This window comes from Pandoraea sp. PE-S2R-1, from assembly GCF_002179865.1.
Classification (GTDB): Bacteria; Pseudomonadota; Gammaproteobacteria; order Burkholderiales; family Burkholderiaceae; genus Pandoraea.
In genome coordinates this window covers 57,672-159,021 of record NZ_NGUR01000008.1, presented here as the reverse complement: position 1 = coordinate 159,021, position 101,350 = coordinate 57,672, and the positions used below count along the sequence as shown (strand labels likewise).

The 101,350-nt window shown below is 63.8% G+C and carries 96 protein-coding genes (1 of these 96 running past the window's edge); 47 read left to right on the top strand and 49 right to left on the bottom strand.

Going from position 1 to position 101,350, the window contains the following annotated elements; all coding sequences use genetic code 11:
- The 11 genes from CDV44_RS07340 to CDV44_RS07290 all read right to left on the bottom strand — a co-directional run.
- Positions 1 to 842: aldehyde dehydrogenase family protein (locus tag CDV44_RS07340; RefSeq protein ID WP_141118689.1), on the bottom strand; the 842-nt coding region annotated here is incomplete at its 3' end.
- A gap of 19 nt (positions 843 to 861) precedes the next feature.
- Positions 862 to 1,680 (bottom strand): aspartate dehydrogenase, encoded by an 819-nt coding sequence (locus CDV44_RS07335; RefSeq protein WP_087687431.1) that lies wholly within the window; start codon positions 1,678 to 1,680, stop codon positions 862 to 864.
- Positions 1,673 to 3,325 carry a thiamine pyrophosphate-binding protein gene (locus CDV44_RS07330; protein ID WP_087687429.1) on the bottom strand — a complete coding sequence of 551 codons (1,653 nt, stop codon included), beginning with the start codon at positions 3,323 to 3,325 and terminating at the stop codon, positions 1,673 to 1,675. The genes CDV44_RS07335 and CDV44_RS07330 overlap by 8 nt, the downstream gene beginning before the upstream one ends.
- On the bottom strand, positions 3,318 to 4,124 hold the full coding sequence (locus CDV44_RS07325; protein ID WP_087687428.1) for an SDR family oxidoreductase: 807 nt from the start codon (positions 4,122 to 4,124) through the stop codon (positions 3,318 to 3,320). Before CDV44_RS07325 ends, CDV44_RS07330 begins: the two co-directional genes overlap by 8 nt.
- The gene (locus CDV44_RS07320) at positions 4,121 to 4,993 is read right to left on the bottom strand and encodes an IclR family transcriptional regulator (protein WP_087687445.1); all 873 of its coding nucleotides are present in this window, start codon (positions 4,991 to 4,993) and stop codon (positions 4,121 to 4,123) included. The genes CDV44_RS07325 and CDV44_RS07320 overlap by 4 nt, the downstream gene beginning before the upstream one ends.
- Positions 4,994 to 5,075: 82 nt before the next feature.
- Complete coding sequence (locus CDV44_RS07315) at positions 5,076 to 5,990, bottom strand: alpha/beta fold hydrolase (protein WP_141118688.1); 915 nt, start codon at positions 5,988 to 5,990, stop codon at positions 5,076 to 5,078.
- A gap of 108 nt (positions 5,991 to 6,098) precedes the next feature.
- Complete coding sequence (locus CDV44_RS07310; RefSeq protein WP_058375531.1) at positions 6,099 to 6,656, bottom strand: cupin domain-containing protein; 558 nt, start codon at positions 6,654 to 6,656, stop codon at positions 6,099 to 6,101.
- A 54-nt stretch (positions 6,657 to 6,710) separates the two neighbouring features.
- Positions 6,711 to 7,502: an SDR family oxidoreductase gene (locus CDV44_RS07305; protein WP_087687425.1), complete on the bottom strand. Its 792-nt coding sequence runs from the start codon at positions 7,500 to 7,502 to the stop codon at positions 6,711 to 6,713.
- Between the two features lie 42 nt (positions 7,503 to 7,544).
- Positions 7,545 to 8,327 (bottom strand): ABC transporter permease, encoded by a 783-nt coding sequence (locus CDV44_RS07300; RefSeq protein ID WP_087687423.1) that lies wholly within the window; start codon positions 8,325 to 8,327, stop codon positions 7,545 to 7,547.
- A 43-nt stretch (positions 8,328 to 8,370) separates the two neighbouring features.
- The gene (locus CDV44_RS07295; protein ID WP_087687421.1) at positions 8,371 to 9,237 is read right to left on the bottom strand and encodes an ABC transporter ATP-binding protein; all 867 of its coding nucleotides are present in this window, start codon (positions 9,235 to 9,237) and stop codon (positions 8,371 to 8,373) included.
- A gap of 338 nt (positions 9,238 to 9,575) precedes the next feature.
- On the bottom strand, positions 9,576 to 10,652 hold the full coding sequence (locus CDV44_RS07290) for a porin (RefSeq protein WP_087687444.1): 1,077 nt from the start codon (positions 10,650 to 10,652) through the stop codon (positions 9,576 to 9,578).
- A gap of 501 nt (positions 10,653 to 11,153) precedes the next feature.
- On the opposite strand from CDV44_RS07290, the gene CDV44_RS07285 reads away from it, so the two are divergent.
- The 4 genes from CDV44_RS07285 (at position 11,154) to CDV44_RS07270 (ending at position 15,205) form a co-directional block, all read left to right on the top strand.
- Positions 11,154 to 12,311 (top strand): FAD-dependent monooxygenase, encoded by a 1,158-nt coding sequence (locus CDV44_RS07285; protein WP_087687420.1) that lies wholly within the window; start codon positions 11,154 to 11,156, stop codon positions 12,309 to 12,311.
- 75 nt (positions 12,312 to 12,386) lie between these two features.
- A complete protein-coding gene (locus CDV44_RS07280; RefSeq protein WP_087687418.1) occupies positions 12,387 to 13,262 on the top strand; it encodes an IclR family transcriptional regulator in 876 nt (291 codons plus the stop codon).
- 346 nt (positions 13,263 to 13,608) lie between these two features.
- Positions 13,609 to 14,610, top strand: a complete 1,002-nt coding sequence (locus CDV44_RS07275; RefSeq protein ID WP_087687417.1) for a hypothetical protein — start codon at positions 13,609 to 13,611, stop codon at positions 14,608 to 14,610.
- A 286-nt stretch (positions 14,611 to 14,896) separates the two neighbouring features.
- Complete coding sequence (locus CDV44_RS07270; protein WP_087687415.1) at positions 14,897 to 15,205, top strand: DUF4148 domain-containing protein; 309 nt, start codon at positions 14,897 to 14,899, stop codon at positions 15,203 to 15,205.
- Between the two features lie 194 nt (positions 15,206 to 15,399).
- Here the strand turns inward: CDV44_RS07270 and CDV44_RS07265 are convergent, their stop codons facing one another.
- On the bottom strand, positions 15,400 to 16,101 hold the full coding sequence (locus tag CDV44_RS07265; RefSeq protein WP_087687413.1) for a helix-turn-helix transcriptional regulator: 702 nt from the start codon (positions 16,099 to 16,101) through the stop codon (positions 15,400 to 15,402).
- A gap of 169 nt (positions 16,102 to 16,270) precedes the next feature.
- Here CDV44_RS07265 and CDV44_RS07260 point away from each other — a divergent pair, with 169 nt between their 5' ends.
- From CDV44_RS07260 to CDV44_RS07250, 3 genes are all read left to right on the top strand, one after another.
- Positions 16,271 to 17,416: a cytochrome P450 gene (locus tag CDV44_RS07260; RefSeq protein ID WP_141118687.1), complete on the top strand. Its 1,146-nt coding sequence runs from the start codon at positions 16,271 to 16,273 to the stop codon at positions 17,414 to 17,416.
- 182 nt (positions 17,417 to 17,598) lie between these two features.
- Positions 17,599 to 18,987, top strand: coding sequence for an MFS transporter (locus tag CDV44_RS07255; protein ID WP_087687410.1), 1,389 nt, complete (start codon positions 17,599 to 17,601; stop codon positions 18,985 to 18,987).
- A 118-nt stretch (positions 18,988 to 19,105) separates the two neighbouring features.
- The gene (locus CDV44_RS07250) at positions 19,106 to 20,359 is read left to right on the top strand and encodes an Hsp70 family protein (RefSeq protein ID WP_087687443.1); all 1,254 of its coding nucleotides are present in this window, start codon (positions 19,106 to 19,108) and stop codon (positions 20,357 to 20,359) included.
- 120 nt (positions 20,360 to 20,479) lie between these two features.
- Here the strand turns inward: CDV44_RS07250 and CDV44_RS07245 are convergent, their stop codons facing one another.
- From CDV44_RS07245 to zwf, 7 genes are all read right to left on the bottom strand, one after another.
- Positions 20,480 to 21,856 (bottom strand): gluconate:H+ symporter, encoded by a 1,377-nt coding sequence (locus tag CDV44_RS07245; protein WP_087687408.1) that lies wholly within the window; start codon positions 21,854 to 21,856, stop codon positions 20,480 to 20,482.
- A 193-nt stretch (positions 21,857 to 22,049) separates the two neighbouring features.
- The gene (locus tag CDV44_RS07240; RefSeq protein WP_087687406.1) at positions 22,050 to 23,549 is read right to left on the bottom strand and encodes an AMP nucleosidase; all 1,500 of its coding nucleotides are present in this window, start codon (positions 23,547 to 23,549) and stop codon (positions 22,050 to 22,052) included.
- A gap of 148 nt (positions 23,550 to 23,697) precedes the next feature.
- Positions 23,698 to 23,907 (bottom strand): dodecin, encoded by a 210-nt coding sequence (locus CDV44_RS07235; RefSeq protein WP_058375543.1) that lies wholly within the window; start codon positions 23,905 to 23,907, stop codon positions 23,698 to 23,700.
- Between the two features lie 103 nt (positions 23,908 to 24,010).
- Positions 24,011 to 24,580 (bottom strand): MarR family winged helix-turn-helix transcriptional regulator, encoded by a 570-nt coding sequence (locus tag CDV44_RS07230; RefSeq protein ID WP_170935884.1) that lies wholly within the window; start codon positions 24,578 to 24,580, stop codon positions 24,011 to 24,013.
- A gap of 165 nt (positions 24,581 to 24,745) precedes the next feature.
- On the bottom strand, positions 24,746 to 26,617 hold the full coding sequence (locus CDV44_RS07225) for a bifunctional transcriptional regulator/glucokinase (protein ID WP_170935883.1): 1,872 nt from the start codon (positions 26,615 to 26,617) through the stop codon (positions 24,746 to 24,748).
- Entirely contained in the window at positions 26,595 to 27,272 is a 678-nt protein-coding gene (pgl, locus tag CDV44_RS07220) for a 6-phosphogluconolactonase (protein ID WP_087687400.1), read from the bottom strand. Before pgl ends, CDV44_RS07225 begins: the two co-directional genes overlap by 23 nt.
- A gap of 93 nt (positions 27,273 to 27,365) precedes the next feature.
- Positions 27,366 to 28,826: a glucose-6-phosphate dehydrogenase gene (zwf, locus tag CDV44_RS07215; protein ID WP_087687398.1), complete on the bottom strand. Its 1,461-nt coding sequence runs from the start codon at positions 28,824 to 28,826 to the stop codon at positions 27,366 to 27,368.
- 282 nt (positions 28,827 to 29,108) lie between these two features.
- On the opposite strand from zwf, the gene edd reads away from it, so the two are divergent.
- Positions 29,109 to 30,956 carry a phosphogluconate dehydratase gene (gene edd, locus CDV44_RS07210; protein WP_087687397.1) on the top strand — a complete coding sequence of 616 codons (1,848 nt, stop codon included), beginning with the start codon at positions 29,109 to 29,111 and terminating at the stop codon, positions 30,954 to 30,956.
- Positions 30,957 to 30,961: 5 nt separating this feature from the next.
- Here the strand turns inward: edd and CDV44_RS07205 are convergent, their stop codons facing one another.
- The gene (locus CDV44_RS07205) at positions 30,962 to 31,954 is read right to left on the bottom strand and encodes a LysR family transcriptional regulator (protein WP_087687395.1); all 993 of its coding nucleotides are present in this window, start codon (positions 31,952 to 31,954) and stop codon (positions 30,962 to 30,964) included.
- Between the two features lie 101 nt (positions 31,955 to 32,055).
- On the opposite strand from CDV44_RS07205, the gene CDV44_RS07200 reads away from it, so the two are divergent.
- From CDV44_RS07200 to CDV44_RS07185, 4 genes are all read left to right on the top strand, one after another.
- On the top strand, positions 32,056 to 33,477 hold the full coding sequence (locus CDV44_RS07200) for an aldehyde dehydrogenase family protein (protein WP_087687393.1): 1,422 nt from the start codon (positions 32,056 to 32,058) through the stop codon (positions 33,475 to 33,477).
- Positions 33,478 to 33,586: 109 nt separating this feature from the next.
- Complete coding sequence (locus CDV44_RS07195; protein WP_087687391.1) at positions 33,587 to 34,036, top strand: hypothetical protein; 450 nt, start codon at positions 33,587 to 33,589, stop codon at positions 34,034 to 34,036.
- Between the two features lie 89 nt (positions 34,037 to 34,125).
- Positions 34,126 to 35,007: a 4-hydroxy-tetrahydrodipicolinate synthase gene (dapA, locus tag CDV44_RS07190; protein ID WP_087687389.1), complete on the top strand. Its 882-nt coding sequence runs from the start codon at positions 34,126 to 34,128 to the stop codon at positions 35,005 to 35,007.
- Between the two features lie 72 nt (positions 35,008 to 35,079).
- Complete coding sequence (locus tag CDV44_RS07185) at positions 35,080 to 35,616, top strand: helix-turn-helix domain-containing protein (RefSeq protein WP_087687387.1); 537 nt, start codon at positions 35,080 to 35,082, stop codon at positions 35,614 to 35,616.
- A 10-nt stretch (positions 35,617 to 35,626) separates the two neighbouring features.
- On the opposite strand, the gene mgtA is transcribed toward CDV44_RS07185, so the two are convergent.
- A complete protein-coding gene (gene mgtA / locus CDV44_RS07180) occupies positions 35,627 to 38,368 on the bottom strand; it encodes a magnesium-translocating P-type ATPase (RefSeq protein WP_212677082.1) in 2,742 nt (913 codons plus the stop codon).
- A 92-nt stretch (positions 38,369 to 38,460) separates the two neighbouring features.
- Positions 38,461 to 38,640 (bottom strand): hypothetical protein, encoded by a 180-nt coding sequence (locus CDV44_RS27755; protein WP_140413309.1) that lies wholly within the window; start codon positions 38,638 to 38,640, stop codon positions 38,461 to 38,463.
- 643 nt (positions 38,641 to 39,283) lie between these two features.
- Here CDV44_RS27755 and CDV44_RS07175 point away from each other — a divergent pair.
- On the top strand, positions 39,284 to 39,886 hold the full coding sequence (locus CDV44_RS07175; protein WP_170935882.1) for a phosphatase PAP2 family protein: 603 nt from the start codon (positions 39,284 to 39,286) through the stop codon (positions 39,884 to 39,886).
- A 189-nt stretch (positions 39,887 to 40,075) separates the two neighbouring features.
- Here the strand turns inward: CDV44_RS07175 and rnk are convergent, their stop codons facing one another.
- On the bottom strand, positions 40,076 to 40,501 hold the full coding sequence (gene rnk, locus CDV44_RS07170) for a nucleoside diphosphate kinase regulator (RefSeq protein ID WP_058375555.1): 426 nt from the start codon (positions 40,499 to 40,501) through the stop codon (positions 40,076 to 40,078).
- Between the two features lie 426 nt (positions 40,502 to 40,927).
- Here rnk and hemL point away from each other — a divergent pair, with 426 nt between their 5' ends.
- The 5 genes from hemL (at position 40,928) to ribD (ending at position 45,578) form a co-directional block, all read left to right on the top strand.
- Complete coding sequence (hemL, locus tag CDV44_RS07165) at positions 40,928 to 42,232, top strand: glutamate-1-semialdehyde 2,1-aminomutase (protein ID WP_058375556.1); 1,305 nt, start codon at positions 40,928 to 40,930, stop codon at positions 42,230 to 42,232.
- A 90-nt stretch (positions 42,233 to 42,322) separates the two neighbouring features.
- Positions 42,323 to 42,952 carry a LemA family protein gene (locus tag CDV44_RS07160; RefSeq protein ID WP_058379812.1) on the top strand — a complete coding sequence of 210 codons (630 nt, stop codon included), beginning with the start codon at positions 42,323 to 42,325 and terminating at the stop codon, positions 42,950 to 42,952.
- Positions 42,953 to 42,962: 10 nt separating this feature from the next.
- Positions 42,963 to 43,928 (top strand): YgcG family protein, encoded by a 966-nt coding sequence (locus tag CDV44_RS07155; protein ID WP_249277434.1) that lies wholly within the window; start codon positions 42,963 to 42,965, stop codon positions 43,926 to 43,928.
- A 27-nt stretch (positions 43,929 to 43,955) separates the two neighbouring features.
- Positions 43,956 to 44,474, top strand: a complete 519-nt coding sequence (locus CDV44_RS07150; protein ID WP_170935881.1) for a TPM domain-containing protein — start codon at positions 43,956 to 43,958, stop codon at positions 44,472 to 44,474.
- A gap of 6 nt (positions 44,475 to 44,480) precedes the next feature.
- On the top strand, positions 44,481 to 45,578 hold the full coding sequence (gene ribD / locus CDV44_RS07145; protein WP_087687382.1) for a bifunctional diaminohydroxyphosphoribosylaminopyrimidine deaminase/5-amino-6-(5-phosphoribosylamino)uracil reductase RibD: 1,098 nt from the start codon (positions 44,481 to 44,483) through the stop codon (positions 45,576 to 45,578).
- Positions 45,579 to 45,671: 93 nt separating this feature from the next.
- Here ribD and CDV44_RS07140 read toward each other — a convergent pair whose 3' ends face one another.
- From CDV44_RS07140 to CDV44_RS07130, 3 genes are read right to left on the bottom strand one after another with little or no spacing between them, the layout of a single operon-like run.
- A complete protein-coding gene (locus CDV44_RS07140; RefSeq protein ID WP_058375559.1) occupies positions 45,672 to 46,433 on the bottom strand; it encodes a 2-keto-4-pentenoate hydratase in 762 nt (253 codons plus the stop codon).
- Positions 46,430 to 47,239 (bottom strand): 2-keto-4-pentenoate hydratase, encoded by an 810-nt coding sequence (locus CDV44_RS07135; RefSeq protein ID WP_087687381.1) that lies wholly within the window; start codon positions 47,237 to 47,239, stop codon positions 46,430 to 46,432. Before CDV44_RS07135 ends, CDV44_RS07140 begins: the two co-directional genes overlap by 4 nt.
- Positions 47,239 to 47,448 (bottom strand): tautomerase family protein, encoded by a 210-nt coding sequence (locus CDV44_RS07130; RefSeq protein ID WP_023597244.1) that lies wholly within the window; start codon positions 47,446 to 47,448, stop codon positions 47,239 to 47,241. The genes CDV44_RS07135 and CDV44_RS07130 overlap by 1 nt, the downstream gene beginning before the upstream one ends.
- Before the next feature lie 219 nt (positions 47,449 to 47,667).
- Between CDV44_RS07130 and CDV44_RS07125 the strand changes: the two genes are divergently transcribed.
- From CDV44_RS07125 to CDV44_RS07100, 6 genes are all read left to right on the top strand, one after another.
- On the top strand, positions 47,668 to 48,573 hold the full coding sequence (locus tag CDV44_RS07125) for a LysR substrate-binding domain-containing protein (RefSeq protein WP_087687374.1): 906 nt from the start codon (positions 47,668 to 47,670) through the stop codon (positions 48,571 to 48,573).
- A 437-nt stretch (positions 48,574 to 49,010) separates the two neighbouring features.
- Positions 49,011 to 50,123: a branched-chain amino acid ABC transporter substrate-binding protein gene (locus CDV44_RS07120; protein ID WP_087687373.1), complete on the top strand. Its 1,113-nt coding sequence runs from the start codon at positions 49,011 to 49,013 to the stop codon at positions 50,121 to 50,123.
- A 104-nt stretch (positions 50,124 to 50,227) separates the two neighbouring features.
- Entirely contained in the window at positions 50,228 to 51,151 is a 924-nt protein-coding gene (gene livH, locus CDV44_RS07115) for a high-affinity branched-chain amino acid ABC transporter permease LivH (RefSeq protein WP_087687372.1), read from the top strand.
- Between the two features lie 8 nt (positions 51,152 to 51,159).
- Complete coding sequence (locus CDV44_RS07110; protein ID WP_058375564.1) at positions 51,160 to 52,434, top strand: high-affinity branched-chain amino acid ABC transporter permease LivM; 1,275 nt, start codon at positions 51,160 to 51,162, stop codon at positions 52,432 to 52,434.
- Positions 52,431 to 53,198, top strand: coding sequence for a high-affinity branched-chain amino acid ABC transporter ATP-binding protein LivG (gene livG, locus CDV44_RS07105; RefSeq protein ID WP_058375565.1), 768 nt, complete (start codon positions 52,431 to 52,433; stop codon positions 53,196 to 53,198). The genes CDV44_RS07110 and livG overlap by 4 nt, the downstream gene beginning before the upstream one ends.
- Complete coding sequence (locus CDV44_RS07100; protein ID WP_058375566.1) at positions 53,198 to 53,899, top strand: ABC transporter ATP-binding protein; 702 nt, start codon at positions 53,198 to 53,200, stop codon at positions 53,897 to 53,899. The genes livG and CDV44_RS07100 overlap by 1 nt, the downstream gene beginning before the upstream one ends.
- 120 nt (positions 53,900 to 54,019) lie before the next feature.
- Here the strand turns inward: CDV44_RS07100 and CDV44_RS07095 are convergent, their stop codons facing one another.
- Together CDV44_RS07095 and CDV44_RS07090 are read right to left on the bottom strand one after the other, a co-directional pair.
- Positions 54,020 to 54,517 carry an SRPBCC family protein gene (locus CDV44_RS07095; RefSeq protein ID WP_087687371.1) on the bottom strand — a complete coding sequence of 166 codons (498 nt, stop codon included), beginning with the start codon at positions 54,515 to 54,517 and terminating at the stop codon, positions 54,020 to 54,022.
- Positions 54,517 to 54,852: a helix-turn-helix transcriptional regulator gene (locus CDV44_RS07090; RefSeq protein ID WP_087687370.1), complete on the bottom strand. Its 336-nt coding sequence runs from the start codon at positions 54,850 to 54,852 to the stop codon at positions 54,517 to 54,519. Before CDV44_RS07090 ends, CDV44_RS07095 begins: the two co-directional genes overlap by 1 nt.
- Positions 54,853 to 55,015: 163 nt before the next feature.
- On the opposite strand from CDV44_RS07090, the gene ribBA reads away from it, so the two are divergent.
- The 4 genes from ribBA (at position 55,016) to CDV44_RS07070 (ending at position 58,542) form a co-directional block, all read left to right on the top strand.
- Positions 55,016 to 56,137 carry a bifunctional 3,4-dihydroxy-2-butanone-4-phosphate synthase/GTP cyclohydrolase II gene (ribBA, locus tag CDV44_RS07085; RefSeq protein ID WP_058375569.1) on the top strand — a complete coding sequence of 374 codons (1,122 nt, stop codon included), beginning with the start codon at positions 55,016 to 55,018 and terminating at the stop codon, positions 56,135 to 56,137.
- A gap of 128 nt (positions 56,138 to 56,265) precedes the next feature.
- Complete coding sequence (gene ribH, locus CDV44_RS07080) at positions 56,266 to 56,781, top strand: 6,7-dimethyl-8-ribityllumazine synthase (protein WP_058375570.1); 516 nt, start codon at positions 56,266 to 56,268, stop codon at positions 56,779 to 56,781.
- Positions 56,781 to 57,230: a transcription antitermination factor NusB gene (gene nusB, locus CDV44_RS07075; RefSeq protein WP_058375571.1), complete on the top strand. Its 450-nt coding sequence runs from the start codon at positions 56,781 to 56,783 to the stop codon at positions 57,228 to 57,230. Before ribH ends, nusB begins: the two co-directional genes overlap by 1 nt.
- A gap of 109 nt (positions 57,231 to 57,339) precedes the next feature.
- Positions 57,340 to 58,542, top strand: a complete 1,203-nt coding sequence (locus CDV44_RS07070; protein WP_087687369.1) for a pyridoxal phosphate-dependent aminotransferase — start codon at positions 57,340 to 57,342, stop codon at positions 58,540 to 58,542.
- Between the two features lie 147 nt (positions 58,543 to 58,689).
- Here CDV44_RS07070 and CDV44_RS07065 read toward each other — a convergent pair whose 3' ends face one another.
- Entirely contained in the window at positions 58,690 to 59,745 is a 1,056-nt protein-coding gene (locus CDV44_RS07065) for a lytic transglycosylase domain-containing protein (RefSeq protein ID WP_087687368.1), read from the bottom strand.
- 568 nt (positions 59,746 to 60,313) lie between these two features.
- Between CDV44_RS07065 and CDV44_RS07060 the strand changes: the two genes are divergently transcribed.
- From CDV44_RS07060 to CDV44_RS07050, 3 genes are all read left to right on the top strand, one after another.
- Positions 60,314 to 61,864 (top strand): UbiD family decarboxylase, encoded by a 1,551-nt coding sequence (locus CDV44_RS07060; RefSeq protein WP_087687367.1) that lies wholly within the window; start codon positions 60,314 to 60,316, stop codon positions 61,862 to 61,864.
- Positions 61,865 to 62,039: 175 nt separating this feature from the next.
- The gene (locus tag CDV44_RS07055) at positions 62,040 to 63,551 is read left to right on the top strand and encodes an NAD-dependent succinate-semialdehyde dehydrogenase (RefSeq protein ID WP_087687366.1); all 1,512 of its coding nucleotides are present in this window, start codon (positions 62,040 to 62,042) and stop codon (positions 63,549 to 63,551) included.
- Between the two features lie 460 nt (positions 63,552 to 64,011).
- Positions 64,012 to 65,628, top strand: coding sequence for an APC family permease (locus tag CDV44_RS07050; protein ID WP_087687365.1), 1,617 nt, complete (start codon positions 64,012 to 64,014; stop codon positions 65,626 to 65,628).
- A 79-nt stretch (positions 65,629 to 65,707) separates the two neighbouring features.
- On the opposite strand, the gene CDV44_RS07045 is transcribed toward CDV44_RS07050, so the two are convergent.
- The 9 genes from CDV44_RS07045 to CDV44_RS07005 form a co-directional block, all read right to left on the bottom strand.
- Positions 65,708 to 67,627: a GGDEF domain-containing protein gene (locus CDV44_RS07045; RefSeq protein WP_087687364.1), complete on the bottom strand. Its 1,920-nt coding sequence runs from the start codon at positions 67,625 to 67,627 to the stop codon at positions 65,708 to 65,710.
- 395 nt (positions 67,628 to 68,022) lie between these two features.
- Positions 68,023 to 68,835, bottom strand: coding sequence for a MetQ/NlpA family ABC transporter substrate-binding protein (locus tag CDV44_RS07040; protein ID WP_087687363.1), 813 nt, complete (start codon positions 68,833 to 68,835; stop codon positions 68,023 to 68,025).
- A 65-nt stretch (positions 68,836 to 68,900) separates the two neighbouring features.
- Positions 68,901 to 69,554: a methionine ABC transporter permease gene (locus CDV44_RS07035; protein WP_058375579.1), complete on the bottom strand. Its 654-nt coding sequence runs from the start codon at positions 69,552 to 69,554 to the stop codon at positions 68,901 to 68,903.
- Entirely contained in the window at positions 69,544 to 70,578 is a 1,035-nt protein-coding gene (locus CDV44_RS07030) for a methionine ABC transporter ATP-binding protein (RefSeq protein WP_087687362.1), read from the bottom strand. Before CDV44_RS07030 ends, CDV44_RS07035 begins: the two co-directional genes overlap by 11 nt.
- Positions 70,579 to 70,744: 166 nt before the next feature.
- Positions 70,745 to 71,167 (bottom strand): response regulator, encoded by a 423-nt coding sequence (locus CDV44_RS07025; protein WP_087687361.1) that lies wholly within the window; start codon positions 71,165 to 71,167, stop codon positions 70,745 to 70,747.
- Between the two features lie 12 nt (positions 71,168 to 71,179).
- Positions 71,180 to 71,821, bottom strand: coding sequence for a response regulator transcription factor (locus CDV44_RS07020; protein WP_058375582.1), 642 nt, complete (start codon positions 71,819 to 71,821; stop codon positions 71,180 to 71,182).
- A 63-nt stretch (positions 71,822 to 71,884) separates the two neighbouring features.
- Positions 71,885 to 72,496 (bottom strand): bacterioferritin, encoded by a 612-nt coding sequence (locus tag CDV44_RS07015; protein ID WP_087687360.1) that lies wholly within the window; start codon positions 72,494 to 72,496, stop codon positions 71,885 to 71,887.
- 107 nt (positions 72,497 to 72,603) lie between these two features.
- Positions 72,604 to 72,765 (bottom strand): DUF1328 domain-containing protein, encoded by a 162-nt coding sequence (locus CDV44_RS07010; RefSeq protein WP_039374862.1) that lies wholly within the window; start codon positions 72,763 to 72,765, stop codon positions 72,604 to 72,606.
- A 103-nt stretch (positions 72,766 to 72,868) separates the two neighbouring features.
- On the bottom strand, positions 72,869 to 73,045 hold the full coding sequence (locus tag CDV44_RS07005) for a DUF1328 family protein (protein ID WP_064674981.1): 177 nt from the start codon (positions 73,043 to 73,045) through the stop codon (positions 72,869 to 72,871).
- A 309-nt stretch (positions 73,046 to 73,354) separates the two neighbouring features.
- Here CDV44_RS07005 and CDV44_RS07000 point away from each other — a divergent pair, with 309 nt between their 5' ends.
- The 5 genes from CDV44_RS07000 (at position 73,355) to CDV44_RS06980 (ending at position 77,103) form a co-directional block, all read left to right on the top strand.
- Positions 73,355 to 74,887: a CHASE3 domain-containing protein gene (locus tag CDV44_RS07000; protein ID WP_170935880.1), complete on the top strand. Its 1,533-nt coding sequence runs from the start codon at positions 73,355 to 73,357 to the stop codon at positions 74,885 to 74,887.
- Between the two features lie 185 nt (positions 74,888 to 75,072).
- On the top strand, positions 75,073 to 75,279 hold the full coding sequence (locus tag CDV44_RS06995; RefSeq protein WP_058375584.1) for a CsbD family protein: 207 nt from the start codon (positions 75,073 to 75,075) through the stop codon (positions 75,277 to 75,279).
- A gap of 156 nt (positions 75,280 to 75,435) precedes the next feature.
- Entirely contained in the window at positions 75,436 to 75,573 is a 138-nt protein-coding gene (locus CDV44_RS06990; protein ID WP_084656361.1) for an entericidin A/B family lipoprotein, read from the top strand.
- A 67-nt stretch (positions 75,574 to 75,640) separates the two neighbouring features.
- Positions 75,641 to 76,222, top strand: a complete 582-nt coding sequence (locus tag CDV44_RS06985; RefSeq protein ID WP_058375585.1) for a hypothetical protein — start codon at positions 75,641 to 75,643, stop codon at positions 76,220 to 76,222.
- Positions 76,223 to 76,788: 566 nt separating this feature from the next.
- Positions 76,789 to 77,103 (top strand): hypothetical protein, encoded by a 315-nt coding sequence (locus tag CDV44_RS06980; RefSeq protein ID WP_058375586.1) that lies wholly within the window; start codon positions 76,789 to 76,791, stop codon positions 77,101 to 77,103.
- Between the two features lie 144 nt (positions 77,104 to 77,247).
- Here CDV44_RS06980 and CDV44_RS06975 read toward each other — a convergent pair whose 3' ends face one another.
- Positions 77,248 to 78,660: a methyl-accepting chemotaxis protein gene (locus tag CDV44_RS06975; RefSeq protein ID WP_087687358.1), complete on the bottom strand. Its 1,413-nt coding sequence runs from the start codon at positions 78,658 to 78,660 to the stop codon at positions 77,248 to 77,250.
- A 262-nt stretch (positions 78,661 to 78,922) separates the two neighbouring features.
- Positions 78,923 to 79,843, bottom strand: a complete 921-nt coding sequence (locus CDV44_RS06970) for a LysR substrate-binding domain-containing protein (RefSeq protein ID WP_249277433.1) — start codon at positions 79,841 to 79,843, stop codon at positions 78,923 to 78,925.
- A gap of 118 nt (positions 79,844 to 79,961) precedes the next feature.
- Here CDV44_RS06970 and CDV44_RS06965 point away from each other — a divergent pair, with 118 nt between their 5' ends.
- The 3 genes from CDV44_RS06965 to CDV44_RS06955 all read left to right on the top strand — a co-directional run bounded on the left by CDV44_RS06965 (position 79,962) and on the right by CDV44_RS06955 (position 82,747).
- Positions 79,962 to 80,732, top strand: coding sequence for a sulfite exporter TauE/SafE family protein (locus tag CDV44_RS06965; protein ID WP_087687357.1), 771 nt, complete (start codon positions 79,962 to 79,964; stop codon positions 80,730 to 80,732).
- 101 nt (positions 80,733 to 80,833) lie between these two features.
- Positions 80,834 to 81,766: a carbohydrate kinase gene (locus CDV44_RS06960; protein ID WP_087687356.1), complete on the top strand. Its 933-nt coding sequence runs from the start codon at positions 80,834 to 80,836 to the stop codon at positions 81,764 to 81,766.
- 72 nt (positions 81,767 to 81,838) lie between these two features.
- Positions 81,839 to 82,747, top strand: coding sequence for a LysR family transcriptional regulator (locus CDV44_RS06955; RefSeq protein WP_087687355.1), 909 nt, complete (start codon positions 81,839 to 81,841; stop codon positions 82,745 to 82,747).
- 87 nt (positions 82,748 to 82,834) lie between these two features.
- Here CDV44_RS06955 and CDV44_RS06950 read toward each other — a convergent pair whose 3' ends face one another.
- Both CDV44_RS06950 and CDV44_RS06945 read right to left on the bottom strand, forming a co-directional pair.
- The gene (locus CDV44_RS06950) at positions 82,835 to 83,941 is read right to left on the bottom strand and encodes an SDR family oxidoreductase (protein ID WP_087687354.1); all 1,107 of its coding nucleotides are present in this window, start codon (positions 83,939 to 83,941) and stop codon (positions 82,835 to 82,837) included.
- Between the two features lie 59 nt (positions 83,942 to 84,000).
- Positions 84,001 to 84,879 (bottom strand): MipA/OmpV family protein, encoded by an 879-nt coding sequence (locus CDV44_RS06945; RefSeq protein ID WP_087687353.1) that lies wholly within the window; start codon positions 84,877 to 84,879, stop codon positions 84,001 to 84,003.
- Between the two features lie 265 nt (positions 84,880 to 85,144).
- Between CDV44_RS06945 and CDV44_RS06940 the strand changes: the two genes are divergently transcribed.
- The 6 genes from CDV44_RS06940 (at position 85,145) to CDV44_RS06915 (ending at position 91,770) form a co-directional block, all read left to right on the top strand.
- Complete coding sequence (locus CDV44_RS06940; RefSeq protein ID WP_058375593.1) at positions 85,145 to 85,849, top strand: response regulator transcription factor; 705 nt, start codon at positions 85,145 to 85,147, stop codon at positions 85,847 to 85,849.
- Positions 85,850 to 85,852: 3 nt separating this feature from the next.
- A complete protein-coding gene (locus CDV44_RS06935; RefSeq protein WP_087687352.1) occupies positions 85,853 to 87,154 on the top strand; it encodes an ATP-binding protein in 1,302 nt (433 codons plus the stop codon).
- 108 nt (positions 87,155 to 87,262) lie between these two features.
- Complete coding sequence (locus tag CDV44_RS06930) at positions 87,263 to 88,399, top strand: porin (protein ID WP_087687351.1); 1,137 nt, start codon at positions 87,263 to 87,265, stop codon at positions 88,397 to 88,399.
- The gene (locus CDV44_RS06925) at positions 88,399 to 89,127 is read left to right on the top strand and encodes an ABC transporter ATP-binding protein (protein WP_249277432.1); all 729 of its coding nucleotides are present in this window, start codon (positions 88,399 to 88,401) and stop codon (positions 89,125 to 89,127) included. The genes CDV44_RS06930 and CDV44_RS06925 overlap by 1 nt, the downstream gene beginning before the upstream one ends.
- Positions 89,128 to 89,166: 39 nt before the next feature.
- Complete coding sequence (locus CDV44_RS06920) at positions 89,167 to 90,105, top strand: ABC transporter substrate-binding protein (RefSeq protein ID WP_237171978.1); 939 nt, start codon at positions 89,167 to 89,169, stop codon at positions 90,103 to 90,105.
- Positions 90,106 to 90,111: 6 nt separating this feature from the next.
- Positions 90,112 to 91,770, top strand: a complete 1,659-nt coding sequence (locus tag CDV44_RS06915; RefSeq protein ID WP_087687350.1) for an iron ABC transporter permease — start codon at positions 90,112 to 90,114, stop codon at positions 91,768 to 91,770.
- A gap of 77 nt (positions 91,771 to 91,847) precedes the next feature.
- On the opposite strand, the gene ahpF is transcribed toward CDV44_RS06915, so the two are convergent.
- From ahpF to CDV44_RS06895, 4 genes are all read right to left on the bottom strand, one after another.
- The gene (gene ahpF, locus CDV44_RS06910; RefSeq protein WP_087687349.1) at positions 91,848 to 93,437 is read right to left on the bottom strand and encodes an alkyl hydroperoxide reductase subunit F; all 1,590 of its coding nucleotides are present in this window, start codon (positions 93,435 to 93,437) and stop codon (positions 91,848 to 91,850) included.
- Positions 93,438 to 93,605: 168 nt separating this feature from the next.
- Positions 93,606 to 94,169 (bottom strand): alkyl hydroperoxide reductase subunit C, encoded by a 564-nt coding sequence (gene ahpC, locus CDV44_RS06905; RefSeq protein ID WP_058375599.1) that lies wholly within the window; start codon positions 94,167 to 94,169, stop codon positions 93,606 to 93,608.
- Between the two features lie 152 nt (positions 94,170 to 94,321).
- The gene (locus tag CDV44_RS06900; RefSeq protein WP_087687348.1) at positions 94,322 to 94,996 is read right to left on the bottom strand and encodes a PQQ-binding-like beta-propeller repeat protein; all 675 of its coding nucleotides are present in this window, start codon (positions 94,994 to 94,996) and stop codon (positions 94,322 to 94,324) included.
- A gap of 85 nt (positions 94,997 to 95,081) precedes the next feature.
- Positions 95,082 to 96,311: a helix-turn-helix domain-containing protein gene (locus CDV44_RS06895; protein ID WP_087687347.1), complete on the bottom strand. Its 1,230-nt coding sequence runs from the start codon at positions 96,309 to 96,311 to the stop codon at positions 95,082 to 95,084.
- A gap of 81 nt (positions 96,312 to 96,392) precedes the next feature.
- Between CDV44_RS06895 and CDV44_RS06890 the strand changes: the two genes are divergently transcribed.
- Positions 96,393 to 96,935, top strand: a complete 543-nt coding sequence (locus CDV44_RS06890) for a cysteine hydrolase family protein (RefSeq protein ID WP_087687346.1) — start codon at positions 96,393 to 96,395, stop codon at positions 96,933 to 96,935.
- Between the two features lie 6 nt (positions 96,936 to 96,941).
- On the opposite strand, the gene CDV44_RS06885 is transcribed toward CDV44_RS06890, so the two are convergent.
- The 3 genes from CDV44_RS06885 to CDV44_RS06875 form a co-directional block, all read right to left on the bottom strand.
- On the bottom strand, positions 96,942 to 98,468 hold the full coding sequence (locus tag CDV44_RS06885; RefSeq protein WP_087687345.1) for a YfcC family protein: 1,527 nt from the start codon (positions 98,466 to 98,468) through the stop codon (positions 96,942 to 96,944).
- A 106-nt stretch (positions 98,469 to 98,574) separates the two neighbouring features.
- The gene (locus tag CDV44_RS06880; RefSeq protein ID WP_087687344.1) at positions 98,575 to 99,384 is read right to left on the bottom strand and encodes an IclR family transcriptional regulator; all 810 of its coding nucleotides are present in this window, start codon (positions 99,382 to 99,384) and stop codon (positions 98,575 to 98,577) included.
- Positions 99,381 to 100,256, bottom strand: a complete 876-nt coding sequence (locus tag CDV44_RS06875) for an N-formylglutamate amidohydrolase (protein WP_087687436.1) — start codon at positions 100,254 to 100,256, stop codon at positions 99,381 to 99,383. Before CDV44_RS06875 ends, CDV44_RS06880 begins: the two co-directional genes overlap by 4 nt.
- A 379-nt stretch (positions 100,257 to 100,635) precedes the next feature.
- Between CDV44_RS06875 and CDV44_RS06870 the strand changes: the two genes are divergently transcribed.
- Positions 100,636 to 101,350, top strand: the 5' portion of a protein-coding gene (locus CDV44_RS06870; RefSeq protein ID WP_087687343.1) for a porin. 509 nt of this gene lie beyond the right edge of the window; 715 of the gene's 1,224 nt are visible here — the first part of the coding sequence; its start codon is at positions 100,636 to 100,638; its stop codon lies beyond the right edge, outside the window.

Below are 101,350 nucleotides of genomic sequence, written 5' to 3'. Positions count from 1 at the left end.
CCGTAGAGCACACCGGCCACGGCGTGATCGATGTCCGCGTCTTCGAACACGATCGTCGGCGACTTGCCGCCCAGCTCCAGCGAGACAGGCATGAGCTTTTCTGCCGCCAGACGCGCAATGCCGCGCCCGACTTCGGTGCCGCCCGTGAAGGCCACCTTCTTGACCTTCGGATGCCGCACGAGAATGTCGCCGATCACCGAGCCCTTGCCCGGCAGCACCGACAACACACCGCGCGGCACACCCGCGGCTTCGCAGATACGGCCCAGTTCGAGCGAAGCCAGCGGCGTGACTTCCGCAGGCTTGAGCACCACCGCATTGCCTGCGGCGAGCGCAGGCGCAAGCTTTTGCGCGTCGGACGCAATCGGCGAGTTCCACGGCGTAATGGCGGCCACCACGCCCAGCGGCTCATGAACGCTCATCGTCAGATAGTCGCCACGCGACGGCGTGAGCGTCTCTTCCAGCGTTTCGAGACACGCGGCGAAATAGCGGAACGTGCCCGCAGCGCTCGCCACAAGCGCCCGCGTCTCGCTGATCGGCTTGCCGTTGTCGCGGCGTTGCAGGTGCGCCAGTGCCTCGGCGCGCTGCGTGATGCCATCGGCCACGCGATGCAGCACGGCGGCGCGTTGATGCGGCTTGAGGCCCGCCCAGTCGGCACGGCGCCACGCGGCATCGGCAGCTTCCACCGCGTCGGTCGCATCCTGTGCGCCCGCGGCCGCGATCTCGGCATTCACGCTCTCGTCGGCCGGATACAGGCTCTGATAGCGCTTGCCCGAGCCGGCACGCCATTCGCCGCCGACCAGAATGTCGCTCGAGAACCCTTGCAGCAAATCTTGATGACTCATGGTGCTTGTCCTGCGAGAACTAGATCACGCAATTCGCGACGCGGTTCTTGAGCGCGCGAATCGCCGAGTAAGCGGTCAGGGCCGACGTCTTGGGGTTGTCCGGCAACGGCTTGCCGCACATCTCCAGCGACATCTCGCCAAACGCACCACGCACCGCAATGTGATGCACGTTGCGCGAGGTGGCCGGGTCGGCAATCAGGCGCACACGTGTGGCGTCGAGCCCCAGACCGGCGATGGCTACGGTGGCCGCCACATTGGCGTTCTTCGGGTACAGACGCGCCGCGTCGCGGGCACTGCCTTCGAAAATCACCGTGGCGGTGGCAAGCGTCGTCAGATCGCAAACTTGCTCGGCCGGCGTGCCCTGCCAGCCCAGCGGCGGCTTGCGGCCGGTGTAGACCACTTCATCCAGCCCCCCTTCGCGAGCGGCGGAGATGGCGTCGATACCGCCGATGGCGCCCGAGAGCAGCGTGACGGTCGATGCGCCTTCCTTGGCGGCTTGCTCCAGCGCGGCAAGCAGTTCCGAATCGGACAGCGCGCCGATGGAAGCCACCGCGCAATCGATGCCTGACTTCAGCAATGGCACGACGTGCGCCGACAGCGCGCTGTGCCCCGCGCACTCAAGCACGAAGTCCGGACGGCGGGTGAGCGCCGCGGCCGACGACACCACTTCGGTGCCTTCACGCACGCTCTCGCGCACGCGCGCCGCAGCGTCTTCGGGCACGATCACGTGGCCGATGCGCAGATTCGGATCGCCCGCGCAGGCTTCGTAGACTTTGGAGCCGATGGCGCCGAAGCCGATCAGCGCGACATCAACCGGTCGATGATTCATTTCACGCATTCGCAGGCTCCCGCACCGGCGGACCGGCAAAGTGCGACGCGAAGCTGCCGACCGACAGCATGTCGACTTCGAGCAGCACCGGGCCGTCGTGGGCCACAGCGCGCGCGACGGCACCTTCGGCCTGATCGATGGCCGTGATGCGCTCGTGCTTGAGTTGCAGGCTGGCGCAGAACGCAGCGAAGTCCGGCTGATGCAGTTGCACGTAGTGACGGCGGCCGCCGTACTGCGCATCCTGAATATTGCGAATCACGCCGTAGCACTGATCGTTCATCAGCAGGATGATGACCGGCGCTTTCTCCTGCACAGCCGTGGCGAGTTCGCCCACGTTGACCATCAGGCCACCGTCGCCGCACAACGCCACCGTCTTCTTCGCATTGCCGGCGAGCGCCGCGCCAATGCCCATCTGCATGCCCTGACCGATGCCGCCGCCCAAGGCGTGCACGCCCGCACGCGGCGAGAAAATCTTCAGCAGGCGGTTGCCCCACGTGCTGTTCGAGATCGTGACGTCGCGCACCCAGTTGAAGTCGCGGCCCAGTGCACCTTGCAGCGCGGCCACGAGTTGACGGTACGGGCCAAGACCTTCCGCGACCTGTTTGACGGCGGCATCGCGCGCGGCGGCCAAGTCGGCGTGGAACGCCGGGTCGACCGACAAGCGGCCTTGCAGGCGGTCAGCCAGCGCGTTCAGTACGCGTGCGGCATCGCCTTGCACGAACAAGTCGTTGCGATAGCCGCGGTTGTCGGCCAGCCCATCGGCGTCGACGCGATAGAGCGGACGCGGCAGGCCGAGCTTGTACTTGAGCGTTTCGTTACCGCGCAGACGCGAGCCGACCACGAGCACGGCGTCGCACGTCTTGTAGAACGCTTCGACCGTCGGGTGAATGTTGAATGCGCCCAACGTGGCGGCGTGGTCTTCCGGCACGATGCCGCGACCTTGCACGCTGGTGACCACGCCAAAGCCCATGTCGACCAGTCGCTTGACGGCCGCCTCTGCGCCGCGCGCGCCACCGCCCAGCCAAAGCAACGGGCGATGTGCCGCAGCCAGCTTGTCGGCCAGTTCCGCCACGCGTTGCTCGTCGTGCGACGGCACTGTCACGTGCGGCGCAGCCAGATCGGCCGGCCATTCGATTTCCGCCGCCTGAATGTCGATCGGAATCTCGACGCTGACCGGGCCGGTCGGCGCGGTCAGCGCCGCACGCACGGCTTCACGCACGGTCGAGAGCGCCGTGTCGACGCAACGCACACGATAGGCCGCTTTCGATATCGACTTGAGCATGCTCAGTTGATCGGGAGCTTCGTGGATGTAAGCGAGGTCGCGGTCGAGGAATTCGGTTTCGATCTGACCGGTGATGTGCAGCACCGGCGTACCGGCGGTCAGCGCTTCGACCATGGCACCGGCGGCATTCCCTGCTGCCGTACCCGTGCTCGTGAACGCCACGCCCAGTCCACCCGAGACACGCGACAGGCCATCGGCCATGTTCAGTGCACCGGCTTCGCCGCGTGCGCCGACGTAACGGATTTTTTCGCGGCGCGCGATAGCGTCGAGAATCGGCATGTTGTGAATCGAGATCACGCCGAACGCGGTTTGCACACCGCATTGTTCGAGGAACGCCGCGATGACTTCGCCGACGGTGGTTTTGTTAGACATGTCTTGCCAAGCCTCCGGAAACATCGATATGGCTGCCCGTCGTGTAGGACGATTGCGGGCTCGCCAGGAAAAAGATCGCTGCGGCCGCCTCTTCAGGCCTGCCCAGACGCTGCAACTGGATTTGCTTCTTGCGGGCCAGCTCGCCGGTCCACTCCTGCCACGTCTTGCCTTCGCCCTGCGCGGCAAAGCGGCGGCGCCACTGCCCCGACTCCACAAGCCCGATCAGAATCGAATTGACGCGCACTCCCTCCGGCGCGAATTCGCTGGCCATTGAGCGCACCAGATTCTGGATACCGGCACGCGCCGACGAGGTGGCCACCATGTGGGGTTCGGGCTGAAGGGCCAGCAGCGAATTCACGCAAACAATCGCGGCATCACCCGTCTCGCGTGCAGCGTCGCGCAGCATCGGCAAGCAGGCGCGTGTGGTGCGGATCACGCTGAAGTACTTCAGTTCAAGCTCTTCGCGCCACGCGTCGTCGGTGGTGTCGGCAAAGGTCGACACGCGGCCCTGACCTGCGTTGTTGATCAGCATGTCCAGACGCCCGAACTCGCGCTGGATGCGCTCAGCGAGCGCGGCAACGTCGCCCGCATCGAGCACATTGGATTGCGCGGCGATGAGGCGCGCGTCCGGATGGCGCTCGCGCAGGTGCGCTTCGGCTTGCGTCAGCCGCTCGGCGTTACGGCCGCAGATCGCGACAGCGGCACCCGCTTCGAGCAGGCGCTCGGCGGTAGCCAGCCCGATACCGGACGAACCGCCCGTGACCAGCGCCGCGCGTGCGGAAAGGTCGATCTTGATCATTTCAATCCCAGTGACTTCATGTAGGGGGTGGTCCGGCCGTCACTGCCCGGCCGGTAGTTCAAACGGTGCGACAGCGCATCGGCGGCTTCGCGCACTTGGCCGATCAGGCCCGCATCGAGCATCGACGCGTCGATGTTGGCGCGCGGAATCGTGACCGTGATGGCCGCGCAAATGCGGCCCGTGTCGCTGCGCACCGGTGCGCTCACCACACTGATGCCGCGCTCGAACGACGAGGCCGACACGGCATAGCCACGCTCCGCGTCTTCGCGCACGCGCTCGAAAAGCTCGGCGAGCGTCTCGGGCGTTTGCGGCGTGAATTTCTCGAGCGTCTTTTCCGGATAGAGCGCCTTGAGCTCGGTCAGCGTCAGATCGCCCATCAGCACGTGGCCATGCACCGTCGCGTGGGCGGGCAAGCGCGTGCCGACGTTCACCTTGATCGAATTGAACACGCCCGCCACGCTCTGCGCTTTCGCCACGAAGACGATGTCGCGGCCATCGCGGATCACGATGTGCGAAGTGAGTTGCGTGGCGTCGCGCAAGCGCTCGATGATCGGAATGCCCAGATCGGTCAGCTCCAGCGAGCTGAGGTATTCGAAGCCCAGACGCAGCACGGCCACGCCCAGACGAAAGTTCTTTTCACTGCCTGCGCGCTCCAGAAAGCCCATGGCTTCGAGCGTCTGCAACAGACGGAATACGGTGGTGCGTGGAATGCCGAGACGCTGCGACAGCTCCGGCGCGCTGAACACGGATTCGCGCGGCGAGAACTGCGTGAGGATGCGCAAACCGCGCTCCAGCCCCGGCACGAGATAGCGTGACTCGGACGGCCCGGCGTCAGCGGCATCGAGCCCTTCGGCGTCTTGGTCGTTCATCGCATCGATCGCATCGATGTCGTCGCGCGTGTCGTCTTCAGGCAGCGCGGTCGTGTTGCGTTTCGGGGTTGCCGGTGCCATCTCAACGCCCTCCCGCCGCCACCCGGTCCAGCCACGCCGCAAGTGCAGCGTTCAGAACGTCGGGGGTTTCGATATACGACGCATGACCTGCGCCGTCGATGATTTGCAACGTCACGCCAGCCACGTCGGCAATGACCTGACAGGCGGCGGGCGTCGTAATGCCGTCCTGCGCGCCGACGGCCACGGCCACCGGTCCTGCGTTGGCGGCCACGTACTGCGCCAACTCGCCTGCGACATCACCGTTCGACAGCAGATGCGTTGCCTGCCGATAACCGGCGGGCAGCACACGGCTCATATTCCATTTCACCCACGCGCGCGGCAGGTTCGCGGCATTCGGCGCGACCAAGTTGTCGCTGCGCTCGCGCGCCATACCGGCCGGCCCGAGTTTGTCGAGCATCGCCAGACGGCTGTCGCGCTTCGACACTCGCACTGCCGGATCGGCCTTGCCGTAGCCGCCTGCCGGCGAGCAGAGAAAGAGGCCGCGCACGCGCTGCGGTGCACGGCTGGCGAACTTCGTCGCCATGATCGCGCCGAGTGAATGGCCAACCAATGCGACGCGATCCAGACCCAGCGCGTCGAGCCATGCTTCGAGCGCGTCGGCGTAGGCGTCGGCATGCGGTTCGGCATCGCTCACATTCGACGTCTCGCCGTAGCCCGGCGCATCCCATGCATACAGCGCGACATCCAGACCGGCCGCTTCGAACTGGGCGAGCCACGACGCGGCCCCCGAGCCGATGCCGTGCAGCATCACGACCGCGATGCGGCCGTCGTCAGCAGTGGCGGTGCTGCGATAGCCGACCGTCCCCGCACGCGTGACGATGGTGCGATACGCAAACGCATTCAGTCGCGCGCAAAGCGGGGCGACGATGCCATCGCTGGCGTCGGGCAGTTCGGACTTGAGAGCTTCGGCTGACATGGCTTCGGGTAACGTCTTCTGCAATGACTCGGAGAAAATTCCTGCCGGCGTGGCGCTTGCCTGTGGCTTGCACCCGCCGGACTTTCGGGAAGAACGAGGCTCCCGCGCTTACTTCTGTTCGCGCTTGATCTTGGCGAGCGGCGAATCCGGCGGATACGTCGGCGTGACCGGCTTTTGCGAGCCGAGCATCACGCACATGAGCGCGTCTTCGTCGCCGATGTTGATTTCCGTGCGATACACGCCCGGCGGCACCGAGATCAGATCGCGTTCGCCGAGAATGGCTTCCCACGTCTCGCCGTCACGCTCGCAGACCACTTTCATCTTGCCGCGCATGACGAAGAAGATTTCTTCCACGTCCATGTGGATGTGGCTCGGGCCGATGTTGCCGGCCGGAATCACCATGGTCGAGAACGTGAAATGACCGGCGGGCACCGTGTTGACATCCTTGGCGACGCCCGTGCCGCCCGTGCCGACGTAGCGCATCTGCGCACGGCGATACTTCGGGTCGTAGTCGGCCTGAAACTTGAGAGCATCCCAGTCGTACTTGCGCGTCGAAAAACGCGCCACACGCGAGTCCAGCCAGTCGCTGAACGGCTGACCTTCGGCCTGCGTCCAGCTCTCGACGGCCTGAGGCGTCGCGGTGTTTTTAGCTTCGGCTTGCGCCATGTTGTGACTCCTTGAAGGCGTTGCGAATAAGAGAAGACGATTCGTCGTGCCGCGTCACGGCATGACGAAACCGCCGTTGACCGGCAGCACCTGACCGGTCACGAAACGGGAAGCATCGGAGAGCAGGAACAGCACCGGCCCGACCACGTCGTCCGGCACCTGTGCGCGCGGCAACGCGCGTCCTTCCAGATAGTGGCGATGACGCTCGGCCGGCACGTAAGCGGTGGCTTCGACCTCCACCAGCCCGGGCGCGATGGCGTTCACGGTGATGCCGTCTGGGCCGAGTTCGCGCGCCAGCGAGCGGGTCATCGCCATCACGGCACCCTTGCTCGCGGCATAAGCCAGCAGGCGCGGCGCGCCCCACAGTGCCGTGTCCGAGGCGATGTTCACGACACGCCCCTGCCCCGATGCGCGCAGATACGGCAGTGCCGCCATCGTCATGAGCCACGTGCCACGCACGTTCACGTTCATGACGGCGTCCCACGTCTCGATGCTCAACTCGGTGGCGAGCTTGCCGCCGGAGTTGGTAATCGCGCCGTTGTTGACGAGCCCGTCGATGCCGCCCATTTGCTCGGCGGCCACCTTGGCAGCCGCTTCAACCGAGGCCGGTTCCGACAGATCGACGCGAACGAACGAGACCGCGTGACCCGCGTCGCGGAGTTCGGCAGCGAGCGCTTGCCCCGCGTCTGTCGCGATATCGGCAATCGTCGCCTGTGCGCCACGGGCGACGGCGGCGCGCACGAAACCTTCGCCAAGACCACGAGCGCCGCCGGTCACCAGCAGCCTCTTGCCGTCGAGCGGCGAGAGCGTGGCGGTGTCGAGCGGGAGGATGGGCAGTTCGGTCACGATGCGTTCCTTGTAGGCTGAAGAGCAGGTCGCGTCATCACGTCAGGCGATGTTCATCGATGCACGCGGCACGTAATGCAGTGCGCGGCGCTCAAGCCAGACCACAGCCGCGTAGGCGGCGATACCGATGACCGTCAGCCCCGCGATGGCGACAAACACCATGGCGGTGTTGCCCTGCCCTTCGCCGTAGACCAGCAGATAGCCCAGCCCGCGATCGCCGCCGACCAGCTCACCGACGGTCACACCGATCACGGCAAGCGTCGAGGCGATGCGCAGCCCGGCAAACAGGGCCTGCATGGCCGACGGAAATTCGACGAAGCGGAAGATCTGCCAGCGGCGGCCGCACAGCGCGCGCACCAGATTGACCATGTCGGGGTCGACCGAGCGCACGGCGCCCAGCACGTTGATCATCACGGGGAAGAAGACGATCAGTACGGCCACGAGAATCTTCGGGTAGATGGTGTAGCCCATCCACATCACGAACAGCGGCGCGAACGCCACCTTCGGTGCAATTTGCAGCGCGAGGATGTACGGCGAGAGCATGGCTTCGGTCGACGGCGACAAGCCGAGGATCACCCCGATCAGCACGCCCAGCGCCGAGCCGATCACAAAACCGGCAATCACTTCGAGGGCCGTCACGCCGACGTGCAGCCACAGGTTCTCGACCTGAAACATGCGCACGCCTTCGACGAGCGTCGACGACAGCTTGGGCAGCACGAACTCGGGCACGCCGAACGCCGTCGGGCCCCATTGCCAGGCGGCCGCGAAGAGCAGCAACAGCACGAAACTGCCAGCGGTCAGTTGGGCTTTGGTGAGGGTTTTCATAGCGGGAATTCCAGTGTCTTGGGCAAGAGATGACCGGCGAGCATCAACCGAGGTGATCGTCGCGGCCGACCTTGAGCAGTTCCATCAGATGGGCGACGTATTCGTTCATGCCCGCCTGCTTGCGGCGCTCGATGGGGTTGTCGCGATGCGGCAGATCGACGGTGATCTCTTCGATGATCGTGCCCGGGCGCTCGCTCATCACGAACACGCGATCCGACAGCGCAATCGCTTCGGCCAGATCGTGCGTGATCATCAGCGCGGTCTTGCCTTCGGCGGCCAGCATCTGCGCGAGATCCTGTTGCAGCACCATCTTCGTTTGCGCATCGAGCGCGGAGAACGGCTCGTCCATGAGCAGCACGTCGGGCTCGACGGCGAGCGTGCGTGCCAGCGCCGCGCGTTGGCGCATGCCGCCCGAGAGCTGGTGCGGATAGTGATTCTCGAAACCCTTCAGGTGGCAGCGCGCGAGCAGCGTCTTGGCCACCTCAGCGCGCTCGGCCTTGCTGCGGCCGCGAATCTGCATACCCAGCTCGACGTTCTTCTGAATCGAGCGCCACGGCATCAGCAGATCTTTTTGCAGCATGAAGGCGACCTGTTGCGACGGGCCGCGCACCGGCTTGCCGGCCAGCGTGACCTGCCCTTCGCTGGGCGCATACAAACCGGCGCCCATATTGAGCAGCGTGCTCTTGCCGCAGCCGCTCGGACCGATCAGCGAGACGAACTCGCCGGTCTTGATCCCGATAGAGACGTTGGACACCGCCGTCATTTCGCCCTTGCCCTGGCGATTTTTGAATCGACGCGTCACGCCGCGATATTCGATGGCAAACGGCAGCGGTGCCGTCGCCGGCGTGTGACGTGCGTCGGCATACGCCTCGGCTACGTTCGCGTCTTGCAATTGAATCGACCTGAGCATGGGAAACCACCGTGTTTCTGGATGTTCAACTTGCCTCGGGCAGCGTGCCGCTTTTCCTTCGCTGCATCGCCTGCCAACCTGTCCTTCGCCTTGCGGCTACGTTTCATATGTGAAACGTTGATTTACTTATGGATCAATTATAGGGAGTGACGGCCGGAGTCAAAATTGTTTTTTGACTAGGGGAAACCCCAACCCATGGGCTTTGCTGCGAGAACAGCGCGTTTGCGGGGCGAAAAAAACGCCGGCCAACGAATGCCGGCCGGCGCGAGTTGAGCCCACTTATTGAATGCGCAAAGTGAGATCACTGGGTGATGCTCGGTGGTGAAGATCGATGCGCGTCAGAACGCGTGGTGCACGCCCGACATGATCACGACCTGATTGGCGGTCGACGACGCGCCGATGGTGTTGATGGCGGTGACGGCGCCGTTGCCGCTGGCATGCTGGTACACGCCGCTCACATACACCTGCGTGCGCTTCGACAAGGCATAGACGTCGCCCAGACTCACCTGCGTCCAGCGCTTGCCCGACATGCTCGTCGTGGCCGCCCCGAAGGTGATCGTATTGGCGATGCTGGTGGCGTAGTTCGCGCCGGCGTCGAAAGCCTGATAGGTGTCGCTGTAGCCCGGCGATTCGAGCTTCACGCGCGTGTACAACGCGTGCAGCAACCACGCGCCAAAGCCATACGAAGCGCCCGCGCCCATGTTCTCGACGTTCGACGCCGTATAGGTCGCGACCGGCTGGTTCTGGAAGGTGGCGCCACCGAGCACGGCAACGTTCGGCGTACGGTTGTTCTCGTTAGAGTAGACGGCCGACGCCTTGAAGCCCCCGTTGGTGTAGTTCGCGGCCACGCTCCACTTCTTGCCGTTGGCGAAGTTCGCCGTGTTGCCCAGCGAGATCATGGCGCCCGCCTTGAAGCCCGCGAAGTCCCGGGTGACATATCGCACCGAGTTATCCACCTGCACCACCGACGTGTTGGCCAGTTCGTCGAGGTTGCCCGGGTGGAACATGTACCAGTTCATGCCCAGATACGACGTGCTGAACGGGCCGAGCCAGTCGAAGTTGAACGTGGTCATGTGGCCGATCGTGACCGTGCCCAGCGTGTCCGATTGCAGACCGACCCACGACTGGCGGTTGAACATCGCGCCCGCCTTGAGGGTGTTGCCGGTGAGCGTGGAGAAACCGTTCTCCAGCAGGAAGATCGCGCGATTGCCGCCGCCCAGATCTTCAACGCCGCGAAAACCCCAGCGATCCGGCTGCGTGCCGCCTTGTTGCGCGAGAAAGTTGCTGCTGCCGCCCTGATTGTTCACGTACGCCACACCAGCATCCATGCTGCCGTAGATCGTCACATTGCTTTGCGCATGCGCTGCGATCGGCACGCCAACGGCGAGCAGCATCGCTGCCGCCAGTTTTGTCATCCCCGAGATCCGCCCCGTCGGAAACCGCTTCATCTGTGTACTCCTGTCGTTCGATGATTCGCTGACTCGAAAACGGTGGTGACGCCGACGACGACGCACGGCAACCCAAGCCGGTCACGTCCTTCGTACCGTCGCGTCTTTACGTTCCACCTATGAAACGTTGGATTACTTATGAAACCAACAATGCGGAGCTTAGGCCAGGTGATGCGTGAGTCCCGCAGCGGAGATGCACGAATTGATGACAGGAATTTGGCGTGCTACCGCGCGCGCATTCGGCCGCTGGCATCTTGTATTCAAAGCTTCGGTGAGGTGCTGTTCGTCCCGTCGGCGTTGCCGTGCGTCTGATGGGAGCGTTGTTCCGGCCGAACACGTTGCGTCCGGATTTACCCGAGGAAGGCTTGCAGTTGATCGAATCAAAAACAATAATATTTGAACATTACGTTCATATTTGAACGTTTTATTTTTCCGAATTCGTCGCAACGTTTATCAAAAGGTGTCCCCATGCAAGCTCCCCTCATCGGCATCAACGGTGCCGGCATCGGCGGTCTGGCCGCCGCCATCGCGCTGATCCGTGCCGGTTTTCGTGTGCGCGTCTACGAACAGGCGGCGCAGTTCGCCCGCGTCGGCGCCGACATCAACCTGACGCCCAATGCCGTGCGGGCACTCGATAGTCTGGGTGTTGGCGAAGCCTTGCGCGAAACCGCTGCACAGCCGAGCCATCGCATCAGCCGCACGTGGGATTCGGGTGAAGAGACCTCGCGACTGGAGATGGCACAGACGGCGCAGACCAAATACGGCGCGCCGCAACTCACAATGCATCGCGCCGATTTGCTTCAGGCGCTGGAGCAGGCGGTGCCCGCAGAGAGCATCGCGCTGGGCAAGAAGCTTGTCGCCTTCGAAGCGCCGGGCGTCGGCGAGACGGGCCGCATTCGGCTGAGCTTCGCCGACGGCACGCACGACGACGTGGATGTGCTCATCGGTGCCGACGGCATTCATTCGGTCGTGCGTACGGGCCTGTTCGGACCGGAATCGCCGGAGTTCACGGGGGTGGTTGCTTATCGCGCGGTCGTCCCGGCGAACAAGCTGGACGGGGTGCCGAATCTGGGCGCGTTCACCAAGTGGTGGGGGCCTGTGGCATCGAGCCAGATCGTGACGTTTCCGCTCAATCTCGGCCGGGACATTTTCGTGTTCGCCACCACGGCGCAAGACAGTTGGACGCTGGAATCGTGGACCGCACCGGGCGACGTGCTGGAGTTGCGCGCGATGTATGCCGACTACCATCCCGAAGCTCGCGCGTTGCTCGATGCCTGCGACAGCGTGCTGAAGTCGGCGTTGTACGTGCGCGACCCGCTGCCGCAATGGTCGCGCGGCCGGGTTTCGCTGCTTGGCGATGCGTGTCACCCGATGATGCCGTTCATGGCGCAGGGGGCCGGTATGGCCATCGAAGACGCTGTGGTAATGTCTCGCCACCTCGCCGAGGTCGGCCCGAACGCCGATGCGGATGCGCTGGCCGGCGCGCTCGCCCGTTACGAAGCGGCACGTCGCGAGCGCACCGCGCGCGTGCAGATCGGTTCGCGCGGCAACCAGTGGCTCAAGGAAGGCGGCAACGCCGATTGGGTCTACGAATACGACGCGTGGCAAGTGCCGTTGGCCGCTTGAGAAGCCGCTAACGCCAGCCGGTAACAGATCGTTGATCGCCCCTTCGTTTCGACACAACCAAACGTACAGCACCGCATGACGAAAGCAACGCCCGCCACCTCCCGTGATTCCAGCAATGCCAGCAATGTCAGCGCAGAGAGCGACGATCGCGACGCTACTCAGGCCGGGCTCATCACGCCGGTCATTCGTGCGCTCAAGCTCCTGCGCTTTGTGGCTGACGGTGGCTCGACGGCCAACATGAGCGAAGTGGGCCGGCGTATCGGTGTCAATCGCGTGACCGTCATGCGGCTGCTCGCCACGCTTGAGCATGAAGGTGTGCTTGAACCGCTGCCGCACGGCGGGCATCGGCTCGGTCTCGGCTTTCTCACACTTTCCGCTGCGGCGCTCGCAGGCGAGGATCATCTCGCCACGGCGCGCCGCGTACTCACGCGTGTGACCAGCGAGACCGGGTTATCCAGCTACCTCACCGTGCTCGACGGCACGCAGGTGCGGTATCTGTTGTGCGAAACGCCTGCCCTGCCCCTCGTAAGCAATATCCGTGCGGGGAGTCGTGTCACCGCGCACCTGACCGCGCCGGGGCGATCGCTGCTTGCACACTTGAGTCCCGAGCGCCGCCGGGCCTTGCTTGGCCCCGAGCCGCTCGCGGCCGCAACAGCGCAGAGTGCGCGGACCTACGCGGCGCTGGACGCCCAATTGGCGCGCGACCGGGAAACCGGCTGTGCGTGGAGTCAGGATGGCTTCGAAGCCGGTATCGACGCGTGCGCGGCGGCGGTGCTCGATGCGCAGGGACGTCCGTTGGCTGCACTGAGTGTGGCGGGGCCGCGCTCGCTCGTGGGCACCGACACGCTCAGCCGGGAGCGTACGGCGGCCGTGGTCAAATCTGGCGCAGCCGATCTCACCGTATTACTGGCGGACGCGCCAGCTTTTTTGGCGGCGGCGGAAAGAGCCTGAGTTTCAAGCCATTGCATCGGTAACCTCACACCGCGGCGAGATCGCGCAAATACAGGGGAAACGACCGCCAGACCTTCCAACGGACTGGCCTCGGTCGCAACCCCTTTCATTCCCTGACATCTTGTTTGACTAACTGTTTCGGCATGCCATACGATGTGCCGTCGCCGATGCCGTAATTTTCGGTAATTTGAAGCGGCGGCCTGTTGTCTCGCTCCGGTCCGTGGGCGGCTGCTACGATAGAACGAACATAGGCGCACCGCGTAGATGCGGCGTATCGAATACATAGCCGTCGCTAACGCTGAAGCGGCGAACCAACGCGCGTAACGCGTATTGCGGCGAATCAAACATGAAAAACAAACCATGGTGGGTGCGCTCGGCATTGGCTGGCGTCGTCTGTGGCGCATCGGCTTTCGCTCATGTTGCTCAGGCGCAGGAAGCCACCGTCTATGCCGGCGCTATGAACGCGCGTAACGACGACAACGCGCACACCTATTCGTGGGGCATGGATTACCGGCAGGGGCTTGGCGAACACTTCGCCGCGAGCTTCACGTGGATGAACGAGGGCCACGTGCCCGATCATCACCGGGACGGCTTTGCGTTGCAGGTGTGGGCGCGTCAGGCCTTCTTCGACCGCCGCTTCGACGTTGCCGTAGGCGTTGGCCCGTATCGCTATTACGACACGGTGGCCGGCAACCGCGGCAAGCGCTATGAGGACGACCATGGCTGGGGCGCCATGTTCTCGGCCACCGCCACGTACTATTTCGCGAGCCGCTGGTACGTGCAGGCGCGCGCCAACTACGTGCAATCGCCGTCGAGCATCAACACCGTTCAATACCTGCTTGGCGTGGGCTATCAGTTGGACAAGCCGTCTACGCCGGGTCCGGTCATCGGCAACATGGATCCGCCGGTGCCGACCGGCGACGTGCTGTCGGTGATGGCCGGGCTTTCGATCGTGAACAGTCTCGACTCGCAGAACGCGGCGGCGGAAGGCATCGAATACCGGCACGGGTTCGGCCGGTGGTTCGACGGCACGGTCTCGCTGATCAACGAAGGCCATAGCGACATCGGCAACCGTCAGGGCATTGCGGCGCAGGCGTGGGTCAAGAACGACTTCTTCAGCGATCGCTTCAGCCTCGGCCTTGGCTTCGGCCCGTATGTCACGTGGAATAAGTACAAGCAGAACCGGGCGGCGGGTGGTGCGCAGAACGTCGTGGCCGGTCTGCTGACGATGAGCATGGCGTACCGGTTTGCCGATCATTGGGTCGGACGCCTCTCATGGAACCGCGTCGTGACCGGTTACGACCGCGACAGCGACATCTTCCTCGCAGGCGTCGGCTACAAGTTCTGATCGCCCTGCTGCGCGCCGTCATTTCTCCCGACGGCGCTGCGACAGCCTGTCGCACTCCTGTTAATTAACATCTTCATTAGAGTCGGTATTCGACTGATTCGAAAACGTCGGCTGCCTTGAAACCCTTTCTGCATGCGGGTTTCGAGATGGCACGTTATCTGCAATGCATTGTTGCGCCGCATGCGGTTACTCCTGCGACGTGGTCGTCCTACCTTAGAGGCGTAGGCGGTGCCGGACATTCAAGTGAATCGGCCGACCACCAGACAATAAAGACAGGAGAAACATCATGACCCGCACTCTTTCGCATCTGTTGATTGCCGCGACTTTGACTGTGGCAGCCGCACCGGCCGCATTTGCAGGCACTGGCGGCAACGGCTATCCGAACGAAAACCTGTTCTGGCAATCGAGCGTGTACAGCGAAAAGCTGGCCGTGCCGAGCGCACAGGTTCGTCAGGAGCTGATCGAAGCCCAAGCGCAAGGCAAGCTCACGCAGACCGACAGTCAGTATCCGCAACTGACGACTTACGGCCATTCGGTTGGTGCACGTGTCCAAGGTTCGACTGCACTGATCAATTCGACTTACGCTGGTAGTTAAAGCCAGCCTCTCGCGTCGGCGCTGGTTGACGGCGCGAGGACACGCAAAGTTTGAAGCGTGCTCAAGCGGCAACCGGCGACGACGCTACGGCGGCCAGGACGATCGACTTCGGATCCTGTCCCGTAGCCCACCGCTCCCGGTGCCTCACACCCCGCATATTTCTGCGGGGTGTTTCTTTTTGTGCGCTGGATAAATCAGGTGGCGAAGTCGGCGAGATGGCGTTCGCCAAGCGGCGTGACGCGCAGCGCTCGAGGTTCGCGAGTGGGTTCAAGCCATTTGGCGTGCAGACAGGTGCTGAGGAGTGCCGCGCCGAGTGCACCGCCGAGGTGGGGTTTGCGCTCGCTCCAGTCGGGGCAGGTGCAAGCGAAGCGACGGCGGCGGGCGCGGGCGGTGGTGAGGTCGACACCGAGGGCGGTGAGGCCGTTGACGCCCGCGTCGGTCAGCGCGACATCGCTGCCGTCGATGCGAAGCCAGCGACGCTCACGCATGCGCGCGAACAGGTCGACGGCGACTTCCCCGGCAAGATGGTCGTAACAGGTGCGTGCGTGACGTAGCGGGGGCGGTGTTGCGCGGCTGACGGGGACAGGACGCGGGCGGAGTTCGCGTGTTGCCAACGCGGCACTCGCGAGCGCTTCGATGGCGGTTGCCGTTTCCGGTGTGGCGATGCGGAAATAGCGATGGCGTCCGCGGGCTTCTTGGGCGAGGACACCGCCGTCGACGAGACGGGCGAGATGGCCGCTGGCACTTGAGGGGGAAAGGCCAGCAACGAGCGCCAGTTCCCCTGCCGGACGGGCGGAACCGTCCATCAACGCCCAGAGCATGGTCATGCGGCCCGCATCGGCGAGCAGGGATGCGAGTGAACTAACGCCAGGGGCGTAATCGCGGGTGAGGTCCATGGCGGGCTCCGTAGGAGAATATGCATCGCAGTATATGTCCGGTGCCGCGCTCGACACTTCAGTGCGTGATGAAACGTGCCACGCCGACAGAACAGAAAATGGCATCACTCTCTCGCCGCATATCGAAGGATGCACCATGCACATCGACGACTCCCCCCGGACGAACGCCGTGACTGCCGTCACCCACCCCGATCCTTATCCGTATTACCGCGCGCTCGCGGCACAGCGGCCGTTCGACTTCGATGCGTCGCTCGGTATGTGGGTCGCCGCCGGGCCGGAGGCGCTCGTTGAGGTGCTGCGTCATCCGGCATGCGGCGTGCGGCCGGCGGGGGCACTCGTGCCCGCTGCACTCGCCTCTGGTGCGGCGGGTGAATGGTTTGGGCGGCTCGTTCGCATGAATGACGGTGCGGAACACATCACGCTCAAGCCGTGGCTCGCCACACAGCTTGCCTCACTGTCCGCCGACGCCCCAACGCTCGACCGACTCGGCTACGCCAGCGCCGCCGCGTACTCGGAAAAACTCGATGACTACGTCTTCCGCCAACCCATCTATGCACTCGCCGCTTGGCTGGGGGTTCCGGAATCGCAATGGCCTGACGTCTATGCGAACACCCACGCCCTCGTCGCCGCAATGGCGGAATCGGCACGTCCTGCACCACGGGCCGAGGTCATCGCCGACGGCCACCGCGCTGCGACGACGCTGAATGATTTCGCCCGCCAATGGCTCAGCACCGACAACGCACCCGATACTTGGCTTCAGCGCACCGCGAATCTCGCCGCCCTTGAACCTGCGATTGACCCGCGTGCGCTGACGGCCAACATCGTGGGTCTGTTCACACAAACCCACGATGCCTGCGCAGGACTCGTCGCCAACGCGCTTCGCCGTCTGGCGCGCGCCGAACCGTCGACAACGGCAACCGAAGCGGAAACGCCAGCAGTGAACCACCCCGCCACACCATCCCATCTCGCCATGGCCATTGCCGCGGTTCGTGACGTCATCCGCTTCGACCCGTCCGTCCAGAACACGCGCCGCTTTCTGCACACCCCGGCGGTTATCTGCGAACGGCAACTGGCGCGGGGCGATGTCGTGCTGGTTGTACTCGCCGCCGCCCCAACACCGGTCAGCCCCGACGACACGGCATGGACGTTCGGGCACGGCGGACACGCATGCCCCGGCCGGTCTCCCGCCAGTACGCTCGCCGCCGTCGGCGTGCAAACGGTACTCGCCAGCGGACTCGACCTCGCTTTGCTAGCGTCAGGCACGTCATATCACCCGCTCGGCAACGCCCGTATCGCACGCTTCGGGAATGACTGAATTCACGTGTTTTATCTGATGGAATTTATATTCCATCAGATAAAACAGACTTCAAGAAACCCAACCCCTTTGTTTATAAGGCTCCCAGCCCAGCCGACGCCGATTTCCGCGATTTCGGGCACGATTACGCTTTCGCCGGTCGTGTCGCGCTGACTCACCGGCAGTCTCGCCTCGCTGCCCTCATGTCCGAAAACTATGCCGACGGCATGCCCATGCCCGCCCGGGTCTGGGCCATCGCGACCGTCATGCTCGCCATCTCGCTTTCGGTGCTCGACAGCGCCATCGCCAACGTCGCCCTGCCGACCATCGCGCGCGACCTCAACGCCAGCCCCGCCACTTCGATCTGGATCGTCAACGCGTACCAACTCGCGATCACGATCTCGCTGCTGCCGCTCGCCGCGCTCGGTGAAATCGTCGGTTATCGGCGCGTCTATACGGTCGGTCTGGCGCTCTTCACGCTCGCGTCGCTGGCCTGTGCACTCTCCGACTCGCTCGTCACACTTACGCTCGCCCGCGTCGCCCAAGGCTTTGGCGCGGCCGGCATCATGAGCGTGAACAGCGCGCTGGTGAAAATGATTTACCCGCGCGCGTGGTTCGGACGCGGTGTCGCCCTCAACTCACTGATCGTCGCGGTCTCGTCGGCCGCCGGGCCGACGCTCGCCGCCGGTATTTTGTCCATCGCCCACTGGCCGTGGCTGTTCGCCGTCAACGTGCCGCTCGGCATCATCGCGCTGGGCATCGCCATGCGCTCGCTGCCCGACAGCATCCGCGCCTCCCACGCCTTCGACTGGACCGGTGCGCTGCTCAGTGCGCTAACCTTCGGGCTGCTCATCTCCGGCATCGACTCGTTCGGCCACGGTCAGGAACGCTGGCTCGTCGCCGTCGAACTGGTGGCCGCCGTCATCATCGGCACGATCTTCGTGCGGCGTCAGCGCACGCAACCCGTGCCGTTGCTTCCCGTCGACTTGTTGCGCATTCCGATCTTCGGCCTGTCGATCTGCACGTCGATGGCATCGTTCTGCGCCCAGATGCTCGCGTTCGTTGCGCTGCCCTTCTATCTTCAGGATTCGCTCGGCTTCGACCACGTGCAGACCGGCCTGCTGATGACCGCATGGCCGCTGACGATCGTCGTGGTTGCGCCCGTCGCCGGACGTTTGCTCGAACACTACAAACCCGGCCTGCTCGGTGCGATCGGCATGGCGGCCTTCGCGCTCGGTCTGCTTGCGCTCGCCATGCTGCCCGCGCAGCCGCACTCGTGGGACATCGTCTGGCGCATGGCGTTGTGCGGTTTCGGCTTCGGTCTGTTCCAGTCGCCCAACAATTACGCCATGCTCACCGCCGCCCCCGCGCATCGCAGCGGCGGCGCCAGCGGCATGCTCGGCACGGCGCGCCTGACCGGGCAAACGACCGGCGCGGCGCTCGTCGCGCTTATCTTCAGCGTGGCCCCGCAGGGCTATGGCACGCGTGCGGCGCTGTACGTCGCGGCAGTCTTCGCAGCCGTGGCCGCCGTGGTGAGCAGCCTGCGCACGCTGCCGGCCGCGCAGCCACCTGCCAAAACATCGCACGGTTGAAAGCCCTAACTGGCCGCGAGCGGGTCCTGAAGGTATTCTGGGACACTAAATTTGGCCGGCCGCCCGGCCGTGCTACACTGCCGACCTTTTACGGCTCGCCTGCATGAGCCGCAATGCCATGAGTTTCTGCGCCATCGATTTCGGCACTTCGAATTCAGCCGTCGCTGTACGCGACGGTGCCGCCATGCGTCTGGTCGAGCTGGAAGCCGGCTACGGCACGCTGCCGACGGCCGTCTTCTTCAACGCCGACGAAGGTGGCCGCGCGACATTTGGCCGCCAGGCTGTCGCCGACTATATCGACGGCTATGACGGGCGCCTGATGCGCTCGCTCAAAAGCCTGCTCGGCTCCTCCCTCATCGAAAGCACCACCGATCTCGGCAACGGGTCGGCGATGCGCTATATCGACATCATCGCGACGTTCCTGCGACACCTGCGCACGCACGCCATCAAGTCCGATGGCGACGACCTGCGCCAAGTGGTCATGGGCCGCCCGGTGTTCTTCGTCGATGACGATCCCCGCGCCGATGCCGCCGCGCAACGCTCGCTCGAACAAAGCGCACGCGACGTCGGCTTCAAGGACGTGCATTTCCAGTTCGAACCGATTGCTGCTGCCTTCGATTACGAATCGCGCCTGACCGAAGAGCAACAAGTGCTCGTCGTGGACATCGGCGGCGGTACCTCGGACTTCTCGCTGGTGCGCGTAGGCCCGGACCGTGCCCAACGCCTCGAACGCAAGGACGACGTGCTCGCGCACCACGGCGTGCACATCGCCGGGACGGACTTCGATCGCCGCATCGAACTCGCCACGATCCTGCGCGAAATCGGCTACAAGGCCCTCGGCCCGGATGGCAAGGAAGTGCCCAACCGCATCTACTTCGATCTGGCCACGTGGCACCTGATCAACACGGTCTATACGCCCAAGCGCGTGGGTGAACTGGCCCTGACGGCGCATCTGTACGCCGACCCGGTCCACCATCGCCGCCTGATGCGCACGGTGGACCAACGCCTCGGTCATGCGCTGGTCGGTCATGCGGAAGATGCCAAGATTGCCGTGGCTGCCGGCGGCGAGACGCGTATCGACCTCGCCGTCATCGAGCGCGAACTCGGCGTGGCCTTCTCGGAAGCGGGACTGGTCGACGCGGTGAGCGACGAAATCGCCAGCATCACGGCAGGCGCCGTGCACACGGCATCGCTTGCCGGACTGCGCGCGGAAGACGTCGATGCGCTGTACTTCACCGGCGGCTCGACGGGGCTGCGTTGCCTGTCGGGCGCCATGTGCGCAGCGTTCCCGAACGCGACGCCGGTCTTCGGCGACCGCCTCGCCAGCGTGGCGCTCGGCCTCGGCATTCACGCGAAGCGCGTGTTTTCGTAAGCCACGCCGCGGCAACAGAGACGGCGACATCGCAAAGAAAAAGCGCGCAACCTCACGGTCTGCGCGCTTTTTTCATGGCTGGCAATTCCAGCGTCTCAGCCCGACATGCGGGCCGAAGCATCACACCAGAATCTGCCAGAGCAACAAGGTCATCACCAGCCCCACGACCGAGACGATGGTCTGCAATACGGACCAGACCCACAGCGTCTCCTTGAGCTTCAAGCCGAAGTACTCCCGCACCATCCAGAAACCCGCGTCGTTGACGTGGCAGAAGAACACCGACCCCGCCCCGATCGCCAGCGCAATCAGCGAGCCCTGCACCGGCGGCAGATGCATCACCAGCGGCGCCACGATGCCGGCCGTCGTGGTCGTGGCGACCGTTGCCGATCCCGTCGCTTGACGCAATGCCACCGCGATCAGCCATGCCAGCAGAATCAGCGGCATGTGCGTGCCGACCGCCACCTTGCCGATGGTCGTCGCAATGCCTGCCGTCACCAGCGCCTGCTTCAAACCACCGCCTGCACCAATCGTCAGCAACAGACCAGCGATCGGCGGCAGCGCACGGCGCAGCGTTTCACCCACGCGGGCCCGCGGCAGGCCGCGTCCCCAGCCGAGTACGACAATCGCCACGATCACCGTCAGCGCCAACGCGATGATCGGCTCGCCAAGGAAGTCGAGCGCTTCGAAAACCGGCGTCTCGGGGGTGAGCGCCACCTTCGCAAGCGTGCGGCCCAGCATCAACACTACCGGCAGCAGAATCACCAGCAACGCGGCGGCAAACGGCGGCGGTGCGAGGTCGTCATCGCGCTTGGTGAACAGGTCGCCCAGTTGCTGCGGCGCGTCCACATGCAGGCGCGGCGCAAGCCACATGCCATACAGCGGCCCGGCCAGAATCACCGCCGGAATGGCAATCAGCAGCCCCAGTCCCATCGTCATGCCGAGATCCGCATGCAGCGCCGACACGGCGATCAGCGGCCCCGGGTGCGGCGGCACCAGCGCGTGCAGTGTGGTCATACCGGCCAACGCCGGAATGGCCACGCGCAGAATTGGCGTGTTCGCACGGCGGGCCATCACGAAGATGATCGGCACCATCATGACGAGGCCCACTTCGAAGAACAGCGGCAACCCGATGATCATCGCCACCACCGCCATCATCCACGGCAGCGCGCGGCCCTTGGCAAAGGTAAGCAAGACGGTCACGATGCGGTCGGCCGCCCCGGTGTCCGCCATCAACGCACCGAGCATGGCCCCTAGCGCGATGATCATGCCCGCGTCGCCCAGAATGCCGCCCGCGCCCTTGCTGAAGGCACTGGCGACCGAATCCAGCGGCAAGCCGGCACCCAGACCCGCGATAAACGTGCCGATCAGAATCGACAGGAACGGCGAGAGTTTTAGCGCGCTGATGAAGAGAATGATGGCGACGAGGCCGACGAGGCAGGACAGCAATAGACGCGTGTCGTGCGCTGCCCAGGGCACGACGTGGTTGACTAGCTCCACGATGATCCTTGATGACGAGAAACAAAAACACCGGTAGAACGCACGCGGGGAAGCGGCGTCGTACCGGTGTGCGAAGGCATTGTGCTACTAGCGGCGGCCGCATGCACGCATGGGGCGCAACGCCCCGTGATACGGGGCAGGCGGGGCGCGGCGGCAAGTTTCAGGTGTCGAAACATCGCCGCCGCCGGGTGCTTTACTGGAACGCGACTTCGTTGAAACTCCGGAGCTTGCGGCTGTGCAGACGGTCCAGACCGTTATCGCGCAACAGCTCCATGGCCTTCACGCCGATCTTCAGATGCTGATCGACACGCTCGCGATAGAACCGGTCGGCCATGCCCGGCAGCTTCAGTTCGCCGTGCAGCGGCTTGTCGCTCACGCACAGCAGCGTGCCGTACGGCACCCGGAAGCGGAAGCCGTTGGCGGCAATGGTCGCGCTTTCCATATCGAGCGCAATCGCACGGCTCTGGCTCATGCGCTGCACCGGCTCGCGGTGATCGCGCAGTTCCCAGTTACGGTTGTCGACGGTCACGACGGTGCCCGTGCGCATCACGCGCTTGAGCTCGAAATCGTCCAACTGCGTCACATCGGCCACGGCGCGCTCGAGCGCCACCTGCACCTCTGCGAGAGGCGGCACCGGCACCCACAGCGGCAGGTCGTCGTCGAGCACATGGTCTTCGCGCACATAACCGTGGGCCAGGCAGTAATCGCCCAGACGCTGCGAGTTACGCAGGCCCGCGCAGTGGCCCAGCATGACCCACGCGTGCGGGCGCAGCACAGCAATGTGGTCGGTAATGGTCTTGGCGTTCGACGGACCCACACCGATGTTCACCATCGTGATACCGGTGTTATCCGGGCGCACGAGGTGGTACGCCGGCATTTGCGGCAGACGCGGCGGCGGTGTGCCCTCCGAATCGCGCGCGGCAATGTTCTGGTTCCAGTGGATGACGTTGCCCGGCTCGACGAATGCCGTGTACTGGCTGCGATACTCGCGCTCCGCCGGGTCGTCGCTCGCACTCATCAACTCGCGGCCCAGTTCGACGAATTCGTCGATGTAGAACTGGTAGTTGGTGAACAGCACGTAATTCTGGAAGTTCTCGGGCGACGTGGCCGTGTAGTGGCGCAGCCGATGGAGCGAGTAATCGACACGCGGCGCGGTAAACAGCGCGAGCGGCAGAATTTCGCCGGGCAGCGGATCGCGCGTGCCGTTGACGATGCTGTCGTCCATCTTGGCGAGATCGGGCACGTCGAACGCCGTGCGCATGGCGCGCAGGTGTGACTGGTCGAGATCGCCTTCGAGATACACGCCGTCGCGATAAGCGAAGTGCACGGGAATCGGCTCGTCGGATACACCGACTTCGAACGCTACGCCGTGGTTGTGCGTAAGGCGGCGCAACTGCTCGATGTAGTAGTTCTCGAAGAGATCGGGACGCGTGACGGTCGTCTGATAGCTCCCCGGGCCCGAGACGAAGCCATAGGACAGGCGCTTGTCGAGCTGGGTGATGTCTTCGGTGGTGATGCGGATGAAAGGATAGTGCGCGCTGACACGACGCGCCGCGTCTTTCTCGGTGGAAAAGCGCTCGAAAGCCGCCCGCAGATACGCGGTGTTGGCGTCGTAGATCGTCTTCAGATAGTTGACGGCTTCCACCGGGTCGGAGATCGATCGGGTGGCGTGGACCGGTTCTTGTTCGGACATGCGCAAACCTCTTCTGTCTTTTCGTGTTGTCGAGTATGCGCCTATTGTGGCACGACTGTATGACGCCCGCGGTGCCGTGTTTTGAGCCTGATTTGGCTTGCGTTAGCTCAATTCCCGGCCGCCGCGAACGCCTTCCCGCCACCCGCCGTCAGTCCTCCAGACGCATGCCGACCTTGAGCGTCACCTGCCAGTGAGCCACCTTGCCGTTTTCGATATGGCCGCGTGTTTCCGTGATCTCGAACCAGTTCAGATTGCGCAACGTCTTGCTCGCGCGCTTGATGGCCCCTTTGACGGCGTCATCGATGGACTTCTCCGACGAGCCGGTGAGTTCGATCTGCTTGTAGACATGCTGCGTCATGACTGCCTCCCGAGAGGTGGTTGGAACGACTCCTCATGCTAGGCGCATGCCTCCCCCACGGCAAGTCGGGCTTGTCCGATAGGGTTGTCGGGATTGTCTTGCGTCAGTTGGCGGGGATGTCGTCGTCCGGCCCGCCGTCCGGATCGTCGTTTTGACCATCATTGGCCGTCGCGGCGGGTGAATGGTCCGCAACGTCGATCCCCCGCAGCGCCGCCGGCAGCACGGTATCGAGCGGCTTGGGCACCACACTCGTGAGGTTGCGGCGCACCTTTTGCAGCAACTGCATGAGCTGCACCGTCTCGAAGGCCGTCAGCCCGGTCAACGCCTCGTTGCGCACCTCATCGGAGAGCTTGCGCGCCACCGCCAACTGTTCGACCGCCGCACGCGTCACGTAGAGCCGATGCAAGCGAGGGTCGCGGGCGTCCGGGCGGCGACGCACCCAACCGGCCTCTTCCATCCGTTCAAGTGAGCGTGCGAGCGTCTGAGGGGAGACTTCGAGAATGTCGGCCAGCACGGTCTGGCTCACGCCGCGATTGTCGGCGAGATAGACGAGCAGACGGCACTGCGCGCGCGTCATCGGCAGCGCGCGTTGGGCAAACTGCTCGAAGCGGCGCCCGTACAGACGCTGAACGTCTGCCACGAGAAAGCCGAAACGTTGGGCGGAATCGGTCACTTTCATAGGCCGCATTATGATAAACATGTTTACGAATATCAAGCAGCCAAAACAGTCTCAAAAATCGTATACGGATTACGTCGGACTCCTTGACTGATACCGGCGATTCAAACGGTCGACTGACCCGAACGAGCCGATCGAATCACAACCCACCACGCCATCGATCTACGCCGCCGCTTCGTCCGCTGCGTCCTGCCCGCTGCCGTGACCGAGCCAGTCGAGCGCCCCCTCGCCCGCCGTCTGTGCCCCCGGGCCAGCACGCCGGATCGCAACCCCCACGGCCAGCACGTCGATCGTCGCGAGATGCAGAATGCGCGCGATCATCGTGACGTGTGCGCCCATCGTCTCCACATGATCGTTCGGCAATACCAGCGTGGCCTTGCGTGCGAGCGGCGAATTGCGTGATGTCAGCGCGATGACCTTCGCGCCACGCCCGACAGCAATATCGACTGCGCGGTTCAGATCGGCCGAACGGCCCGACGCCGAGATCGCCACCACCACATCGCCTTCATTGAGCAAACCCGCCGATGCCTGCAACAGATACGGGTCGCCGTAGGCAATCGTCGGCATGCCGAACCGGAAGAACTTGTAGTGGGCATCCTGCGCAATCACGCCCGAATTGCCCAGCCCGTAGAACTCGATACGGCGAGCGCCGTCGAGCAGCGACACCGCCGCCTCGACGGTGCGTGCATCAAGATGCTCGCGCAGTTGAAGAATCGACGAGACGGTGTTGTCGAGCACCTTCGCGCTGAACTCCGCCGCCGAATCGCCGACATGCACCTGACCGTGGCGCACCGGCAGCGTCCCCGTCAGCGCGCTCGCGAGCTTCAACTTGAAGTCCGATAATCCCTGACAGCCCAGCTTGCGGCAGAACCGGATCACCGTCGGTTGACTCACGCGCGCCAGCCGTGCGATTTCGGACACCGGCTCGGCCAGCAGTGCGCGAGGCTGCTTCAGCGTGAGCTCCGCGACCCGTTGCTCGGCCGGGCTAAGCCGGTCGCGCAAGCGATGCAGGCGGTCGATCAACGCGCCCGCCCCTGCCGCGTGCGTGCCCAACTGCTCCGCAAGAATCGCCGAGGTGCCGAGAAACGCCGGATGATCGGCGGTGATCACGAACGTCGGAATCTTCTTCAGATACGCTTCAAAACGCCCCTTCGCCTCAAAGCGCGCACGAAACGGCGAGTCTTCGAAGAGCTTGCCAAGCTTGGGAATCACGCCGCCGCCGAGATACACGCCGCCAACGGCGCCCAGCGACACGGCGACATTGCCGGCCAAGGTGCCGAGCATGGCGCAGAAGCAATCGACCGTCTCGCGGGCGAGCGCATCGCCCGTTTCTGCGCGTTTCACGATGTCCGGGGTTTCCAGCGGCTTTACCCGCTGTTTGGCGCGAAGGGCCAGCGCCTGATAGACCAGCGCCATGCCGGGCCCGGCGACCAATCGCTCGAACGACACGTGTGGAAAGTGCTGCCACGCGTAGCGCAACACGTCGATTTCGCGCTCGTCGGCCGGCGCGAACGTGGTGTGTCCGCCTTCGCTGCCCAACGCAATCCAGCGGTCACCGGCCGGAATCAGACCCGACACCCCAACGCCGGTCCCCGGCCCCAACAGTCCGAGCACGCCATTCGGCCGCGGTTCGCCACCACCGATCTGATGCTTCTGCGTGTCGTTCAGATACGGCAGCGCCATCGCCAGTGCCGTGAAGTCGTTGACGACAAGCAGCGTCTCGAACCGCAGCGCACGGCGTGTGGCTTCGATGGAGAAGTGCCAGTCCCGATTGGTCATGCGGACTTCGTCGCCTTCGATGGGATTGGCAATCGCAATCGCCGCGTGGCGCACGGGTTCGGCGTGATCGGCCTCATCGAGATAAGCGCGAATGACTTCCGGCACGCCGGGATAATCGTCGCAGGCGTAGTCGCGAATCTCGACGAGATCGCCCGGGGCAATCTCAAGCGCGAACCGGGCATTGGTGCCGCCAATGTCGGCGAGCAGCCGCGGGCCGCTCACATGCGGGGGATTATTCCTCACTCCAGAAGACATCGATCTTGACTCCTTCACGGTGAATCAGCCGGGAGATGGCGTTGTCCTGCGGTTGCGCCTGCGCAGCTTCGAGCACGGCGCGTTTGGCCTTGCCCTGAATCTGCAACAGCAACCGCTCGCTCGACGCCAGCGCAGACAACGACCACGACACGCGCGTGTACGGGGCGTGCTGCGGCTGCACGAGGACGAACTTGTCATGGGTAGTGATGGCGTCGTGCCATTGCGGCGCGTCGGCAAAGAGCGACGCGGTGTGACCGTCTTCGCCCATGCCCAGCACGCAGACTTGGGGCACGCCGTGCGTCCACGTGTCGTTGAGCGTGCGCACTTGCAATTCGGGGGCAGCGGAGGTGTCGACAAGCGGCAGCCACTGCGCCCCCTTGGCGCCCGGCAGCAATGTTTCACTCACCAATCGGGCATTGCTGTCGGCATGCGTGTCGGGCAGCCAGCGATCGTCGACGAGGGTGATGCCGATGTCGCGCCACGCCACGGGCAGGCGCGCGAGTTGGGTGAGAAACGGCTTGGGGCTCGTGCCGCCCGAGACCGCGAGCAGCGCACGCGGGCGAATCGTCAGCGCCTCGTCGAGGCCTGCAACCACCGCATTCGCCAGCGCATGCGCCTGCGCTTCGCGGGTCGGATACATCCGCCAGTGAATCATGTCTCGCTCCTTTGGCTTGCTTCCTTCGTCGCCGCGTCGGTCTATTTGCCTGACGTTGCCAGCGCTCAGTGGTCGCCTCTCAGCGGTCGTCTATCAGTTGTCTTCTTCCACCCAGCAGGTGCCGTATTGCGCGAGCAGTGCACTCGCGGCGGGCGGCCCCCAAGTGCCGGCAGCGTAGCGCTTCGGCCCCTTGTTCTGGCGCGCCCAGTACGCCTGAATCGGTGCCACCCAACGCCATGCCTGTTCCTGCTCGTCGCGGCGCACGAACAACGCGAGCCTGCCGTGGATCACGTCGAGCAGCAGGCGCTCGTAGGCATCCATGGTGTGGCCCTTGAAGAACTGGTCGAACGCCAGATCCAAATGGACCGTTTGCAGATTCATGCCCTCGCCCGGCTGTTTGGCCAAGCAATACAGCCGCATCGATTCGTTCGGCTGCAAGCGAATCACGAGACGGTTAGCGCCCGCATGCGCGGTGGCTTCGCCCAACAGCGGATACGGCGTGGGACGATAGTTCACCACGATCTCCGCCACGCGCTCGCCCAGCCGCTTGCCGGTGCGCAGGAAGAACGGCACGCCAGCCCAGCGCCAGTTGTCGATCTCGACCTTGAGCGCAACGAAGGTTTCGGTCTGACTATCAGACGGCACGCCGGGTTCGTCGGTGTACGCCGGCACGGCTGTCTTGCCGATGGCCCCGGCGCCATACTGGCCGCGCACCACGTTGCGCGCGACTGTATCGTCATCCAGCGCACGCAGCGAGCGCAGCACGCGCAGCTTCTCGTCGCGAATGGCGTCGGCGTCCATCGCGAACGGCGGCTCCATCGCGACGATGGCGAGCAGTTGCAGCAAGTGGTTCTGCACCATGTCGCGCAATGCGCCGGTCTGCTCGTAGAACTCGCCGCGCCCTTCTACACCGAGCTCTTCGGCAATCGTGATCTGAATGCTTTCGATCAGGTCGCGCCGCCACATCGGCTCGAAGATCGCATTGCCGAAACGCAACGCGAGCAGGTTCTGCACCGCCTCTTTCCCGAGGTAGTGGTCGATCCGATAAATCTGGTCTTCGCGGAAAATTGAGCCCACGGCGTCGTTGATCGCCACGGACGAGGCGAGATCATGACCGAGCGGCTTCTCCAGCACGATGCGGCCGTTCTCGTTGAGCTTGGCGCTGCGCAGCCCTTCGCAAATTGGAATGAAAAGCGACGGCCCGGTCGCCAGATAGAAGATGCGCACACCCTCGCGCTTCGCCAGCCGTTCGGCCAGCGTGTTGAATTCTTCTTTGCGGCCCAGATCGAGCGGCAGGTAGTCGATGGTGCCGAGAAAGCGCTTCCACTGCGCCTCGTCCCAGACGTCGGACCCGATATGTGCACGCACATGCTGCTCGCACCACGCGTGATACGCCTCGGCGTCCATCGGACTGCGCGCCACGGCCAGAATGTTGCCGACCTCCGCCAACTGGCCCGTGCAGAACGCCCTGAACAGGGACGGAAGCACCTTGCGCAGCGACAAATCGCCGGTGGCGCCGAACAAAACAAAGGTATAGGGTGAAGGCGTGTTCATGGAGAGCGTGGACTCCGTGCGGTCGGAACGTGAAACCACCCGCGCCACTAAGGCTTACCGGCGTTGCGAGTGGTTTCTGACGTCACTGGGAAGGCGCAACTTTGACACTGCATTGTAGTTTAACTACACTGCAATTCAACTAAATCTCGTGCTTTGACTACATCGTCAACCGGTTTTTGGGGCGACGCAGGACAGAGCACTTCCCAGCCAGCATGCGGGCCGCGCGCCGCAGGTATCGAGCGCGCGAGACGTATGGGCGACCCACAACGTCCCGGAATCCCCATGACCCAGTCTTCGCACAACGTGTCGCTGCATCCGGTGGTCAAGCGTGTGACAGAACGCCTGATCGAGCGCAGCCGAAAGTCACGGCAGGCCTATCTGGCAGGTGTCGAGCGCGCCACCCAAGGCCAACCCGGGCGCGAATCGCTCGGCTGCGCCAACATGGCCCACGCGCTCGCCGCCGCGCCCGCCGACGACCGCCTGAAAATCCGCTCCGAACGCACCCCGAACATCGGCATCGTCACGGCTTACAACGACATGCTCTCGGCGCACGCGCCGTTTGTCGAATTCCCCGACATCATCAAATCGGCCGCCCGTGCGCATGGCGCAAGCGCGCAGGTCGCCGGCGGCGTGCCCGCCATGTGCGACGGCGTGACACAGGGCTATGCGGGCATGGAGCTGTCGCTGTTCTCGCGCGACGTGATCGCCATGGCCTCGGTGGTCGCGCTCTCACACCAGATGTTCGATGCCGCCATGTTCCTCGGCGTGTGTGACAAGATCGTGCCCGGGCTGGTGATCGCCGCGCAGGCGTTCGGACACTTGCCCGCGGTGTTCACACCGGCTGGACCGATGCCGTCAGGGCTGCCGAACGACGAGAAGTCGCGCATCCGGCAGGAGTTCGCCGCCGGGCGCGTCAGCCGCGCCGCCCTGCTCGACAGCGAGCTTGCCGCGTATCACACGGAAGGCACCTGTACCTTCTACGGCACGGCCAACAGCAATCAGATGCTCATGGAATTCATGGGACTACATCTGCCGGGGGCTTCGTTCATCAATCCGCATACGCCCTTGCGTCACGCGCTCACGCAGGCCGCGACCGCGCGCGCCGTGGCGCTGGCCAAGACGGGCATCAACACCTCGCACATTCTCGACGAGCGCGCCTTTATCAACGGCGTGGTCGGCCTGCTCGCCACGGGCGGCTCGACCAATCACACGCTGCACCTCGTTGCGATGGCGCATGCGGGCGGCATTCTGCTCGACTGGCAAGACTTCGCCGAACTCTCCGACGTCACCCCGCTGCTCGCGCATGTGTACCCGAACGGCAAGTCCGACGTGAACCAGTTTCATGCGGCGGGCGGGCTGAATTTCCTCATCCGGGAACTGCTCGACGCCGGTTTCCTGCACAACGACGTGACGACCGTCATGGGACACGGCTTGCGCGCCTACACACAGGAAGCGACGCTGCGTGACGACGTGCTCTCGTGGCAGGACGCGCCCGCGCAAAGTCTCGATGAGAACATCGTGCGCCCGGCCTCCCGGCCGTTTGCGCACGAAGGCGGCTTGCGCATGCTCGCGGGCAATCTCGGCCGCGCTGTGATCAAGTCGTCTGCCGTCAAACCGGAGCATCAAAAAGTACGCGCACCGGCGCGGGTGTTTCCCGATCAGGAGTCGGCGCAGGCGGCCTTCAAAGCCGGGGAGCTCACGCGCGACGTGATCGTTGTGGTCCGCTTCCAAGGGCCGCGTGCGAATGGCATGCCGGAGCTGCACAAGCTCATGCCGATGCTCGGGCTCTTACAGGACGAAGGCCATCATGTAGCGCTGGTGACAGATGGGCGCATGTCGGGCGCGTCGGGCAAAGTGCCCGCCGCCATCCACCTGTCACCGGAAGCGGAACAAGGCGGCATGCTCGCGCGCGTGCAGGACGGCGACATCATCACCATCGATTGCGAGAAGAACCTGCTTCATATGGAAGTGGACGCGGCCGTGCTCGCGGCGCGCACGCCGGCGCCGACGCCGCAACGCGCGTTCGATCCGTGGCGCAATACGTTCGGGCTGTTCCGCAACAACGTGGGCGCAGCACCGCACGGTGCTTGCGTGCTGTTCAACGACGCTGAGTATCCGCCGAGCGCCTGAACGCGCTAGGCATTTTTTTCGTTCGCCTTGCGCGACAGGCTGCGCACTCGCCCCTTTGACGCGGGCGGGCGCGCAGGCTGCGCACCGTGCTCTCCACGCTTGCGCTCCACCTCGGCGTGCTCACGAATCATGTCGATGAGCGCTCGCAACCCTGCGGGCGCATGGCGGCGGCTCGGGTAATACAGACACACGCCATCGAGCGGCGGCGTCCACGCCGTCAGCACCCGCACCAGCGTGCCCGCTTGCAGGTCGGCCGCCACGTTCCATTCGCTCAGATACGCGAGCCCCAGACCGGCGCGCGCCGCTTGCAGCATCAGGTCGGGTTCATCCAGCGTCAACACACCGTCGACGTCGATGCGCGCCACTTCGCCGTGCCGCTCGAACTCCCAGTGATAAATCACGCCACTCGGCATGCGCATGCGAATACACGCATGGGCCAGTAGATCGGCGGGCGCGCGCGGCGGCTTGTGCCGGGCGAAGTAGTCCGGGCTGCCGACGACGGCAAAGCGCAGCGCGCCGCCGAAGGGCACCGCCACCATGTCTTGCGGCACGGCTTCGGCCAGCCGGATACCCGCGTCGAAACCGCCCGCGACGATGTCGACCATCTTCCCCTCGGTGACGATATCGAGCTTCATGTCCGGGTATCGCTGCAAGAACTCGAGAAAGAGCGGCATCACCACACGCGCAGCCCCTGCGGAGGTGTTGATACGCAACACCCCCGACACGGTGTCGCGAAAACTGCCCGCCTGTTCGATCGCCACGCGAATGGTGGAAAGCGCCGGCGCCACGCTGTCAACGAACTGCGCGCCCGCCGCCGACAGCGACACGCTGCGTGTCGTGCGGTTGAACAGGCGCACGCCGATGCGCGCCTCCAGACCGGCCACCGCATGGCTGAGTGCCGATGTCGAGACACCCAATTCGGTCGCCGCTGCGCGGAAATTGCGATGGCGCGCCACCGCCAGCACTGCCTCAAGCTCACCCAGACCGGAGGTTTTCATTGTCCTGAATCTCTCAACGTGACATGCCGGATTGTACGGCTACTCAACACAATGCTGCGCACCTATGATGAATCCATCCCCCCACGCCACCGCGAGTCATCATGCAGATCATCGACAAGGTTTATATCGACGGCGCGTTCGTCACCCCGCACGGCGACGAATCGTTCGACCTCTTCAACCCGGCCACTGAAAAAGTGATCGGCCGCGTGCGCCTCGCCGATGCGCAGGACGCGCGCGATGCGATTGCCGCCGCGAAGCGGGCCTTTCCGGCGTTCTCCCGCACGAGCAAGCGTGAGCGCATCGAGATGCTCAAACGCATGCACGCCGCCGTGCTCGCAAGAGAAAACGACCTGCTCGACGCCATCGTCGAAGAATATGGTGCGCCGGTCTCGCGCGCCGGATGGATGGCGCGGCACGCCAGCGACGTGCTGCTCGAAGCCGTGAAGGTGCTCGAAAGCTACGCGTTCACGCGCCCGGCGGGCACGGCCGAAGTTGTGATGCAGCCGCTCGGCGTCGCTGGCCTGATTACCCCGTGGAACAACGATGCAGGCTTTATCTGCGGGAAGCTCGCTGCCGCGCTGGCGGCGGGTTGCACGGCCGTCATCAAGCCCAGCGAGATGAGCGCCATTCAGACGCGCATCGTGACCGAAGCGTTGCACGCAGCCGACTTGCCACGCGGTGTGTTCAACATCGTTACGGGGCGGGGCGAAACGGTCGGCGCCGAAATCAGCGCGCACCCTGATGTCGCGAAGATTTCGTTCACCGGATCCACGGCAGTCGGAAAGACCATTTTGCGCACGGCGGCTGAATCGTTGAAGCGCGTGACGCTGGAGCTCGGCGGCAAGTCGCCCTTCGTCGTGCTCGACGATGCGAACTTTGACGACGTGGTACCGATGGCGCTCGGCGCGGGCTTCATGAACAGTGGTCAGGCGTGCATCGCGGGCACACGCATTCTCGTGCCGCAACACCGGCTGGCCGAATTCGAAGCCCGCGTGCGCGAGGAAGTGGCGCGCACGCAAGCGGGCAACCCGCGTGATCCGCAAACGGCCATCGGGCCGATGGTCAGCCGCAAGCAATGGGAGCGCGTGCAAGGCTACATTCGCATCGGCTCCGATGAAGGTGCGCGCTTGATTGCAGGTGGCGAAGGATTGCCGGAAGGCGTGAATGGCGGATGGTTCGTGCAGCCGACCGTGTTCAGCGATGTGTCGAACGATATGCGCATTGCCCGCGAAGAAATCTTCGGCCCGGTGCTGTCGATCATTGCCTACCGCGATACCGAAGACGCGATCGCCATTGCGAACGACACGCCATACGGCTTGCAGGCGTATGTGTTCGGTGCCGATAAGCAACGTGCACGCGAGGTTGCTGCGCGGCTCGAAGCCGGCCGTGTGATGGTCAATACGCTCAACCACGAGCCCGCTGCGCCGTTCGGCGGCTTCAAGCAATCGGGTATCGGCCGCGAGTACGGCACGTACGGATTAGAGGCATTTCTCGAACCGAAGGCCGTGCTGGCCGCGTCCTGATTCCCTCCGGCATCCCTCCAAGATGGCGTCAAAAATCTTGACGCCATTTTTATCCCCTCCTACTTAGACTGGCCTCGTTGTCACTTCAGTCGCTTGTCGACACGCAGCCATGCCTACGCTAGCTCAACGCGCCAGTCTCGAACCTCCCGGTGCTCGTCTCGCACCCGCTGGCGCCCCGTTCGAATCATTCGCATCTCACGAATCGCACGACGCCATCGGGGCCATCGATACGCCCGACTCGCGCACGCCGCAAAGCCTGCAAAGCCCGCGTCCGGTGCCTACCGTACGGCAACGCAACCGGCACACGCCGCGCGCGCGTCTGGACGCCACGCTCGATATCACGCTCAGCCGCGCCGCCGTTTCCACGCTGGCCGTCACGCTGGCAATGAGCCTGCCGCTGCCGTGGCGCGTGGAGACGATTCGACCGATCCGGCGCGATACCGCCGCCGTCGTGTCGATTGCCCTGCCGCGTGTTGAAGCGTCGCGCGCCATGCATGTCGTCATGCAGTCGCTGCCGGAAGCCGAGTTCGGTGCGCTACGCCTGCGCCCGGCTGTCTGAGCGAACCGAACCGAACCGAATTGAATTGATTTGAATGAATACCCGTCGTGCCTCAAGGCCGACGGGCTGCCCTCACCCGACATCACGTTATGAACACTGCCATCTTCGAAGGCGTGTGGATTCCGCTCGTTACTCCCATGACCGGCGCCAACGGCGCGACCATCGACCACGATGGGTTCAAGCTGCTGGTCGACTACTACCTCTCGGCCGGTGTGAACGGTCTGGTCGTCGCCGGTACCACCGGTGAGGGCACGCTGCTCACCGACGAAGAGCGCTACTGGCTGGCGCAGACCGCCTGCCAGTATGCCAACGGCCGTACGCCGGTGATGGCCGGTGTGGGGGCCGCCGATACGGCCAATGCGGCACGCCAGATTCGCCGGCTCGACGATCTGCCGCTCGCCGGTTATCTCGTGCCGCCGCCCTACTATCTGCGTCCGTCGCAAGAGGGCATTCTCTGGCACTACCGCACGCTGGCTGCCGGTACGCACAAACCAATCGTGCTCTACAACGTGCCTCTGCGCACGGGCGTCACGCTCGGCGTGGACACCATTCGCGAACTGGCCGCGCACGAGTCGTTCCCCTGCATCAAGGAATGCGACGCGCATCCGCTGCTGCATCTGCCTTCGCAAACGACCATGCGCGTGATGTGCGGCGACGACATGCAGTGGCTCCCCGCGCTGCAAGCGGGCGCCGTCGGCGGCATCTCTGCTGCCGCGCATATCCGTCCCGATCTGTATCTGAAGTTGATGCGCTATGTGCGCGAAGGCGATATGGCGCACGCCAACACGCTGTTCAACGGCATGAAGCCGTTGATCCGCCGCCTGTTCTCCGAACCCAATCCGGTCGCGATCAAGGCTGCGCTCTCGTCGCTGGGGCTGTGTTCGCCGATCGTGCGCCGTCCGCTCATGCCATGCAGCGCCGCCCTGCGCAAAGACATCGACGCCCAACTCGAAGTGATGATGGCGTTCTGATCAACGACCCGTTGCACTGATTGCGCTCACTGCGCTGACCGCTCTGATCGTTCTGACTTGAGGACATTCGCCATGGATGACATCGAACAACGCCACCGGACTGTCGCACGCTTGCTCATCAAGCTCTCGGGCACCACGCTGGCCCGGCTGGCGTACGCCACCGGCATCACCGGCAACACGATCTCGCGCTGGGTGCATGGCGACTACTGCGTGCTGGGCGCGCAGGGGCGTGACAAGCTGCTCGCCGCACTCGGGGCGTCCACCGATGGCACGAACATCCGGCTGGCACCGCGCGCGACCGGCGCTGCGCAACCGATGTTTCACATCACGGGGCTCGTGCAGGCCGAGCGCTTTGCCACGCTCGCGGCGCTAACGTCGTCGCGCTTCGTCGCCGCACGCGAAACGTGTCAGGGACAAACGCTCGTGAGTCTGGTCACCGACGCCGACGGCCAGACCACGGCGCTGCTCATCGGCCCGCGTGAAGCGCTCGACGAGGTATACGCCGAGCTGGGGATTGCGATGTCGCCGAAGCGCCAGCGGGAGCCGGCGTTCGGCCACTACGGCGCAGGCGGCGCAGGTAACGAAACTGCACGTGCGCACTCGCATTGATTTTGACGCCTCACTGCCAGCCGAACCGCCGTGCAAACATGCCCTTCATCATCTGCGTCAGCACGGCATAAGCGAGCAGTATCGCCGCGAGCAGCGGGAAGTACGCGAGCGGCAGCGCTTGCATCTTGAAGGTATCGGCGAACGGCGACATCGGCAGCATCAGCCCGATCAGCATCACCGCGCCGGTCATCATCAGCAGCGGCCACGCGGCGCGGCTTTGCACGAACGGAATGCGACGCGTGCGGATCAGGTGCACGATCAGCGTCTGCGAGAGCAGCCCTTCGACAAACCAGCCCGACTGGAACAGCGTCTGATGCTCGGCGCTGTTCGCGCCGAACAGATGCCACATGGCGACGAACGTCAGCACGTCGAAAATCGAACTGATCGGCCCGAAGAAAATCATGAAGCGCGACAGGTCGGCCGGGTTCCAGCGCTGTGGCTGCGTGAGTTGCTCGGGGTCGACGTTGTCGAACGGAATCGTCGTCTGCGACAGATCGTAGAGCAGGTTCTGCGTGAGCAGTTGCAACGGCAACATCGGCAGGAACGGCAAAAACGCGCTGGCGATCAACACCGAGAAGACGTTGCCGAAGTTCGAGCTGGCCGTCATCTTGATGTACTTGAGCATGTTCGCAAACGTGCGGCGCCCTTCGATCACGCCCTGCTCCAGCACCATCAGGCTCTTTTCGAGCAGGATGAGATCGGCGGCCTCCTTGGCGATATCGACCGCCGTATCCACCGAAATACCAATATCGGCGGCGCGCAACGCCGGGGCATCGTTGATACCGTCGCCCATGAAACCGACGACGTGACCATTGGCGCGCAACATGCGCACGAGCCGCTCCTTGTGGGCCGGCGTGAGTTTCGCAAACACGTTGGCGCGCTCGACCGTCTGCGCAAGTTCGGCGTCGCTCATGTTTTCGATGTCGTCGCCGAGCACGCAGCCGTCGACCTTCAAACCGACTTCACGGCACACCTTGGCGGTGACCAGATCGTTATCGCCGGTGAGTACCTTCACGGCCACGCCCGAGGCGGCCAGCGCCTTGAGCGCAGGTGCGGTCGACTCTTTGGGCGGATCGAGAAACGCGATGTAACCGACCAGCACGAGCTCGCGCTCGTCGGCAATGCCGTAGCTCTCCTGCACCGGCGGCAGATGGCGTGTCGCCACTGCCACCACGCGCAGGCCCTCGGCGTTCAGGTCGGCCGTCACACGGCGCAGACGCGCAAGGACATCGGGGGTCAGCGGTTCGACGTTCGCACCATGTTGCACGCGGTCGCACACGGCCATGACTTCTTCGACCGCGCCCTTGCAGATCAACTCGTGATGCTCGCCGTTCTCGCTGACCACGACCGACATGCGACGGCGCTGGAAGTCGAACGGAATCTCGTCGATCTTGCGATAGCGATTCACCACATCGAGCCGCTGATGCAGTTCGCCATGGTCAAGCACGGCGACGTCGAGCAGGTTCTTCAGACCGGTCTGATAGAAGCTGTTCAGATAGGCGTATTCGAGCACGTACTCCGAGGCGTGGCCCCACACGTCGGTATGGCGCTCCAGACAAATCTTGTCCTGCGTGAGCGTGCCGGTCTTGTCGGTGCACAGCACGTCCATCGCGCCGAAATTCTGAATCGCATCGAGCCGCTTGACGATGACCTTCTTGCGCGAGAGCACGACGGCACCCTTGGCAAGCGTGGCCGTCACGATCATCGGCAGCATTTCGGGCGTGAGCCCCACGGCCACCGACAGCGCGAACAGCGACGCTTCGAGCCAGTTGTGTTTGGTGAAGCCGTTGATGAGCAACACGATGGGTGTCATCACCAGCATGAAGCGGATCAGCACCCACGACACGCGGTTCACCCCCTGCTGGAACGACGTGACCGTGCGCTGCTGCGCCGTAACGCGCTGGGCCAGCGAGCCGAAGAACGTGCGCGCGCCCGTCGCCACGACCACCGCCGTGGCCGAACCGCTCACCACGTTGGTGCCCATGAAGGCGAGATTGTCGTAGGCCAGCGGGTTGCTGCCGCCCGCATCGCAAACATGCGCGAATTTCTCGACCGGCAAGGCTTCGCCCGTGAGTGCCGATTGCGAGATGAAGAGGTCTTTCGCGGCGAGAATGCGCACGTCACCCGGAATCATGTCGCCCGCTGCGAGCAGCACGATATCGCCGGGCACCAGTTCGGCCAACGGAATTTCTCGGCCCATGCGCGCCGAGCGGGCGCCTTGCCGGGTTGACGCTTCGCCAGCGATCTCAACGTCGCGGCGCAGTACGGTGGCGGTGGTGCTGACCATCGCCTTGAGCTTCTCCGCCGCCTTGTTCGAGCGCGCTTCCTGCACGAATCGCAACACCGTGGAAATGATCACCATCGTCGCGATGATGATCGTTCCCTCGGTGTCGTCGGTCGCATACGACACCGCCGCCAGAATCGAGAGCAGCAGGTTGAACGGATTGCGGTAGCAGTGGAAGAGGTGCAGCCACCAGGGCAGCGGCTTTTCGTGCTCGACTTCATTGGGGCCAACGTGCGCGCGAACGGTCGCGGCTTCGTCGTCGGAGAGCCCTTCGCGGGTCGTGCGCAGACGCACGAGCAGATCGGGGCCGGCAACGCGGGCAGCGTCGGCCAGACCTGGCGGTGCCTCGTGGCCGTGCGCCGGCGCATCGAGGGTTTCGAGCATGTCGCGACGGCGGAAGTAGCGCAGGCCGAGGCGCGCGCCGAGTACCGTCATCAGACGCTCGCTGAGCGTGAGGGTTTGTTGCATCGGAGACATCCTGAAGGATCGCGGGCGCCGGCCCCGGTCTGTCGCGACCGGGCGGCGCCCGAGGGCTGGGTTTTATTGTTTGAAGGCCCGGCTCAGCGCACCGGCGCAGCCTTGCGCGTCACCGCACGCCACCACTGGTGCAGACGCGAGCCTTGAGGGGCCTGTGCGTCGATTTGCGCTTGATGGTCGACGTGAAAGTGATGCAGGCACTCGGTGGGCAGCATCAGGGCTTGCGGATTGCTTCCGCGAAAGGTCATGGAGTAACGGAACACGGTGAATCTCCCGGCCGCCTGGCACCCTCCGGCCCGGCACGCGCGGTCAGTTCGCGGTCCTGCGTGGCAGACGGTCGGCAGAAAGCGACAACCGGCGTGCGCGCGGAATGCGAACGAACCTGCGTTGCGAGGCGTGAGACGGCCCGAACGGCAGACGTAAAACGAATAAGGGAGCGTGCTACGAACGACGGTCAGCTTCGGACTTGCCCTGCCCGGCTTGGCCACAATGGCAAAGCAGCAACGTGCAAGGCGATCGAAACGTACGTCAGAGGTGCGCGCCAACCCGACAAATGCGAGTTAGCGGCGGGGAGATACCCGGGGGACTAACTCGCGGTGATGGTGTCGACCTGCGTCGACCGGCAACTACCACTAGAACAACTGTCCACGGAGAAATCTCCTGAGAGCTATGACGGCGCGATTTTACCTCCGAGTGCGTCGAAAGAAAAGTGACAAATCAACGTGTTACAAAATGATGACAAAAGCGGCTTTCCTCCGCGCCGGGGTTCGTCCAGAATCTGTCATGCTTTCGTCATAAACCGCCTGCCGGCGGCCGTCGATGCGCCGGCTCAAGGGTTTCAACCCAGATTTCAGCCAGCGTTTTGCCACGGGTCTCCGGTGCGGACTTCTCGCCCCTCGACGCCCTATGGAACAACTCAATCGCGCCCTCTTTCTGGCCATCAACGCCTCGCCGGCTGTCAGCGACGGTGAACTGGCCATTGCCATCTTCCTCGCCAAATACCTGATCCTGCTGCTGCCGGCCGGTCTCGTCATGCTCTGGCTGGCGGGGGGGCGCGATCGCGAAGGCGCGGTCCACGGCCTGCTGGGCGTGGGGTTGGTCCTGCTGATCAACTTCGTGATCGGGCTGGCTTGGTTTGAGCCGCGCCCGTTTGTCGTCGGTCTGGGCACCAATCTGCTGCCCCACGCGCCCACGAGCGCGTTCCCGAGCAACCATGCCTCGATCATGTTCGCGTCGGCCTTCGTGCTGATGGGCACGGCCGCTCGCTCGCCGCGCGGGCTCGGCAAGTTGCTGTTGCTGTGCGCACTGCCGGTTTGCTGGGCGCGCGTCTATCTGGGCGTGCATTGGCCGCTCGACATGCTCGGCGGGTTCTGCGTCTCGATCGTGGTCGCACTCATCATGCGCACGGCGTCGGCACGTGAGACGAGCCGCATCGTGGCCGCCATCTTCGAAGGCATTTATCGACGCTTGCTGGCTTGGCCGATTGCGCGCGGCTGGCTGCGTCGTTAAGGCTTAAGTTAAGGCTTAAGTCGCGTAAGACGGCAAACGTTTCGCGAGAAAACACAACGGTACGGCGGGGATGTTCGGCGGGACCTGCGAGGGCACTGCGGGAAAACTACCGGGAAACTGCGGAACTGCGGAAGAGAGTTGGGAGACTCGGGAGATCCGAATCTCCCAATGGTGCTGCGGAGATGTGATTTAGCGGTGGTACTCGCCAGCGGCTTCAGGCTGGTAATCGATGCCGAGCAATTCCAGCTCGATCAGGTGGCCGCCCGGCACTTGCCAGTGAATCGACTCACCGATACGCAGGCCGAGCAGCGCGCTGCCGACCGGGGCCAGTACCGAAATACCGCCTTCCGTGGCCGCCAGATGCTGCGGATAGACGAGCGTCACGCGATGCTCCTGCTGCGTGGCGAGATCACGGTAGCGCAACACCGAATTCATCGTGGCGACGTCGGCCGGCATTTGCTCGGGTTCGACGACACTCGCCCGGGCGAGCTCTGTTTCGAGTGCCTCCACATACGGCAATGCCGCGCGCGGGGCCTGCGCCATGAGCGCTTCGAGGCGGTCAAGGTCGAGAGTCGAGACAGTGATCGGGGGACGTTGCGAATTGACGGTGGACATGTCGATGGCCTTGTTTTTCCTTGAGCGTTGGGTAAATCGGTTGAAAGGTTGGCCTTCAATCTAACAGAAGCCCCGCGCCGCGAGAAGCCCTTGCCAGCCGGGCCGGCGCGTGCATCGGGCACCGTCACACGGGGCTCACAGAGGCGGCACAGGGGCTCCAAGCGGGCTGCAAGCGGGCTGCAAGCGGGGCATATTGGCCCGAGTGGGCCCGGTTCCGATAGAATCGACGCATTCGACGCCGCTGACCGACACCTGCCCGCGCGCCCTGCATGACGCGGGTGCTGCGCGACAAATGCCGGTCATCGGCGCGGCGTATTCTCCCTCTTCAACGCCGGCGAACCGACGCCCGACGTACCGCCTGCACAGTGCACCCGCCGTACGCCGCCGCGCATCGCCAAGCCGGCCTCATCAGGTAAAGCAGAAGTCATGTCCGCACACACTACGAACGACGCCCTTTTTGAACGCGCCCAGCAAACCATTCCCGGCGGCGTGAACTCGCCGGTCCGCGCGTTTCGCTCGGTCGGCGGCACGCCGCGCTTCATCGCCCGTGCACAAGGTCCGTACATGTGGGATGCCGAAGGCACGCGCTTCATCGATTACATCGGCTCGTGGGGCCCGATGATCGTGGGTCACCTGCATCCGGAAGTGGTCGCCGCCGTGCAAACGGCCATGGCACAGGGCTTCAGCTTCGGCGCCCCGACCGAAGGCGAAGTCGTCATGGCCGAAGAAATCTGCCGTCTGGTGCCCTCCATCGAGCAGGTGCGTCTGGTGTCTTCGGGCACCGAGGCGACGATGAGCGCGCTGCGTCTGGCACGCGGATTCACGGGCCGCAACAAGATCGTCAAGTTTGAGGGCTGCTATCACGGCCACGCCGACAGCCTGCTGGTCAAGGCCGGGTCGGGCCTGCTGACGTTTGCCGATTCGACGCGCAACGCGCCGTCCTCAGCCGGCGTGCCGCCCGAAGTAACGCGCGACACGCTCGTGCTGGAGTACAACAACGTCGAGCAACTGCGCGAACTGTTCGCGCAACAAGGCGGCGAGATCGGTGCGGTGATCGTGGAGCCGGTCGCCGGCAACATGAATCTCGTGCGCGGTTCGCGCAACTTCCTGCAAACGCTGCGTGAGCTCTGCACCGCGCACGGCGCCGTGCTGATTTTCGATGAAGTGATGTGCGGGTTCCGCGTGGGTCTGGGCGGTGCGCAGGCGCTGTACGGCATTACCGCCGACCTGACGTGTCTGGGCAAGGTCATTGGCGGCGGCATGCCGGCGGCAGCCTTCGGTGGACGCCGCGACATCATGGCGCATCTGGCACCGCTTGGCGGCGTCTATCAGGCAGGCACGCTCTCGGGCAACCCGCTCGCTGTCGCTGCGGGCCTCGCCACACTCAAGCTGATTCAGGCGCCCGGCTTCTATGAAGACCTGTCCAAGCGCACCTCGAAGCTGGTCGCCGGTCTGGTCGACGCCGCACAAGAGGCGGGCGTGCCGTTCTCTGGCGACAGCGTCGGCGGCATGTTCGGTCTCTACTTCCGCGCCAACGTGCCCGCGAGCTTCGCCGAAGTGACCACGTCCGACGTGCCGCGCTTCAACAAGTTCTTCCATGCCATGCTCGATCGCGGCGTCTATCTGGCGCCGAGCGCGTTCGAAGCAGGCTTCGTCTCTGCCACGCACGACGATACCGTGCTCGAAGCGACCCTCGACGCCGCCCGTGCTGCGTTCAAGACCATCGCCTGAGCGGGGCGCGATCCGTGACTGCATTACCGCATTTGTTGCCGCATTACATAACGATTCACTCCTGCTAAAACAAGGACACACATCATGCTCATGCTGCTGCCGACAAAGTTCCGTCAGACGTTCGCCGCCCGTCGCGGCACGTTCGCACGCTGGCTGGCGCTGGCATTCCTCACGTCGTTCCTCTCCGCCTGCGGCTACAACGACATTCAGGTCAAGGACGAAGCCGTCAAGGCCGCGTGGAGCGAAGTCGTCAACCAATATCAGCGCCGCGCCGATCTGGTGCCGAATCTGGTGAACACGGTCAAGGGCTACGCCACGCACGAGCAGACCACGCTCACCGACGTGATCAACGCGCGCGCCAAGGCGACGAGCATTACGGTCACGCCGGAAACGCTCAACGACCCGGACGCATTCAAGCGCTTCCAGCAGGCGCAGGGCGAACTCTCGGGCGCGCTCTCGCGCTTGATGGCGGTCTCGGAGAACTATCCGAACCTGAAGGCCGATGGTCTGTTCCGCGATCTGCAATCGCAACTGGAAGGCACCGAAAACCGCATTACCGTGGCGCGCAACCGCTACATCCAGTCGGTGCAGGACTACAACGTGTACGTACGTCAGTTCCCGAACAACCTCACCGCCAAGATGTTCGGCTACGGACCGAAGCCGAACTTCACGGTCGAGAACGAGAAGGCGATTTCGACGGCGCCGACGGTCAAGTTCTGAGGATCGGGCCATGGCTGACGTCCTGATGCGTCGTTCGTTGCAATCGTGGGGCCTGTCTGGCCTCACGGCCTCAGCGCCTTCACTCGGGCGCGGGCTCGCGCGCCTGCTGTGGGCGCTGGCCCTTGCCTGTCTGTGCTGGCTGGCGCTGCCGGCCGGTGCCGAATCGCTCGTCGCGGTGCCTGCGCTCACTGCGCGCGTGACCGACCTGACCGGCACGCTCACCCCCGAGCAACGCAATGCGCTCGAGACCCAGCTCGCTCAGTACGAACAACAGCGCGGCAGCCAGATCTTCGTGCTGATGGTGCCGACGACGGCGCCCGAGACGATCGACCAGTACAGCATTCGGGTCGCCGATGCGTGGAAAGCCGGTCGCAAGGGTGTGGACGACGGCGTGATCATGCTCATCGCGAAAGACAATCCGAACGACTTGCGCAAGATGCGCATCGAAGTCGGGCGCGGCGTGCAAGGCTCACTCACCGATGCCATTTCCGGGCGTATTCTGCGCGACGTGATGGCACCGTACTTCCGCAATGGCGACTTCTTTGGCGGTCTGGCCGCCGGTGTGGCTGCGGTGGAAGCGGCGATCAACAACGAAGCGCTGCCGGCACCGCAATTGCCGTCTACGCGTGCGCCGCACTCCAATCTTTCCGACTTTCTGCCGCTGCTGTTCATCGTCTTCATCATCGCGATGGTGGTGATCATGGAAAGCCGCCGGCGCTTCAAAGGCCCGGGCCTGCCCGGCGCCCTGAGCGATCCGAACGACCCGCGCTCGCGCGTGCTGACCGGCCAGCGTGGCCGTATCGGCCCGGGTGGCTTTGGCGGCGGACTGGGTGGCGGTATCGGCGGCGGCTTAGGCGGTTTGGGTGGCCTTGGCGGCTGGGGACGCGGCGGCGGTGACGATAGCGGTGGCGGCGGTGGATTTGGCGGCGGAGGCGGCGGCGGTTTCGATGGCGGCGGCTCGTCAGGGAACTGGTGAACGGCGATGGCACACGAGGAAATCGCGATGCAACATCGGCAACACAATCTCTCGCGCTGGCTGCGCCATCTCGGCACGTGGCGCGCGCACGCCCGCTGGCTGTTCTCGGATAAGGCGCTCGATACGCTCGAAGCTGCGATTCGCGATTCGGAAGCCGATCATCGCTGCGAGATTCGTCTGGTGATCGAAGCGGCGATGCCGCTCGGCGCCGTCTGGCAGGGCCACACCTGCCGGCAGCGCGCCTTGCAGTTGTTCCGCCAGCTCGGCATTGCCCACACGGGCGACCGGACCGGCATTCTGCTTTACATCAACATTGCCGATCACGATATCGAGCTGATCGCCGACAAGGGTGTCAATGCGCTGGTGGCACCGCGCACGTGGGACACCGTGGTCGCGCAGATGAGCGCCGGTTTTCGTGACGATCAGTATGTTCCGAGCGTGCTCGACGCTCTGAACACCTTGCGCGGCATTGCGCGCGAACACCTGCCGGCGCATGCCGGCGCGGCCCCGGACAATGCCTTGACCGACCGGCCGCTGATGATCTGACGGACCATGTTCTCGGAACAGGATTTTGCTTACATGCGCCGCGCGCTGGCTCTGGCCGAGCGCGGCATGTTCACCACCGCGCCGAATCCGCGCGTGGGGTGTGTGATCGTCAACGAAGGCCGGGTGATCGGCGAAGGCTTCACACAGCCGGCGGGTCAGGACCACGCCGAAGTGCAGGCCATGAAGGACGCCCGCACGCGCGGCGAATCACTGCGCGACGCCACAGCCTACGTCACGTTGGAGCCGTGCAGCCATTACGGACGCACACCGCCGTGCGCAAAAGGCTTGATCGAAGCCGGTGTCAAGCGCGTGATCGCCGCGATGGAAGATCCGAATCCGCTCGTCGCCGGGCGCGGCCTGACGATGTTGCGCGATGCCGGTATCGAAGTGCGCTGCGGGTTGCTCGAACAGGAAGCGCGCGAACTAAATATCGGGTTTGTCGCGCGCATGACGCGCGGCACGCCGTGGGTGCGCATGAAAGTGGCCGCCAGCCTCGACGGCAAGACCGCGCTGCACAACGGCGTGAGTCAATGGCTGACCGGGCCTGCCGCACGCGCCGACGGCCATGCATGGCGCGCCCGCGCTTGCGCGATTCTCACGGGCATCGGCACGGTGCGTGAAGACGATCCGTCGCTCACCGTGCGTGAAGTGCCGACGCCGCGTCAGCCGCTGCGCATCATCGTCGACTCGCGGCTGGATATTTCACTGACCGCCAAAGTGCTTGCCGACGGCAACGCGCTCGTGGTTTGTGCAAACGGCGACGAAGCGCGTGTGGCACGCCTGCGCGATCACGGCATCGATGTGCTCGACTTGCCCAACGCCAGCGGCAAGGTCGAACTCCCGGCGCTCATGCGTGCGCTTGGCGAGCGGCAGATCAACGAACTGCACGTGGAAGCGGGCTTCAAGCTCAACGGGTCATTGCTGCGCGAGCACTGCGTGGATGAACTGCTGGCGTATTTCGCCCCCTGCATCGTCGGCGACGCCCAAGGCATGTTCAATCTGCCCGCGCTCACGTCGCTCGACGACAAGATCCCCCTCACGTTTTCGGACGTGCGGATGATCGAGGGCGATCTGCGCGTCATGGCGCGCATCAAGCGGACCTAAGACAACGCAATAGGCAAACGAAAAGCGGGGCGTGTCGATGTGACACGCCCCGCTTTTTCATTCAACCGCTTCGTGGTTTCGTCGGGCTGACGCTCAGACGTGGAAGCCCACGCTGCCCAGCTTTTCCATTTCCACCGACACGTACTGCCCCGGCTTGATGTACTCGGCCGGCGTTGCGCCGCCTGCCATCACGATCCAGCCGGCTTGCAGCGGCTCACCGGCAGCAGCCGACAGACGTGCCGCCGCGACCAGCGAGCGCAGCGGATGACCGAGCAGCGCCGCCGTCGAGCCGACCTGCACCGTACGGCCGTTGATCGTCATCGCCAGCCCCAGATTCGAGAAATCCGTGCGCGGGTCGTGCCATGCGCCGATCACGAAACCGCTCGACGAGGCGTTGTCCGCGATCACTTCCGGCAACGTGAACTTGAAGTCCTTGTAGCGCGAGTCGATGATCTCGATGGCCGGCGCAATCGCTTCGACCGCAGCCAGTGCCTGCGGGCCGGTCACGTTGCCCTCCAGCGGCTTCTTCAGAATGAAAGCGATCTCGGGTTCGACGCGCGGATGCACAAAGCGCTTGAAGTCGATGGCCGTGCCCTCTTCCACTTGCATGCCCGACGTCAGACGGCCCCAGATCACGTCCGAGAGGCCCATCTGGACCATCTTGGCGCGGCTGGTGAAGCCCATCTTCACGCCGACACGCGTCTCGCCGCGCGCGGCACGCCGAGCCAGCGAGGCAGCCTGAATGGCGTACGCATCGTCGAGCGAGAGGCGGTTGTCGGTATCGAACTGTTCGACCTCGTGCGCGTGATGCGCGGCGTCGTCGAGCAGCTTGGCGTAATCCTGAATATGGCTCATCGTGCGGCCTCGCTGGCGGGTTCAAACACGGCGCGGACCGAGCCCAGGCCGTTGATACGGGTCTCGAAGATGTCGCCCGGCGTGACGGCCGCCATCGGGCCGAGTGCGCCGGAGAGCACCAGATCGCCCGCCTTGAGCGGCGTGCCCACGGCGGCCATCGTGCGGGCCAGCCACACCACCGCGTTGATCGGGCTGCCCAGACACGCGGCACCGGCGCCCACGGAGACGGGTTCGCCGCGACGCTCCATCACCATGCCGCACAGGCGCACGTCGAACTCGGAGAGCTTCTTCGGCGTGTTGCCGAGCACATAGGCCGACGACGAGGCGTTGTCGGCGATGGTGTCGGTGATACGGATATTCCAGTCAGCCACGCGGCTGCCCACGATTTCGAGTGCGGGCAACGCATATTCGATGGCGTTCAGCACATCGAGCTGGCCCGGGTTCTCGACATTCAGATCGCGCCCGATCACGAAGGCGATCTCGGCTTCGATCTTCGGCTGCGTGAGAATCGACACAGGAATCGGTTCGCCGTCGCCATAGCCCATGTCGTCGAACAACAGGCCGAAATCGGGCTGGTCCACGCCAAGCTGCTTTTGCACAGCCACCGACGTCAGGCCGATCTTGCAGCCAACGATGCGGCGACCCGCAGCGAGACGGCGCTCGGTGTTGATGCGCTGGATGGCATAGGCATCTTCGATCGACAGCGGCGCGAAAGTCTCGCGCAGCGGGGCGATGAAGTGGCGTGACCGTTCGGCTTCGACGAGGGCGTCGGCGGCCGCTTGCAAACGTTGCTTGTCCGTCGCCATTACGCGCCCGCCTTGGCCGGTGCGGCCGGCTCGTCCTTGGTGCGCTCACCCACGGCCCAGTGGGCGGCGGGGACCTGCGTCGCATAGACGCGAATCGATTCGAGCGGTGCGCCAAGCGTCTCGTGCACGGTGCGTGCCACGGCCTTGACGCAGGCTTTCACGGTGGCGTCGTCGCGACCTTCCACCAGATTGATATGTACGATAGGCATGACCCTGTCCTCGGAAATTGCCGCATTGATGCTGTAACTCGTCGCTATAACGCGCAGCTGAAACGAGCGGCTTCGACGGGCAATGATGCGCGCGCAACGAGATACCGTCCAATACCGTTTTTCCAGAATCTGATACCTTTTCGGTATTGAGTTTGGATTGAGCGTTGAGGCTGACATCCGCCATGAAGGCGGCCAATGCCCATCGCGACAGGGGTATTCATGGACATCAAGCAGATGCGGTACTTCCTCGCTGTGGCCGAGGAAGGCAATTTCGGACGCGCCGCCGAGCGGCTGAACATGGCGCAGCCACCGCTCACGCGGCACATTCAGGCGCTCGAAGCGCAACTGGGCACGCAGTTGTTCGTGCGCACCCCCAAGGGCGCGACGCTCACGGCAGCGGGCGAAACGCTGCTCGCCGAGGTGCCCAACATCCTGTCGCTTGCCCGGCGCGCGGAAGAACAGACGCGTCTGGCCGGCGAAGGCTATATCGGGCGGCTCGACGTCGGTATCTTCAGCTCGGGCATTCTCAATGTGATTCCGCGCCTGCTGGCCAACTTTCACACCGCCCGGCCCGAGGTGAAGATCGGGCTGCATAACCTGTCGAAAGCCGAGCAGATCGCCGCGCTTCGCGAGCGCCGTATCGCCATCGGCTTCAACCGCCTGATTCCGGACGAGCCCGACATCGCCGTCGACTGGATTCATCGCGAGCCATTTCTCGTGGCGCTCTACGAAGGGCATCCGCTATGCAAGCGAACTTCGCTCTCGCTCGCCGATCTCGATAACGAACGAATGATTCTTTATCCGAACGCACCGATGCCGGGCTTGGCCGAAGAAGTGACGGCGGCCTTTCGTGCGGAGGGAGTGACGCTACGCGTCGAGCAGGAGGCAGAGGACGTGGTGACGTCGATCGCGCTGGTCGCGAGCCGCTTCGGAATTTGCGTGACGACGGAGTCTGCGGCGAACCTGCGCCTGCCCGGTGTGGTGTACCGGCCGCTCAAGTCGCAGCGCCTGCGCTCCATTGAACTGAACTGCATGTACCGGCGCGACGACACGTCGCCGATTCTTGCCGCATTTCTGGCGCTGATCCGGCAGTCGAGAAATCAACGGCACGCGCTGACGATGTGAGGCTGCGACGGGTGATGTCCGCACTGAAAACAAGGCCGCTGAAATATACGCAATCGGATGCAAAGTAAAAACTTTGGATTTCATCGGCGAGCAGATTGTATCCAAAATGTCCTGATGTCCTAGGGCGTCTCGTAAATCATCGTGGCCCCGATTTGTGCGGCAAGTCGAAATGCTGCGCTGCACCCATCTGCGTAGTACTACGGAGTGTCCTTGTGACGCCTCCGATATTCGTCATCCGACCCCTTTGAAATCCTTTATCCATGCGGGTCTCCAGACCCCTTGGGATAGTGGTTCCAATTGGACTCCGTATTACGCTAACATGGCGCATCGTTCGCACCTCATGGGGTGGGAATGATCGAATAAACAGGTTCAGCAGTCGCTTAAGACCACCGCACGCCCGGGTAGTCAAAAAAATACAAATCAAGGAGATGTCCACAATGCAGTTCCGTCACAAATCCCTGTTCGTCGCCGCTGCGCTCGCCTTCATTGGTACGGCTGCCAATGCCGAGACCGTCAAAATCGCCATCGCCGGTCCGTTCAGCGGCTCGGTTGCCCAATACGGCGACATGGTCAAGGCCGGCGCGCTGACCGCCATTGAAGAAATCAATGCGGCCGGTGGCGTCAACGGCAACAAGTTTGAAGCGGTCATGATGGACGATGCATGCGAGCCGAAGCAGGCCGTCGCCGTCGCCAACAAGATCGTCAGCCAGAAGATCAAGTACGTGATCGGTCACGTGTGCTCGGGTTCGACGATTCCGGCATCGGACATCTACGAAAACGAAGGCGTGGTGATGATCACCCCGTCGGCCACGGCCCCGCAACTGACCGAAGGCAAGAAGCGCCACTTCATCTTCCGCACGATCGGTCGTGACGATCAGCAAGGCCCGGCGGCTGCCCAGTACATCATCAACAAGGTCAAGCCGAAGAAGGTTGCCGTGCTGCACGACAAGCAGTCGTACGGTCAGGGCATCGCCACCTCGGTGAAGAAGGACCTCGACGCGGCCAAGATTCCGGTCGTGCTGTTCGAAGGCATCAACGCCGGCGACTCGGATTACTCGGCAGTCATCACCAAGCTCAAGGCGCAAGGTGTCGACTTCGTGTACTTCGGCGGCTACCACCCGGAAATGGGTCTGCTGCTGCGCCAGGCACGTGAGCAAGGCGTGAAGGCCACGTTCATGGGACCGGAAGGCGTGGGCAACAAGGACGTGACGGCTATCGCCGGCCCGTCGTCGGAAGGCATGCTGGTCACGCTGCCGGCCGACTTCGCTGCCGACCCGGCCAACGCGAAGCTGGTGAAGGCATTCGCCGACGCCAAGCGCGATCCGAACGGTCCGTTCCAGATGCCGGCTTACACGGGCGTGCAACTGATCGCCAAGAGCATTGCCGGCGCGAAGAGCACCGACTCGGAGAAGGTTGCCGACTACCTGCACAAGAACACGTTCGACACGCCGATCGGCAAGGTGTCCTACGATGCAGCCGGCGATCTGAAGTCGTTCAAGTTCGTCGTCTACACGTGGCACAAAGACGCGACCAAGACGGCCGCCAACTGATTCCCTGACGCTTTAAAGGCCAGCGAATCACCCCCTGCCGCCCGCCGATTCCGGCGGGCGGCGCGCATTCGCGCTCGGCCCCCGCACGTCGCGAGGCTTCCCGCATGAACGAATTTTTCCCACAGCTCGCCCAGCAACTGGTCAATGGCCTGACGCTGGGTGCGATCTACGCGTTGATTGCCATTGGCTACACAATGGTCTACGGCATCATCGGCATGATCAACTTTGCCCACGGCGAGATCTATATGATCGGTGCCTACGTCGGGCTTGTCACACTGACTGCGATCGGTACGTCGGCGGGTTATCCCCTGCCCCTCGTGCTGGGCGCAGCGCTGCTGGTAGCGGTGCTGATCACGGGCCTTTACGGCTTCGCGATCGAGCGGGTGGCGTATCGCCCGCTGCGCGGCGGCCCCCGCCTCGGACCACTGATCTCCGCGATCGGTATGTCCATCTTCCTGCAAAACTACGTGCAGATCGGTCAGGGCGCGCGTGACGTGTCCGTGCCGATGCTGATCTCGGGCTCCATCGATATTCCGATGGGCGACTTCACCGTGACCATTCCGTACGCTCGCATGCTGATCATGGGTGTCACGCTCGCGTTGATGATCGCGCTCACGCTGTTCATCGCCAACTCGCGCATGGGCCGTGCCTGCCGCGCGTGTGCCGAAGACATGCGCATGGCCAACCTGCTCGGCATCGATACGAATCGCGTGATCTCGTTCACGTTCATCCTCGGCGCCATGCTCGCGGCCGTGGGCGGCGTGCTGATCGGCCTGACCATCGGCAAGCTCAATCCGTATATCGGCTTCATTGCCGGCATCAAGGCCTTCACGGCCGCAGTGCTCGGCGGTATCGGCAGCGTTCCCGGCGCCATGCTGGGCGGCGTGCTGCTGGGGCTGGCGGAAACGCTCGCGTCGGGCTACATGCCCTCCGAGTACAAGGATGTCGTGGCCTTCGGCCTGCTGGTGCTGGTGCTGCTGTTCCGCCCGACCGGCCTGCTGGGCAAGCCTGACATCGAGAAAGTCTGAGGTCGACCATGACACAACAACTCACGCTCAAGTCCGGCGCCGTCAACCGTGCGCCGGCCGGAGAGACGCTCAAGGGCGCGGTCATCGCCACGCTCGTGACGATCATCCTCACGGCCCCCATCCTGGGCCTGCAACTCAAGCTCGAAGGCTATCAGGTCGTGCTGGAGCAACACTGGCGTCCCGTGTGGATCGCCGCCGCGATCGTGTTCATCTTCCAGATGATCAAGCCGATGCTGCTGCGCTCCAAGCGTGCGGTGAAGCTGCCGACCATGCCCACGCTGGGCCGCCGTCAGCAACTGCTCGCGATGTGGGTGCTGCTCGCCATCGGACTCGTGTGGCCGTTTGTCGGCTCGCGCGGTGCGGTGGACGTGGCAACGCTGGCGCTCATCTACTGCATTCTGGGTCTCGGCCTGAATATCGTGGTGGGCTTCGCCGGTCTGCTCGATCTGGGCTATGTCGGCTTCTACGCCGTCGGTGGCTACACGTATGCGCTGCTCAATCAGTACTTCGGCCTGACGTTCTGGGAATGCCTGCCGCTGGCCGCACTCATGTCGGCAACGTTCGGCTTTCTGCTCGGCTTCCCGGTGCTGCGTCTGCGCGGTGACTATCTGGCCATCGTGACGCTCGGCTTCGGCGAAATCATCCGCCTGCTGCTCAACAATCTGACGAGCATTACGGGCGGCCCGGACGGCGTGTCGGGCATTCCGAAGCCCAGCGTGTTCGGCTTCGAAATGGCGCGCTCGTCGAGCGTCGAAGGGGCGAAGACTTTCCATGAGTTGCTGGGGATGTCGTACAGCGGCTCGCACATGGTGATCTTCCTGTACCTGCTCGCGTTCGTACTCGTCGGCTTCACGCTGTTCGTCACCAGCCGCCTGATCCGCATGCCGATCGGCCGTGCGTGGGAAGCGCTGCGCGAAGACGAAATCGCCTGCCGTTCGCTCGGTCTGAACCCCACGCGCATCAAGCTCTCGGCGTTCACGCTGGGCGCGTCGTTCGCGGGGCTGGCCGGTGCGTTCTTTGCGGCGCGACAAGGGCTCGTAACGCCCGAGTCGTTCACGTTCATCGAATCTGCGCTGATTCTCGCCGTCGTGGTGCTGGGCGGCATGGGCTCGCAGGTCGGCGTGATTCTCGCGGCCATCCTGCTCACCGTGTTGCCGGAAGTGGCGCGCGGTTTTGCCGAGTACCGGATGCTGATCTTCGGTCTGGTGATGGTGCTGATGATGATGTGGCGTCCGCAGGGCCTGCTGCCCGCCACTCGCCCGCATGTGGAGTTGCCGCAATGAGTGCAGACCTGTTGAAACTTTCCGGCTTGCAGATGCGCTTCGGCGGTCTGCTGGCTGTCGACGGCGTCGAGTTCGCCGTGCGCAAGAACGAAATCTTCGCCGTGATCGGCCCGAACGGTGCCGGCAAGACCACCGTGTTCAACTGCGTGGGCGGTTTCTATCGCCCCACAGCCGGTTCGATCATGCTCGACGGTGGCGACATCACGGGGCTGCCGAGCCATATGGTGGCGCGTCGCGGGCTGGTGCGCACGTTCCAGAACATTCGCCTGTTCCGCCAACTGACGGTAGTCGAAAACCTGCTGGTCGCGCAGCACATGCGCGTGCACAGCGGTTTTCTGCAAGGGCTCTTCTCGACCGGCGCATTCCGCCGTGCCGAGCGCACCGCCCTTGAGCGAGCCAAGCACTGGCTCGACCGTCTGGGGTTGACAGCCGTGGCCAATCGCGAAGCCGGCACGCTCTCGTACGGACATCAGCGCCGGCTTGAAATCGCGCGCTGCATGATCACCGAGCCGCGTCTGCTCATGCTGGACGAACCGGCTGCCGGTCTGAATCCGCAGGAAAAGATCGAGTTGCAACAACTCGTCGACAACCTGCGGCATGAGTTCGGGATCTCGGTGCTGCTGATCGAGCACGACATGAGTCTCGTGATGGGTGTCTCCGACCGGATTCTCGTGATGGAACACGGCAAGCCGATCATGACCGGCAAGCCCGACGAGGTGCGCAACGACCCGCGCGTCATCAAGGCCTACCTCGGGGAGGAATAATGCTGAAGCTGGAACAGATCCACACCCATTACGGGGCCGTCGAAGCGCTCTCGGGCGTATCGATCGAAGTGAACAAGGGCGAGATCGTCACGCTCATCGGCAGTAACGGCGCGGGCAAGACCACGCTGATGATGACGGTATGCGGCACGCCGCGCGCGTCGAGCGGGCGCGTGATGTTCGAGGGCAATGACATCACCGGCAGCCCGACGCACGAAATCATGCGCATGGGCATGGCGATTTCGCCGGAAGGCCGTCGCGTGTTCCCGAGTCTGACCGTCATCGAGAACCTCAAGATGGGCGGCTTTTTCGGGTCCAAGCATGAGATCGAAGCGGGCATGGAGCACGTCTTCAAGCTGTTTCCGCGGCTGGCGCAGCGCGGCAAGCAACGCGCGGGGACGATGTCCGGCGGCGAGCAGCAGATGCTTGCCATCGGGCGCGCGTTGATGAGCCGCCCACGTCTGCTGCTGCTCGATGAGCCGACGCTGGGCCTCGCACCGCTCGTGATCGCGCAGATCTTCGACATCATCCGCACGATTCGCGAAGAAGGCGTGACGGTGTTTCTGGTGGAGCAGAACGCGAACAAGGCCTTGCACGTCGCCGATCGCGGCTACGTGCTCGAAACCGGACGCGTGGTGCTCGCCGACTCGGCCGACAACCTGCTGGCGAACGACGACATCAAGCGCGCGTATTTGGGCGCGTGATGGGTGCAGCCGCCGCGCGAAGGCGACGTCGGCACGTCATGTGAGCGATAAGGCCTGAGTGCAAAAAGGGGACACGTTTTCGCGTGTCCCCTTTTTCATTTCAACGCGCGCGCATCAGCGTCACTTCATCAGTTCGACCAACTGATCGAGCGCCTTGCCCCAACCGTCGTGGAAGCCCATCGCTTCGTGCTGCGCACGCGTGGCCTCGTCGCCATGCATCGCGATCGCCGTGTAACGGGTGCCCTTGCCATGCGCCTCCATCAACACCGCCGCCGTGAAGTGGAAGCCGCCATGTTCGGCCACCGGCGCAGGCGCGGGACGAAAACCCGGCAGCACTGCGTTGGTCCACACGAGGCGCGAGTTCTCCTCCACTTCCAGATAGCAGCCGACGTTGGGGAATTGCTGCCCCTCCGGCGAGCGCATCACGGTATGAAAAAGACCGCCCGGGCGCAGATCGATCTCGCACTCGACGGTCTGCCACGGCGCTGGAGTGAACCACTTCTTGAGATGTTCCGGCTGCGTCCATGCCGCCCAGACACGCTCGCACGGCACATCGACATAGCGTTCAAGCACCAGATCGAGTTTGGGGTCGACCGAGAAAAGATTGGCATGGCTCATTAGGGTGTCTCCTTCATCTGCAACAGGTAGTTGTCGAGTTGATCGAGCCGGCGCGTCCACTTGTCGCGCTGCAATTGCAGCCAGTCCTGCGCGCTCGCCAACGTTTCGGTCTCGAGCGCATAGGTGCGCACGCGGCCCGCTTTGGTTGACACGACCAGCCCGCACTCCTCAAGCAGCTTCAGGTGCTGCGAGAACGACGGCAACGCCATCGAAAACGGTTGCGCCAGCTCGCTCACCGACGCCGGACCGAACGTCAGACGTTCGACCACCGCCCGGCGTGTTGGATCGGAGAGCGCCTGAAAGACCCGATCGAGAGGGATGGAATGGTTAGTCATGTGCCTAACTATAGTGATCGACATTACTTAGGTCAAGACCTTTGTTTTCAAATGTCCTTGATTGCCGGTTTTCAGGGCGATTCGACACGAGAATCGGGCGCAGCCGTGCACCGGCTTGGCGTAGAATAGAGCCTTTCCAAATTCAGCCCCCGCGTTGCCCGCTATGCCGTTGGCCACTACAGAAGAAATCATTGCCGAGCTCAAGGCCGGCCGCATGGTTGTCCTCGTCGATGAAGAAGATCGCGAGAACGAGGGCGATCTCGTCATGGCAGCTGAGTTCGCAACCCCGGAAGCCATCAATTTCATGGCGAAGTACGGGCGCGGGCTGATTTGCCTCACGCTCACGCAGGCGCGCTGCAAGCAACTGAACCTGCCGTTGATGACCTATCGCAACGGCACGCAGTACGGCACCGCCTTCACGCTGTCGATCGAAGCTGCCGAGGGCGTGACCACCGGCATTTCGGCCGCCGACCGCGCTTATACCGTCAAGACCGCGATTGCCAAGGAAGCGCGCCCGGAAGACATCGTCCAGCCGGGCCACGTGTTCCCGATCATGGCGCAACCGGGTGGCGTGCTGGTCCGCGCGGGTCACACCGAAGCCGGCTGCGATCTGACAGCGATGGCCGGTCTCACGCCCGCCGCTGTGATCTGCGAGATCATGAACGACGACGGCACGATGGCACGCCTGCCGGAACTGCTGGTGTTCGCCGAGCAACACGACATCAAGATCGGCACCATCGTCGATCTGATCCATTACCGCAGCCGCACCGAATCGATGATCGAGACGGTTGCCACGCGCGAAATGCAAACGGCATGGGGTCCGTTCCAGGCAACGCTGTACCGCGACAAGCCGAGCGGCAACCCGCATCTCGCGCTGGTGCGCGGCACGCCGTCGCCGGACGACGAAACGCTGGTGCGCGTGCACGAGCCGCTGTCCGTGCTCGATCTGCTCGAAACCGGTGTGTCGACCCACTCGTGGACGCTCGCCGGTGCGATGAAAGCCATTGCGGAAAACGGCAAGGGTGTGGTCGTGCTGCTGAATTGCGTGGAAACGCCCGACCATCTGTTTGGCCAGTTCGAAGCCCTCGACGAAACCGAGAAGGCCGCGCGCGCCAAGCGTCGCCCGGTGGACTTCCGGACGCACGGCGTCGGCGCGCAGATCCTGCGCGAGCTGGGTGTCGGTAAAATGCGAGTGCTCTCCAGCCCGCGCAAGATTCCGAACATGGCAGGTTATGGCCTTGAGGTCACCGGCTTCCAGCCGATGCCCGGCGCCGAAGTTGCCTGAGCAACATTGAATCATTGCCCCGCCGTCTGACGGCGGGGGTATGACAACGCCGAGCGGCGCTCCTCGCGGGCCCGCTGGCACAACGTAGGCCGCACCGCCTGGACGGTACTTTTTTAAGGAAGCCCATTATGGACATCGGACAATACCAGCCGGAACTCGACGGTGAAGGCCTTCGCGTGGGCATCGTGCAGGCGCGTTTCAACGATGCGGTTTGCACGGCATTGCGTGACGCCGCCATCGCCGAACTCGACCGTCTGGGTGTCGACGGCGAAGACGTGCTGCTCGTGTCGGTGCCCGGCGCACTGGAAATCCCGCTGGCATTGCAGAAGATGGCCGAAAGCGGTCAGTTCGACGCACTCATCGCGCTGGGCGCGGTGATTCGCGGCGAAACGTACCACTTCGAGCTGGTCTCGAACGAAAGCGGTGCCGGCATTACGCGCATCGGCCTCGATTTCGGTATTCCCATCGCTAACGCGGTGCTGACGACCGAAAACGACGAACAGGCCGAAGTGCGCGCCGCCGAGAAGGGTCGCGATGCGGCCCGCGTGGCGGTGGAAATGGCCAATTTGCTCGAAGCCCTGGATGTACTGAACGGCGACGACGAAGCGGATGAAGACGAAGACGAAGAAGAGGAAGATCGGTAATGAAGAGTGCTCGCCGCCGCGCGCGCGAATTTGCGCTGCAAGGGTTGTATCAATGGCTGCTCTCGCGCGACCACGCGGGTGAGATCGATGCGCACCTGCGCACCACCCCGGGCTACGACAAGGCTGACCGCGCCCACCTGGATGCCCTGCTCCATGGCAGCATCCGTGAAGCGGATGCCTTGTCGCTGCAACTGCAACCGTACCTTGACCGTCCGGCAGCCGAGCTGTCGCCGGTCGAGCACGGGGTGCTCGTGCTCGGTGCCTACGAACTGATTCACCACCTGGACATTCCGTACCGCGTGGTGATCAACGAGGCAGTGGAGTTGGCCAAGACCTTTGGCGGCGTGGAAGGCTTCCGTTACGTGAACGGTGTGCTCGACAAGTTCTCGGCCGAAGTGCGCCCGGACGAAGTCGCCGCCAATCGCGGCGGACGCGGCAAGAGCGCCTGATAGCGTCTGAAGTCCCGGGAATTCGTCAGCACCCATGTGCGCCGGCGAATTCCCGCCAGTTCTCCCCGCTGCATCCCCCCTCCACCCTCTCCATCCGCCCCCCGCCAACATGGACCGTACGCCCGACCTCGCCCCCGCGCTGAAACTGGCACAACGTGTCGACGACATCGCGCCGTTCCACGTCATGGAGCTTGCCAAACAAGCCGCCCTGCGTGAAAAGGCCGGACACGACGTCATCCACATGGGCATTGGCGAGCCCGATTTCACCGCGCCCGAGCAAGTGATCGAGGCCGCGGCGAAGGCGATGAGAGACGGGCGCACCCAGTACACCAGCGCGATGGGATTGCCCGCGCTGCGCGAAGCCATCTCCGACTACTACCGTAGTTACTACGGGGTTGAGGTCGACCCGTCGCGCATCGTCGTGACGGCGGGTGCTTCTGCGGCACTCGTACTCGCTTGTGCCGCACTGGTCGGCGTGGGTGACGAGGTGCTGATGCCAGACCCGTGCTACCCGTGCAACCGGCACTTCGTGTCGACGTTCGACGGCAAACCGGTGCTGATTCCGTCCGGCCCTGCCGAGCGTTTTCAACTGACCGCCGAGCGTATCGAATCGCACTGGGGCCCGGCGACACGTGGCGTGTTGCTGGCTTCGCCGTCAAACCCGACCGGCACGTCGATCGAAACCGCCGAGCTGGGCCGCATCGTCAAATCGGTACGGGCGCGCGGTGGCTTTACGCTGGTCGACGAGATTTATCAGGGGCTGAGTTACGACGGCAAGGCCACCACGGCACTGAGCTTCGGCGATGACGTGCTGGTGGTGAGCAGCTTCTCGAAGTATTTCAATATGACGGGATGGCGTCTGGGCTGGCTGGTTGTGCCGCCCTCGCTGGTGCCGACGTTCGAGAAGCTCTCGCAGAATTTGTTCATCTGCCCGTCGGCGGTTGCGCAGCATGCAGCGATCGCCTGCTTCCGCCCCGACACGCTGGCGATTTACGAAGCCCGCAAGGATGCCTTCCGCCATCGCCGCGACTATGTGGTGCCGGCACTTGAACGACTCGGCTTCAAGGTGCCCGTCATGCCGGACGGCGCGTTTTACGTCTACGCCGACTGCTCGGGCGTGCAGCATCCGGACGCTGGCGACAGCGACCGCCTCACGCAAGCGCTGCTGCAACAGGCGGATGTCGTGCTGGTGCCGGGACTGGACTTCGGTTTTGCCGAACCCCGCAAGTACATCCGGCTGTCGTACGCCACGTCGCTCGAGAAGCTGCGCGAGGCCATGGGCCGTATCGAACGGGTCTTCACCGGCGGCTGATCTAAAGCCCCCTAAGGCTCACCAAAAACAAAAAACCCATCGAATCGCTTCGATGGGTTTTTTGTTGGTCCGCATCCCCTTCTATATAGAGAGCGATGCGTTCCGGGCGGCGATGCACTGGCCATCGTGCATCAGAGCGGAGTTCGCTCAGGCTGCCGTGCTGTCATCCGCTTCGAGCGGCTTGGCAGCGGCGGCCTTGCCGGTTGCCGACACGCTCGGTGCCGGTGCGGATTCCGCGGCCGACTCATCAGCCTTGCCTGCCGAGACCGGCTTGGTCACAGGCTTTGCAGCGCTGACGATCACCGGCGCTTGCGGCGCGTTCGGCGAGATCTTGCGGCCCATGGCCACACCACGCAGACGATCACGCTCGGCGAGCACCTTCGCACCGTAGCCGCCGTCGCCCGCACTGGTCGAGCCGACATACAGGCGCAGGCCACCGGCGAGCGAACCGCCACGTGCGATGCATTCCTTCAGAATCAGCGCGCCGACCTTGATGTTGGCGAGCGGATGCAGTGCCGCTTCCGGACCGCCGAAGTATTCCAGCTTGTCCTGATGCACCTTCGACATGACCTGCATGAGGCCCTGGGCGCCAACGGTGCTTTCGGCATACGGGTTGAAACCCGATTCGATCGCCATGACCGCCAGCAACAGCAGCGGGTCGAGACCCACTTCCTTGCCCGTCGTGTAAGCGGCGCGCACGAGGTTACCCGTCACGTCGCCGGCCACGCGATAACGGCGGGCCAGATAATCGCCCACGGCGACTTGTTCGCGCGTGTCGAGCACCTTGCCGGCACGGGCATCGGCTGCCACGCGCTGGTTCGGGATATAGGCAGCGAGAACTGCTGCCGAGGGCACGTGTTGTGCGGCTTGCGCCATCATCGTGGCGTCGGAGGGCATGCCCTGCGCCACGGTGCTGCCGTTCGCACCGCCGTGATTGGCCGCATTGGCCGACCCGGTGGCTGCTTCGATCAGCGGACCGACACGCGACGCCAGATCGGCGCGCCACGTCGGTCGGGCCCACAACGCGAGCGTACCGACCACGGCGACAAGACCGACAGCGCTGGACGTATACAGTCCAACACGACCGCCATGCCACGCGAGGCGACGCCAATCGCGGCGAGCCGCGGCTACCGTTGCCACGCCACGCGCTTGCAGCGCACGGACAGCGGCCAGTAGCCAGGGTGATAAACCAGACTTCTTCATACTGCGTACTCCGGTTACGCCGTCACCACGGGGTGGTCCCGCGGCGTAAGGAAACGAGCCGGGATGCCCGCCAGGCATTCCGTGAAGCGCTCATTTACGGCATAGGGAAAAAGGCGGTGCACCGTGTTTGTCATCAACGATGCCACTACCGCCGCAGCGCGCCGACCTGTTCGGTCCCCGGCGCTGACGAGCTATCGCTCGCGCTGCTTCCTAAAACACTGGCTTCCCGACCTCGGTGAGAAAACCAGCCACTGAAAATCCACGTCGATGTTGTAGTTGTCGCTAAGCTCGATCGGGTTGGCCTACCCGTCATCGAAGCCGCCTTTCTGGATTCAACGGGCGGATTGTAGCAGCGATATATAATCCGTCAATACTATAAATTAGAAAAATCATTACTAAAAGTAATTTGTAACAGGTGTTTTGCCGTGTCGTTTCAGGCTTCCGAACGGTAGAATGGCCCGCACTAGCCTGCGTTTACGGGGCAAAAACCCGCCCTTCCGCGAATTCGAACGGTCGTTTTCAGCGCCTGTATGAATTCCGTAAAAATTTTTTGGTAACCGTTTGTTTCATGAAATATCTCGATCTTCGTGACTTCACCACGCAACTGGAGCGATCCGGGCAGCTTCGTCGTGTAGACGTGCCTGTCTCGCCGGTGCTGGAGATGACGGCGCTGGCCGATCGCGTACTCAAGGCGGGCGGCCCCGCGCTCTGGTTCGAGCGGCCGACCGGTTACGACATGCCCGTGCTCGCCAACTTGTTTGGCACCCCTGAACGAGTGGCGCTCGGCATGGGCGTCGAAAAAGGGGAAAACGCACTGGGCTCGCTGCGCGAACTCGGTCAGCTTCTTTCGACACTCAAGGAACCCGAACCGCCTCGCGGCCTGAAAGACGCGGGTAAATTGCTCAGCATGGCCAAGGCAGTTTGGGATATGGCACCGAAAGAAGTCAGCAGTCCAGTGTCTCAGGAGATCGTCTGGGAAGGCGACGACGTGGATCTCGCGCGTCTGCCGATTCAGACGTGCTGGCCCGGCGACGCCGCCCCCCTGATTACTTGGGGACTCGTCATTACCAAGGGCCCGCACCGCAAGCGCCAGAATCTGGGCATCTACCGCCAGCAGGTCATCGGCCGCAATCAAGTCATCATGCGCTGGCTCGCGCATCGCGGCGGCGCGCTCGACTTCCGTGAGTTTGCGCAGGCGAACCCCGGCAAACCGTTCCCGATTGCCGTGGCACTGGGCGCCGACCCGGCCACCATGCTCGGCGCAGTCACGCCGGTGCCCGATACGCTCTCGGAGTATCAATTCGCCGGTCTGCTGCGCGGCAGCCGCACGGAGTTGGGCAAGTGCCTGACCCCGGGGCTGGAATCGTTGCGCGTGCCGGCCCGCGCCGAGATCGTGCTCGAAGGCTTTATCTATCCGTCGGATCAGCCGCCCGAAGTGCCGAAGGGTGCCCCGCCGCCGCCCTCGCGCGGCGCGACCGCCGGTTACGCCCACGCCCTCGAAGGGCCTTACGGCGATCACACCGGCTATTACAACGAGCAGGAGTGGTTTCCGGTGTTCACTATCGAGCGCATCACGATGCGCCGCAACGCCGTCTACCACTCGACCTACACGGGCAAACCGCCCGACGAACCGGCCGTGCTGGGCGTCGCGCTCAATGAAGTGTTCGTGCCGCTGCTGCAAAAGCAGTTTCCGGAGATCACCGACTTCTACCTGCCGCCAGAAGGTTGCAGCTACCGCATGGCCATCGTGCAGATGAAGAAGGCCTATGCCGGCCACGCCAAGCGGGTGATGTTCGGTGTGTGGAGTTTCCTGCGCCAGTTCATGTATACGAAGTTCATCGTCGTGGTCGACGAGGACGTCGATATCCGCGACTGGAAGGAAGTGATCTGGGCGATCACGACGCGCGTCGATCCGACCCGCGACACCACGCTCGTGGACCAGACGCCCATCGACTATCTCGACTTCGCCTCGCCCGTGGCCGGTCTGGGCTCCAAGATGGGCATCGACGCCACCAACAAGTGGCCCGGTGAAACTTCCCGCGAGTGGGGGCGTCCCATCGGAATGACCGCAGACGTCGACGCTCGGATGGCCACGCTATATAAAAACCTCGGCCTGTAAGCCCCACTGACTCCGGGTCACTCGCGCCGTCACAAAGCGCGAGTGACATTGGAGTAAGCTGGCGACCGACGTATTGACGTACTGACGCACCGACAAGCCGTATCCGTTTCCGTCCCCGAGCAGCGCCCCTGTCTATATATAGGCAGCGCTGCCGGATATCGAGAGGAGAGCTATCGTGTCGCACCCCCCGCATTCCCCCCAGTCCACGCATTCCCCCCATCAGAAGCACCCCGCCCTCAGCCGCCTGAAAGACCCCGGCCTACTCAAGTCCGACGCCTACATCGACGGCGCATGGACCCCTGCCGACTCCCACGCCACCTTCGCCGTTGCCGACCCGGCCACCGATGCCGAAATCGCCCATGTGGCCGATCTCGGCGCCAAGGAAACCGAGCGAGCCCTCGTCGCCGCCGAAACCGCCCTGCCCGACTGGCGCGGCAAGACCGGCAAGGAGCGCGCCCGCATCATGCGCCGCTGGTTCGAATTGATCATGCAGGCGCAGGACGATCTCGGCGCCATCATGACCGCAGAGCAAGGCAAGCCGCTGGCCGAAGCCAAGGGCGAAGTCGCCTACGGCGCCTCGTTCATCGAGTGGTTTGCCGAAGAGGCCAAGCGCGTGAACGGCGACGTGCTCAGTTCGCCCGAAGGCGGCAAGCGCATGTTCGTCATCAAGCAGCCCATCGGCGTGTGCGTCTCGATCACGCCGTGGAACTTCCCCATCGCGATGATCACGCGCAAGATCGCCCCGGCCATTGCCGCCGGGTGCACGATCGTCGTGAAGCCAGCCCGGCTCACCCCGCTCTCGGCCTTGGCGCTTGCCGAACTGGCCGAGCGCGCCGGACTGCCCAAGGGTGTCTTCAACGTCGTGACGTCGAAGCACTCCGGCGACGTAGGCGACGTGCTCACGGCCAGCCCCCGCGTACGTCACCTGTCATTTACCGGTTCCACACCGGTCGGCGCCAAGTTGATGGAGCAATGCGCCCCCACGATCAAGAAGGTGGCCCTCGAACTGGGCGGGCTCGCGCCGTTCCTCGTCTTTGACGACGCCGACGTGGATGCCGCCGTCGAAGGCTGCATTGCCTCCAAATTCCGCAATGCCGGTCAGACCTGCGTGTGCGCAAACCGCATCTACGCGCAGGACGGTATCTACGACGCCTTCGTCGAGAAGCTCACCGCCGCCGTGGGCAAACTCCGCGTAGGTAACGGCTTCGAACCGGGCGTGGCCGTCGGCCCTCTGATCGAAGACGCCGCCGTCGAGAAGGTGGAGCGCCACGTTGCGGATGCGGTCAGCAAGGGCGGGCGCGTCACCGTCGGCGGCAAGGTGCTGCATGGCCGCTTCTTCGCCCCGACCGTGGTGGCCGACGCCAGTGCCGACATGCTCGTCGCACAGGAAGAAACCTTCGGGCCGCTCGCCCCGGTGTTCCGCTTCAAGGACGAAGCCGACGGCATCCGCCTCGCCAACTCGACCGATTTCGGGTTGGCGTCGTACTTCTTCGCCCGTGACGTCGCACGGGTCTGGCGGGTCGCCGAAGCGCTCGAAGCCGGCATGGTCGGCATCAACACCGGACTGATCTCGAACGAAGTCGCGCCGTTCGGAGGTGTCAAACAATCCGGTCTGGGGCGCGAGGGGTCGAAATACGGCATCGACGAGTACCTTGAAATGAAGTATCTCTGCCTCGCGTCGACGTGACGATCATCCGACCCTTTAATACTTTGTAATAGGCGTTGTCCCGCTCTGAGAACCGCGCCATCGCTGGCTTGCACGCATTTCTACGAAATGTCGTGCATCAGCCGGCAATGTCGAAAGTGTTACAAAGTCCCACAGATGGACACGGCCTCGGGTAGAATCGCGCTTTTTTCGCGAACAGCGACTCCGACCCTCATTTCGCTCTGTGTAACGGCTTGCCTCCGATACACCTGCGAAACCCGCAAAATCGCCGCCGGAAATACGCCGGTGTGTGGCGAAGGGCCAGAGCAGAATTCGCGAAGTCCGATCAACAGAAGTCACGTCCGGAAGCGCCGCCCCCCGCGTCGTCACGCCCTGTGATGACATCCGGCCTGCCGACGGTTTGTCCGCCCTCGCGTAACTCGCCAACCCGCCCTCATCGGTGCTGGCGTGTTGCTCCCCCCGGGCGTGGAGAAGACATCGAATGGATAACAACCCATCCCTCATGCGCAACATCGGGCCGTTCGCCCTGATGTTGACGGGTCTTGGCTCGATCATCGGCTCCGGCTGGTTGTTCGGTGCCTGGAAGGCGGCGAAGATCGCCGGACCTGCGGCCCTTTTGGCCTGGATCATCGGCGCCGTCGTCATTCTGGCCATCGCTCTCACCTATGCCGAACTCGGCGCCATGTTCCCCGAATCGGGCGGCATGGTCCGTTACTCGCGCTACTCGCACGGCAGCCTCGTCGGCTTTATCGCGGCGTGGGCCAACTGGATCGCCATCGTCTCGGTCATTCCGATCGAAGCCGAGGCCTCGATCCAGTACATGAGCACGTGGCCGTACGACTGGGCACACCAGTTGTTCGTCGACGGCACCCTCACTACCAGCGGCCTGTTGTTATCCGCCCTGCTCGTGATCGTGTATTTCATGCTGAATTACTGGGGCGTGAAGCTGTTCGCCCGCGCCAACACGGCGATCACGCTGTTCAAGTTCGCGATTCCGGCGCTCACCATCGCCGGTCTCATCATCGCGGGCTTCCATCCGGGCAACTTCAACATTGCCGAGCATGGCGGCTTTGCCCCGAACGGCATGTCGGCCGTGCTCACCGCCGTGGCCACCTCGGGCATCGTGTTCGCGTTCAACGGTTTCCAGAGTCCGGTGAATCTGGCCGGTGAAGCGCGCGACCCGGGTCGCAGCATCCCGTTCGCCGTGGTCGGCTCGATCCTGCTCGCCACCGTCATCTATCTGTTGCTGCAAGTCGCCTACATCGGCGCGCTCTCGCCCGAGCAGCTCAAAGGCGGCTGGCACATGGTGAGCTTCAGCTCGCCGTTCGCCGAACTGGCGATTGCGCTGGGCCTGAACTGGCTGGCGATCGTGCTCTATTTCGACGCCTTCCTGAGCCCGAGCGGCACGGGCACCACGTATATGGCGACCACCAGCCGCATGATCTATGCGATGGAGCGCAACCGCACGATGCCCGCGATCTTCGGGCGCGTGCATCCGCTCTATGGCGTGCCACGACCGGCGATGTGGTTCAACCTCGCCATCTCGTTCGTGTTCATGTTCTTCTTCCGCGGCTGGGATACGCTGGCCGCCGTGATCTCGGTCGCTACCGTGATCTCGTACCTGACGGGCCCGATCAGCGTCATGGCCCTGCGCCAAGCAGCGCCGGAGCTGCATCGTCCGCTGCGCCTGCCGGGCCTGTCGCTCATCGCGCCGTTCGCATTCGTGTGCGCGTCGCTGATTTTGTACTGGGCCCGTTGGCCGCTGACCGGCGAAATCATCGTGTTGGTGGTCGTCGCCCTGCCGGTGTACTTCTACTATCAGGCGCGGGACAAGTGGAAGGGCTTCGGTCACGACCTCAAGGCGTCGTGGTGGCTGATTGGATATCTGCCGATGATGGCGCTGCTCTCGTATATCGGCAGCAAGGAATTCGGTGGCCTCGGCGTACTGCCTTACGGCTGGGACATGGTCATCGTCGGCGCGCTTTCGCTGGCGTTCTACCACTGGGGGGTGCGCTCGGGCTGGCGCACGCCGTATCTGGATGAAGAGCGCGAGCAGGACGCCGCGAGCATGGACGGCATGCCGGCGCTGTCACACTGAGACAGTGACGTTCTGACGCCGCAAAGAAAAAGCCCGCCACACCGGCGGGCTTTTTTTCGTCTTGCGATCGCTTCCGATCTCACCGATGCGCGCGACGCCGCTCGATAAACAGGCTGTTGCCGAGCGCGCGCTTGGCCATTTTCTTCGCATCGGCCGCGGCGGCCGAGACTTCCACGTGCGACGGAAAACTCTCCGGCGTGACCGCCACCACACCGATCGACAGACTCGTGATCGGGTGAAAGATCACCATGCCGCGCCGGTCTTCCGCCTCGAAGCCCCCCGCTGCGATCTGATCGGGATGGAAGTATTCGGTCACCGCCTCGCCGAACCGCGTGAGGGCTTCGCGGCAACGCGCTTCCCAGTCGGGGCTGCGAAACAGGATCAGAAAATCGTCGCCGCCGATGTGTCCGAGAAAATCGCGTTCGGGATTACGCACCGCCATCAGCACACGCGCCACCAGTTGAATCAAATCGTCGCCGCGCCGGTAACCGAACACGTCGTTGAACGGCTTGAAGTTATCCAGATCGACATAGCAGGCGTGAAACGACTGACGCTCGCCGATCATGCGATCCATATAGTCGTCGATCGGCACATTGCCCGGCAGCAGCGTCAGCGGATTCGCGTAACGCGCCGCATCGAGCTGCATGTCGGTGATATGCCGCATGAGCGCATGCCCCTGCGCGACGCCGAAATAACGCCCCTGATCGGTCACGATGAACCCGGCCGTAATTTGGCGGCTGGCACCCTCGGCGATCATGCGGCTCAGGTCTTCCACGCGTGCGGCTTTGTCGAACGTGAGCGGGCGCGGTTCCATCACCGCCGAACACGGCTTGCGCCCATACAGTTCGCGCGTGAAAGGCCGCGCAAAACGGCCGATCAACGAGGCGCGTCCGATCAGGCCCACCGCGCGGTCGCGCTCCACCACCGGCAGCACTTCCAGCGCCGGATCGCTCTCGAAACGCGCCACTACGTCTTCGCTGCGCGTGTCCGGCGACACGGGGGCAACGTACGACGCAATGCGTTCCAGCGTCACGTTGCCCGCACCAAGCTGACTCGGTTGCTGATGCACATACGCGCGCCGCTCGTTCACGACCTCCTGCACACTCGTCGTAATCGCCCGTTGCGGTTGCGCTTCCGGGCGTGCGATGAAATAGCCTTGGCCGAGAAAAATACCGAGATCGCGCACCACCTGAAGCTCTTCGGCGTGTTCGATCCCTTCTGCAATGACGCGCGTGCCGCTCGTCTCGGCGATCTGGCGCATGGAGCGCACGAACTGAAGTTTGACCGTGTCGCTGTCGATGCCGTCGACGAAATGCCGGTCGATCTTGACGTAATCGGGGCGCAGTTCCGACCACAGCCGCAAGCTCGCGTAGCCCTCCCCCATGTCGTCCAGCGCCACTTCGAAGCCGAGCGCCCGATACGCCGTGAGCGACGCCCGCGTGCTCGCGATATCGAGCGTCGGCGCATGTTCGGTCAGTTCGAGCACCACGCGCTCGGGCGGCAGACGGAACGATTGCAGCATGGCAAACGTTTCATCCAACCCGAGCGACTCAGTCACACCACCGCCCGGCTGAGCCCGCGTCACCGGCCCGATGTTCAGAAACAGCCGTTCGGGCAGATCCTGATCGACGAACCCGCGCAGCACCGTGCGGCGGCACGCCAGTTCCAGCGGGCCACTCAACCCGTGGCGACGGGCGGCAGCAAACAGCGCCAATGGCGAATGAATTGCCGTACCGGCCGGGCCGCGCACCAACCCTTCGTAACCGGCAATGCCGGACGTGCGAAAGTCAATAATCGGCTGGAACACGCAGGTGAGGCCGATGCCCTCGCACAACTGCGCGAGCAACACGCTCTCGTCGGGTTCGTCGAATTGGGAGAGGGAAGCGAGGGCCGCAGCGGAAGCCGATGCGGCAGAGGCCGTGGGAGGTGCTTCGTGCGATGCCGCAGGGGCGCCGAAGCGCTCCGACGGACGAATCGCTACAGGCGGGGGACGGTTCAACTGGTACTCCGTAAGTCGGTGCGGTGCGCGCCCGTCATGCCAACAGCATTGCGTCGTGCGGGCATGCCGCCTCGTGCGCGCGTGCGCCCCGAGGGCGAGATGGTGCGCCATGCAGCGCCCTCGCCCGGTCCCCGTGCTTCGCTTGCGGTAGCTGCTCTCAGGCCCATGTCCGCGTCTTGTGACGGTGCCCGCGGGCACCCTCTTTTACTTGCTGCACAGGCTATCGCCGTTATTTGACAAAACCATGACAGTGTCAGAATTGCCACACACGCGAGCTTGGTATTTCGGCTGTCAGACGAGCGCTCGATTCGCTTTCGTCCGGACGAAAAAAAACGGCAGCGCCGTGAAGCGCTGCCGTTCCGGGAGATCGCATTAGCGTCTGCCGACCGTCTTTCTTACCAGGCCGTCACCACCGAGCCGCCAAACTTCTGCTCGATGAACGCCTTCACTTCCGGCGAGTGGTACGACTTGATCAACTGGGCCACCCACGGCTTGTCCTTGTCGGCCGCGCGCACGACGAGCACGTTGGCGTACGGGCCATTGGCATCTTCGATGGCGATGGCATCACGCTTCGGATTCAGACCGGCTTCCATGGCGAAGTTGGTGTTGATGACGGCCACTTCCACGTCGTCGAGCGAGCGCGGCAGTTGGGCGGCATCCAGTTCCACGAACTTCAGCTTCTTCGGGTTCTCGATCACGTCGATCGGCGTCGCCTTCAGGCCGGCGTCGGGGCGCAGCTTGATCAGGCCGTTCTTTTGCAGCAGCAGCAACGCGCGGCCACCGTTGGTCGGATCGTTCGGCAGCGACACCTTGGCGCCGGCCTTCAGGTCGGCCAGCGACTTGATCTTCTTCGAGTACACGCCCATCGGGAAGATCACGGTCTTGGCGATCGACACGAGCTTGTAGCCACGGTCCTTCACCTGCGCGTCGAGGTACGGCTGGTGCTGGTAGCTGTTCACGTCGAGATCGCCCGACGACAGCGCGGCATTCGGCTGCACGTAGTCGCTGAATTCGATGACCTTGAGATTCAGGCCGTTCTTGGCGGCGACCTTCTTCACTTCATCGAAAATCTGCGCGTGCGGGCCACCCGTCACACCGACCTTCAGGTTGACGGCATCGGCGGCAGCGGCCGGTGCGGCGAATTGCGTGGCGAACACCGTGGCGGCACCCACACCGGCCAGCAGTTTGAAAATCGTACGACGTTGCATGAGAAAAACCCCCGCGTGTAAGTGCCGGCTCGCCGGCGACGATGTTATTCCGAAAACAGAATGAATTACTTGTGGCTCAGGCGGCGCACCAGCCAGTCGCCGAACGTCTGCACCAGTTGCACGAAGACGATCAGGATCAGCACCACCGTGATCATCACTTCGGGCAGGAATCGTTGATAACCGTAACGAATCCCCAGATCACCCAGCCCGCCGCCGCCAATGGCACCGGCCATGGCCGAGTAGCCGACCAGGCTCACGAACGTGATGGTCAGGCCGGCCACGATGCCGGGCAGCGCCTCGGGCAGCAGCACCTTCATGACGATCTGACCCGTGGTCGCGCCCATCGATTGGGCAGCTTCAATCAGGCCGCGGTCGACCTCACGCAGGGCCGTCTCGACCAGACGCGCGACAAACGGCGCGGCGGCGATGGTCAGCGGCACCACGGCGGCCATCGTACCGATCGACGAACCGACGATCAGGCGCGTGAACGGGATGACGGCGACCAGCAAGATGATGAACGGCGTGGAACGCACGGCGTTGACGAGAATGCCGACGATGCGATTGGTCGGCAGGTTCTGCAACACGCCATTGCGATCGGTCAGATACAGCAGCACGCCTAGCGGCACGCCGACCACTGCACCAATCAGGCCGGAGATCCCGACCATGATGATCGTCTCCCAGAACGACGAGACGAACAGATCGAACATTTCACTCCACATGGCTCATCTCCTCGACAACGACGCCTTGACTGGCGAGGAACGCCATGGCTTCGGCCACACGGGCCGGGGTACCGCCGGCCATCACGGCGAGCGATCCGAAAGCCTGCCCCTGGATCTCGTCGATCTGGCCATGCAGGATATTGAAATCGAGTTCGTAGCGGCGAATCGCTTCCGAGAGCAGCGGCTGATCCACCCCGGCACCCGAGAAGGCCAGCCGGTACAGGTGATCGTGCCCGTTGCCGATGCGCGAAGCGATACGCTCGCGCACGCCCGCCGGCAGCTCTTGGGCGATCACGTCGCCGATCATGGCGCGCGTGACTTCGTGACGCGGACGCAGGAACACGTCGATCACGCGGCCCTGTTCCACCACGCGCCCGGCGTCGAGCACGGCCACGCGATCGCACACCTGCTTGATCACTTCCATCTGATGGGTGATCAGCACGATGGTCAGACCGAGTTCACGGTTGATGCGCTTGAGCAAATCGAGAATCGAGCGCGTGGTCTCCGGGTCGAGCGCCGACGTGGCTTCATCCGAGAGCAACACCTGCGGTTCGCTGGCGAGCGCCCGGGCAATGCCCACGCGCTGCTTCTGACCGCCGGAAATCTGCGCCGGGTAACGATCCTTCTGCGCCGTCAGGCCCACGAGTTCGAGCAGCGGCAGCACCTTCGCACGAATTTCATCCGCCGACAGGCCGGCCAGCTCCAGCGGCAGCGCGACGTTGTCGTACACCGTGCGCGAGCTGAGCAGGTTGAAATGCTGGAAGATCATGCCGATACGGCGGCGCGCTTTGCGCAATTCGTCCGACGAGAGGGCGGTGAGATCCTGCCCGTCCACGCGAACGCTGCCGTCGCTCGGACGGTTGAGCAGGTTGATCACACGCACGAGCGTGCTCTTGCCGGCGCCGCTTCGGCCGATGATGCCGAAAACTTCGCCGCGCTCGATCGACAGGCTGATATTGGAGAGCGCGTCGATCGGCCCCTTGGGCCCAGCGAAGCGCTGGGTAATGTTCTGGAGTTCGATCATGCAAAAAAATAGCAGCTCACTGCCGAAACTACCCGCAGTGCGCCGCCGTTGACCCGGTATTTAGCGCAAAGGCGATATTTTAGCCCATGCACCTAAATAGTTGAAAATAATAAAATTCGATCCCTTTATATGGGAATTCAACGGTAGTCCGGGAAAGGTCCGCCGCTCAGGCCTGCCGGCCGGTGGCGAAATCGTCGAGAACCTCGATCACGCGGTCGAATTCGAGCGATTTGTCGAAAAAATACTGCACGCCAAGCTGCTGGCAACGCTTGCGATACGTCGCCAGCGCGTAATTCGTGAGCACAATGGCCATCAGGTGAGGCAACAGGCCGGCGTCGTGCAGGTAGGACAGTACGTCCATGCCTGAGCCGCGCCGCAGTTGGATATCGACGATCACCGCGTCGTACGAATCCTCCTTAAGCGTGCGAACCGCGTCGTCGGCGGTTTCCGCAACCCCTGCCACCTCAAGCATCCCGGTCGAACCGAGTGCTTCTGACAGGCTCTCGCGAATGACCGCCGAGTCCTCGATCAACAGCACCTTAAGGGGAGAGCGGGACCCCGTCAGCGTTGTCGCTTTCCCGGTTGACATAACTGCCTCTCATCAACTGATCAGACCGTTCTTGAGCGCGTAGAGCGTCAGATCGGCATTGGTTTTCAAATGCATCTTTTCGAGCACGCGCGCGCGATACGTGCTCACGGTCTTCACTGACAAATGCAGTTCCTCCGCGATCTCGGTGGGCGTACGGCCCTGCGCGAGCTTGCAGAACACCTGAAACTCGCGCTCGGAGAGCTGCTCATGCATCGGCTCGTCGATCGGTTGATCGAGCTTCTGCGCGAGCAAATCGGCGGTGATCTCACTCACATAGCGATGGCCGCGCGCCACCGTGCGAATCGCCCGAATGATCTCTTCGGGCGCCGCATCCTTCATCAGATAGCCATTGGCACCGGCGCGCAGCAGATTCACTGCGTACTGCGCTTCCGGATACGTCGACAGGAACAGCACCCCCTGCTGCGGACGCAACTGCTTGATCACGCGCAGGGTGTCGATGCCGTTCTTGTCAGGCATGGCGATATCCAACAGCACGACATCGAACGCCGTATCGCGCACGGCACGAATCACTTCGTCGCCGCTCGCTGCCTCGCCCAACACTTCCATGTCCGACTCGTCCGCGATGAACTGCTTGAAGCCGGTGCGAACGATGGCGTGATCGTCGGCAATCAGGATTTTTATTGTCAGTGACATCTAAGCTCCAGAGACTGTCCCCATCGGTCCGGTCGCTACCCTTCGGCGCGTTGGCCATGACCCTCACTCCCGGTCGAGCAGGTCGCGCATATCGTCGGCGTGCTCTTCCTCGACAGCCAGAATTTCCTCGAGCATACGCCGCGTCGTGGTATCCCGGTCGCCCAAATAATGAATCATCTCGCGGTAACTCTCAATCGCGATGCGTTCCGCGACGAGATTTTCGCGAATCATCTCGCGCAGGTTCTTCCCGGCGACATATTCGGCATGGCTGCGCGCCGACAGGCTGTCCGGCGCGAAATCGGGCTCGCCGCCCAATTGCACGATACGCGTCGCAATGCGGTCCGCGTGGTCTTGTTCCTGAGCGGCGTGCTCGGCAAATTCGGCGGCAACCGGCTCGGCATGGATGCCGGTGGCCATGAAATGGTGGCGCTTGTAGCGCAGCACGCACACCAGTTCGGTGGCGAGCGCGTCGTTGAGCATATGCACGACAGCATCGCGATCGGCGCGATAGTCTTCCGTCACCGCACCATCGTCCAGATGCTCGCGGGCACGCTCACGCAGGGCACGGACATCGATTTCGAAGTCCTCGCCGGCGTGAGCGCTATGACCGTTGCCCTTGATGGCGGGCTTGCCTTGCGTCTTGGCGTGTTGCTTGGCGTGCTTGGCGGTATGCATGAGCGAATTCTCCTGCGAGTGTTTTGTGGGGAAGGGGCGTTCAGGCCCGGGAGCCGGTCGTCAAATCACTATCGGACGATCGGTCCCCCGGCACCGGCCGCACCCGGCTATCGTCGGACCACGCCAAACAGCAGCGTGACCAAAAAGATCACGAGGAAGATGAAGAACAGAATCTTGGCGATTTCGGCGGCGCCGGCGGCAATGCCGGTGAAGCCGAACACTGCGGCGATCAGCGCGATCACGAAAAACACGACGGCGTAGTGAAGCATCGCTAGCTCCTTGCAAAAATGACGGCCCAGACCAGCATTGACAGCGTTGGCAGCTTATTCGGGCCGCCTGGGCCCCCTCGACGGGCGGCCCGGGCGGCACCGGCTAGTCGACGATCTTCTTGGCGACGGTCAGACCGAGCAGCAGGAAGATCACGAACAACACCAGGAACAGCACGAAGAGGATCTTGGCGACCCCAGCCGCACCGGCGGCGATCCCTGTAAAGCCCAGCAGGCCCGCCACGATCGAGATCAGTGCGAACAACAAAGCCCACTTCAACATAGCGTTCTCCTTGTTTTACCCTTCACTTCCCTGAGGCTTGCGTGTGCTCCGCGGCGCTTGGCGTGCCCATGTATCCCGTCTTTCGGGTGGCGCACATGGCATGCAAAACGTTCGGCGCTGAATGTATGGTAGAAAAACAGCGCCGCCGAGAATGCCCGGGTGGCGCTGGTTTTTACGTAGGAATTGGCTGACATTTCGCGCTATCGGTTGATTTTCGACTTATGATCGAAGCGCCCCCTACCCTCCCTTGGCCCTTCAATGCCCCGTTTGTTCACGTCCTGGTTGCGTCGCCGAAGCTGGATCATTGCCATGATCGCCGCGATCGTGATCACGGTCGGGAGCCTGATCGGGCTGGAGTCGGCGCACCGGCGGCTGGCCTCGACGTACGAGGCTGCCCTGCAAGCGATGACCGCCGCCAACGAGCTCAACGAGATCATGGCGCGCACCTCCACGGTGGTGTCGAGCCAGCGCGGTTATCTGCTCACGAACAACCCGATTTATCTCGACCCGTACCTCTCGGCCGTACGTCGCATTCGCGATCTGGCCGCGCTCGTCATCCAGCATTACGAAGATGTGCACGACGCGCAGGCGGCGCGCGAATTCGCCGACGTGATGACGCTGTTCTCGCAGCGCATTACCGCGATGGAAACCGCACGCGCTGCCGTCAGGCAGGGCGAAATGAATCTCGAAGAGGCGCTCGCCCCGAACAATCTCGGCATCGGCACGATGGAACCCGTGCAGAACGCCATCACCGATCTGTACAACCGTGAACTCGCCCGCGCGCGCACCGCGCAGGACGACGGCCGCTTCGATCAGGCCATCTCCGCCATCAGCGCTGGCGCACTCTCGGTGCTGACGATTCTGCTGTTCATCCTGCTGTTCCGCACGCTTGGCCGGCAGATGCGTCAGGAGCAACTCGCCCGCGACCAATTGCATGAACAACAGGCGCACCTCGACCGCCTCGTGCGCGAGCGCACCGAACAGCTCGACGAACTGGCCACACACTTGCAGAACGTGAGCGAAGACGAGAAGACGCGGCTCTCGCGCGAGTTGCACGACGAGCTGGGCGCGATCCTCACCGCATGCAAGATGGATGTCACGTGGGCGCACCACAAACTGCGCAACACCGACACCGTCATCGCCGAAAAACTCGCGCGTGCGCAGCGCAATCTCGACTCGGGCATCCAGATCAAGCGCCGCATCATCGAGAATCTGCGCCCCACGGTGCTGATCAATTTCGGTCTCGTGACCGCCCTGCGCTCGCTCGCGGAAGAAGCCGCCGACCAACAGCACTGGCAGCTCGATCTCGATCTGCCGGAAGAAGATTTCGCCCTGCCGGAAGCCACGGCCATTGCGCTGTTCCGCGTGGCGCAGGAAGCGCTGACGAATGCGGGCAAATATGCCCGCGCGACGACGATTCGGGTCGCGCTCGCCTGCGACGATCAGCGCGTGCGCCTCGAAGTCATCGACAACGGTATCGGCCTCACGCCTGACCAGTTCAACAAGCCGAAGACGCATGGTCTGTTCGGCATGCGTCAACGCGTCTCGGCGCGCGGCGGGCGCATCGATATCCACTCGCTGCCGGAGCGAATCGGCACCGAGATTCAGGTGGTGATGCCGCTGTGCAACCCGGCCGATGCGCTCGACATGACCGACCCGGGCAATGTGATTTATGGCGCGGATAGCGCCAATCGCACTGACGCCCCCAATTCCCCCAGTTCCCCCAGTTCCACCGATTCCACCACCCCGGCATCCCCTGCCGTCCCCTCCGATCACACCGCGCGGGCCGATCAAGCCGACCGGCCCGACGGCACGCCGACCTCCCCCGTGGGAATGCGCTGACAGCGCTACCCGACTCCGCCTACAGCGCGACGATGGTCTCGCTGACAGCGCGAACGATTGGCACTCCCTACCATGGAATCAACCGCCGCCACACCGGGCGGCAACTGCGGCGACGGCGCAACAGCGCCATCGCATGAAGCAGTCAGTACCTCGGAGTACCCAATCCCAACCGGAAAGGAGTTGTTATGAACTCGGATCAGATCAAGGGCAAGTGGAATCAACTGAAGGGCGAAGCCAAGAAGCAGTGGGGCAAGGTGACCGATGACGATCTGCTCAAGATCGAAGGCAACCGCGACAAGTTCGTGGGCGTGATCCAGGAACGCTACGGCAAGGAAAAGGCCGAGGCGGAACGTGAAGTCGACACCTGGAACAAGGATCACAAGCTCTGGTAAGCACCACGGTAGCACCCACGGTCGCGTCCGTCGGGAGGCGGACGCACCGGCGGTGCCGAATGGCATCGAAGCGCCATAGAGCGCTTCCCCGGCACCCTTGTTAGCACCTTTGGCCACTATCGCCGCCGCTATCGCTATCTCTCAAGGAGAACTCAAATGAAACGACTGATCGCCATCGCTCTGCTCTCCGGCTTCGCGCTGGGTCTTGCTGGCTGCAACACCGTCCATGGTGCGGGTACGGACATCGAAAAGGGTGGCGAAGCCATCCAGGGTGCCGCCGACCGCAACAAGTAACGGCTAGCGAAGACAACGAAGCCCACGAAGACATCAACTATCTGCTCGTTCACTGGAGGACTTTGACATGCAACACCGACTCGCTCTGAACTGGCTGACCTGTGCCGTGCTGGCCGCAAGCGCCTTTGGCGCTGCCTCGGCCAGCGCCGCCGACGCCGCCACCAAAGACCGCTACGACGCCGCGCAGAAATCTGCCGAGGCCGACTACAAGGCATCGGTCGCGCGTTGCGAAGACCTGAAGGACAACGCCAAGAAGGTCTGTGTCGAGAACGCCAAGGGCAACGAGAAGGTTGCCAAGGCCAATGCCGAAGCCGACTACAAGAACACGCCGAAGGCGCGTTACGACGCGGCAGTGGCGAAGGCCGACGCCGACTACAGCGTCGCCAAGCTGCGCTGCGACGACAAGAAGGGCAACGAAAAGGATGTCTGCGCGAAGGATGCCGACGCCGCCAAGACCAAGGCCTACGGCGACGCGAAGGTGATGCGCACGAGCCGCGAGTCGTCCAAGGACACCGCGACGGCGCGTCAGGATGCTAACGCCGACGCGAACAAGGCCCAGTACAAGGCCGCCGTGGAACGTTGCGACAGCATGACGGGCAACAGCAAGGATGCCTGCGTGGCTGACGCCAAGGTGCGCTTCAATCAATAAAAAGACGTAGCAAAGACGTTGACGACAGCAGTACCCGAACCCGCGGCGGTGCCGCGCCCGGTTTAGCAGGGGAGGAGAGGTGTCTCGGCAGGCGCGCGGTGCCACCCGCGGTACCACCGTTATCCACAGGGACAGCACGCCCGGCAGGAAGAGACACCGACGGCAGGCGGATGTCGCGCAAGCGGCATCCGCCGCTGTTTTTGCACCACAGCGCGCAGGCGGCCATGTAAATGAATGTAACAAGTGCCGCGCCGCTGTCACCCGTTTCGCTCATCCACGACCACCGCTGTCGTCAACCGAAACGAGCGCAAACCGTTGATTCTGAATAGAATGGGTGCGTGATTCACACGTTTGGCGGCCGCTTTTCCACGCCCGAACGTTCCCCACCCCGTGCGAATGCGCATACTTTGCAACAATTGCGCAGCACCCGCGTTTCGGAACTTCAGTAAAGTTAAGCCAAGGAATCTGACAAACCCAAGGTGCCGGCGGGCACCCGGCGAGTCGGTCGGCATGGTGCCGTCCGGGCGCTGTTATCAGTACGCTGCCAAGTCCGCAGGAGAAATATCATGAAAGCCAAGTTTGCCGCCCTTGCCATCGCCGGAGTCGCGCTCGCCGCGGGTGCGATCGGAACTGCGCAGGCACACGTCTCGGTGGGCATCGGCATCGGTGTGCCGCTCGTCGTCCCGGGCCCGGTCTACGCACCGCCGCCCGTCTACGTGGCACCGCCCCCGCCCGTCTATGTTGCCCCTGCGCCCGCCTACTATGGCCCGCCGCCGGTTTATGTCGCCCCGGCGCCGGTGTACTACGGCCGCCCCTACTATGGGCGCCCCTACGGCTACGGCCGCGGCTACTGGCGTCATGGCCAATGGTACGGCTATTGATATCGGCCTGAATCGATCGACGAATGAGAGGACGACAGACGCCATACCTGATGCCCTCGTTCAATAAAAAACGCGCCACCGATGCTTTCGTCGGTGGCGCGTTTTTTCATGGACGCACGGCAACAAACGTTCGGTGACTGGTGGCTACGCCATCACACGATAAGCAATCCGGAAGCCGCCCCAGTGACGCCCGTTCACATAGATGGGGGCGGATGCATCCTTCATCACCACAAACTCGCCCCCGCCCATATCGCGCCGATACGTCTGCAACAGCAGGGGTTTCGTATTGCTCCCTGCGGCCGCGCCCGTGCGGTCGTTGAACAGTCGCCGGTTGCGGCAATGCGCTGCATTCCACACCGGATCATTGGTGGGCGATTGCGAGAACTTGCGGTTATGCGTCGGCAGATAGCCGTTCTCGTCGACGGCGGCGCAAAAGGCGATGCGCTCGCTCAGTGAGAGCAGCGGCTCTTGAATCGTCGGCAGCGTTTCGTCGGTAAAGCGTGTGAAGCGCGCCATCAACTGCTGTGGGTTCGACCCCGGAATCGGTTCGTAGCGACGATCGAACAACTCCTGCTCGCTGATCTTGCCCTTGGCGAGCGCCGCCTCGAAGGTCTCGCCCACTTGCTTCGCTGCACGACGTACGGCGCGAATGAACGGTGTGTCTTCCGTTTCCACATCCGCCTCGGCGATCAGGCCGATCAGGTGCTCCGATACCGAGAGCAGCCCGTTGATCCGCTCACGTGCGTTTTCGACGTGCTCGGCGGAGTGCGCGACCCCATCGGCCATTTCATCGACGTGCGCGGCGAGCGTGCTGCATTCGTTCTCGATGGCTTCGCTCGCCTGCACGATCTGCCCGGCCTGACGGTCGAACGTGTCGAGCGCGGTGCCGGCGGTCTCGATCACGCTGGCGATGGCCCGGGTGCCTTCGCGCGCTTCGTTCGCGCGGGCCACATTGGTGTTGCTCTCGCGCATCAGCCGCTGGGTGCGCTCGGCCAGTGCGGCGAGGGTTTGTTCGATTTGCTGGGTGGCTTCCGAGGTCTTGCTCGCCAGTTGTTTGACTTCGGTGGCCACGACCGCAAAGCTGCGCCCCGCGACACCAGCGCGCGCGGCTTCGATCGCGGCATTGAGGGCGAGAAGATTGGTCTGGCGCGCAATGACCGAGATGCCTTCGGCCACCTTACCGACGTGTTCGAGCGCGTCGCGCAGACCGGCAATTTCACCGGCCATGCCCGACACCCCTTCGACCAGCCCGTGAATGGACGCCAGCGAGGCGTCGGCGGTACCGCGCGACGCGGCAATTTCGGCGCTCGCCCGATCGGCGACGTCGCGGGCTTCGCGCGCGGCGGCCGCAATCTGCTGATTCCCTTCGCTGGTGTCGGCGGCGGCGCGCTGAAGCTCCTGAAACACTTCGGCCTGCCGTTTGATGCGCACGGCGATTTCGTCGACATTACCGGCGATATCGCACAGCTCGATGCCAAGGGTGCCGGCACTGTCGGCCACCTCGCTCATGATTGTGACGGTCTGCGCGGCTGCCCCGCGGCGCGTGAATAGCCCCATCGTCGTCTCCTCGCATCTCTGATCTGATTTTTATGGCGAAGGTGCGCGCCTGCCCGTCCGGCGTGTGCGCCCTGCGCTGATGTGTCGAAAAGTATAACGGGAGAAAAAATGGCCGACTTGAGGGTTTCCTCGCTTCGCACAAGCCCGTTCGCGACGCTGTCGCAGCCGGCTTGCGGGCCTGCCCCACATGCCCCCGTGCGCTTTCCGCACCTTATGGGGGCACCCTCTCATGCACGCCTTACGCGGGACTTACTGCGGGGGTTCAAAGTCCGTCAGGGATTGCCATAGCGCAAAGCGCGAGCTTCAGCGCGTCCCCCAACGCCACGGCGAGCGCCCCGGCATCGCGGCGGCGCAGCAACGCGACTTCGCACACGGCGTGCGGGTCGTCGAGCGCGACGCGGCAGACCCCAGCACCGGCCATCGCGGCCAGACTTTCCGGCACGATGGCCACGCCGAAGCCCGCCGCGACCAGATTCATTTGGGCGATCTTGCGCGAAGTCGCTGCCGCCGCGCGGGGAAAGAACCCGTGCTGCTGGCACAACTGCGCTACCCGGTAGCTCAGGCCGCCGCGCTCGCGATGAGGAATTGAGACAAAGGGCTCGTCGGCGAGCGCCGCCACACTGATAGACGCCTCATTGGCCAGCGGATGCCCGTCCGGCACCAACAACACCAGACGCTCGACGGCGATGCGCTCGCAAATCAGCGACGGCGCGGGGCGCAGCACCGGCAGGCGAACGAGCCCAAGATCGATGCGGCCGGCTTCAATTTCGTCCTGCTGCTGCTCGGACGACAACGTCGATATCTCAACACTGACCCCCGCGTTGGCAGACAAATGCGCGTGCAACGCGGCAGGCAGTTCGCCCGCAAACGGCACCGAGGTGGAATGCGCGAGGCGCACCGAACCCTGCTCACCGCGCGCCACGCTGCGTGTGAGCGCCACCGACCCTTCGAGTTCGGTGAGCACACGGCGCGCTTCGTCGACGAACGTGCGTCCGGCGGGCGTCAGCGTCACGCCCTTGGAAGAGCGCTCCAGCAGTACCGCCTGCAATTCGCGTTCGAGTTCCGAGATCTGACGGCTCAGCGCCGACTGCGCGACAAACAGCCGTTCAGCGGCCGCGCTGAAGCCGCCCGCATCCACCACTTCGAGGAAATACCGCAACTGCCGCAGCGACACCATGGTCATGCCGTTTCGAGATCGAATATCGCCACATTCTATATTGGCGCGGTGCAGCACCCCGGCCCTATGCTGACGGAAAGCGCAGGCCTTCGCGGCCCCTCCCCGATTACCCGCCCCCACCCTTATGCCGTTCCCTCAGTTCGACACCTTCATCGCGGCACTCCCCTCACTTCACGCCTGGCTGTTGATGAGCGCGGCGCTTGTCGTCGCCTACCTCATCTTCGGCATTGCAGGCTTCGGCACCGCGCTGGTCGCGAGCCCGGTGCTCGCTTACACCTTGCCCGTGGCGCAGATCGTGCCGATGCTCGCCCTGCTCGACTTCAGCGCCGCCTCGGGCAACGTGGTGCGCAATGCCCGCGCGGCCGACACGAGCGAATTGCGCCGTTTGCTACCCGCGATGCTTGCCGGCAGCCTCGCGGGTGCGGCGTTGCTGCTGCACCTTCGGCCTGAAACGCTGCTGCGCGCGCTCGCGTGGTTCGTGTGCGGCTATGCCGTGTTTGCGCTGATCGGCCCGCGCGCCAAATCGCGGCTCTCGCAGAAGTGGGCGATCCCGTTCGGCACCGTGGGCGGCGTGTTCAGCGCGATGTTCGGCAGCGGCGGCTTCATTTATGCGATCTACCTGACCAGCCGTCTCGAACGCGTGGAGTCGATGCGCGTCACGCAGGCCACGCTCATCGGCTTCAGCACGCTGGTGCGTGCCGTGTTGTTTCTGCTGGCGGGCGTCTATGCCGATCTGTCGATGCTGGTGACTACCGTCACGCTGGTGCCCGCGATGATGCTTGGCATGTGGCTGGGCAAACGCGTCACGCTGCATCTGTCGCGTGCGCAGTTCGTGAAAGTGGTGAATCTCGTGGTGCTCGCCGCGGGTGTGGCGCTATTGCTGCACAGCAAATAGCCGCTGCGCAACCGAACGGAATCTCACGCAAGACAACGCCTGCGCTGCCTCATCAAAGGTATGCTGACGGCCTCTGCTTCCCTGCGACCGATGTTGCCACCATGTCCCTGCCCGCACTGCTTGTCTTCGGCGAAGCCCTCACCGACCTGATTCGCCAGCCGCAGGGCGATGGCCGCCAGTGGGTGAGCCGTGCCGGTGGCGCTTGCTGGAACGTGGCACGCGTCACCGCCGCCATGGGGGTGCCAACGGGCTACGGCGGTGCCATCAGCACCCATGCGCCGTTCGGCACCGAACTGCTTGCCCTGTCTGAAGCCGCGGGTCTCGACGCCCGATTCCTGCAAGCCGTGGACCGACCGCCGTTGCTCGCCGTCGTGCATCGACACGATCCCCCGGCCTACTTCTTCCTTGGCGAAGGGGCCGCCGATCTGGCCTTCGACCCGCAGGCGCTGCCCGAGGGTTGGCAGGCAGCAGCCCGCGTCGCGCACTTCGGCTGTATCAGTCTCGTGCGCGAGCCGCTCGCCAGCACCCTGCTCGATTTGGCCGAACAACTGCATGCGCGCGGCGTGGCCATCAGCTTCGATCCGAATCTGCGCAACCTGATGGGGCCGGACTATCTGGCGACTTTCACCCGTATGGCACGCCTCGCCACTTGGCTAAAGTTGTCCGTCGAAGATTTGCGCGCGCTGTATCCCTCACAAGCTGACGCCGCCGCATTGACTGAAGTCCGACGTATCGCGCCACGAGCCACGTTATTGCTGACCGATGGCGAACACGGCATGCGCTTGCTCACCCCTGACGGCGTTGCACTCGCGCAACCGGCCTACCGAGTCGCAGTGGCTGACACAGTAGGCGCGGGCGACGCCACCATTGGCGGCTGGCTCGCCAGCCTTTCGCGTCAACCGGACGCGCCCCTTGCCACGCACCTGCGCCACGCCGCGGCAGCCGCCGCACTGGCCTGCACCCGCACCGGGGCGCACGCGCCGACTTGGGACGACGTTCAGGCGCTCGTCGCGGCGCAACCCGGCCTCACCTGAGACTCCCCGCGCCGATTATCGAAAAAATGGCTATGATGGCCACCAATCATCACCATTTCCGATGAATTCGATATGACGCCGGACCAATTGCTGACCTTCGCGACGGTGGCCGAACTGGGCAACATCAGCCATGCCGCCGAGGCATTGCACCTGTCGCAGCCGGCGGTCTCCGGGCAGTTGCGCTTATTGCAGGAATCGTTCGGCGAGCCGCTGTACCGCCGCGATGGGCGCGGCATACGGCTGACCGCTGTAGGCGAACAAGTCGCGGCGTATGCGAACAAGCTGCGGCAGGACTATCGGCAGGCGCTGGCGTTGCGCGACAGCCTTCGCGGGCTGGAAACAGGAGCCTTGCGCATCGGCGCGAGTACCACGCCTGCCAGCTATCTGTTGCCGTACGTCATCGCGGAATTCCATCAACGCTACCCCGCCGTCGCGCTGCATATCGTCGACGGCAACACGAGCGAAATCGTCGCGCAGCTCGACAGTCTGGATGTCGCTTTCATCGAAGGCGCCGTACCGCCCGGCCTGTCGCCGGAAATTGCCGTGCGTCCGTGGCGCGACGACGAAGTCGTGGCCATCGCGCGGTCCGATCACCCGCTCGCGCATCTACCGGGCGGTGCCTCGCTGCAAAGCATCGCCGAATATCCGCTGATCCTGCGCGAACCGGGCTCCGGCGTGCGGGCGCTGGTGGCCCGCGCCTTCTCGGTATCGGGACTGGAACCCCGTGTCGCACTGGAATTGGCCGGGGTGGAAAGTATCAAGGAAGCGGTGCGTGCCGGCATGGGGATCGGCTTCGTTTCCGCCATGTCGATGCGTCATGAAGATGGCGCGCTGACCTCGGTTCGCATCGATCCGCCGCATGGCCTCAAGCGCCTGCTCACGGCACTGGTGCCGCACGCGGACGCGCTCAGCCGTCCGACCGAGCGCTTTCTCGCGCAATGCTTTGCGGCAGACGCCGCCAGTCCGGCAGCCTCACGGTGAGGGGTGGCAGCGACCCCATCGTACGCTGCACGCCCCGCAGCCAGCTGACCGGACCGGCGCGTCGCCTGTCCCGTCCTCCAACGAGACTCACTTGAAATCCCACGCCATCTGCTCCGCCACCGAGGTGGCGGCCGACGAGCGCACACAAACATCGAGGTAATCGGTGACGGGCGGCGGCGGCGAGGTCCCTTCGCCCAGCAAACGATGGTTGTCAAACACGTAATCGAGCGAGGCAAACGCGCCGTAGCGACGCAGCGCCTTGGCCATCAAACGGCCGTTGCCATTGCCGAGCTGGCGCGAGAGCGCCGGTGTCAGCCGCTCGATCTCCGCGTCGCCGATATGCCGGAAGCGCTCGCCCAGCGGCGCCACACCGCGCGCTCGGGCAAGGGCCGCTTCAATCTCGCGAAACGTGCGCGTCGACGACTGCCCTGCCGACACGTGATACAGGTCGTGGCGCAAGCGCGGCAGAAATGCCAGATCGATCAGCGCATCGGCGCAGAAATCGACCGGCACCACGTCGAGCCGGTCATCGAGACCGCACGTGAACGCACCCAGCAACTGCACCATGCGGAACATCCAGAAGATGCTGCCCGACGGCTCGCAGCCGAGTTTGGTATGACCCACGACAATCGACGGGCGCGCAACCACCAGCGGCAGCCCGGGCCATTCGCGCCGCAACCGCGCCTCCGCTTCGGCCTTCGACGCCGTGTACGGCACCAGTTGATGATCGGCGCGCGCCAGATCGTGCGACTCCTTGACCACGCCTGACATCGCATCGCCGCAGGCCATGGCCGTGCCCACATACACGAAGCGCTCCAGCACCGGCGAAGCGGCCACGGCGCGCGCGAGCGCCAGCGTGCCCGCGACATTCACGGTATCGAGTTGCGGGTGTGCCGAAAACGAGGCAATAGCCCCCGCGTGGATCACGTGGGTCACGCGGCGCATGCGATGGTCGTCGTCGAACGAGATCGGTTGCGCGAGATCGCCGCACACGATGTTCGCTTCGGTGAGCGAGAGCCGGTGCACCGGGGCGACGCGAAACCGGTCCATCGCGGCGCGCACACGCGCAAGGCCGTCGGAGCTGGTGCGCGCACGCACCAGCAGTAACAACGACGGACCGAAGCCGTCTTTGAGAAGTTGGGCGACGACGGCGCCGCCCACAAAACCGGTACTGCCGGTGACGAGAATTCGCATGGCTATTGCCTCGCAAGGCTAGAAAACAGGACCGCCGCACATCACACGAGTACAGACGCTCAGAACGTGTAATCGAGCGTGGTGGCGACCTGATAGTTGGTCTTGTTGAACACGATGGGACTCTTCGATGCGTTACCGGTGTAGCGAATCAGGCCGCCGGCAACCGTAGTGCTCCAGTGCTTGTTGAATTTGTGCGTCCAGTTCGCCGTCAGGCTCACGCCGTACAGGCCACCGCCGACGGCATACTGCCGATAGCCGGAATTCAGGCTCTGATTGGCCGTCACACCGAAATACGTCTGCGCATACTTGCCGCTGGCAAAGTGCGCCGTTGCGCTCACGCCGACCGAATCTTCGGCCGTCTTGAACAGCACGCTGTCCACCGCAAAGCGATAGACATTGCCGCGATCGCGGTTGGAGAGCGGAATATCGGTCGCGACGCTCACGACGGCCAGATCGCCGATGGCGTAGCCGGCTTGCAACGTGGTGAACACCGAGCCCTTGATGTCGCCCATGCCGCGCAATTTGTCCGAGCCGGAATCGAGCCCCTTCTTCTGGTCCTTTCGACCGCCGTCGTACGACAGCGCAGCCGACACGAAGAAGCCGGCCGGCAGCGACAGCCGGTAGCCGATGCCGCTCAGCCCGACGAACACGCCATACGGGGTTTGCAGCGCCAGATTCAACGCGGGCGTCACGCGGTACTCATTACTGCCCATGTAGCGCGGCGAATAACCGACACCGCCACCCACCGTGAACTCGTAACCGCTTTCCGGCGCCTGCGTGGGCAGGCTCGCGTCGGGCTGGATGCCGCTGTAGCGGCCCGGGTCGACGGCGAACGCCTGCGGGGCGACACCAGCGAACACGACACCAGCGGCGCTCAGTGCAGCAACGCGGGGAAACAAGCGGAGATAGCGCGGATAGCGGAGATGGCGGATTTTCATTGGATTCCTACAAATTATTGGAAGATTGCAGCCGGTGAACGTGATGACGCGAGAGGAATCAAGACGAACGGACTGCAAGGTGAACGCATGGTAGGCGCGAACCGGCGGCGTGACTGTTATTCGATTTAGGAGAGTTGTGAACAAATGTTTTCAATTGTTCGCAGGTTTGAAACGCCCGCCGGGCGGGGCTCCCGGGCAGTAGAATGCGCTTCACGGGAGTGCCGCCCAACACTGCGGCACAGCACAACAGGAAAGGAATACGGCCATGTACCGTGTCTTGCTCGTCGAGGACGATGCGCGGCTTGCCGCACTCGTCACCGAATATCTGCACGCTTATCGATTTGAAGTGACGGTGGTGGCCAACGGCGCACGGGCGCTGGAGCGCTTTCGCGCCTTCTCTCCCGACGTCGTCATCCTTGACCTGATGTTGCCCGGCATGGACGGCATGGAGGTCTGCCGGCAGCTTCGCGCCGTCAGCGCCACGCCCATCCTCATCCTGACGGCACGCGAAGACACCTACGATCAGGTCGCCGGGCTCGAAGTCGGGGCCGACGATTACGTCGTCAAGCCGGTCGAGCCACGGCTGCTGCTGGCACGCTTGCGGGCGCTATTGCGCCGCGCCACGCCGCTTGCGGAGATCGAGGAGCCCACCGAAGACGGTCTCGCGTTTGGCCAGTTGCGCATCGTGCCGCGCGACCGCATGGTGTTCTGGCGCGGCCTGCCGGTCGAATTGAAGTCGAACGAATTCAGCCTGCTGCTGATTCTGGCGAAGGGTGCCGGGCGCGTGGTGACCCGCGACGAGATCCTGCAACAGCTGCGCGGCATCGAATTCGACGGCATCGACCGCACGGTGGACGTGGGCATTTACCGGCTGCGCAAACGCTTCGAAGATACCGATGGCGAACCGCAGCGCATCAAGACCGTCTGGGGCCGGGGCTACCTTTTCAGCCCGTCGGCCTGGGAGAGTTGATTCATGTTTCGCATTCTTTTGAAGCTGTACGGGTTGGTCGCGCTCGCCGTTGTTGTGGCAATCTTGCTGATCAACAACACGTTCGGCTTTTTCTTCTACGACATCCTGAACCGTTCGGCGCAGAAGCAACTGGGCGCCTATGTCTGGCTCATCAACCAGTCGCTCGAGAAACTGCCGGAATCCGAGTGGCCGGCGTTTATTGCGAAGTTTGAATCCCACGGCAACGACAAGATCGAGATCAAGCCGCTCAAAGGCCTGCCGCTGCCGTTCGAATATGCCCGCAAGGATCTCGAAGCCGGGCTCGTCGTCGCCAACGGCATCGACGGCGATCATTACGCGGTACGTCTGCGCAACTCCGACTGGGTGCTCACCTCGGCGACCGGCACCGACCTGAATCTGCGCCAGATCAACTACCTCGCGTACACCGTAGTGGCATTGCTGATCCTGCTCGCCGTCCTCACATGGTCGCGCTGGTACTGGACCGACGTGCAGTCGCTCAACCGTGCAGCTTTGCGTTTCGGCGAAGGCGATTTCAGTTCACGCGCACGCGTCTCGCGCTTCTCGAATCTGGCCGCCCTCGTGCGCGTGTTCAACACGATGGCCGATCGCATCGAGCGCTCGATCACCACGCAGAAAGACATGATCAATGCTGTGTCGCATGAACTGCGCACGCCGATCGCGCGGCTCGACTTCGGGCTGGAAATTCTGCAACAGCGCCGCCACGACGCCGATGCCGACGATCGTATCGTCGCGCTCAAAGGCGACATTCGCGAGCTTGACGAGTTGGTGACCGAGTTGCTCTCGCTGGCCCGCCTCGATCAGATCACCGCGCCACCCACGCGTCATAGCGTGTCGTTGCGGCTGATGTTCGACAGCCTCGCCGCCAATTGCACCGAAGTGCTCGCGTCACGCTCGATTGCGCTCGATATCGCAGCAGAACCCGGTGCCGATTGCGTCGAAGTCGAACCCAAGCTACTCGCCCGCGCCGTCCAGAACCTGCTCAACAACGCTATGCGCCACACCTCCCGGCGCATCGTGTGCGGCGCGAAAGTGTGCGAGGACGGCGGCGTGTTGATCTACGTCGACGACGACGGCGAAGGGGTGCCCGCAGAGGACCGCGCACGCATTTTCGAACCGTTCCACCGCCTCGACAGCAGCCGCAATCGCGCCACCGGCGGCTTCGGACTCGGGCTGGCCATCGTGCGGCGTATCGCGCTGCTGCACGGCGGCAAAGTCGGCGTGGAGACTTCGCCGCTGGGCGGCGCCCGCTTCACCATCACCCTGCCCGGCCCGAACACGATCTGAGCAGCGAGCATTGCAGGACCTCTTTCGGATGACGATCGATTGTCATGTTGGCGACATGTTGGCCGCTTAACCTGACGGCTCAATTGAATCCCAAAGAGGACTCCTGTAATGAAACCCAACCTCCGCATTGCGGCGGCCGGGTGCTGCCTGGCTTTCGCCAGCAGCCTGCCCACGCCCGCCTTGGCCCAGTCAAACGTTCAGCTCTACGGGCTGATCGACTCGGGTGTCGAATTCCTTACCAACGCCGACAAGAACAGCGCCGGCAACACCGTCAGCCTCTCCCGCGTCACTTCGGGCAACCTCGCCGGTTCGCGCTGGGGCCTCAAAGGCTCCGAAGACCTCGGTGGCGGCAACAAGGCATTTTTCCTGCTCGAAAACGGCTTCAATCTCGGCAACGGCACGTCCCTTCAGGGCGGTCGCGAGTTTGGCCGGCTGGCTTATGTCGGCTTGTCGAACAGCGCCTTCGGCGCGGTCTCGATCGGCCGTCAGGGCGGCGTGTTCCTTGACTGGGTGAGCAAGTTCAACCCGCTCAACAACGCCGTGTACGCCATCAAGATGCAGGACACCGCGTTCTCCGATCGTCTGGACAACAGCCTGCGCTACACGGGCAAGTTCGGCGCCTTCGAAGCGATGGCGCAGTACTCCAAGGGCTATGACGACGTGAGCTTCGGCGCGTCCAGCACCACGCCGGGCGACAACCGCCGTGCGCAAGTGGTCGACGCCGGTCTGCGTTACGCCAACGGCCCGCTGTCGTTCGTGATCGCCTACGACCAGAAGAACGGCGGCTCGGTGCTCCCGAACGCTGCGCTGACCTCGAAGGTCGGTGGCTATGAAGGCAACGTCGATCGCCGCATCGCCGCCGCCGTGCAGTACTCGCTGCAAAGCGTCGACCTGTATGTGGGCTACCGCTACCTGAACGCCAAGGCGATCCACCTCTCGGCCCTGAACAAGAGCCCGGTGGAAGCATCGAGCTACTACTGGCTGGGCACCACGTGGCACGCCACGCCGGCGCTCGACCTGTCGGCCACGGCCATGTACCAGAACTTCTACGGCACGAATCGTGACCCGTTGTCGTTCCAGGTCAGCGCCGACTACAGCTTCTCGAAGCGTACCGACGTCTACGTCAACATGGGCTACGTCGTGAACCGTAACGGCTCCGACCTCGGTCTGAACGGTTTCGGCACCAACGTGGTGGCCGGCAAGAACCAGTTCGGTACGATGGCCGGCGTCAAGCACGTGTTCTGATGAAGCGCGACACACGCCTGTCGCACGGCGAGGTGTCGCCGGCAAGCATGGCAAGCAGCGGGGTTCATCTCTCGCTGCGCGCGCTGCACCAGACGTTTGGTGCAGCGCGCGTGCTTGACGGCATCGATCTCGATGTCCCGGCCGGCACCACGACCGCCTTGCTCGGCCCGTCCGGCTGCGGCAAAAGCACGCTGCTCAAACTGCTCGCGGGACTGCTCGCGCCTACCGGCGGCGAAATCCGCTTTGACGACACTGTTGTCGCCAGCGACACCGTTTGCCATTCGCCCGAATTGCGCTCGCTCGGCATGGTCTTTCAGGACTATGCGCTGTGGCCGCACATGACCGTGGCGGCCAACGTGGCGTTCCCGCTCGAAATGCGCGGTGTGAAACGCGCCGAGCGCGCGCAGCGCGTGGAAGAAGCGCTGACGCTGGTCGGCCTCGGCGGCTACGGCACACGCCGGCCGCAAGCGCTTTCCGGCGGCCAGCAACAGCGTGTCGCACTGGCGCGCGCCATCGTCTCGGCCCCTCGCCTGCTGCTCTTCGACGAACCGCTATCCAACCTCGATCGCGATCTCCGCACGCGCCTGTGCACCGACATCGGTGCCCTGCTCTCGCGTCTGGGCACCACGGCTGTGTACGTGACCCACGACCGCGAAGAAGCCGAAGCGCTGGCCGATCAGATTGTGATCCTCGCCCACGGGCGCGTTGACAAACGTATTACGAGGTAGCCCATAATGCTCCACCGCAAAATTATCGCGACACTCACCATGGCCTTTGCTGCAAGTGTCGGCGCACAACACGCCCATGCGCTGACCGTCTACACCGCCGGCCCCGGCAACCTGAGCAAGAAGCTTGCGACGGGTTTCGAGAAGAAGACCGGCATCAAAGTCGATGTATTTCAGGCCACCACCGGCAAGGTGATGGCACGTATCGAAGCCGAACAGGCCAACCCGCGTGCCGACGTCCTCATCTCCGCCTCGTGGGACACCGCACAAGATCTCGAAAAGCGCGGCTGGCTCGCCCCGTTCCAGAGCGCCAACGCCGCCCGCGTGCCGGCTCCGTTCAAGACGACGCATTACGTCGCACAGGGCCTCTCGGCGCTCGGTATCGTGTGGAATGCAAAGTCGGGCACGCCCGAGCCGCACGACTGGCGCGATCTGACCAAGCCCGCGTATCGCAATCTCGTGACCATGCCTGACCCGGCCCTCTCGGGCGCGTCGGCCGACTTGTTGCTGGGTCTGCAAGCACGTCTGGGCGGCGAAGCGTGGAAGCTCTTCGACGATCTGAAGCAAAACGGCATGGTGGTGTCGGGCCCGAATGCGCAGGCGTTGAACCCGGTGCTGCAAGGCGCGAAGGCGGCCGTGTTCGGTGCGGTCGATTACGTGGCTTACGCAGCAGCCGCAGGTGGCGAAGCCGTGAAGGTGATCTTCCCGACGAGCGGCACGGTGATCGCCCCGCGTCCGATGATGATTCTGAACACGTCGAAGCTGCAAAGCGAAGCGCGTCAGTTCATCGACTACGTGCTCTCCGACGAGGGTCAGCAACTGGTGGCCGAAGCGTGGCTGATTCCGGCACGTGAAGACATTGCCATCAAGCGCGCCTCGTTCAAGGATCTGCGTTTGCTGCCGCAAGGCGACGCACAGTCGTCGAGCGCTTCGCGCGCGGAAGTGCTGGCCCGTTTCGCAAAACTCAACGGCCAACACTGACCCCACGTGAAATCGTTCCGACTTCTCCCGACGGCGACGGTCGCAGCCCTCGCCGTCGTGGTGGCATTACCGGTCGCGTTCGTGCTGTTGCAGGCCATCTTCCCGCATCTCGCACAGGGCTCGTTCGACGCGCCCTTCTCCGCCGTCTGGCCGACCCTCGCGCATGACAGCACGTTGCCGCTCATCGGCAACACGTTGCAGCTCGGGGTGTCGGTGGCGCTGGGCACAGCCCTTGTGGGCGGCGCGCTCGGCGCGGTGCGCGGGTTGTTCCATGTGCCGTATGCGCGGGTGTGGGATCTGTGTTTCCTGCTGCCGTTTCTGGTGCCGCCGTATCTCGCGGCGCTGGGCTGGATGCTCTTGCTGCAAACCGGCGGTTACGCGCAGCAGCTCACCGGGCTCGATGCCGGACGCTTCCTCTTCTCGCTGCCGGGCCTCGTCTTCGTGATGACGCTCAACATCTTCCCGGTCGTGTACTTCGCCGTGTCACGCTCGCTGGCCACCACGGGCTCGCGGCTGGCCGACGTGGCACTCGTGCATGGCGCGTCGGCATGGCGTGCGTTTGCGCGCGTGACGCTGCCGCTGGCACTGCCGGCGTTTGCCGCCAGTCTGTTGCTCGCGTTCACGATGGCCATCGAAGAGTTCGGTGCCCCTGCCGCTTTGGGGGCACGCGCCGGGTTTTCGGTGCTGGTCACGTCCATCGAAGGCCGCTTTGCCGACTGGCCCATCGACCTGCCGGGCGCATCGATCCTGTCGGTCGTGCTGGCGACGCTGGCCTTGCTGGCGTTCGTGTTCCAGCACCGGTTGTCGGCAGGCAAGGACTTCGAGACGCAAACCGGCAAGCCGATCGCTTCACCGCCGCGTGCGTTGGGTCGCTGGCAACTGCCGGTCATCGTGGGGTTCGGTTTTGTAGCGCTGCTGGCCACGGTCGCGCCGCTGTTCTCGATTCTCGCGACCGCCTTCTCGGGCACGCTCTCGGGCGGCCTGTCGATGGCGAACCTGACGACGGCACACTTCGCCGCACTGCTGGGTCAAGGGGCAGAAGGGGTCGAAGCGTTGCTGACCAGCTTGTCGCTGGCGCTGGGCACATCGCTCGTCACCGGCGTGCTGGGCTTCCTGTGTGCGTGGTGTGTGGTGAAGTCGACCATGCGCGGCCGCGTGCTGATCGATGGCTTGTCGCTGTTGCCGCACGCGCTGCCGGGCATCGTCGTAGGTGTGGGCTTGATCCTCGCGTGGAACCTGCCGTTCTGGCCGGTCACGCCGTACAACACGTGGGGAATTCTGCTGCTCTCGTACAGCTGCCTGTTGCTGCCGTATCCGGTGCGTTACACGAGCGCCGCGTTGCGTCAGACGGCGGCCTCGCTGGAAGCGGCTGCCCGCGTGCACGGGGCACCTGCCGGTGTGGCCCTGCGCCGCATCACGCTGCCGTTGGTGATGCCCGCGCTCGCGGCGTCGCTGATGATCGTGTTTGCGATTGCGTCGCGCGAGCTGGTCACGTCGTTGCTGCTTGCACCGAGCGGCGTGCAGACGGTGTCGATCTTCGTGTGGCGACAGTTCGAGCAAGGCTCGATCGGTCAGGGTATGGCGATGGGCGTGGTCTCGATGGCGGTGAGCGGCACGTTGCTCATGCTGGCGTCGCGCCTGACCGGCAAACCGGCCAACGCCTGACGTTTATCACCTTGATGTCTTGATGCACGAGGGCGCAGCCATCCGGCTGCGCCCTCGCTTCCTTCCTTTCTGGCGCGTCAGGCCGCTACCGCTTCACGCGGCACGTCGACCTCGTCATCCACCGAGCTGAGCATCAGGTGCTCGAACGCGCCCAGCGATGCTTTCGCGCCCTCGCCTACCGCAATGACGATCTGCTTGAACGGCACCGTCGTCACATCGCCCGCTGCGAACACGCCCGGAATCGACGTGGCACCCTTCGCATCGACTTCGATCTCGCCGTGACGCGACAAGGCCAGCGTGCCTTTGAGCCATTCGGTATTTGGCACCAGACCGATCTGCACGAACACGCCTTCCAATGCCACCGTCGACGTTTCGCCCGAAGCACGATCGCGATACACCAGACCGTTCACCTTCTGGCCGTCGCCGACGATTTCGGTCGTTTGCGCATTCATCAGCACGCGCACATTCGGCAGGCTGCGCAGCTTGCGCTGAAGCACTTCGTCAGCGCGCAGTTGCGTGCCGTATTCGATCAGCGTGACTTCCTTGACCACACCGGCCAGATCGATCGCCGCTTCGACGCCCGAGTTGCCGCCGCCCACCACGGCCACGCGCTTGCCCTTGAACAACGGGCCGTCGCAGTGCGGGCAGTACGCCACGCCGCGATTGCGGTAGTCGCGCTCGCCCGGCACGCCGATTTCGCGCCAGCGCGCGCCGGTGGCCAGCACGATCGAGCGTGCCTTGAGCACTGCGCCGCTGGCGAGACGCACTTCGTGAATCTTGCCCGGCACCAGCGCGTCGGCGCGTTGCGTATCGATCACGTCGACGTCATACGCCTTCACGTGCTGTTCGAGCGCGGCGGCGAACTTCGGGCCTTCCGTGTGCGTGACCGAGATGAAATTCTCGATCGCCATCGTGTCGAGCACCTGACCGCCGAAGCGCTCGGCCACGACGCCCGTCGTGATGCCTTTGCGCGCCGCGTAGATCGCAGCGGCCGCACCGGCCGGGCCGCCGCCGACGATCAGCATGTCGTAGACCGGCTTGTTTTCAAGCGCTTTCGCTGCCCGTGCGCTCGCACCGGTATCGAGCTTGGCGAGCAGTTCCTTCACGCTGGTACGGCCTTGCGTGAACGACTCGCCGTTGAGATACACCGTCGGCACGGCCATCACCTGACGGGCTTCGACTTCGCCTTGGAACAGCGCGCCGTCGATGGTCACCTGCTGAATACGCGGGTTGATGAGCGCCATGACGTTCAGCGCCTGCACGACTTCCGGGCAGTTCTGGCACGACAGCGAGATATAGGTTTCGAAACGGAAATCGCCGTCGAGCGCGCGAATCTGTTCGATGGTGTCGTCGTCGAGCTTGACCGGGTGGCCGCCCACTTGCAGCAGCGCCAGTACCAGCGACGTGAATTCGTGCCCCATCGGCAAACCGGCAAAACGGATACGCGGTGCCTCGCCCGGTGCACCGATGGCGAACGACGGACGGCGCTCGCCGGCGTCATCGCGTGCCACGACGGTAATGCGCGGCGAGAGCGGTGCGATCTCTTCGACCAGCGCCTTCATCTCGGCTGCCTTGGGGCTGTCGTCGAGCCACAGCGCGATCTCGATCGGGCGCGTGACTTTCTGGAGGTACGTTTGCAACTGGGCTTTGAGGTTCGCGTCCAACATGGCGTGTCATCCGTCTCGATAGGGTGAACAGGGGCAACCGCATCAGCTCGAGGCTGGCGATGGCGACGTCGTTATTCGGGGGAGGTGCCGGCACACCCGGTTCAGGGGGGACAGGTGCGCCGGCGGGGCGCCGCGCTGTGACGAGCGCGGCGTTTGCTGCGGTAAAACTTAGATCTTGCCGATCAGGTCGAGCGACGGGCTCAACGTTTCAGCGCCCGGCGTCCACTTGGCGGGGCAGACTTCGCCCGGGTGAGCGGCCACGTACTGGGCAGCCTGCACCTTGCGCAGCAGTTCGCTGGCGTCGCGGCCGATGCCGTTGTCGTGGATTTCGCACAGCTTGATCTCGCCTTCCGGGTTGATCACGAACGTGCCGCGCAGGGCCAGACCTTCTTCTTCGATCAGCACGTCGAAGTTGCGCGAGATCGCGAGCGTCGGGTCGCCGATCATCGGGTACTGGATCTTCTGGATCGTGTCCGACGTGTCGTGCCAGGCCTTGTGCGTGAAGTGGGTATCGGTCGACACACTGTAGATCTCGACGCCCAGCTTCTTGAATTCTTCGTAATGGTCAGCCAGATCACCCAGCTCGGTCGGGCACACGAAGGTGAAGTCGGCCGGGTAGAACACCACAACCGACCACTTGCCCTTCAGGGTGTCTTCGGTCACGGTGGTGAAATCGCCATTGTGGTAAGCGGTGGCTTTGAACGGCTTGATCTGGGTGTTGATGATCGGCATGTCGTTGTCTCTCTGACTGGGTGGAAAGTGTTGCCAGTATGCCGAATGCTATCGATCAATAGAAATTGATTATTGAAATCTATGAAATAGGCGGAGGCTATCGCGCTCGATAGCCTCCGCCCGTGTGCCTCGAAAAATCAGCCTTTCGGCGATCAGTCCTTCGGATAGCGCACGGCGCGCACCTTGCCGCTCATGCCACCGCCACAGAAGAAGCGATCGGTCCCGTTGTATTCCAGACCGCTGACGCCGATGCCGTCCGGCATTACCACGCGCGCCAGCACTTCGCCGCTGACCGGGTCGACGTGGCGCAGTTCACTCTCGTCGTTTTCCCACGTGCCGTGCCAGAGCTCGTCATTCGCCCACGTGATGCCGGTGACGAAGCGGTCCGACTCGATGGTGCGCAGTACGCGTCCGGTCGCCGGGTCGAGTTGCAGGATCTTGCGGTCGCGGTACTGGCCGACCCACAGATGGCCCTCCGCCCATGTCAGGCCCGAGCTGCTTCCGCTATCGGGTGCAGGAATCGTGTGCACGACCTTGCCCGTCGTGGGGTCGATCTTGTCGATGCGCGATTCGGCGATTTGGTAGAGGTGTTTGCCGTCGAACGCGGTACCGGCGTCGCCCGGCAAATCGAGCGTGCGGCGGACTTCGCCGTTCGCCGGGTCGAAAGCGACCAGATGGGGGCCGGTCGATGCCCAGACGGACTGGCCGTCGTAGGTCACGCCGTTGATGCGGTCGGCGCCGTTGAAGGGGCCGTATTCACAGAGGATATCGGCCGCGCTCACGGTAGTGGCGGCGGTCCGGGCGCGTTGTTGGGGTTGGCTCGTCATGGTGGACTCCAGTTGTCAGTTCGTCGATGCGTCGGTGCATCAGTTCGTCGGATCACTTGCCCGGGCCCGGGGGTGCGACTTCACTTTAGCTAAACGACCACGCAGCAGGGAGTAACAATATCGTCGTGAATTCGGTCAGCGGCGGCGAGATCCAGCGCCTCGCTCTGGCCTGCCCGACGGCGCGCACGCGCCCCTCGTCGTGCAATGCCGAAAGGGCTCGCTGGACGGTGCGCTGATTGACGCCGAGCGCGAGGGCAATGGCGGACGTAGACCACGCCGCGCCATCGGCGAGTAAAGCGATCACCGAAGCGAATTCGCCATCGATCGGCGGCACGAGTACGGCAACCGGCCGGTCGTCGACGCTTCGCAGCACGAAGCCGCGCGGGGTTGCGTCGATCGTCGCCACGCCTTTGAGCAGCGCGCGCAGACGGCCGATTTCCACGCGCAGGCGGGCACGGTGCGTATCGTCGATATCGTCGGGCCGCCGCAGTCCGAAGGCTTCCGCAATGAGGGTTTCGCGGGGCACGTCAGTTGGCCACGTCTGTGCCAGACACCGGATCAGTGCGAAGAGCACCGGACGCCGCGCCAGTGGCCGCCACGTGTTTCCCGCACTCACGCCGCGTCGGCATGCATCGACCATCAGCGCACCGGACTTGAGCAAGCGGGCGACGTCGTCCAGACCCAGTACCCGCTCAGTGTCCGGATGCCAGAGACGCGCGACCGGCCGTGCCAGCACCGTGCGCACGTGTTCGACTTCGGCGCTCAGCGCGGGCACGTTCGCGATGTCGGCAGCCGCGTGTGCGCGTACCAGTGCAGCGTGCGCCTCGTCGATGCGCAGCGAGCGCAGGGCGAATTCCGTGGCAATGAGTTCGAAGACTGCGACAAGGCGTGCGGGCGCGTCATGCGCCTTGATCTCGTACAGCGCTTGGGCGGCGGCGTCGAGCCTACCAAGCAGTAGCAAACGACGCGCCATGACCAGACGGGCGAGCATTGCGTTGGCGGCATCGGCATGCGTGTCGAGCGTGGCAGCGGCGGCTTGCACGGCGCGAAGCGAACCGCTGAAATCTCGCGTGGCGAGGGCGATCTCGGCGTCGGCGACGATGCAACGCGCGCGTGCCATGGCCTCATGCACGCCGAAGCGACGCGCGGCGCGTTTGAGCAACTCGCGGGCGCGCGGGTATTCGCCCAACTGCGCCATGGCGATACCGCGCAGCGCGAGCGCAGGCGGGTCGTCTCGCAGCGCAACGCGCTGCAAGGCACCCAACGGGTCACCGGCGGCCAGTGCCCGGGCGGAGGCAGCGATCAGGGAGTCCATCGCGGGATATTACCTCGCGTCGGAGGTGGCCCACCGCGTTGTTATCGGCGAACTAGAATATGCCTTTCCACGGAGACAGCCATGACTTCAGCATTGCTTGTGATCGACTATCAACGCGGTCTGATCGACGACGAACCGCGTCCGGGCGACGCCGATCGAATCACGGAAAACATCAACGTGCTGATGACGAACGCCCGCCATGCCGGCGTACCCGTGGTACTGATTCAGCATGAGGACAACAAGACGTTGGTACGGGATTCGTCGCCGTGGGAACTGGCGAGTGCATTGGACGCAGGCGCAGGGGATTTCCGCATCGGGAAACGTACGCCGGATTCTTTTCTGGGAACGGAACTTCAGCCGCTGCTCACGTCACTTGGCGTGAAGCATGTCGTCGTGTGCGGCTATGCGAGTGAGTTCTGCGTGGACACCACGGTGCGGCAGGCCGCCGCGCTGGGCTACCCCGTGACCATTGCGGCCGACGCGCACACCACGCACGACAAACCGCATGCCACCGCCGCGCAGATTCGCGAACATCACAATGCCACGCTGTCGGATATCAGGAGCTTCGGCCCTAGAATTTCCGCCGTTCCCGTGGCATTGCTGGATTTCAACGCATTGATCTGATCGCCCTCAATACCCGCTGAGCACGGCAAAGGCGAGCGCCGCGCCCGACAGGATCAGCAACACGAAGAACAGCGGCAGGATGAACTTCAGCCACTGGCCGAAACCGACGCGCGCCGTCGCCAAGTAGGCCAACAACATCCCCGACGTCGGCGTGATCATGTTGGTCAGGCCGCCGCCCAGCAGGAACGCCAGCACCGACGTCTGGGGACTCACGCCCGAGAGTTGTGCGATCGGCCCGATGATCGGCATGCTGACCGCCGCCTTGCCCGAGACCGACGGAATGAACACGTCCAGCGCCATCTGCACGCCCATCAGACCATTGGCCACGGCCACCGCCGATTGCCCGCGCACCCGCTGCGTGAAGTCGTTGATCAGCGTATCGAGCACGTAGCTGCCGTGCAGAATGATCTCGACGGATGCCGCCAGCCCGATCAGCAGCCCCGCGAGCATCATGCCCTTGAGCCCTTCGACGAACGCGTCCGCTGCCGTGCGCGAATCAAGCCGCCCCACGACCGCCGTCACCAGACTCGTCAGCACATAGAACGCCGACAGTTCCAGATTGCCCCACTTCAATTCACGCGTGCCGTACACCAGCATCGCCGCCGCCACGGCCAGCACGAGCAGCGTGGCCTTATGACGCGTCGAGAGTCGCGCATGCAGATGGGCCACTTCCTGCATATGCGCCCGCGCCTCGGCGAGCCGATAGTCGCTGCGATACACATGCCAGAGAAAGTACGCGATACCCAGCGTGAGAAAGACAACGAAGATGGCCACTCGCAGGCCAAGCCCGGAGAACAGCGGCAAGCCCACCAGCGGCTGCGCCACCGCCAACGCGAGCGGGTTGGTCACCGACGCGATGTAGCCGATCTTGGCGGCAATGGCCACCAGCGCTACGGCAAACAGATTCGAGAGCCCCAGACGGCGCGTGAGCACCATCACCATCGGAATGACCACGAGGTATTCCGAGATGAACCCGAGCAACGTGCTGCCCAACGCAATCAACACCATCAGCAACGGTGCCAGCACGTACATGTTGCCCGAGGTCAGTTGCAACAGACGATCGATACCGGCATCGATGGCCCCGGTCTTGCGCATCACCCCGAACATGCCGCCGACGAACATCACCATGAAGATCAGCGGCGCGTTCTTCACCAGCCCCTGCGGCACCGAGAGGAACGCCGACACCACGTTGGCGGGCTGTGCCTGCTCCGGCGTGCTGTGCGTCGCTTTCGGTGCAACGAGCAAGCCGACCTCATGCGTCTTGGGCACCACCTGATAGGTGCCCGGCACGACCAACTTGCCCGCGCGCTCAAAGCGGCCCGCGTCGACCCACCAGGTCAGCGCCACGGCCATGATCAGCACCCACAGCATCATCACCACAGGGTGCAGCATCTTGCCGTGCGGCTTCTCTTCGCGGCCGGCAGCACCGTCGCCGTGATCGCCGCCACGGGTGGTGTCACCCGGGCGCTCCGGCGCGGAAAGTGATGCGGAATGGGAATGCCCGTCGACGGGCGTCGGCGCTAGCGCTGTCATGGAAGTTCTGCCTGTTGTCTCGTATTGATTTTGAAATGACGTCGCGCCGCGCCTTGCCGAGCGCCTGATCAGCCGAACGCATCAGACCCATCGGCCTTCAACTGCGCTACGCCACCCGATTCGCGGGTTGCGCGACGTTCGAGGCGGCGGCATTCGTTGTGCCTGCCGCCGTGCCGACATACCCCAGTTCTGCCGAAATCTGACGGCTGCACGCTTGCAAACGCTCCAGATAATCGGGAATCTCGATGCGGCTGATACGCGCCTCGGGCCCCGAGATCGACAACGCCGCCACCACGTCGCCCGATACGTCGCGCAGCGGCACGGCAATCGCCACGGCACCGCTCGTCACTTCGCCCGCGCTCATCGCGTAGCCCTTGCGCGCCACACCTGCCAGTTCCTCGGCAAACGCCACCGGCTCGACGGCAGTCGGCAAGTGCTTCATCCGGGCAAAAAACTCGTTGCGAATCGCGTCTTGCGCAAACGCCAGCAACAACTTGCCGGACGCGCCCGAAATAATCGAACGGCGATTGCCCACTGCGCCGACCGAGCGCACCTGATGCGTGGTTTCGCAACGCGCGACGCACACCGTCTCGAGCCCTTCGCGCACGCGCAGCACGATCGTCTCGTTGATCGACTGATTGAGCGCGAGCATGTACTTCTGCGCGGCCCGCACGAGAATGTTCTGTTGTGACGCGGCCACCCCGATCACGAACGCCTGCGGACCAAGCGCATACGTCGTCGTGCGCTCGTCCTGCAACACGAAACGGTTGTGCTCCAGCGTGCACAGCATGCGATACGTGCGCGACTTGTTGATGCCCAGTCGATTGGACAACTCGGTCACCCCGAGCCCCGGGTGCTCGGCCACCAGCGAGAGCAGCTTGAGGGCGCTGTCGACGGAATCGACGATGTAGTTCATGAGATTTCCTTCGGGCTTAGCTGCGCTCGCACCCAATGGGCCAGCGCAGCAGTGAACGTTTCCAGATTGCGCCCGAGCGTATCAAATCCGGCGTGCTTCACAAAGCGCGCTTCGTCCATGTAAAGCGCCCGGTTGATTTCGATCTGCACGCTGGAGCGGCGCTGCGCCGGATCGCTCACCGCCGTGAGCAGGTCGCCGCCCTGATACGGCGTGTTGACCAGCACGCGATAGCCGAGCCCGCGCAATGCCTCCGCCACCCACGCCGTGAATGCCGGGTCGGCGGTGGTGCCGAGCCGGTCGCTCACGACCATGTCCGGGCGCTGCGCCCCTTCATCCACATTCATCGCATTGCCGCGCGACTTCATCGAATGACAGTCCACGTGCCACAACGCCCCGTGCTGTGCGACCGCCGCATCCGCGGCGTCGGCGAGGGCGCGGCGGTACGGCAGGTAGTACGCGTCGAGACGGTGCTGCACTTCGGCCACCGTCAACTTGCGGTCGTACATCGGCATGCCCGGCAGCGCATAGCGGCGCAGCAAGCCCATGCCACGCGCCGAGTACTTCTCCGGCGCAATCGCACCCGGCCAGGGCGCATCGAGCATGTCGGCATCGATATCGGTCGCCGCGCGATTCGCATCGATGTACGTGCGCGGAAACGTCGCGCCGATCAGCGTGCCGCCATGACGCGGGACACAAGTCCACAGCTCGTCGACGAAGGCGTCCCATCCCGAGAGCAACGCTTCGTGCGGCGCAATCGTGCCGAAGTCGGCCGGCATCTCGATGCCGCTGTGCGGCGAGTCGAACACGATCGGCAACGACTCGCCCTGAGCGCGCGTCACGAAGCACGCCGTGTTGTTTTCTTGCGTCACCATCGAAATTTTTTCCAACGTTCTGATCACCACTTTGCAGCCGGAAATCGTCTGCATCGACCGCCTCAAACTGTCTTTGTTTTATTTATTAAAACAACGTATTAAAAATTAAGCCTCAAAAAATTTGGCGGGTCAAGCACCCTCGACATCCTTTTTGCCCGGCCATCGATGCCGTCACACACTAAAACCCCGCCAAACATGCCCGCCAGTTGGATGTTTCAGTGATTGAAATGATGCGATCAGTGCACTGACGTGATCTTCAGGTCGCTAATTTTTTCTCCCCCGTTGACGATTTCACGTCCTCGAATTGATAATTTTCAAAACGTCGTTTTAATCATTAAAACATTCGAGTCAATCACTCAAAAACACCCGGAGGGGGGATATGAATCACAAGGCATGGTCAGTCGCACGCATGGCGTTTCTGGGCCTGGGCACGGCCGCAATCAGCGCATCGGCAGCCGCGCAATCGAACGTCACGCTCTACGGCCTGATCGACAGCGGGGTGACTTACGTCAGCAAGGTGGCAGGCCCGAGCGGCACGGCCACGGGCAACCGGTTCAGCGTGGATAGCGGCGATCTCCAGCAATCGCGCTGGGGCATGAAGGGCACCGAGGATCTGGGCGGTGGCCTGAAGGCCTTGTTCATCCTTGAGGGGGGCTTCTCGGTGGCCAACGGCACGGCCGGTCAGGGCGGGCTGCCGCTCGGCCGCACGTCAGTCGTCGGCCTGTCCAGCCCCTACGGTACGGTGCAATTGGGCCGCCGCAAGGATTACATCGATGAAATCGCGACGTGGTATTCGAGCGTCTACAACTTCGGCGTCTTCATCAACGGCGTGCACGACAACAACCTCGACCGGGTCGGCGGCAACCGTTCGAACAACTCGATCCGCTACGACTCGCCCGACTTCAACGGCCTGACCGCCAACGCGACCTACGGCTTCGGCGGCACGCCCGGCTCGATGTCGACGGGACAATCGCTCGGCTTCGGTGCCAACTACAAGTACGGCGGTTTCGGCATCGGCTTTGGCTACTGGCAGTCGCGTCTGGGCACAGGGACGGCCGCTACCAACACGTCGAGCGACGTGGGCGCCAGCTCAG

What these genes read in the sequence shown, in the direction of transcription:
- livH (WP_087687372.1), top strand. Translation starts at nt 50,228, where the DNA reads ATGAACGAATTTTTCCCACAGCTCGCCCAGCAACTGGTCAATGGCCTG.
- edd (WP_087687397.1), top strand. Translation starts at nt 29,109, where the DNA reads ATGACCCAGTCTTCGCACAACGTGTCGCTGCATCCGGTGGTCAAGCGT.
- CDV44_RS07330 (WP_087687429.1), bottom strand. Translation starts at nt 3,325, where the DNA reads ATGTCTAACAAAACCACCGTCGGCGAAGTCATCGCGGCGTTCCTCGAA.
- CDV44_RS06990 (WP_084656361.1), top strand. Translation starts at nt 75,436, where the DNA reads ATGAAACGACTGATCGCCATCGCTCTGCTCTCCGGCTTCGCGCTGGGT.
- CDV44_RS06880 (WP_087687344.1), bottom strand. Translation starts at nt 99,384, where the DNA reads ATGAACTACATCGTCGATTCCGTCGACAGCGCCCTCAAGCTGCTCTCG.
- CDV44_RS07095 (WP_087687371.1), bottom strand. Translation starts at nt 54,517, where the DNA reads ATGAGCCATGCCAATCTTTTCTCGGTCGACCCCAAACTCGATCTGGTG.
- CDV44_RS07020 (WP_058375582.1), bottom strand. Translation starts at nt 71,821, where the DNA reads ATGTCACTGACAATAAAAATCCTGATTGCCGACGATCACGCCATCGTT.
- CDV44_RS07275 (WP_087687417.1), top strand. Translation starts at nt 13,609, where the DNA reads ATGAAAAACAAACCATGGTGGGTGCGCTCGGCATTGGCTGGCGTCGTC.
- CDV44_RS07030 (WP_087687362.1), bottom strand. Translation starts at nt 70,578, where the DNA reads ATGATCGAACTCCAGAACATTACCCAGCGCTTCGCTGGGCCCAAGGGG.
- ahpF (WP_087687349.1), bottom strand. Translation starts at nt 93,437, where the DNA reads ATGTTGGACGCGAACCTCAAAGCCCAGTTGCAAACGTACCTCCAGAAA.
- CDV44_RS06925 (WP_249277432.1), top strand. Translation starts at nt 88,399, where the DNA reads ATGAAGCGCGACACACGCCTGTCGCACGGCGAGGTGTCGCCGGCAAGC.
- CDV44_RS07035 (WP_058375579.1), bottom strand. Translation starts at nt 69,554, where the DNA reads ATGTGGAGTGAAATGTTCGATCTGTTCGTCTCGTCGTTCTGGGAGACG.
- pgl (WP_087687400.1), bottom strand. Translation starts at nt 27,272, where the DNA reads ATGATTCACTGGCGGATGTATCCGACCCGCGAAGCGCAGGCGCATGCG.
- CDV44_RS06960 (WP_087687356.1), top strand. Translation starts at nt 80,834, where the DNA reads ATGTCCCTGCCCGCACTGCTTGTCTTCGGCGAAGCCCTCACCGACCTG.
- CDV44_RS07325 (WP_087687428.1), bottom strand. Translation starts at nt 4,124, where the DNA reads ATGATCAAGATCGACCTTTCCGCACGCGCGGCGCTGGTCACGGGCGGT.
- CDV44_RS07155 (WP_249277434.1), top strand. Translation starts at nt 42,963, where the DNA reads ATGGCTGACGTCCTGATGCGTCGTTCGTTGCAATCGTGGGGCCTGTCT.
- CDV44_RS07150 (WP_170935881.1), top strand. Translation starts at nt 43,956, where the DNA reads ATGCAACATCGGCAACACAATCTCTCGCGCTGGCTGCGCCATCTCGGC.
- CDV44_RS07100 (WP_058375566.1), top strand. Translation starts at nt 53,198, where the DNA reads ATGCTGAAGCTGGAACAGATCCACACCCATTACGGGGCCGTCGAAGCG.
- CDV44_RS07025 (WP_087687361.1), bottom strand. Translation starts at nt 71,167, where the DNA reads ATGTCAACCGGGAAAGCGACAACGCTGACGGGGTCCCGCTCTCCCCTT.
- CDV44_RS06955 (WP_087687355.1), top strand. Translation starts at nt 81,839, where the DNA reads ATGACGCCGGACCAATTGCTGACCTTCGCGACGGTGGCCGAACTGGGC.
- nusB (WP_058375571.1), top strand. Translation starts at nt 56,781, where the DNA reads ATGAAGAGTGCTCGCCGCCGCGCGCGCGAATTTGCGCTGCAAGGGTTG.
- livG (WP_058375565.1), top strand. Translation starts at nt 52,431, where the DNA reads ATGAGTGCAGACCTGTTGAAACTTTCCGGCTTGCAGATGCGCTTCGGC.
- CDV44_RS07195 (WP_087687391.1), top strand. Translation starts at nt 33,587, where the DNA reads ATGCCTACGCTAGCTCAACGCGCCAGTCTCGAACCTCCCGGTGCTCGT.
- CDV44_RS07240 (WP_087687406.1), bottom strand. Translation starts at nt 23,549, where the DNA reads ATGTCCGAACAAGAACCGGTCCACGCCACCCGATCGATCTCCGACCCG.
- CDV44_RS07090 (WP_087687370.1), bottom strand. Translation starts at nt 54,852, where the DNA reads ATGACTAACCATTCCATCCCTCTCGATCGGGTCTTTCAGGCGCTCTCC.
- CDV44_RS07000 (WP_170935880.1), top strand. Translation starts at nt 73,355, where the DNA reads ATGATCGCCGCGATCGTGATCACGGTCGGGAGCCTGATCGGGCTGGAG.
- CDV44_RS07015 (WP_087687360.1), bottom strand. Translation starts at nt 72,496, where the DNA reads ATGCATACCGCCAAGCACGCCAAGCAACACGCCAAGACGCAAGGCAAG.
- CDV44_RS07070 (WP_087687369.1), top strand. Translation starts at nt 57,340, where the DNA reads ATGGACCGTACGCCCGACCTCGCCCCCGCGCTGAAACTGGCACAACGT.
- CDV44_RS07335 (WP_087687431.1), bottom strand. Translation starts at nt 1,680, where the DNA reads ATGCGTGAAATGAATCATCGACCGGTTGATGTCGCGCTGATCGGCTTC.
- CDV44_RS07290 (WP_087687444.1), bottom strand. Translation starts at nt 10,652, where the DNA reads ATGACAAAACTGGCGGCAGCGATGCTGCTCGCCGTTGGCGTGCCGATC.
- mgtA (WP_212677082.1), bottom strand. Translation starts at nt 38,368, where the DNA reads ATGCAACAAACCCTCACGCTCAGCGAGCGTCTGATGACGGTACTCGGC.
- CDV44_RS07320 (WP_087687445.1), bottom strand. Translation starts at nt 4,993, where the DNA reads ATGAACGACCAAGACGCCGAAGGGCTCGATGCCGCTGACGCCGGGCCG.
- CDV44_RS06930 (WP_087687351.1), top strand. Translation starts at nt 87,263, where the DNA reads ATGAAACCCAACCTCCGCATTGCGGCGGCCGGGTGCTGCCTGGCTTTC.
- CDV44_RS06895 (WP_087687347.1), bottom strand. Translation starts at nt 96,311, where the DNA reads ATGGACTCCCTGATCGCTGCCTCCGCCCGGGCACTGGCCGCCGGTGAC.
- CDV44_RS07120 (WP_087687373.1), top strand. Translation starts at nt 49,011, where the DNA reads ATGCAGTTCCGTCACAAATCCCTGTTCGTCGCCGCTGCGCTCGCCTTC.
- CDV44_RS07125 (WP_087687374.1), top strand. Translation starts at nt 47,668, where the DNA reads ATGGACATCAAGCAGATGCGGTACTTCCTCGCTGTGGCCGAGGAAGGC.
- CDV44_RS06940 (WP_058375593.1), top strand. Translation starts at nt 85,145, where the DNA reads ATGTACCGTGTCTTGCTCGTCGAGGACGATGCGCGGCTTGCCGCACTC.
- rnk (WP_058375555.1), bottom strand. Translation starts at nt 40,501, where the DNA reads ATGTCCACCGTCAATTCGCAACGTCCCCCGATCACTGTCTCGACTCTC.
- CDV44_RS07160 (WP_058379812.1), top strand. Translation starts at nt 42,323, where the DNA reads ATGCTGCTGCCGACAAAGTTCCGTCAGACGTTCGCCGCCCGTCGCGGC.
- CDV44_RS06875 (WP_087687436.1), bottom strand. Translation starts at nt 100,256, where the DNA reads ATGGTGACGCAAGAAAACAACACGGCGTGCTTCGTGACGCGCGCTCAG.
- CDV44_RS06995 (WP_058375584.1), top strand. Translation starts at nt 75,073, where the DNA reads ATGAACTCGGATCAGATCAAGGGCAAGTGGAATCAACTGAAGGGCGAA.
- CDV44_RS06935 (WP_087687352.1), top strand. Translation starts at nt 85,853, where the DNA reads ATGTTTCGCATTCTTTTGAAGCTGTACGGGTTGGTCGCGCTCGCCGTT.
- CDV44_RS07280 (WP_087687418.1), top strand. Translation starts at nt 12,387, where the DNA reads ATGACGAAAGCAACGCCCGCCACCTCCCGTGATTCCAGCAATGCCAGC.
- CDV44_RS07005 (WP_064674981.1), bottom strand. Translation starts at nt 73,045, where the DNA reads ATGTTGAAGTGGGCTTTGTTGTTCGCACTGATCTCGATCGTGGCGGGC.
- CDV44_RS07265 (WP_087687413.1), bottom strand. Translation starts at nt 16,101, where the DNA reads ATGGACCTCACCCGCGATTACGCCCCTGGCGTTAGTTCACTCGCATCC.
- CDV44_RS07175 (WP_170935882.1), top strand. Translation starts at nt 39,284, where the DNA reads ATGGAACAACTCAATCGCGCCCTCTTTCTGGCCATCAACGCCTCGCCG.
- CDV44_RS07110 (WP_058375564.1), top strand. Translation starts at nt 51,160, where the DNA reads ATGACACAACAACTCACGCTCAAGTCCGGCGCCGTCAACCGTGCGCCG.
- CDV44_RS06885 (WP_087687345.1), bottom strand. Translation starts at nt 98,468, where the DNA reads ATGACAGCGCTAGCGCCGACGCCCGTCGACGGGCATTCCCATTCCGCA.
- hemL (WP_058375556.1), top strand. Translation starts at nt 40,928, where the DNA reads ATGTCCGCACACACTACGAACGACGCCCTTTTTGAACGCGCCCAGCAA.
- ribBA (WP_058375569.1), top strand. Translation starts at nt 55,016, where the DNA reads ATGCCGTTGGCCACTACAGAAGAAATCATTGCCGAGCTCAAGGCCGGC.
- CDV44_RS06900 (WP_087687348.1), bottom strand. Translation starts at nt 94,996, where the DNA reads ATGACGAGCCAACCCCAACAACGCGCCCGGACCGCCGCCACTACCGTG.
- ribH (WP_058375570.1), top strand. Translation starts at nt 56,266, where the DNA reads ATGGACATCGGACAATACCAGCCGGAACTCGACGGTGAAGGCCTTCGC.
- CDV44_RS07270 (WP_087687415.1), top strand. Translation starts at nt 14,897, where the DNA reads ATGACCCGCACTCTTTCGCATCTGTTGATTGCCGCGACTTTGACTGTG.
- CDV44_RS07130 (WP_023597244.1), bottom strand. Translation starts at nt 47,448, where the DNA reads ATGCCTATCGTACATATCAATCTGGTGGAAGGTCGCGACGACGCCACC.
- CDV44_RS07205 (WP_087687395.1), bottom strand. Translation starts at nt 31,954, where the DNA reads ATGAAAACCTCCGGTCTGGGTGAGCTTGAGGCAGTGCTGGCGGTGGCG.
- CDV44_RS07235 (WP_058375543.1), bottom strand. Translation starts at nt 23,907, where the DNA reads ATGACGCAGCATGTCTACAAGCAGATCGAACTCACCGGCTCGTCGGAG.
- CDV44_RS06985 (WP_058375585.1), top strand. Translation starts at nt 75,641, where the DNA reads ATGCAACACCGACTCGCTCTGAACTGGCTGACCTGTGCCGTGCTGGCC.
- CDV44_RS07250 (WP_087687443.1), top strand. Translation starts at nt 19,106, where the DNA reads ATGAGTTTCTGCGCCATCGATTTCGGCACTTCGAATTCAGCCGTCGCT.
- CDV44_RS07050 (WP_087687365.1), top strand. Translation starts at nt 64,012, where the DNA reads ATGGATAACAACCCATCCCTCATGCGCAACATCGGGCCGTTCGCCCTG.
- CDV44_RS06950 (WP_087687354.1), bottom strand. Translation starts at nt 83,941, where the DNA reads ATGCGAATTCTCGTCACCGGCAGTACCGGTTTTGTGGGCGGCGCCGTC.
- CDV44_RS06890 (WP_087687346.1), top strand. Translation starts at nt 96,393, where the DNA reads ATGACTTCAGCATTGCTTGTGATCGACTATCAACGCGGTCTGATCGAC.
- CDV44_RS07040 (WP_087687363.1), bottom strand. Translation starts at nt 68,835, where the DNA reads ATGCAACGTCGTACGATTTTCAAACTGCTGGCCGGTGTGGGTGCCGCC.
- CDV44_RS07185 (WP_087687387.1), top strand. Translation starts at nt 35,080, where the DNA reads ATGGATGACATCGAACAACGCCACCGGACTGTCGCACGCTTGCTCATC.
- CDV44_RS06970 (WP_249277433.1), bottom strand. Translation starts at nt 79,843, where the DNA reads ATGACCATGGTGTCGCTGCGGCAGTTGCGGTATTTCCTCGAAGTGGTG.
- CDV44_RS06980 (WP_058375586.1), top strand. Translation starts at nt 76,789, where the DNA reads ATGAAAGCCAAGTTTGCCGCCCTTGCCATCGCCGGAGTCGCGCTCGCC.
- CDV44_RS07315 (WP_141118688.1), bottom strand. Translation starts at nt 5,990, where the DNA reads ATGTCAGCCGAAGCTCTCAAGTCCGAACTGCCCGACGCCAGCGATGGC.
- zwf (WP_087687398.1), bottom strand. Translation starts at nt 28,826, where the DNA reads ATGAACACGCCTTCACCCTATACCTTTGTTTTGTTCGGCGCCACCGGC.
- ribD (WP_087687382.1), top strand. Translation starts at nt 44,481, where the DNA reads ATGTTCTCGGAACAGGATTTTGCTTACATGCGCCGCGCGCTGGCTCTG.
- CDV44_RS07310 (WP_058375531.1), bottom strand. Translation starts at nt 6,656, where the DNA reads ATGGCGCAAGCCGAAGCTAAAAACACCGCGACGCCTCAGGCCGTCGAG.
- CDV44_RS07295 (WP_087687421.1), bottom strand. Translation starts at nt 9,237, where the DNA reads ATGCTCAGGTCGATTCAATTGCAAGACGCGAACGTAGCCGAGGCGTAT.
- CDV44_RS07255 (WP_087687410.1), top strand. Translation starts at nt 17,599, where the DNA reads ATGTCCGAAAACTATGCCGACGGCATGCCCATGCCCGCCCGGGTCTGG.
- CDV44_RS06945 (WP_087687353.1), bottom strand. Translation starts at nt 84,879, where the DNA reads ATGAAAATCCGCCATCTCCGCTATCCGCGCTATCTCCGCTTGTTTCCC.
- CDV44_RS07140 (WP_058375559.1), bottom strand. Translation starts at nt 46,433, where the DNA reads ATGAGCCATATTCAGGATTACGCCAAGCTGCTCGACGACGCCGCGCAT.
- CDV44_RS07010 (WP_039374862.1), bottom strand. Translation starts at nt 72,765, where the DNA reads ATGCTTCACTACGCCGTCGTGTTTTTCGTGATCGCGCTGATCGCCGCA.
- CDV44_RS06965 (WP_087687357.1), top strand. Translation starts at nt 79,962, where the DNA reads ATGCCGTTCCCTCAGTTCGACACCTTCATCGCGGCACTCCCCTCACTT.
- CDV44_RS07135 (WP_087687381.1), bottom strand. Translation starts at nt 47,239, where the DNA reads ATGGCGACGGACAAGCAACGTTTGCAAGCGGCCGCCGACGCCCTCGTC.
- dapA (WP_087687389.1), top strand. Translation starts at nt 34,126, where the DNA reads ATGAACACTGCCATCTTCGAAGGCGTGTGGATTCCGCTCGTTACTCCC.
- ahpC (WP_058375599.1), bottom strand. Translation starts at nt 94,169, where the DNA reads ATGCCGATCATCAACACCCAGATCAAGCCGTTCAAAGCCACCGCTTAC.
- CDV44_RS07060 (WP_087687367.1), top strand. Translation starts at nt 60,314, where the DNA reads ATGAAATATCTCGATCTTCGTGACTTCACCACGCAACTGGAGCGATCC.
- CDV44_RS07225 (WP_170935883.1), bottom strand. Translation starts at nt 26,617, where the DNA reads ATGTCTTCTGGAGTGAGGAATAATCCCCCGCATGTGAGCGGCCCGCGG.
- CDV44_RS06975 (WP_087687358.1), bottom strand. Translation starts at nt 78,660, where the DNA reads ATGGGGCTATTCACGCGCCGCGGGGCAGCCGCGCAGACCGTCACAATC.
- CDV44_RS07300 (WP_087687423.1), bottom strand. Translation starts at nt 8,327, where the DNA reads ATGAAAACCCTCACCAAAGCCCAACTGACCGCTGGCAGTTTCGTGCTG.
- CDV44_RS07200 (WP_087687393.1), top strand. Translation starts at nt 32,056, where the DNA reads ATGCAGATCATCGACAAGGTTTATATCGACGGCGCGTTCGTCACCCCG.
- CDV44_RS07065 (WP_087687368.1), bottom strand. Translation starts at nt 59,745, where the DNA reads ATGAAGAAGTCTGGTTTATCACCCTGGCTACTGGCCGCTGTCCGTGCG.
- CDV44_RS06920 (WP_237171978.1), top strand. Translation starts at nt 89,167, where the DNA reads ATGGCCTTTGCTGCAAGTGTCGGCGCACAACACGCCCATGCGCTGACC.
- CDV44_RS07285 (WP_087687420.1), top strand. Translation starts at nt 11,154, where the DNA reads ATGCAAGCTCCCCTCATCGGCATCAACGGTGCCGGCATCGGCGGTCTG.